This is a genomic window from Vibrio sp. MMG023 (genome assembly GCF_021654215.1).
GTDB classification, from domain to species: domain Bacteria; phylum Pseudomonadota; class Gammaproteobacteria; order Enterobacterales; family Vibrionaceae; genus Vibrio; species Vibrio jasicida.
In genome coordinates this window covers 344,732-460,074 of record NZ_JAKFZP010000006.1, presented here as the reverse complement: position 1 = coordinate 460,074, position 115,343 = coordinate 344,732, and the positions used below count along the sequence as shown (strand labels likewise).

Genomic DNA, 115,343 nt, shown 5'->3' with positions numbered 1-115,343 from the left:
GACATCCAACTTGCACAGAAATTCTCTCAATTGATGGTCGATTGCAAGCCAGATATTGAAGAGTGGCTGTCTCGAGTGACGGGGGATGTCGTGGCACATACCTTTGTGCAAGGCACCAAAAACGTCGGCGGTTTCTTTGCTTCTCAAGCGGAAAAACACCAACGCCACCTTGCTCAAGTGGTAACAGAAGAGTGGAAACTGGCGCCAGCACCGCTGGAAATCGCCCACTTCTGTGACCAAGTGGATGACGTTCGCAGTCAAGCTTCTCGTGTCGAAGCGCGCCTAAACGTACTACTAAATAAGTTCGACTCGGATAAGCCTGCGCTGGAGAACTCATGACGCCAGCAGAAATAAAGCGCTTATATCAAATCATTAAAGTTCAGCTGGAATACGGCTTGGATGAGTTGTTGCCTGATCATCAACTGACCAAAGCGCCGCTTTTGATGCGCAAAAGCTTATTCTGGATTAAGAACAAGCACCCAGAGAAACCGTTAGGTGAGCGTCTTCGTCTCGCTCTGCAAGAACTAGGTCCGGTTTGGATTAAGTTTGGTCAGATGATGTCGACCCGCCGTGACCTTTTCCCTCCACATATCGCTGATCCTCTTGCGCTTTTACAAGACCAAGTTGCGCCATTTGATGGGCAGTTAGCGAAAGAACAAATGGAACTCGCTCTGGGCGGTCCATTAGAAAACTGGTTTACTGAATTTGATATCAAACCGTTAGCGTCTGCGTCGATTGCTCAGGTGCATACTGCGCGATTAAAAGACACTAACCAAGAAGTGGTATTAAAGGTCATCCGTCCAGATATTCGTCCGGTCATTGATTCAGATCTAAAACTGATGCACCGAATGGCGCGTATAGTCGCCGGAGCGATGCCTGAAGCACGTCGTTTGAAACCAGTTGAAGTGGTTCGTGAGTACGAAAAAACCTTACTTGATGAACTCGATTTGCGTCGTGAAGCGGCGAACGCGATTCAACTGCGTCGCAACTTCGAAGGCAGTGAAGAGCTTTACGTACCAGAAGTTTTTCCTGACTTTAGTAATGAAACTGTCATGGTTTCTGAGCGAATATATGGCATCCAAGTCTCTGATATTGAAGGCTTGGAAGCGAATGGCACCAATATGAAATTGCTCGCGGAACGCGGTGTTAGTGTCTTCTTCACTCAGGTGTTCCGAGACAGCTTTTTCCATGCCGACATGCACCCGGGCAACGTCTTCGTTAAACCGGAGCATCCAGATAATCCGATGTGGATTGGGCTCGATTGCGGGATCGTTGGTACACTTAACAGTGAAGACAAACGCTATCTGGCGGAAAACTTCCTCGCTTTCTTCAATCGTGATTACCGCCGCGTAGCGGAATTGCACGTTGATTCGGGGTGGGTACCTGCCGATACCAATGTCGATGAATTTGAATTTGCGATTCGCATCGTGTGTGAACCAATCTTTGCTAAACCACTGTGTGAAATCTCTTTCGGTCACGTACTGTTGAATCTGTTCAACACTGCGCGTCGATTCAATATGGAAGTGCAGCCGCAGCTTGTATTGCTACAAAAAACGCTGTTGTACGTCGAAGGACTGGGTCGCCAGTTGTACCCGCAACTAGATTTGTGGGAGACCGCGAAACCTTTCCTTGAAGAATGGATGATGAACCAAGTCGGTCCGCAAGCTTTAGTGAATGCCATTAAAGACCGTGCGCCGTTTTGGGCAGAGAAGTTGCCGGAACTGCCGGAGCTGCTTTACGATAGCCTTAAACAAGGTAAAGCCATGAATCAACGCATGGATCAGCTTTATCAAGGTTACCGTCACAGCAAGCGTCAGCAGGCGACAGGAAAGTTTTTATTTGGTGTTGGAGCCACTTTAGTCGTATGCTCGGCAATATTGGTGGATAACGCTTATGAGCAGCTATCGATGGCCAGCGGTATCGCAGGTGTCACATTTTGGCTGCTTAGTTGGCGAGCTTATCGTCGATAGACGTTAAACTCTTGAAATAATTTTGTTTAAAGACCCGAGGTAAAAAGAATGGGTGGTATCAGTGTTTGGCAACTTTTAATCATTGCTGTAATTGTTGTATTGCTATTCGGAACTAAGAAACTGCGCGGTATCGGTGGCGATCTGGGTGGTGCCGTTAAGGGCTTCAAGAAAGCGATGAGCGAAGATGATTCTGCGAAGAAAGAAGACAAAGACGCAGACTTCGAGCCAAAAAGTTTAGAAGAGCAGCAAAAGAAAGAAGCTGCTCCTGAAACGAAAAAAGACAAAGAGCAGGCGTAAAACGTGTTTGATATCGGTTTTTGGGAACTGGTATTAATATCTGTTGTTGGTCTGGTTGTTCTTGGTCCCGAGCGTTTGCCACATGCCATCCGCAGTGTCTCTCGTTTTGTCGGAGCAGCGAAGAGTATGGCAAATAGCGTCAAAGACGAATTGTCACACGAGCTAAAAGTCCAAGAACTGCAAGAAAACTTGCGTAAAGCTGAGCAAATGGGGATGGATGATCTGTCTCCTGAGCTAAAGTCTTCTGTTGAAGAACTGAAGAAAGCCGCGCAATCTGTAAACCGCCCTTACGCGGAACCAACCAAATCAGACGCAGAGCCGCAAGAAGCTGCAAAAGCGACTGAAACCGTTGAGAAAGCGGAAGAGATTAAGGTTACAGCGGCAGATAAGAAAGCCGAATAGTCTCATTAGGAGGAGCTACTAGACATTGGTAGCTCCTTTTTGATCTGGTTTTTAAAAAGAGGTTTGCCATGTCTACCGTCGAGCAGACACAACCTTTAATTAGTCATTTATTAGAACTTCGCAATCGACTGCTAAAAGCAATTGCCGCAGTATTGGTCGTGTTTGTTGGGCTAATTTATTTCTCCAACCACATTTATGAATTTGTTTCTGCACCTTTGGTAGAGCGTTTACCTGAAGGCGCGACGATGATCGCAACCGATGTGGCTTCACCCTTCTTTACACCGCTGAAGCTAACGCTTATCGCATCGGTGTTTGTCGCGGTGCCGTTTATTTTGTACCAAGTTTGGGCATTTGTGGCGCCCGGTTTGTACAAGCATGAACGTCGTTTGATCATGCCATTGTTGTTCTCAAGTTCGTTGCTGTTTTACTGCGGTGTGGCGTTCGCGTACTTCGTGGTATTTCCGTTGGTGTTTGGCTTCTTTACTGCTATCTCATTGGGTGGAGTAGAGTTTGCAACCGACATTTCGAGCTATCTCGATTTTGTACTAGCGCTGTTTATGGCGTTTGGTATTGCGTTTGAAGTACCAGTCGCGATTATCTTGTTGTGTTGGACAGGCGCAACGACACCACAAGATCTGAAAGAGAAGCGTCCATACATTATTGTGTGTGCGTTTATTGTCGGCATGCTATTGACGCCGCCGGATATGATCTCGCAAACCCTTTTAGCAATCCCAATGTGTTTGCTGTTTGAGGTAGGCTTGTTCTTCGCACGGTTCTACACTCGCAAAGATGAAACGGAAGAGGCGGAAGGAGAAGAGTAATCTCTCCTTCTCAATAGAGAAAAGCGGCTTTATCGAGCCGCTTTTTCGTTTTCTAAACCTAGCTAAACTATCTCACTCGCTTGATGTATCCACATCGTGAGCAAACATATACCTCTTTAACTCCCAATAGTTTCTCCCAAAAGTGACGCTGCCGACGTTGCAAGTAACCGCCATGTTTACACATACATATCCCTATTCTTATTGTTGTTTATTTGGGAGACTTTATGTGATGTTACTTCCAATGTTAAATGGTGCTTCGGTATATGGTTCAATAGGTTATCTACCAAATCAATATGGTCATATTTAACAGAATAAAGTTCTAATCATCGATAATGGAAATATGCCTGACGTTTAAAACAAGTTTAAAGGTTACGAGATGAAGTAACTTTGACTGTGTAACGATTTGTAATTTTTGAAGGTGTGAGGGAGCGGGAGGCGACCCATAAGAATCGCCTTAGTTGTGGTTTGGGCTGAGCCAATTATCTAAGCTTTAGGACGTAGCCGCATTTAGAGCATACGTACACTTCCTTAATGCCTAAAATTTTTTGCATAAAAGTTCTAGGTCGACGTTGTAAGTAAATTCCATGTTCACACATTTTTGAGACATCCATATTCATTTTTATGAGTATGCGTCAGCAAGTATAGGCAGAGAATTTGTTTTTATTTATGAGAAGGTCAGAATAGCGGAGTGCTTCATTTAGCGTATGCGATATTCATTATATTTCTGTGTAAGTGTTTTGTTTGTCAGTAATTCAAATAACAAGCTTGAATCACCGCCACATTACTATTTAACTTTAATGATATATCCGCATTTAGTGCACACGTAGAGCTCTTTGATACCCATAAGCTTTTGCAGTAGGGTGCGTTTTTGACGTTTTAAGTAAATACCATGTTGGCAAGTATTCATCGATTGCCCACCTTGTCGAATGTGTGGGCAATATTTTAAGAAGGGCAGGAGTTATATCTCAATAGCACGTTATTTATACTTTAAAATATAATGCTATGAAATATAAGAGAATGTTTGATTGTAATTTATATAAGTGCAGATCTTAGCCTAAGTTAAACAGCGCTTCTGCGTTTTTGGTCGTTCGGGTGTCGATAGCTTCAAGGCTTTCCCCACGAAGTTCGGCCACGCGCGCCGCCACTAGAGAAGTATAAGCTGGCTCGTTGCGTTTACCACGATGTGGTACAGGTGCAAGGTAAGGACAGTCTGTCTCTAGAATCACCCAATTCATGTCCAGATGCGGGATAACTTTATCCATGCCGCCGTTTTTAAACGTAGAGACACCACCTAGACCTAAGTGGAATCCTAGCTCATTGAGCGCTTGCGCTTCTTCTGCGCTGCCACCGAAACAATGGAATACGCCACGCAAGCGGCTGTCTTGTTCTTGACGCAGTAAGGTCAGCGTTTCTTCAATCGAGTCACGTGTGTGGATAACGACAGGCAAATCCATCTCTTTTGCCCAGTTTAACTGAGTCACAAACGCCATTTCTTGTTCCGCGCGGAAGGTTTTATCCCAGTACAGGTCGATACCGATTTCACCCACTGCAATGAAGTTGTGCTTTTCAAACCAACCACGAATGATTTCTAGTGTTTGCTCAACATTGCCATCTACATAACATGGATGCAGACCCATCATTGAGCGACAAACCTCAGGATAAGCCGCCTCGGTTTTTAGCATCGGCTCAATAGATTCAAGATCGATGTTTGGTAGCAGAATTCTATCAATGCCTTGTTCTAAAGCACGTTTCACCACCTCGTCGCGGTCGTTATCAAATTCGCTAGCGTAAATATGAGCGTGAGTATCGATCATGGTTGGTCTCTATGGTTCATCGGTGTATGGAATTAGTGAGAAGTATACTTGAGTGTGAGTGCTGGGTCATTTTCGGTTTTTTTCATGCCGTTTTTCCATATTGCTGCTCGCAAGGTGCATCAAGAGTGATATGATTTTGCCACCAGATGATTTGATCATCGTAACCTTCCAGACAAGGAGAAAGTGGTGTCTGTATCAATTCAAGGTCCATTCCCTGCACGCCGTATGCGTCGTATGCGTAAGCACGATTTTAGTCGTCGTCTGATGGCTGAAAACCAAGTTTCAGTAAACGATCTGATTTACCCAATGTTCATTTTGATGGGCAAAGATCGTCGTGAAAGTGTTGAATCGATGCCGGGTGTAGAACGTTTGTCGATTGATTTAATGCTAGAAGAAGCACAATACCTAGCAAACCTAGGCGTACCAGCAATCGCGCTTTTCCCTGTCGTAAACCAAGACGCTAAAAGCTTATGTGCTGCTGAAGCTTACAACCCTGAAGGTTTGGTTCAGCGCGCAGTACGTGCATTAAAAGAGCACGTGCCTCAAATCGGTGTGATCACAGATGTGGCACTCGACCCGTTCACTACTCACGGCCAAGACGGCATCATCGATGAAGATGGCTACGTGATGAATGATGAGACAACCGAAGTTCTCGTAAAACAAGCGCTTTCTCACGCAGAAGCAGGCGCTGACGTGGTTGCACCATCAGACATGATGGATGGTCGTATCGGCAAAATCCGTGAAGCACTAGAAGAAGCGGGTCACATCCATACTCAAATCATGGCTTACTCTGCGAAATACGCATCAAACTACTACGGTCCATTCCGTGATGCCGTTGGTTCATCAGCGAACCTAAAAGGCGGCAACAAGAAAAACTACCAAATGGACCCTGCGAATACAGATGAAGCGCTACATGAAGTGGCTCTTGATATCAATGAAGGCGCTGACATGGTGATGGTTAAGCCAGGCATGCCTTACCTTGATGTGGTTCGCCGTGTTAAGACTGAGCTTCAAGTTCCAACGTTCGCTTACCAAGTTTCGGGTGAGTACGCGATGCATAAAGCAGCCATCATGAATGGTTGGCTAAAAGAGCGCGAGACCGTGATGGAATCTCTACTTTGCTTCAAACGTGCAGGCGCAGATGGCATCCTGACTTACTTCGCGAAAGATGTAGCAGAGTGGCTAGCGGAAGAAAACGCACAACCTGCAGAGCACCTAGTCAAAGCGCAAGAAGCGACAGACGAGTAATTATCGCTCAATGAGAAAAGCCAGACCGACAATTGTTGTCGGTCTGAATATACCCAAGTAACCTCAAGACGGAATACACACGGCTTGAAGTTACTTGGGTATATTTATTTCTGGAGAGTAAGACAATGACAATGCTGATTCGTGAAGGCACGCTGGAAGAGGCGATCCAAGTGGTAGCTAGTGTTACTGAGTTTGCACATGGTGAGACGGTTGAATCCATGGCTGAGCGCCTAGGAGATAAAAAAAGTTTAATCCTAGTGGCTGAGAAAGCAGGGACGATCCTAGGTTTTAAAATCGGCTACGAGTTAGATGAATATACCTTCTACAGTTGGTTTGGTGGCGTAGCACCAGAAGCGCGCAATGAAGGCGTGGCGCAAATGTTATTAGAAGCGCAAGAGGAATGGGTAGTAGAGCAGGGGTACAAAACTTTAAAAGTGAAATCTCGTAACCAATTCCCTGCCATGCTTCGCTTGTTGCTAAGAAATGAATACATTATTGAAAAGTTTGAAGAAAAACCGAACTTACGTGAGTCTAGAGTGCACTTCATTAAGGCGCTATAAAAAATAAATGAGATTTTTTCTCATTTAGGTGTTGACTGTTAAATGAGAATCATTATTATTAAACCTGTCTTAGGGAATGAGGAAAGTTCACAAGGACGTTGAATTGCTAATTAACCGAGTGTTGAGAAGGTAATGAAACATTTTCCCCAGAACTTGCACTAATTCTTTTTGACACGACATTGCTCACATTGCTTCCAGTGTAATTTATAGCTTCTTGGTTAAGCTGCCATACAAATGGAAATAGCTTTACCACTTCTGCTAGGCGACCCAATTGGGTCGCTTTTTTCTTTTCTGTGATTTCTAATTGACGCCTCTATCGGCAACTTTTCCACATGTCATGATCATTTTAGGATCGTTGATCTTGTCTTTTGTTTTAAAATAATCTCCATTAAAACAATGGTTTATCTTTGTTTTTTTCTGTCTTTATTTCCATGGGATAACCAGTGGATAATTTCTATAAACAGAGTTATCCACAGTGAGAGGTGTTTTTCGTGAATAACATCGGAAAATTTCCGCGAACTTGATCGAGCGAACAAGATAGATTCGGATCAGCAGTCATGGCATTCTAAGCAGATCTATTAAGTACTGATTTGGATACAGACAATTATGGCAAGTATTCCTGAAAATCCGTTGATTCTGATCGACGGTTCTTCTTATCTATATCGCGCTTTTCACGCTTACCCAGGCACGATGAGTAACGGTGAAATTCCAACTAACGCAGTTTACGGTGTGGTGAACATGTTACGCAGTATGATGCGTCAGTTTGCTTCGGATCGCATTGCGGTGGTTTTCGATGCGAAGGGTAAAACCTTCCGAGACGATATGTACCCAGAATACAAAGCGAACCGTCCACCAATGCCGGATGATCTTCGTTGCCAAATTGAGCCACTGCATAACGTCATTCGTGCAATGGGTCTGCCACTGATCTGTATTCCTGGCGTAGAAGCTGATGATGTTATCGGAACTTTGGCTTATCAAGCATCACAACAGGGCATGCCGGTTTTGATCAGTACAGGCGATAAAGACATGGCTCAGCTTGTCGATGATAACGTCACCTTGATCAATACCATGACTAACGTCGTGATGGATCGTGAGGGGGTGATTGAGAAGTTTGGTATTCCACCAGAGCTGATCATCGATTACCTAGCGTTGATGGGCGATAAAGTCGACAACATCCCCGGCGTTCCGGGTGTTGGTGATAAAACTGCAACTGCACTTCTGCAGGGGATCGGCGGTCTAACTAAACTGTATGAAAACCTCGACGATATCGCTGCGCTTGGTTTCCGTGGTTCCAAAACCATGGCGAAGAAGCTTGTGGACAACAAAGACGATGCGATGATGTCTTATGAGTTGGCAACCATCAAGTTGGATGTGGAGCTGGAAGAGACGCCAGAATCATTGCTAAAAGCAGAGCCAAGCACAGATGAGCTGATCAAACTGTACGGTCAGTTGACGTTCAAGTCTTGGTTGAATGAGTTATTAGAAGGCGGCACAGGTGTCGTAGAAGCGGATGAATCAACCGGCGCAGTGCGTGGTGGTTCTGCTTCATCTAAAGCAGATATGGACACCTCAGCAGTAAAAATCGACCGTAGCCAATACGAAACCATCCTGGATGAAGCTTCATTTAATGCTTGGTTAGACAAACTAAAAGCGTCTGAGTTATTTGCGTTTGATACCGAAACCGACAGCCTAGATTACATGGTGGCAAACCTAGTAGGTCTATCATTTGCGACCGATGAAGGCATTGCGGCTTATGTGCCAGTGGCCCATGACTATCTAGATGCGCCTCAGCAACTTGATCGTGATTGGGTACTCGAACAACTTAAGCCAATTCTTGAAGATGAAGCTCAATCGAAAGTTGGTCAAAACTTAAAATACGACGCATCTGTGCTAGCTCGCTACGGCATTGAGATGAAAGGTATCAAGCACGACACTATGTTAGCGTCTTACGTTTACAACAGCGTAGGTGGCAAACACGATATGGACAGCTTGGCACTGCGCTTTCTACAACACAGCTGCATTTCATTCGAGCAAATCGCAGGTAAAGGTAAGAATCAACTGACCTTCAACCAAATCGATCTGGATGAAGCTTCACCATACGCAGCGGAAGATGCGGACGTGACACTTCGTCTACATAACCGTTTGTTTGCCAACATCGAGCAAGATGAGAGGCTAAAAACCGTATACGAAGAAATCGAAATGCCACTTGTACCAGTGCTGTCTCGCATTGAACGCACAGGTGTACTGATTGATGACATGAAGCTTAGTGCGCAGTCGGTAGAGATCGCCGCACGTCTGGATGAGCTTGAGCAGAAAGCCTATGAGATTGCAGAGCAAGAGTTCAACATGAACTCACCGAAGCAGTTGCAAGCACTTCTGTTTGAGAAAATGGGTCTGCCAGTCATCAAGAAGACACCATCAGGGACGCCTTCTACTAATGAAGAAGTGCTGCAAGAACTGGCTCTGGATTACCCACTACCAAAACTGATTTTGGAATACCGTGGTCTGGCTAAGTTAAAATCAACGTACACCGACAAATTACCGAAGATGATTAACCCATCAACGGGCCGTGTGCATACTTCTTACCACCAAGCGGTTACTGCAACGGGACGTCTATCTTCAACCGATCCTAACTTGCAGAACATTCCAATTCGTAACGAAGAAGGTCGTCGTATTCGTCAGGCATTTATTGCACCGACGGGATATAAGATCTTGGCAGTCGACTACTCTCAAATTGAATTGCGTATTATGGCGCACCTGTCAGGTGACCAAGCGCTGCTTGATGCGTTCCGTGATGGTAAAGATATCCATGCAGCAACGGCGGCAGAAATCATGGGTGTTTCTATCGACCAAGTCTCAAGTGAACAGCGTCGTCGTGCAAAAGCGGTTAACTTTGGTTTGATTTACGGAATGAGCGCATTTGGCTTAGCAAAACAGCTCGGTATTCCGCGTGGTGAAGCGCAGGCTTACATGGACAAGTACTTCGAACGTTACCCTGGTGTAATGCAGTACATGGAAGACACGCGTAGTACTGCTTCTGCACAAGGTTACGTAGAGACGATTTTTGGTCGCCGTCTGCATCTTCCTGAAATTCAATCTCGTAACGGTATGCGTCGTAAAGCTGCTGAGCGTGCCGCGATTAACGCGCCGATGCAGGGTACCGCTGCGGATATCATCAAGAAAGCGATGTTATTAGTGGATGAGTGGATTCAGCAAGAAGGTAATGGTCGAGTGAAACTTCTCATGCAAGTGCACGATGAATTGGTTTTTGAAGTTGAAGAGTCTTCTTTGTCCGAAATTGAAAATAAAGTACAGAATTTGATGGAATCTGCAGCAGAACTGAAAGTGCCTCTAGTGGCAGAAGCAGGTCACGGTGATAACTGGGACCAAGCACACTAGTCACTTTTAAATCAATTTTACTAATTAAACATGAGCCAGCGCACAAACGCTGGCTTTTTTGTGCTAATAAAAAAGCAATTCAATTGTGAGAATTATTGTTGCTTAATAAAACTTTCATGAAAAAAAATTACAAAAATTCTTTGCAAATCTGACCAATTGTTGTACATTATCTCTCGTAGGGTACAGAGGTAAGATGTTCTATCTTTCAGACCTTTTGTTTCACGTTATTGGATTAGGCTGATTCAGCCGCCCCAGTCAGTTTTTGACTGGGGCGTTTTTTATTGGGCGAAAGAAAATTTTTCTTTTTGATCAATAAGTTAAAATAGTCCACAAAAATGCACTTCTTTAGACCTCTCTAAGTTACTGTCAAATCTAGCTTTTTCATTCCAATTTATTGCGTTATTCATGCTGTAAATTTACGCCAGTCACACTATTATTTTTTCTCGAAAGAAACTAAGTTACGTATTTTTGATGTTCTGCTTAACTTAACTATATGAATAATAGGGCTATTGTGTCGTGTGGGTGAGGGTGTTTGGTTTGAGGTAGAAGATAAGATTGCTTTTTAACCTATTGAAATCGAATCTCAGTTCAGTAATGCTTCGCCACATAACAATAATTACCAATTTTTCTCTCCCGTTATCCCTGCCAGGAAGGTGGGGATTTTTATTGCCTGAAATTCATCTTTCTTACTCCCAGATAAGCAAAAGCCCCACCAAAAGGCAGGGCTGTGTCGAAAAAATTTAACAAATTTTGTTAATTATTCTTCGTTGCTCTCTTGAGCGTCATCTTGTTCGTCTTCTTCAAGAAGGTGTGCGATTGCCGGTGCAAACCAAACGTCCAGTTTGGCACGAAGCTGATCAACTCCCAGACCTTTCAATGAAGAGAACACATCAACCGATACATCGCCACCAAACGTCTCTGCTTGTTTGCGAATTTTCAGTAGTACCTGTTTACGAGCGCCGCTTTTTAGCTTGTCAGCTTTAGTCAGCAGTACTTGCACAGGGATGCGGCTGTCGATTGCCCAGAAAATCATTTGCTGGTCGAGATCTTTCATTGGGTGACGAATGTCCATTAGAACCACGAGACCTTTTAGACACTCACGTTTCTGTAGGTATTCACCTAATGACTTTTGCCATTTGTTCTTCATCTCAACCGGTACTTGAGCGAAGCCGTATCCTGGCAAATCGACGATATGACAACCTTCTTGTACTTTGAAAAGGTTGATCAATTGAGTACGACCTGGGGTCTTTGATGTCTTCGCTAGACTTTTTTGGTTAGTCAGGCGATTCAGTGCACTCGATTTACCAGCGTTTGAGCGTCCTGCAAACGCAATTTCGACACCTTCGTCCTCCGGTAAGTGACGAATATCGGGTGCGCTGGTGATGAAATGCGTGTTTTGGTAATGAATTTTTACGCTCACTGTTAACTCCATCTCGACTTTGTGTAGTCGATTGATTACTTTTTTGTGAAATTGTGTAAAATAACCGTGCTCGGCATAAGGTCGCCTATTGTACCATGAGTGTACGCGGTATGTTCACATTCCGTGGTACTGGAAGCTTGATAATTATAATGGAATGTCATGAAGAAATTAGCGCTAATTTTGAGTCTTTTAGCCAGTTGCTCAGTATGGGCCCAAGGTAATATTGAAGCTGGTAAAGCAAAATCACAAACCTGTGTCGCCTGTCACGGAGCAGATGGTAACAGTGCACTAGCAATGTACCCGAATCTTGCAGGCCAACACGCTAAGTATCTTGAGAAGCAATTAAAAGATCTAAAACTAGGTATGACTAGTGGTGGTAAACAAGGTCGTTACGATCCTGTAATGAGTGGTATGGCTATGCCACTAAGTGATGAAGACATCGCGGATCTATCTGCTTACTATGCCTCTTTACCTATTGCAGAGAGCTCAACCCCTGAAAATGTGGTCGAGCAAGGTAAGGTACTTTACACCGCTGGTGATGCAGAGCGTGGTCTAACCGCATGTATCGCGTGTCACGGTCCTCGTGGTAACGGCACTGAGCTTTCAGGTTTCCCTAAAATTTCTGGTCAGCAAGCTGACTACATCAAAGCTCAGTTAGAGAAGTTCCGTGATGGTGCTCGTGGTAATGATATGAATGCCATGATGCGTGACATCGCAAAGAAAATGACAGACGAAGACATCGAAGTTCTGTCGAAATACGTTGGCGGTCTGCACTAAGCCCCTACACCGCGTTCGAGCAAAGTTATACAGAAATGCCCCAACTATTGGTTGGGGCATTTTTGTTTGTGGCTTTGTGTGATCTCGATCTTATTCAATGTTAAACATAAAAGTGATAGATAGCTTGAAGCCTTGTGAGACATTTGCCATACGTGATCGATGCGATTTCTCTCTATAACTTTTAAGTTATTGATAAAATTGGTGATTTATTTATGGAAAAAAATTAGTGTCATTAATTGCTTTTGGTGACTTGTTGGTTTTTACGAAACCCGTAAAGTAGACGGTGTTCACAAGGAGTGAACCTCAGGAATTTAGACCATGGATATAAGGTCTCCAAGGACGCAAGCGAAGGACGTTTGGTAGTCGGAAAAGGGACTTAGATAGGCAAGGAGCCTATCAGATATGGATGGTCATCTAGTCTAACGGTTAAGACAGCGAAACGGATCAGGCTTCAGGAAGTAGCTCAGTAAACAGGAAGTGAAAGGATAGCCAAAACTCATCAGGAAGATGAAGAACAACACTTTTTGGCAGGGAAAGCTTGAAAAACAAAAGGATTCTTGGTGCACCAGATGTGTGCAACACAGTTTCGCCACTTATTGGTGGCATTCAGAAAGCGACAGTCTCACTGTCGCTTTTTTTATATTCATTTTTGCCAATCAAAGTTTTTTAACAAAAACTGCTGAAAAAGTATCCAGCAACACTCCAATCTGTGTCCACTTTCTGGTATGTTTCGCATCCCTGTTTGAGGAAGTCAGCATGCACACCTGTCCTTTATGCCAGAATCAGCGCACTCACCACTTTTTTGAAGATAAGCGACGTGAGTATCTTCAGTGTGAACAGTGCAGTTTGGTATTCGTCAATCCAGACCAACGTTTGGATGCGAAAACTGAAAAAGCTCACTATGATCTGCATGAGAACAATCCTGAAGATATGGGATATCGACATTTTTTGTCGCGAATTGCTGACCCAATCGCAGAGCGAATTTCACCACAATCGAACGGAATCGACTTTGGTTGTGGTCCAGGCCCTACGCTTTCATTAATGTTAGAAGAAGCGGGGCACAACATGGCGTTGTATGATCTTTACTATCACCCTAATACATCGGTGTTAGAAAAGCAGTATGACTTCATGACAGCAACAGAGGTGATCGAACACCTCTACCACCCCGATGTGGTGTGGAAGCAATGGTTGAATTTAGTTAAGCCAGGTGGCTGGATAGGCCTGATGACGAAAATGGTCATCGATGTAGAAGCCTTTCAATCATGGCATTATAAGAACGATCCTACTCACGTGGTGTTCTTTAGCCGTGAAACGTTCCAGTTCCTAGCTGAGCGGGATAAGCTCGAACTCGAATTTATTGGTAATGATGTAATTTTACTGAGGAAAGCCCAGTAATGAGCCGTAGTAAAAAATCTAGAAAGCCAGGTGCAGCAGGCGCACCTGAGTTTGTTGTCACTCGTAACCGCACAGAATCTGACGTTGAAGGCCGTCTACGCAAGCGCGCTAAAAAGCGTAAAGGCTTGAAGACAGGTAACCGTAACTCAGAAGTGAATGAACAGAAGAAGCAATCTGCTGCCCAAAATCGTGATCCACGTTTAGGTAGTAAGAAGAAAATTCCTCTGATCGTTGAGCCAGCGAAGAAGATGACAAAACAAGAGCGTCGCCTATCGGCTGAGCAAGAGCTAGAGATGCTAGAAAACGATGCGCAATTGAACGTGTTGTTGGATCGCATTGAAGCGGGTGAGAACCTAGGCACAGGTCTACAGAAGTTCGTAGATGAGAAGCTAGATCGTATCGAAAAACTGATGGACCAACTTGGTCTACTTGAGCCGGAAGAAGAGGAAGACTTCACCGCTCCTGCTGCTAAAGGTACTCGCAACGACGATGACCTACTAGCGGATTTCGATGACATCAACTTCGACGACTACAAAGGATAAGTAATTCATGAACGTAACCTTATTAGCGATTGCGGGTGCTGTGATCATTATCGCGCTGGCTTCATATGCAGGTTACCTTCTGCTTCAATTGAAAAAGCAAAAGGAATTGCAGCTGAAGCATAAAAAATTGGCGATCGATAAACGTAACGCCAACATTTTTGAGAACGTGCATACTTTGTGTCAGGCTGGCATTCAAGGCCAGTGTGATTTATCTGAAATCAGCATTCGTGTATACAACATCATGGACTATGTTCAGGGTGAAGACCGGGTGGATTTTGATAAAACGTACCCAGCGATTTCTGAGCTTTACCATATTGTGAAAGATATGGCGCGTGGTGAAGACCGACAGCAACTTGCGAAGAAAGAGCGTATGCAACAAAACTTGGATCGCCATAAAGCAGAGCAGCGCTTGACGGATACGATCGTAGAAGAACTCAAAGTGTTGCAAAAAAACGTCCAGCCACTGAATAACCAAATCAATATTCAGATGATCTAGTTTGTATCCCCAATGGCTTCCTTATTGCTATTGGGGGTATCGTGATCACGCTAGCACTTCTTTGGTTTTATACTTAAAAAGCCACCTGCGGTTACCGTTGTTGCCTTTGTCATATGGCAAAATAACGACCTCTGAATATTGGGTAACGATTTTCGTTGCCCTCGCATTTAACGGAAAGTACCACCATGTCGAATCAACATACTGAATCGAAGCAGCAAATTGTCTGGGATCAAGCGGTATTGGATAAGTACAACTATTCCGGTCCTCGCTATACGTCGTACCCAACGGCGCTGGAGTTTCATGAAGCATTTACCATTTCAGACTACGATATGGCATGCACTCAATACCCAGATCGTCCGTTATCTTTGTACGTTCATATTCCGTTTTGCCACAAGCTTTGCTACTACTGCGGCTGTAACAAGGTCATTACTCGTCATTCGCACAAAGCAGACGAATACCTAGACGTACTGGAGCATGAAATTCGTCAACGCGCATCGTTGCTTGGTGAGCGTACAGTCACTCAACTGCACTTTGGTGGTGGTACACCAACTTTCTTGTCTGAAAAACAAATCACTCGTGTGATGGATTTATTGCGCCAAGAATTTATCTTTAATGCGGACGCTGAAATCAGTATTGAGGTGGACCCGCGTGAAATCGAACTAACCATGCTGGATCATCTGCGCAGTGAAGGTTTCAATCGTCTGAGCATTGGTGTTCAGGACTTCAATAAAGAAGTTCAGCAGCTTGTGAATCGCGAGCAAGATGAAGAATTTATCTTTGCGATGGTCGCACGCGCCAAAGAGCTTGGCTTTCGTTCAACGAACCTCGATCTAATTTACGGCTTACCGAAGCAAACGAAGGTGTCCTTTGCTAAAACACTTGAGCAAGTGTTAGAAATGCAGCCGGGTCGTTTATCGGTGTTTAACTACGCGCATATGCCTCAGCTATTTGCTGCGCAGCGTAAGATTAAAGACGAGGATTTGCCGAAAGCTGAAGAGAAGATGGCGATTCTGCAAGACACGATCGCGACACTTACGGGAGCTGGCTACCAATTCATCGGTATGGACCACTTTGCGATGCCAGATGATGAACTTGCCGTCGCCCAGCGTGAAGGTATTTTGCACCGCAACTTCCAAGGCTACACCACGCAAGGTGAGTGTGATTTGGTCGGCTTTGGTGTTTCTGCGATTTCCATGATTGGTGATGCGTACGCGCAAAACCAAAAAGAGTTGAAGAAGTACTATGCTCAAGTGAATGACTTGCGTCATGCACTCTGGAAAGGGGTTTCTTTAGACTCAGATGATTTGCTACGCCGTGAGGTGATTAAGCAGCTTATCTGTAACTTTAAACTGGATAAGAAAGCGATTGAGTCTGAGTTTGCAGTGAAGTTCGAACAGTACTTCAAAGAAGATCTACAGCTTCTACAAACTTTCGTTGATGACAAGTTGGTAGAAGTGGATGAGCGTGAAATTCAGGTGACACTTCGTGGTCGCTTATTGATTCGTAATATCTGTATGTGCTTCGACAAGTACCTACGAGCGAAAGCGCGTCAGCAGCAATTCTCTCGCGTTATCTAAGTTCTCAATAGATTTTGGATATAAAAAAATGCCAGCAAATGCTGGCATTTTTTATGTCCTTCGCGGCAATTAAACGCGATCTTTCACTTTTTCTTTCAGTTCAGTTTTTTCTGCATCTGATAGGAAAGCGATGTCTAGACCGTTGATTTGCGCTTGGCGAATTTGCTCTTTAGTCAGACCTGCTGCTGGTGCTGCCACTTCGTATTCGTATGGCAGTTCAATACCTTCAACTGCTGGGTCGTCCGTGTTCAGACACGCCAGCACACCGTGCTCTAGGAATTGCTTAAGCGGGTGGTTAGCTAGCGATTCAACCGTACTCGTTTGGAAATTTGACGTCAGGCAAGATTCAATACCAATGCGGTTTTCTGCTAGGTAATCCATTAGCTTAGGATCGTGAATCGCTTTTACACCATGACCGATACGAGTTGCACCTAACTCTTGAATTGCTTGCCACATGCTTTCTGCGCCCGCCGCTTCACCCGCGTGAACAGTAACACTTAGGCCTGCATCACGGACTTGCTTGAAGTGAGAGACAAAACGGTCACCTGGTTGGCCAAGCTCATCACCTGCCAGGTCAACGGCTACGATGTGATCTTTTTGGCTCAGGATACCATCCAGCTCTTGCTGACAAGCATCAGTACCAAATGTACGGCTCATAATGCCAATCAGGTTCGCCTTGATACCGAAATCACGCATACCCGCTTGCACACCATCAACCACGGCTTCCACAACGCCTGCCACTGGCAGTTTGTGTTTCATCGCCATGTAGTATGGTGAGAAGCGAAGTTCAGTGTAGTCGATTTGCGCGTTCAGTGCGTCTTCTACGTTTTCGTAAGCAACACGGCGGCATGCATCTAGATCGCCCAGTACCGCCACACCCCAATCAAGCTTCGAAAGGAAGGCTACAAGAGATGGCTCAGCTTCAACAATTTGAACGTGTGGGGTAAGAGACTCAATATCATAAGCTGGTAGCGCAATACCAAATTGCTGACCAAGCTCAAGAATAGTCTTAGTGCGAATGTTACCGTCAAGGTGACGGTGCAAATCAGTCAGGGGAAGATTCTTAGTTATCATTATGTCGATCCGGGTTGTATGTTGTGAACAGGAACTCAGCCCAAACATTATCGATGACAATACATGGGGAAGATTTGCAGTTAAGTATAAATAACAGTTAGGTAGATTGTCAGTAGATGATGACTAGGAAATCAACGATTTCAGCTCTTTTCTACTTCATGTTAACCAAATGTGTTGGCCAGTCTTCCAGCGGTAATGGGCGGCTATAGTAAAAACCTTGTACTTGGTTACAACCTAATGCGCTAAGCAGCTTTGCCTGCGTGGCTGTCTCTACGCCTTCTGCAACGACATTGGTTTTCATGCCTTTGGTGATGTTCACTATCGCGGCAACAACAGAGCTGTCGAGGTCTTCTTCAGTGAGTCGGTTGATAAAGGTGCGATCTATCTTCAAGCATGTAAATGGTAGCGCATGAAGGTACGCTAAAGATGAGTAACCAGTACCAAAATCATCAATGGCAATCCCTAATCCCATTTGACGCAGTTTGATCAGGTTATCCAATGTTGTTGGTGCACTATCAATGATACGAGACTCAGTAATTTCTAATGTGACATTATTGGCTGGCAATTGAGTCGTTTTTAGGACGCTGCTGACGGTGTCGACAAAGTCAGGACAAGAGAGTTGGTTTACTGAGACATTCACATGCAATTGGAAGTTCTCAGGCCACTGTTTTTTGTCGATGGCTTTACGTGTGTCACGGCATGCTTGGAAGAGTATTTGTTGCCCTATTGCTTTGATCATGCTGCTTTCTTCTGCGATCGGGATGAAATCTAATGGAGAAACCATTCCTGATTCACTGTGCCAACGAGCTAAAGCTTCTGCGCCACAAATGTTGCCGCTTGCCAGATCGACGATAGGTTGATAGTAGGGCACGAATTCACGATTATCGATGCCCGTCTGAATCTTGGCCTGCATTTGAGTGCGGAACTTTGAGGCGCTGGCCATTTCTGGACTGTAGTGACAAACGCTAGCTAGCGAATCTTGCTTCGCATAGCTTAAGGCGATGCTTGCGTTGCGTAGCCACAGTGACATCGATTGCTCTGATTTTGTTCTGACTACCCCTATCGAAACCTTGATTACTACTGTTTCACCATCGAGTATGAAAGGCGCAGCAAGCAATTGCTGTAAGCGTCTTTCCATTAAACGAATATCACCGTCGCTGTGCATGTTTGGCATAAAGACCGCAAACTCATCACCACCAATACGAGCTAGCGTCGCTTCTTCTTTCAACTGTTGCTTAAGGCGCTCAGCAACATGGATCAGGAGCTGATCACCATTGTGATGGCCGACACTGTCGTTGATATCCCTAAATTTGTTGATCCCAATGAGATACAAACTGCCTTGCTCTGCATGTGAGTTGTTTTCACTGACTTCAATGAGTCCTTGGCGGCTGTAGAGACGGGTTAATGAGTCGAATTCGAGCTGCTCTCGCAACGCTTTGAATGACGCTTTTAGATTACTGGCCATTTCATTAAAGGCTTGTACAAGGATGGTGGTTTCGTAGACATAGCCAGGGCGAGGCATCGTACTGTCCCAATCCCCTTTAGCCAGATGCTGCGCTGCTGTAGCGGTAGCATTGATAGGACGAGTGACGCGATTGAAGATCAGTAGACTGACAACGATGCCAAATAGACTCACTAAAAAGCCAACCATCCAGCTCCTTTGTTGGCTCTTGGGCAAGGTGCCGAGTAATTCACTCTCAGAGATGGAGGTGCCGATAAACCAAGTTAAGCCATTGCTGTCATAATAAGGCGTGATACGACTAAAAGTGCGCTGACCATTAAAGTCGAATTCGAACGTATAGGGTTTATCAGTGTAATTCAACACCTGTCCGCTAACTCGAGCAGCACTCATTTTTATGATTGGGTCGGCACTCTCTGATGCAAGCAAACGCTGGCCCTTATCGGAGAACTTAGTACCCCATGAAATCACACTGCCTTGTCCTGAGTGAGCAACTAAACGATGCTGTTGGTCCATGATATAGACGGAAGCATTGGTCTCTTGCTTTAACTCTTGTAAGAACTGATTGAAAGTGTTGATGCGTATATCTGTGACCAAGACGCCTGCAAATGTACCCATTTCGTAAACCGGTGTCATCGCAGAAAGAGTGATGTCTTGACGCTCATCAGCATTGGCATAAATTGATGACCAATGGGCTTTATGGTCTTGTGCTACGGGTTGATACCAAGGGCGAGTTCTTGGGTCATAAGGGGCGATGATAGTACGAATATCATCACTGACTTCTTCACTACCATAAATCACCAAACTGCCTTTGGTTCGGTAGTCTTGCACCATCAGGGTATATGCATCGGCTGACTCGCGGCGAAAACCGGTAAAGTCACCCGTTTCTGAGCCAAAAGCGATCACATCGAGTTGCGGTATCGAGTGGTACAGATCTTTAAATGCGCTGAGCAAATAGGATTGAATGTCTTTCGTGTCATTCGGGTGGTAAAGGTTGTGATAACTGACGTTGTGGCCGAGTGCAGCGACGGCGGTAAAAGGTTTGCGTAAGTAATCATTCAAATGGTCGTGAACACTTTCTGTGAGTACAGAAAGTTGTTTATCACTGATGTCGGTAACAACTTCTTCGTAGCTCTGCTTTTGGACGTAAACAATCACACCGATAGCCAGCAAAAAAATCATCACAAAGGGGATGAGAACAGCAGTACGTAGTGTAATTTGAGTCGTCGCGTTAGACATTGCCTAGTCACAAAAGGGATGGTGTGCCGTAATTGTACTGACATTTAGGTTATCAAGCGAGATGAAAAATTTGCGCTTGATAACCATGCTCTAACGTCGTGATCGCTCGAAATCAGTACAGCTCTTTTAACTTTCTGGTTAAGGTATTGCGTCCCCAACCTAGTACTTTAGCGGCATCTTGCTTGTGACCTTTAGTATGTTCTAACGCAGCTTCCAATAAAATGCGTTCAAATTCTGGTAAAGCGAAGGAAAGTAGTTCTTTATCCCCAGCTTCTAACGCATGGCGTGCCCAGTCCGCTAATTGTTCTTGCCAACTGCCACTGCTTGTCTCGGTGATAATTTTTTTCTCTTCCAATAATTCTGCGGGCAGATCGCTTGGTAGCACTTCACTACCACTTGCCATTACGGTTAACCAACGACAAATGTTTTCTAATTGGCGCACGTTACCCGGCCAATCAAGACGATTAAGAATGTCGACAGAAGAAGGGTGCAAGGCTTTGGTTTCGACACCGAGCTCATCAGCCGCACGAACCAAGAAGTGTTGCGTTAACTTTTCGATGTCTTGTTTACGCTCTCTTAGCGCGGGGATTTGAACTCGAATAACGTTCAAGCGGTGGAATAAATCCTCACGGAAATCGCCTTCGTGGACCAATTTTTCTAGGTTTTGGTGGGTAGCGGCGACAATACGAACGTCGACTTGAATGGGTGAGTGTCCACCCACTCGATAAAACTGACCGTCGGCTAAAACACGTAATAAGCGAGTTTGAATATCTAATGGCATATCACCAATTTCATCCAAAAACAGCGTGCCACCATTGGCTTGCTCAAAGCGACCTTGGCGAACACTGTTTGCGCCAGTAAATGCGCCTTTTTCATGGCCGAACAATTCCGACTCAATTAAGTCTTTTGGAATCGCGGCCATATTGAGAGCAATAAAAGGTTTGTTGGCGCGCGGACTATGGCGGTGCAGAGCATGAGCTACCAGTTCTTTACCTGTACCTGATTCGCCGTTGATCAAAACGGAAATGGAAGAGCGAGATAGGCGACCGATGGCGCGAAACACTTCTTGCATCGCCGGTGCTTCACCGATGATTTCTGGTGTGTCGGTTGGAATCTCTTCTGGGAGCAATTGCTCACGTTTGTTTTCTTGGCTGTGGGCTATTGCACGTTCAACCAGAGTGAGGGTTTCATCAATATCAAATGGTTTTGGCAGATATTCGAATGCGCCTTTTTGGTAAGCATTTACAGCGGCGTCTAAATCCGAATGTGCCGTCATGATGATGACCGGTAGATCAGGATAGTCATGCTGAACTTGCTTTAGTAGCTCTAGTCCGTCGATACCCGGCATACGGATATCCGAAACCAACACGTCTGGTACTTCGCGCTCTAGCGCCATCAGTACACTTTCCCCGTCCGCGTAGGTTTCGCATTTAATGTTGGCTGATGAGAGTGTTTTCTCCATCACCCAGCGAATCGAACTGTCGTCATCGACGACCCAAACATATCCTTTACTCATGTATAAATCCTTGCAGCGAAAGCCTAAAAACTGACGAATACCAAAACCATTTAGCGTGGTCAGATTGGCAAATAAATCGTAAAAGTGGTGTGACCTGGCCAGCTTTCGACATCAATCTTGCCGTTGTGCTGGTCGATCAGGTTTTGTGAGATAGACAGTCCGAGCCCTGTTCCACCTTCACGGCCACTGACCATGGGATAGAACAACGTATCTTGTAATTCTGGTGGGATACCCGGACCGTTATCGGTGATTTCTATGCGAGCAGCGAGCTTGCAGCGTTGGCCGTGAATATTGGCTTGGTGCACCGTTCTGGTGCGTATGGTGATTTTACCGTGTTCTTGGTGAGACAGTATTTGTGCGGCATTGCTAACAATATTGAGCATCGCTTGCTCAATTTGGTCTGCATCCATTAGCAACTCTGGCAAGCTTGGATCGTAATCGCGTTCAACTACCACCGAATGCTGAGATTCCAGCTCCACCAATTGGCGTACCTTCTCCAACACTTGGTGAAGGTTCTCTAGCGTTTTCTTGCCTGGTTTTTGTGGCCCAAGTAGTCGGTCTACCAAGGCTCTCAGGCGATCTGCTTGTTCAATGATGATATGCGTATATTCGGTTAGAGACGGATCGGGCAGCATTTTCTCCAATAGCTGTGCCGCGCCGCGTAGACCGCCCAGTGGATTCTTGATCTCATGTGCTAAGCCTCGCACCAACAACTTAGCCGCTTGTTGTTGAGCGTGTTGATTAAGCTCTTGAGTGAGTCGGCGTTGTTGATCTATCTTGCGCATCTCAACCAACAGCATTAATTGTTTTTGCCATGTGATTGGGCTGACGGTGACCTCTAACATTAAAGGCCGGCCATCGACAACAAAGGTAACGTCGCTGTCGGTAATACTTTGACCGCTTTGTAGTGGCTGGGTCAGTAAAGCCAGATCCAAAGACGCATGTTGAATCAATTGAGACAGTGATTGCTCGACAATGCGCTTAGCGCTTTGTGAAAACAGCAACTCAGCCGAAGGGTTGGCATAACGTACCGCCAATCCATCATCGAGAATCAACGTCGCTGTCACCATGTTATTGAGGATGGCACTGGAGAGACTAGTATCCACATTACGTCCTTGTTTGCGTTGTGATTGTGCGCTGCACTATATTGGTGCAATAGAACGTAAGTATGGCGAATAAATCTCAGAAGAAAAAGTGAAAAGCAGCGCGAGCGTGCGTTTTTTCTCACTTAATATTCTACTTTGCCCCTTTAATGGTCGGCTTGATACTCGCTCTATGTAAATGCACCGTTATAGGGCTAGTAGATGCAATAAGCTTGCCGCTTCTTTTCGCTTGTACCGCAAGGGTGTGAGTACCACGGTCAATGTTGCTGAGTTGCCAAGTGAGGCGGCTTTGAGGGGCTCCATAAGGCTTGCCATCAAGGATGAGTTGCAGTTGCTCTCCAATCCCTAGTTTGCGGTTGGCATCCAGTTGGATGTTGATTAACCCATTGTTACTTCTTATGGTTTCGTCATGTTGAGGTGTGAGCATGGATAGGGAAAGCGGCACAGGTTTTTCGGTTTTTGCTTTCGGTGTATCAGCAGTCTCTTTTGGTACGCTGGCTTGAGGTGTTAAAGACTCCGTACTTTGTACCCGGGGAGCAGGTGCACTAGCCTCTAGGTTGGGAAGTGAAATGGTTTTTGCACCTTGATTGGGGGTGTCACTAAAGTGGATGACCCCGTCCTTATCTACCCAAGTGTAAGCGACTTGGGCACCAGCGGTCGACGCCATCAGCAAGGTACTGAGCGCGTACAGGGTTGGTAAAAGCTGAACTTTCATTGCTCACCTTCTTTTGATCGATGATTTCACGTTTCGGTTGCCTAGAACCTTGATCCATAAAGATAAAAGATTCAGGCGTATTTTTGTTATCTCTCCATGTTAAACGGGCAACTTAGTTGAGTGTATACAAAAAAGGCCCGCCTGCGAGGCGAGCCTAATATTTTGTAACTGTGTTTACATTTTACACAGCTTAGACCTTATACAGAGTAGTAAAGTTCGAACTCAAGTGGGTGAGTTGTCATGTTTACTTTCTCAACATCTTGCGCTTTAAGGCTGATGTAAGAATCGATGAAGTCATCAGAGAATACGCCGCCAGCTGTTAGGAACTCACGGTCTGCATCTAGTTCTTCTAGAGCGTCTTTTAGTGAGTAAGCCACTGTTGGGATTTCTGCTGCTTCTTCCGCTGGAAGGTCGTACAGGTCTTTATCCATAGCTTCGCCTGGGTGGATCTTGTTCTTAATACCGTCAAGACCAGCCATTAGCATTGCTGCGAAACATAGGTATGGGTTTGCTGCTGGGTCACCAAAGCGAACTTCAATACGACGTGCTTTAGGGCTTGGTACCACTGGGATACGGATAGAAGCAGAACGGTTACGCGCTGAGTAAGCTAGCATAACTGGTGCTTCGAAGCCTGGTACAAGACGCTTGTACGAGTTCGTTGATGGGTTAGCGAATGCGTTGATTGCACGAGCGTGTTTGATGATACCGCCAATGTAGTAAAGCGCCATTTCAGATAGGCCGCCGTACTTATCACCAGCAAATAGGTTTACACCGTCTTTTGCTAGAGATTGGTGAACGTGCATACCAGAACCGTTGTCACCAACTAGTGGCTTAGGCATGAATGTCGCTGTCTTACCAAATGCGTGTGCAACGTTGTGTACAACGTACTTGTAGATTTGGATTTCGTCTGCTTTTGTTGTTAGCGTGTTGAAGCGAGTTGCGATTTCGTTTTGACCCGCAGTTGCTACTTCGTGGTGGTGCGCTTCAACAACTAGGCCCATCTCTTCCATTACTAGACACATTGCAGAACGGATGTCTTGAGATGAATCCACAGGAGCTACTGGGAAGTAACCACCTTTAACGCCTGGACGGTGACCTTTGTTACCTTCTTCGTAATCAGAACCTGTGTTCCATGCTGCTTCTACGTCATCAATCTTGAAGAAAGAACCAGACATGTCAGTTGCGAACTTAACGTCGTCAAATAGGAAGAACTCTGGCTCAGGACCGATAAGTACTGTGTCAGCAACGCCTGTAGAGCGCATGAAGTCTTCAGCGCGTTTAGCAATAGAGCGTGGGTCGCGATCGTAGCCTTGCATTGTTGCAGGCTCAAGGATGTCACAACGGATGTTTAGCGTTGCATCTTCAGTGAATGGGTCAAGCACTGCAGAAGATGCATCTGGCATCATAACCATGTCTGATTCGTTAATGCCTTTCCAGCCAGCAACTGATGAACCATCGAACATTTTACCTTCTTCGAAGAAGTCTGTGTCGATCTGGTGAGCAGGGATAGAGATGTGCTGCTCTTTACCTTTTGTATCAGTGAAGCGTAGGTCAACAAACTTAACTTCGTTCTCTTGGATCAGTGATAAAACGTTTTCTACTGACATCGTGGATAACCTCCAGTGTTAATAAAGCGGTAAAGCTCGATTTATGAAATCTTGATTAAATCCAGCATTGATTAATCTGTTTGACATTTTATTAATCGATGCTGGTTTCTCTTAAGCCAAAACCGTGCCAAAAAAAATATTCCATTAATTTCAAGGGATTATGTTTTCAGATCCTAGTTTGGTGCAAACGATTGCACCAAAATGATCTGACTTTGCACTAAAATGGTGCGCATTTAAATTATTGCACCACAATGTGACAAACACGTTGCTTATTTAGTCCAGTTTTTGAGCGAGAGTCAATTTGTATTACGCAACGATTGGAATAAAATTGCGTTGAATCAATTCGCTTTAATAAGGAAAGTGGGCATTAAGCGTAAATTTCGCAGAAAAGCTCGGGAGTAGATCACATATTTCTATGCTTTTTGCTAAAATCTGGTACATTATGGCCGTTTTTTTAATCAGCAAATGTCACCAGAGAGCACCCGTTCTCAGCGTGGGGGCATTTCATCTATCTAAGTGAATCAAATCCATGGCTACTCCACAGATTGATAAATTAAGAAATATCGCGATCATCGCGCACGTTGACCACGGTAAAACAACACTGGTTGATAAACTACTGCAACAATCAGGTACTCTAGAGTCTCGCGGCGAAGCTGAAGAGCGAGTCATGGACTCAAACGACATCGAAAAAGAACGTGGTATTACCATTCTTGCTAAAAACACAGCAATTAACTGGAATGATTACCGCATCAACATCGTAGATACTCCGGGACACGCGGACTTCGGTGGTGAAGTAGAACGTATTATGTCGATGGTAGACTCAGTACTACTTATCGTTGACGCTGTTGATGGCCCGATGCCTCAAACGCGTTTCGTAACACAAAAAGCATTTGCACACGGCCTTAAGCCAATCGTTGTAATCAACAAGATTGACCGTCCAGGTGCTCGTCCTGATTGGGTTATGGACCAAGTATTCGACCTATTCGACAACCTAGGTGCAACTGACGAACAGCTAGACTTTAAAGTTGTTTACGCTTCAGCACTAAACGGTTGGGCTACTCTAGAAGAGGGCGAAACTGGCGAAAACATGGAACCGCTATTCCAAACTATCGTTGACGAAGTAGCCGCTCCAGAAGTTGACCTAGACGGTCCACTACAGATGCAAGTTTCTCAGCTAGACTACAGCTCTTACGTTGGTGTTATCGGTGTTGCTCGTGTAACTCGTGGTAGCGTTAAGCCAAACCAACAAGTAACAGTTATCGGTGCTGACGGTAAAACGCGCAACGGTAAAGTGGGTACGGTAATGGGTTACCTTGGTCTAGAGCGTCACGAAGTTGAGCAAGCGAACGCTGGTGATATCATTGCAATCACTGGTCTTGGTGAGCTGAAAATCTCTGACACTATTTGTGCTCAAAACCAAGTTGAAGCGCTACCAGCACTTTCTGTTGATGAACCAACAGTAACGATGACGTTCCAAGTAAACACGTCTCCATTCGCGGGTAAAGAAGGTAAATTCGTAACTTCACGTAACATCCTTGAGCGTCTAGAGAAAGAATTGGTACACAACGTAGCACTGCGCGTTGAGCAAACAGACGATCCAGACAAATTCCGCGTTTCAGGCCGTGGTGAACTTCACCTATCTATCCTGATCGAAAACATGCGTCGCGAAGGCTTTGAGCTTGCTGTATCTCGTCCAGAAGTAATCATCAAAGAAGAAGATGGTCAGCTAATGGAACCGTTTGAAACAGTAACGATTGATGTTCTTGAAGAGCACCAAGGCGGCATCATGGAAAACATCGGCCTACGTAAAGGTGAGCTGAAAGACATGGCACCAGACGGTAAAGGCCGTGTGCGCATGGACTTCGATATGCCTTCTCGTGGCTTGATCGGTTTCCAAACTGAATTCATGACGCTAACGTCAGGTTCTGGTCTTCTTTACCATACGTTTGATCACTACGGTCCACACAAAGGCGGTAACATCGGTCAGCGTATCAACGGCGTACTAATCGCTAACGCAATGGGTAAAGCACTGACTAACGCACTGTTTAACCTTCAAGAGCGTGGTCGCCTATTTATCGGTCACGGTGTAGAAGTTTACGAAGGCATGGTTATCGGTATTCATAGCCGCGATAACGACCTAACAGTAAACGCTCTGAAAGGTAAGCAGCTAACCAACGTTCGTGCATCTGGTACTGATGACGCTCAGGTTCTAACTCCACCAATCAAGCACACTCTTGAGCAAGCTCTAGAGTTTATTGATGAAGATGAACTAGTAGAAGTAACGCCAGAAAGCATCCGTATCCGTAAGAAATTCCTAACAGAAAGCGACCGTAAACGCGCTTCTCGTGCAGGTAAATAATCTGTTTTAACGGATTCGATTAAGAAGAAACCCCGAGTTATGCTCGGGGTTTTTTGTATCTGAAGGGAAAAGAGTACATGAGGCCAATTGTGATTACGGGTGGCCCAGGCGCCGGCAAAACGACCTTGTTGAATGCGCTCGGTCATTTAGGGTATGCGACGTTTGCTGAAGGCTCACGTATTTTGATAGAGCAACAAAGCCAGTTAGAAAATGGCATCTTGCCTTGGAGTAACCTGCCCGAGTTTGCCAACTTATGTCTTGAGTTTATGGGTAAGCAAAAGTGTGAGTCGCTGAGTCATCAGGTGGCTTTTATGGATCGCGCGATTCCCGATATTGTGGCTTATCTGCAAGTTGGAGGGCGTCACGTTGAGCAAGCTTTCTTAACGGAGAGTGCTGGGTACCATAGTCAGGTGCTAACTTGTCGACCTGAAGCGTCAATCTATGTTCAAGATGAAGTACGCCCACACAGCTTTGAAGAAGCGCTTCAGATTCATCACGCCCTTGTCGAGACGTATGCTGAGCTGGGTTATGAAGTGGTTGAAGTACCATGGGGAACAATACCAGAAAGGGTCGAGTTTGTTCGAAGAGTCATAGGCTTAGTGCTCGAGAGCACAAACTAAAAGCTCCTCACGAAGAGGAGCTTTTAAAGGCTTACTTTTGATTCAGCTGTTGCAGGAACTTATCTGATTCTGCGATCGCGGCATTCATTTGTTTGATTGCGTATTGGATATCTTTCTCTAGGCTAGAAAATTCACCTTTTAGAGAGCCAATCGCGCTCGCGTTTAGGTTGTGTTTTAAGTAAAGCGTGTTGTCGCGGAGTGTGTTGAGTACTGGCGTCATCTTGTCTTCAGCACGCTTCATCGCACTGAGCATGGTTTTGTAAGATGCTTTGGTCTCACGCAGCTTTTGTTCACTTGAGCGACGTAGCTTCGCGCTGGTGTACAAGTCTAGTTCGCCCTGCCACTCATCAAACAGCGCATCGGACACGTCTTCAATTGCAGCAATACGATCGCGCACGTCTTGTGCTGCTTTTTCGCTGTCTTCGTATTTATCGTTTATGTTGTTATAGACGCTTTCCAGTTCACCACCATCAAAATTGGTTAAGGCAGAAAGTGCTTCGAGTGCACTGGTAAATTCTTCTTGTGCGTCTTGTTGTGATTCTTTGGCGTCTTCAACGCGATCAACCATGATGTCACGCTTGTGGTATCCCACTTGCTCCATCGCTGAATAATAAGCGGACTGACATCCTGTTAAAGTGAAAATTGATAGTACAATTGCTAATAAATAAGGCATTCTTATGTCCTCGACGCTAATTTATGGGATGAACTATGAACCAGTTATCAGAGAGTTACAAGGTGAGATTGACTAGGCTTGTGCCGGGGAGCGTCGCGTTTTCCAAATATCTTCTCAAACGAATGACGCACGATCGCGTCAACGTCAATGCTGGCTATCTAGCTTATATTACTTTGCTGTCTATTGTGCCGATGTTGACGGTACTTTTGTCGATATTGTCGAAGTTTCCGGTGTTTGAGAATGTGGGTGAAACCTTGCAAGGTTACATCATTGATAACTTTGTCCCAGCTTCTGGTGATGCAGTAAGAACGGCGCTGCAAGAATTCGTTTCGAATACAGGAAAAATGACTGCCGTGGGCGGTGCTTTTCTATTTGTTGCGGCTTTGATGTTGATTTCAAATATCGATAAGAACTTAAACTACATTTGGCGAGTAAAAGACAAACGCCGCCCTGTCTTTTCTTTCTCAATGTATTGGATGGTGTTGACCCTTGGTCCGATTTTGGTCGGCGCAAGTATTGCTGCGACGTCTTACGTGACGTCCCTTAAGTTGATTGAGAACGAAACGCTATCGGGCGCTTACAACCTGTTTTTGCGTTGGCTGCCTTTGTTGTTGTCCTTCTTTGCGTTTATGGGCTTGTACTTTTTAGTGCCAAACAAAAAGGTATACCTATCCCATGGTGCGGTTGGCGCTGCTATTGCTGCTGTGCTGTTTGAATTGAGTAAGAAAGGCTTTGCTTTCTACATTACCCAGTTTCCTTCTTATCAGTTGATTTATGGCGCGTTAGCGGCCATTCCAATCTTGTTTGTGTGGGTGTATTTGTGTTGGCTCATTGTTTTGATTGGTGCGGAAGTCACCGCGGCTTTGGGAGAAAGAGAGCACTGGAGTGATGACCTAGAAATGATACACTCGACCGCTGAATTGCAATTAACAGATGAAGGAAGCGAGAGTCGTGATAGCGCTAATCCAACGAGTCAGTGAAGCCGCCGTTCGCGTGGACGGTGAAGTTGTCGGTGAAATCGACCAAGGTCTACTTGTTCTACTTGGTGTAGAGAAGGACGATGATGAAGCAAAAGCAAAACGTTTGATGGAGCGCGTAACCACTTATCGAGTGTTTGAAGACGATGACGGTAAAATGAATCTCAACGTCAAACAAGTGAACGGTAAGGTGTTGGTGGTGTCTCAATTTACGTTACCAGCAGACACCAAAAAAGGCACTCGCGCAGGCTTTTCTCGTGGTGCACACCCTGCGGATGCAGAACGTCTGTATGATTACTTTTCTGATTTGTGTGAGCAAGAGCTACCAACGCAACGTGGCCGCTTTGCTGCTGATATGAAAGTGTCATTAATTAATGACGGCCCGGTGACTTTCTGGCTACAGGTCTAATCTGGTAACTCCAATATCATGGTCTAAGCTTTAAGCCCAAGCGAATTGAATTTGCTTGGGTGTTTTCTCCTAAGGCTTTCATTTGATTTGTACTTTCAAGGATTGATATGTTCAAACTCATAACTCCAAAAACAGAAAATCAGCTCAATAAGTACTATCAATTTCGCTGGCAATTGCTACGTGAACCTTGGCGTATGCCGATAGGATCAGAGCGTGATGAGTACGATGGCATGAGCCATCATCGCATGATTACTGACAGTCGTGGCCGCCCTATGGCAATTGGTCGTTTGTACATTACCCCAGATAATGATGGTCAGATCCGCTACATGGCAGTGAAAAATAACCGTCGTAGCAAAGGCATGGGCTCATTAGTGCTCGTGGCGTTGGAATCTCTGGCGCGTCAAGAAGGTGCGAAGCGTTTGGTGTGTAATGCGCGTGAAGATGCGATTGCCTTCTACGAAAAGAACGGTTTTGAGCGAAGAGGTGAACTGACCGATGAACGTGGACCGGTGCGCCACCAACAGATGGTCAAACACCTTGACCCAATGGCTGATGTACTTCGCCGTCCCGACTGGTGTACCGAGCTACAAGAACGCTGGGAAGCGCAGATCCCAATTGCAGATAAGATGGGGATCAAAATCAATCAATACACGGGTTACCAGTTTGAGTGTAGCGCACAGCTCAATCCAAACTTGAATCCGCATAACACCATGTTTGCAGGCTCTGCCTTTACTCTGGCGACATTGACGGGGTGGGGTATGACGTGGTTGTTGATGAAAGAGCGTGGTTTGCACGGCGATATCGTGTTGGCAGACAGTTCGATTCGCTATCGCCATCCGGTTGAGCAGAATCCTGTGGCGAGTACCTCACTTGATGGTATTAGTGGTGATTTGGACAGGCTTGCGTCAGGACGTAAAGCGCGCATTGTTATTCATGTGGTGATTTACAGTGGTGACGTACCAGCAGTGGACTTTGTTGGTACTTACATGCTGCTACCGAATTACTCTAAGTTACTCAGCTGTTAGTGTTTCTTGTGGCGCGTCTGTGTTTGTAGATGCGCCTTTTTCAGATGTTAGGTCACGGCCTTGCGGGGCAGCGTTAGTTTCTGCCGCGCTTTCTTTAACTGGACCTTTAGTCGAGTCTTCTTGATTAGAGATAAGTTGCTCTTCTGAGTGCACCGTTGCGTGAGGCTCTTCCTCTTCGACCACTTCTTCGCTCAGTTCTTCTTCATGGTGCTCTAGATTAATTGCGTCAATCGTTTTGCTGCTTGTTACTTTCGATGAAGACTTTTCTGATTCGATTGACTCAGTCTTCTTTGGCTTAATTGCACATTCATTGGTTTCGACGTCGCCACTCAATATGTCACCTTGAACTTTTCCACACACTTCTTTGAGCTGATAAATCACACCGCTCAGTGGGTTATTCGCCATATCAAACTCACCCGATAGGTTACCCGAAATGGCTTTGCCGGAAATGGTCACTGGCTGAAGCTTTACTTCGCCTCGCTGAGCTTGCAGTCGCAATGGGCTGAAAGTGACTGACTTTAGTGAATCGTCCGCTTGCGATTTCAAGGTGGTATCACGCAAGTTGGCTTCGACTTCTCCCGATAAGCTGTAAGAAAGCATGTTTTGATCGCCCGCCAATCCTTTTAAATCGAGACTTAAGTCAGAGAAGCCATTGACCGCAAGTGCTGTTGGTAAGTATGGGTGAAGTAATTGCAGGGGAATACCATCTGCATTGAGGTTTAGTGCCCATGGTTGACTGGTGGTACTGAGATCGATTTGCCCCAAGCCTTCGATATAGCCTTGCTCTAATGGCGCAAACAAACGTGTTAGCTGCCAGAAGCCATTTTCACTTTGGGTTGCGATCGCAGCATGCGATGAAAGGACTTGATCGTAACTGGCATTCACGACGCTTGCATCAAGCTTGCCATTCCAAATACCCCAGTGACCATTGCTGCGTTTTACTTCGAGCTGGTCACCCTCCAAATTCAAGCCAGAAAGCTGCCAGTAAGGTTGTTTGGATAACTGGATTACTTGACTGCGTTCAATCTCTAACTGCTTAACATCGACTTGCTGGAGCTTCTCTGTCGTTGTTTGCCACCAATCGGTTTTATCTCCTGGATGGATTGCCCATTTTAATCCAGTGATGGTGGCGTTGTTAATTTTCCAATGCTCTGGCTCAAACTCGCCTGATATCTGAACGGTACCCTGTTGCCAATCTAAGCTTAGTTCTTGCAGTTGAATGGATCCTGGCTTGAATTGAGCATTCAAGCGAGGCTCAACCGCGGTTTGATCTTGGAAACTGACGCTGTCAGCTTGCAGAGATATTTGTGCTGTTGTATTCCACAATGACAATGGGAGAGATGCATCTTCTACCGATAATTCTAAATTCTGCCAATGCCAATCTCCGTATTCCACGTCTGCATTCAGTAGGTCGAGGCTGTTAATGTGACTTATGTTAATCGGTAGAGCATGCCATGGTTTCGCTAACAAGGATTGTAACTGAGTGTTGTTGATTTTGAGCCTGTCAACAGTAACATTCACCAGCGACCAACCTTGTGGATAGTGCTCACCTTGGCCTGAAATCTCACTGTCTCGCCAATTAAACGATGCGCCGTAAAGGGTGCTGTCCTGTGCTTTATAATCGACATCGACCAAAACATTGTTAAAGGTCTCACCATTCCAGTACCACTGCTCGGCAGACAGTTGGATTGCACCGAAAGGAACGAGTTGGTCCTTGCCATTCCATTGTGGATCTTGGATTTGTAGACTTAAACCATTAATACTGAATGCGTCATCCGCATAATCGAGGTTTTTTAGCGCCACCTGATGAAATTGGACATTTGTTAATTGAGGGAGAGTCGGCATGCCTTGTTGCAAGCTCAGACCATCAATAAGCAAACTATCGACAACCCACTTTCCATTGTGACGAACATCGGGGTTGAGCCAGACATCAACTTGTTCGATATAAGGCCATTGTTTATCTTTTGATGTGACGCCTTGCAGTTTCAGGTGGTAAGGAAATTCGTATTGGACACTTTCTGCTTGCAAAGGGAGCTCAGTCGACTCTGATAGCAGGTTCCAGGTTTGTTTGGAGTACGAGGTCGTCAGTAAGGCGATAAAAGCAGTTGGTACCGCGATCGCCAATACGAATATAAGAATTAGAATTCGACCTGCTGTTTTCATCCTTGCCAAAACCTGTGCGCAAAATAATGGTTAACCCGATGAAGAGATGTCTCTTGAGCAACCTAGATAGGCTTAAGCTTGTATCAATCTGGGGTGGGATTCAATAAAAAGCCCCTCAAAAGAGGGGCTTGACGATTATTTTTGTAGCTAAGTCACGCAGACTTCGTTGATGGTTTAATCCAACTGAGGTCCTGCTGCCACCAAAGATTGGCCTTCAGCATTGTCAGTGTACTTATCAAAGTTGTTGATGAAGCGTTCTGCCAAATCTTTCGCTTTGCTTTCCCATTGAAGTGGATCAACGTAAGTCTCACGTGGGTCAAGGATGCTTGGATCGACACCTGGAAGTGAAGTTGGCACCTCTAGGTTGAAGATAGGAATATGCTTGGTTTTCGCATCTTCAATTGAGCCGTCAAGGATTGCATCGATAATGCCGCGTGTATCTTGGATAGAAATACGCTTGCCGCTGCCGTTCCAACCAGTGTTGACTAGGTAAGCTTCTGCGCCAGCTGCTTCCATGCGTTTAACCAGTACTTCTGCGTACTTAGTTGGGTGTAGGGTTAAGAACGCTGCCCCGAAACATGCCGAGAAGGTTGGTGTTGGTTCAGTGATGCCACGTTCTGTACCGGCTAGTTTAGCGGTAAAGCCAGACAAGAAGTGGTACTTAGTTTGCTCAGGAGTCAGTTTAGAAACCGGAGGTAGTACGCCGAATGCGTCTGCTGATAGGAAGATCACCTTATTCGCGTGACCGCCTTTTGATACTGGCTTAACAATGTTGTCGATGTGATGCAGTGGGTAAGAAACACGAGTGTTCTCTGTCTTAGACCCATCATCAAAGTCGATAGAACCATCACTACGGACTGTAACGTTCTCTAATAGTGCATCGCGGCGGATTGCGTTGTAGATATCAGGCTCAGCTTCTTTCGATAGTTTGATGGTTTTCGCGTAACAGCCACCTTCGAAGTTGAATACGCCGTCGTCATCCCAACCGTGCTCATCATCACCAATCAGTGCACGTTTAGGGTCTGTAGATAGCGTTGTTTTACCTGTGCCAGATAGACCAAAGAAAATTGCTACATCGCCTTCTTCGCCCATGTTTGCACTACAGTGCATTGATGCGATGTCTTTCAGCGGAAGGAAGTAGTTCATCATGGCGAACATGCCTTTCTTCATTTCACCGCCGTACCAAGTACCACCGATCAGTTGCATGCGCTCTGTTAGATTGAACACCGTGAAGTTTTCAGAGTTCAGGCCTTGTTCTTCCCACTTGTCGTTCGTGCACTTCGCACCGTTCATTACGACGAAATCAGGTTCAAACGTTGCCAACTCTTCTTCTGTTGGACGGATAAACATGTTTTTCACGAAGTGCGCTTGCCATGCGACTTCTGTAATCACTCGAATACTCAAACGAGTGTCTGGGTTTGCACCACAATAACCGTCAATCACAAATAGGCGTTTACCAGAAAGCTGGTTGGTCACGAGCTCTTTTAGATCGTCCCACACTTCTTTGTTGATGGCTTTGTTGTCGTTTTTCACTGCATCAGAAGTCCACCACATGTGCTCTTCTGTGGTTGCATCTTTTACGATGTACTTATCTTTTGGTGAGCGACCAGTGAAGATACCAGTGTCTACGGCAACCGCGCCGAGTTCCGTAACGACACCGCGTTCATAACCTGTCAGGTCAGCACGGGTCTCTTCCTCGAATAGCATTTCGTAGCTTGGGTTGCGAACAACCTCTTTAACGTTGTGCAGTCCGTGTTTGGTTAGATCAAGTGTTGCAGCCTTTGTATGTTCCATAACGGTCATAGGTGCTCCTTATAAGGATTTTTGTAGGGATTTTGTAATAATGTTTTAATTTTTATCTGCTCACCATGCTAGCAACGGGGCGGGGAGAAAACAGGGATGTAGCTCAAAAATTATCCATGATTTCAGTAAGGTTTTAGGTAACCCGTCACATATCGGTACGAATAGTTTATCGTGCGCGCAAACCTTTGCGCTAGGCCAAAAGAATTATTAATTACTTAAAATTAAGCGGTTGCTTTATTACGTGTGAGGCTAGGTATTACGAGGGTTAGATCACAAAAAGGCCAGCGTGATGCTGGCCTTTTGAAAGGTAAATTACAGGCTTGCTAAGCTATGAAAATTAATGCAGGGTTTTCTTTTCAGGAGCCGCTTGCGCATAGAGTTCGGTAATCTCTGATTCATCAAACGAGTATGACGTGCCACAGTAATCACAATGTAAAGAAACTGATCCTTCTTCGGCCAAAATGTCATTAATTTCAGCACGGTCTACGGTAATGATTGCTGCACCACTGCGCTCACGAGAACAACCACAATGGAATTCGACTGGTTGAGGTTCGTAAAGACGAACGGTGTCTTGGTTATATAGACGGTATAGCAGTTCGTTCGCAGGTAGCGTGAACAGCTCTTCGTTCTTCACTGTGTCTGTCAGTTGCTCTAGGTGATCGAAATCTTCTGGTGCACCAGTGCCGTCTGGCATGATTTGAATCATCATACCAGCAGCGTGTGCTTTACCTTCGTGTTCACCAGTGCGGATCCATAGACGCGTTTTTAGCTGTTCAGAGTTTGCGAAGTAGCCTTCGATAACTTCAGCTAATGTGTCACCTTCTAGGCCAACGACACCTTGGTAACGCTCGCCTTTTTTCGGTTCGATGGTGATCACTAGGTAACCTTTACCCATCATCTCGTGCAGTGTCGCGTTGTCAGCGATATCGCCTTCCCAACGTGCAACGCCGCGGATCTTTTGATCATGATCGCCATTGATGACTGCTAGAGAGACAGGGCCGTCACCTTGCAGCTGGATCGTGATTGAGCCTTCGAATTTCAAAGTTGCCGTTAAAAGTGTGGTTGAAACGAGTAGCTCACCCAACAGTTTTTGCAGCGCTGCCGGATATTCCTTGCTGGAGATAATACGTTGGTATGCTTCATCCAATTGTACCAACTCGCCACGAACTGAAAGGTCTTCAAATAGGTAGCGGTGTAAAACATTATTTGCCATGGAGTGCTTTCCTCGTCGGTAATTCCGGCGTTTATTGATGTTTGAACTTAATGATGTCGCGGCGCTGCTTTTTATCTGGGCGGCGTTCCGGACTAGGGTTGTGGGCGTTGAGTTTACGTTGTTTCGCGAACTCTTCGCGTTGATTAACACTGTCGTCAGTTTCGCGGTAGAGCGTTTGAGCGATGGGTGCGCCCATGCGACGATCAGAGATTTTTTCGATGATCACCGTTTTTTCTTCATTACCTTGACGAAGACGAATCTCAGCGCCCAACTCAACGATTTTACTTGGTTTGCTTCGTTGCCCATTATAGTGGACTTTACCGCCATCGACCATATTACGTGCGATAGAGCGGGTTTTATAGAATCTGGCAGCCCACAACCATTTATCTAGCCTTACGGCTTCATTTTCGGAACTCATAGAACTCGATGCTATCTAATCACTGCACTGATAGCGCAATGCTGGTGGATTATTCACCTACAGATGGTGCCAAGGCGTATTTTTTTCAAGGGAGTTGGCAAAAACTGCATAAGAAAAAGGTATGAAATATAAGTTGTGATATAGTTCACTGCTCTTTGTTGAGTAGTAATTTTATTGCAATTTTAGCAAGATAGAGTCGGCTGTCTTTATTTAGATTCAGGCTGACAGACGTAAGAATAAAGGAATCAATTCAGTGAAGCGTTTAGAGCTAAGTGCAGGATTATCAAGCAGCCCGCTACTGGCTCAGATCAAGTCCAACAATCATACCATTCAAGCGAAACTTAGTTTGCTACTTACTTGTCTATTTATAGCAATGACAGGTTGGATACTCGGTAAAGTGGTGTGGTTAGCAATGCCTCAAACTTCTGATGTGACTCAATGGAGACCGTCAGCAAGTGCTGTTGTGTCTGGTAATAAAAAAGACGCGATTGATTTCAATGCCCTCCAAAATGCCAACTTATTCGGAAAGTACACCGAGCAAAAGCCGGTCGTAGTAGAGCAACCTGTCGTGCAAGATGCGCCTAAAACACGTTTAAACCTAACGTTAGTTGGCGCGGTTGCGAGTAGTAACGCAAAAACCAGCTTGGCGGTGATTGCCAACCGAGGCAAACAAGCGACTTATGGCATCGGCGAAGAAATTGATGGAACGCGAGCAGAATTAAAAGCGGTGTTGGTGGACCGAGTCATTATTGACAACCAAGGCCGAGATGAAACCCTTATGCTTGAAGGGATTGAATACAAAAAGCTGTCTGAAACTCGTCAGGCAACTAGACCACAAGCGGCGAAGGCAAACCAACCTTCTGCTGTGGGTGAAAAGTTAGATCAAATTCGAGCGGAAATCGCAAAAGATCCGCAGAGCGTATTTAAGTACATCAACATTTCACCGGTTAAGAAAGACGGTGGAATTGTCGGCTATCGCGTCTCACCAGGTCGTGATGCGGCTTTGTTTAATGATGTCGGTCTAAAACCTGGTGATATTGCGGTGCAACTAAATGGGATCGATTTAAGTGACCCTTCATCTTCAGTACAACTGATGCAAGTGATGAACGACCCGCAAGAACTGAATTTGACTGTGGACCGTGATGGTCAGCAGTACGACATCTACATCCAATTGTAATACTTAGGCAACCAGCGTAAGTTCAGGGAGACATACGTGAAACATTGGTTTAGCAAAAGTGCTTGGTTACTTGCAGGGACTCTTCTCTGCGCACCGGGTGCGATGGCGAACGATTTTAGTGCTAGCTTCAAAGGCACTGACATTCAAGAATTCATCAATATTGTTGGTCGTAACCTAGAAAAGACCATCATCGTTGACCCGTCAGTACGCGGCAAAATCGACGTACGCAGCTATGACGTTCTTAATGAAGAGCAATACTACAGCTTCTTCCTTAACGTGCTAGAGGTGTATGGCTATGCAGTTGTAGAAATGGACAACGGCGTACTTAAAGTCATTAAAGCAAAAGACTCAAAAACATCTGCCATTCCAGTCTTAGGCGACGGCAGTGCGAAAGGCGATAGTGTCATTACTCGCGTGGTCGCGGTTCGTAACGTATCGGTTCGCGAACTTTCTCCACTACTGCGTCAGCTGATTGATAATGCTGGTGCCGGTAACGTAGTGCACTATGACCCTGCTAACATCATTTTGATCACAGGTCGTGCCGCGGTCGTAAACCGCCTTGCGGAAATCATTAAACGGGTTGACCAAGCGGGTGATAAAGAAATCGAATTAGTCGAGCTACGCAATGCTTCTGCTGCTGAGATGGTTCGTATCGTTGAGGCCCTGAACAAAACGACGAATCAAAAAAGTACGCCTGAATTCCTTGAACCTAAAATCGTTGCTGATGAGCGTACCAACTCAATCCTGATTTCTGGTGATCCCAAAGTGCGAGCACGCCTTAAGCGATTGATTCGTCAACTTGACGTTGAAATGGCGACGAAAGGTAATAACCGCGTGGTTTACCTTAAGTATGCGAAAGCCGAAGACTTGGTTGACGTATTAAAAGGGGTGTCTGACAACCTACAAGCTGAGAAGCAAGCGGGTCAAAAAGGCGCATCAAGTTCACAACGTGGCGAAGTGGTGATTGCCGCTCACGAAGCGACCAACTCTTTGGTGCTGACTGCGCCGCCAGATATCATGATGGCGCTACAAGACGTGATTTCTCAACTGGATATCCGTCGTGCACAAGTTCTGATTGAAGCGTTGATCGTTGAAATGTCTGAAGGCGACGGCATCAACCTTGGCGTTCAATGGGGTAACCTAGAAACAGGTGCGGTTATTCAATACGGTAACTCTGGAGCGTCAATTGGTAGCGTAATGGTTGGTCTTGAAGAAGCAAAAGATCAAACACGAACTGAATACTACACAAACTCAGATGGTGAACGTACGCCATATGACGTTACTGAATCTGGTGACTACTCAACTCTGGCATCTGCACTTAGCGGTGTAAATGGTGCAGCGATGAGTATTGTTATGGGTGACTGGACTGCGTTGATCAGTGCCGTCTCATCAGATTCAAACTCAAACATTCTATCATCCCCAAGCATTACAGTGATGGATAATGGTGAAGCGTCCTTTATCGTTGGTGAAGAAGTGCCTGTGATTACAGGTTCGACAGCCGGATCGAATAACGATAACCCATTCCAAACGGTTGACCGTAAAGAAGTCGGTATCAAACTTAAAGTCGTACCTCAAATCAACGAAGGTGATTCAGTACAACTGACTATTGAGCAGGAAGTGTCAAACGTTCTGGGCGCGAATGGTGCGGTGGACGTACGTTTCGCGAAGCGTCAGTTGAATACCTCTGTGATGATTCAAGATGGTCAGATGCTAGTTCTGGGTGGTTTGGTTGATGAGCGTGCGTTAGAAAGTGAATCGAAAGTGCCGCTACTGGGTGATATTCCTGTCATTGGTCAACTGTTCAAGTCGACTAGCACGCAAACAGAAAAACGTAACCTGATGGTATTCATCAAGCCAACCATCATCCGCGATGGTATGACGGCTGATGGCATCACTCAGCGTAAGTATAACTTCATTCGTGCAGAGCAGCTTTATAAAGCGCAAGAAGGCTTGAAGTTGATGGATGACTCTAAGATTCCAGTCATGCCTGAATTTGGTGAAGATCGTAAACACCCTGCTGAAATTCAAGCGTTCATCGATCAGATGGTAAAGAATAATGGTTGATATGTTAGACACAGCGCCAAGCATGCGCCGTCTGCCATTCAGTTTTGCCAACCGCTTTAAACTGGTATTGGAGACGGAGCACCCTGAGCGCCCTCCAATCCTGTATTACGTCGAGCCGCTCAATCCTGCGGCTTTGGTTGAAGTACGCCGAGTACTGAAACAGAACTTTATTCCTCAACCGATGGACAAAGAAGCGTTCGATAAAAAGCTAACTGAAGCTTACCAGCGTGATTCTTCTGAAGCCCGTCAGCTGATGGAAGACATTGGCGCAGACAGTGACGACTTTTTCTCATTGGCAGAAGAGCTGCCGCATGATGAGGACTTGCTAGAGTCTGAAGATGATGCGCCGATCATCAAATTGATCAATGCCATGCTCGGTGAAGCGATCAAAGAAGGGGCATCGGATATTCATATCGAAACGTTCGAGAAAACCCTGTCAATTCGTTTCCGTGTCGATGGTGTATTGCGTGAAGTCTTAACCCCAAGCCGTAAACTCGCGCCTTTGCTGGTTTCTCGTGTGAAGGTAATGGCAAAACTAGATATCGCAGAAAAACGTGTTCCTCAAGATGGCCGTATTTCTCTGCGTATCGGTGGTCGAGCAGTAGACGTTCGTGTTTCTACCATGCCTTCATCGCATGGTGAGCGTGTGGTAATGCGTCTATTGGACAAAAACGCAACGCGTCTAGATTTACACAGTTTGGGTATGACGCCATCGGTGCACGATAACTTTGGTCGCTTGATTCAACGTCCACACGGTATCATCTTGGTGACCGGTCCGACAGGTTCGGGTAAATCAACGACCTTGTACGCGGGCTTGCAAGAGATCAACAGCAACGAACGTAATATTCTGACGGTAGAAGACCCAATCGAATTTGATATCGATGGTATCGGCCAGACGCAGGTTAACCCGAAAGTCGACATGACGTTTGCGCGCGGCTTACGTGCCATTCTTCGTCAAGACCCGGATGTGGTGATGGTCGGTGAGATCCGTGACTTAGAGACTGCACAGATTGCAGTGCAAGCGTCTCTGACTGGTCACTTGGTAATGTCGACGCTGCACACCAATACGGCAGTGGGCGCTATTACGCGTCTACGTGATATGGGCATCGAACCTTTCCTCATTTCATCTTCATTGCTTGGTGTGCTTGCTCAACGTCTGGTTCGTACCTTGTGTTCGGACTGTAAAGAGCCTTATGAAGCTGATAAAGAGCAGAAAAAACTGTTTGGTTTAGAAGAGCATGAATCTCTGGTTTTACATCGTGCGACAGGGTGTGAAGTCTGCAATCAGAAGGGCTATCGTGGTCGTACTGGTATTCATGAACTTCTGATGGTGGATGAGCAAGTTCAGGAGTTAATTCACAGCGAAGCGGGTGAACAAGAAATTGAAAAAGCTGTCCGTCAGCATACACCAAGTATTCGTAGCGATGGCCTAAGCAAAGTGAGCCGCGGCATTACCTCACTTGAAGAAGTCATGCGAGTGACCAAGGAAGCGTAATGGCAGCATTTGAATACAAAGCGCTGGATGCGAAAGGCAAGCAGAAGAAAGGCACAATTGAAGGGGATAACGCTCGTCAGGTGCGCCAACGCCTAAAAGAACAGGGCATGATTCCTGTCGAGGTGATGGAAGCTAAAGCAAAAGCGGCTAAGTCTTCAGGCGGGTCAGTCGGATTCAAGCGTGGTATCAAAACCGCAGAACTTGCACTGATCACACGCCAGCTCTCAACGCTCGTTCAATCGGGTATGCCATTAGAAGAGTGTTTGAAAGCGGTATCAGAACAAGCAGAAAAGCCGCGTATTCGTACTATGATTGCCGCCGTGCGCTCAAAAGTCACGGAAGGTTACCCTCTGGCAGATAGCCTGGGGGATTACCCGCATGTTTTCGACGAACTTTACCTTTCAATGGTTGCCGCGGGTGAAAAATCCGGTCACTTGGACACGGTGTTAGAGCGCTTGGCTGACTACGTAGAAAACCGTCAGAAAATGCGTTCTAAATTGCTACAAGCCATGATTTACCCGGTGGTATTGGTGGTGTTTGCCGTTGGTATCGTCTCTCTGTTGCTCTCTTCAGTTGTTCCGAAGATCATCGAACCTATCATTCAGATGGGACAAGAGTTACCTCAATCAACGCAATTTCTTTTGTCTGCGAGTGAGTTTGTCCAAGAGTGGGGTCTGATCATCTTTATCGTGGTGGTAGTACTCTTCTACGGGCTTAAACTGGCACTACAAAAACCGAACTTTCGTTTAGCGTGGGATAGAAAAATCCTTAGCCTACCGCTGATTGGTAAGATTTCTCGTGGCTTAAATACGTCGCGATTTGCGCGTACGCTATCGATTTGTACATCCAGTGCTATTCCGATTTTGGAAGGCATGCGAGTCGCGGTTGATGTTATGTCCAATCGTTACGTGAAACAGCAAGTTTTGGTCGCGGCAGATAACGTAAGAGAAGGTGCAAGCTTACGTAAAGCATTGGATCAAACTCGTTTGTTTCCACCAATGATGCTGCACATGATTTCTAGTGGTGAGCAGAGTGGTGAGCTTGAGAGTATGTTGACTCGTGCTGCGGATAACCAAGATCAAAACTTTGAATCTACGGTCAACATTGCACTTGGCATTTTCACTCCAGTATTGATTGCATTGATGGCAGGCTTGGTACTTTTCATCGTAATGGCGACATTGATGCCAATGTTGGAAATGAATAACTTAATGAGTGGATAAAATTCGAGTTAAGCTGTGTCTACTGATGATATAGCTTGAATCTAACTTTCGGAGATAATAATGAAATTTAAGCGTAGTAAACAACAAGGCTTTACACTTTTAGAAGTGATGGTTGTTGTGGTTATCCTAGGTATTTTGGCGAGTGTTGTTGTTCCTAACTTACTTGGTAACAAAGAAAAAGCAGACCAACAAAAAGCGATCACCGATATTGTTGCATTAGAAAATGCACTGGATATGTACAAGTTGGATAACAGCGTTTACCCAACAACAGACCAAGGTCTTGATGCGTTAGTAAACAAACCATCGAACCCAGAACCACGCAACTACCGCGATGGTGGCTACATTAAGCGTCTACCGTCTGATCCATGGGGCAATGAGTACCAATACCTAAGCCCTGGTGACAACGGTACAATTGATATCTTTACTCTAGGTGCAGATGGCCAAGAGGGCGGTGAAGGCCCTGCGTCGGATATCGGCAACTGGAACATGCAAGATTTCCAATAAGATAAAGTTCAAACCAGCACTAATGAAGCAAATGCAAAAACATCGTGGTTTTACATTAATAGAAATTCTATTGGTGCTGGTTTTGTTATCTCTTACCGCAGTCGCCGTAATAGCGACCCTGCCTACCAGTCAGAAAGATCTTTCCAAACAATATGCTCAAAGCTTTTTCCAGCGCTTACAACTACTGAATGAAGAAGCCGTACTGAGCGGCAAAGACTTTGGTTTACGTGTTGATGATGTGAAATCCACATACGTCTTGCTCAGCTTGACTCAAGATGGATGGCAACCATTGGAATTGAAACAGATTCCTAGTGAGACCAAATTGGAAGGCGATATCTCGCTGCAATTGGATCTTGGTGGTGGCGCATGGGACGATGACGACCGACTATTTGAACCTGGTTCTTTGTTTGATGAGGACATGTTTGCGGAAGAAGATGACAAAGAGAAAAAGAAAGTGAAGCCACCTCAAGTATTCATTTTCTCTAGTGCGGAAGTTACGCCATTTAGTTTGTCTTTCTTTCCTGAAGATGGCGACGCATTTAACGATGGTTGGCGCATTATTGGTAAAGAAACCGGCGAAATCTTGTTACTAGAGCCTGGTGAAGAATTGGAAGACGACAACAATGCGACATTCTAAGCAAAGCCGTATCGGTTCTTCTTCGCTTCATACTAGAGGCATGACGTTGTTGGAAGTGTTGGTCGCATTAGCGATTTTTGCGACGGCGGCAATCAGTGTGATTCGCTCGGTGAGTCAACACATTAATACTGTCAGTTATTTAGAAGAAAAAATGTTTGCAGCCATGGTTGTGGATAACCAAATGGCCAATGTGATGCTCTCGACTGAAAAACTCAAAGCCAAAAAAGGCACTGAAGAGTTAGCGGGGCGAACTTGGTATTGGAAGGTAACTCCTGTTGCCACCGCGCAGCCATTGCTGAAAGCATTTGATGTCAGTGTCGCAACTGAAAAAGAAGCGAGTCCTGTTGTGACGGTGAGAAGCTATGTTGCGGAGTAATAAGCGATATAAGGCATCAAGTATGAAATCGAATCGAGGTTTTACCTTGATCGAAGTGCTCGTCTCGATTGCTATTTTTGCGAGTTTAAGCGTTGCTGCCTATCAAGTGGTCTCGCAGGTGCAACGCAGTAATGTGTTATCGCAAGAACGTACGCAGCGTTTGAACGAGTTGCAACGTGCAATGGTGATGATGGATAACGATTTCCGCCAAATGGCCATGCGTCAGATGCGAACCAATGGCGAAGAGCCATCAAAGCAGTTGTTGTTTTGGTCGGAATACCTGCTTGATTCGGATGCGAAAGGCGTGATGTTTGCGCGTCTGGGGTGGCACAACCCTCAGCAGCAATTCCCACGTGGTGAAGTCACGAAAGTTGGCTATCGCATTAAAGATGAAGTTCTACAGCGTATATGGTGGCGTTACCCAGATACACCCGTTGGACAAGAAGGTATTGTGACACCGCTTCTGACTCAGGTCGAAGAATTTGATATGCGTTTCTACGATGGCAAAGCGTGGAAAAAAACATGGGAAAGTAAGCAAGAGTTACCGAAAGCGGTTTCTGTTGTTTTGAAACTCAAAGACTACGGTGAGATCAGCCGTACTTACTTAACCTCTGGAGGCAAGATCAGCGCCTCTGGGCAAGATGACTCATCCAATGATGAATCCTCCGGAGGCAATAATGGCTAAGCGACAACGTGGTGTAGCGCTTATTATTGTTTTAATGCTACTGGCGATTATGACGACCGTTGCAGCAAGTATGTCTGAACGATTGTTTTTGCAGTTTCAGCGAGGCGCGAACCAGATCAATTACCAACAGGCGTATTGGTATAGTTTGGGGGTTGAGGCGTTGGCTGAAATTGGTATTGAGCAGAGTTACGAAGACAGCGATACCATTAATATGAGCCAGCCCTGGGCAATTAAAGAACAAGTGTATCCGCTAGATTATGGTCAAGCGGCCGGACGCATTGTAGACAAACAAGCTTGCTTTAATATGAATGTATTAGCGAGTGTTCAGCCATCGGGTGACTCGACAAATCGTCCTTATTTGGTGCAAGTGTTCCAGCGCTTGATGGAAGAGATGGACGTGGAACCATACCAAGCGGAAGTGATTGCTGATTCGACTTGGGAATACGTCGATAGCGACAGCACAGTGCGCTCCGCTGCCGGTGTAGAAGACAGCACTTATGAGGCAATGAAGCCTGCGTATTTACCACCCAATGGCCTGATGGCTGATGCCAGCGAATTGAGAGCTGTATATCAAGTCACGGGTGACATTTATCAGAAGATCGCACCGATGATTTGTGCTATTCCCACAGACGATTGGCGTTTGAATGTAAATACTATTGAAGTCGAACAAGCGCCGATCTTAGTCGCGATGTTTACTCCTGGCTTGAGTTCTAGTGATGCGGTGCAGTTAATTGAAAAGCGCCCTTTCGATGGTTGGGATAGTGTTGATGAATTTTTAGCTGAGTCAGAATTAGCTGGCTTGAGCGATGATGTAAAGAAAAATGCTAAAGGCTACTTAGGAGTCGATAGCTCCTTTTTTGAATTGGACGCACAAGTACTGGTGGATGAATCCCGAGTACGTATCCGTAGTCTTTTACAAAGTACAGATAGAGAAACGGTGACTGTCGTTCGCCGTCGTTTTGGAGGAATCAGTGAGCGAGTTTCTGACCGTTCGGCTGAGTAGCGAACAACAAAGTACCATTCCATGGTTGGTGTGGTCGACACAACAGCAAGACGTGATTGCCAGTGGTGAACTCGCCGGATGGGAACATCTGGATGAGTTGGCGTCTTACGCTGATCAGCGACAAGTGATTGCCTTGTTAGCCAGTAATGATGTTGTGCTGACAGAAGTAGATATCCCGCCGGGTGCTGCTCGTCAGTTTGATAGCATGCTGCCTTATTTGGTGGAAGATGAAGTCGCACAAGACGTGGATAACCTGCATTTCACAGTATTAGACAAGCAAGCAGAGAAAGCGCAAATTTGTGCTGTTGAGCGTGCTTGGGTTCAAACCATTTTGCAGCGTTTTTCCAGTCAAGGTATTGTAATTAAGCGTATCCTTCCTGATGTGCTGGCGTTGCCTGTGCATGAAGAAAACAGCTCTGCGGTGGCGTTGGGTGAGCAATGGCTAATTCGTCATTCTAATACTCAAGGTGCGGTGGTCGATGCGTCGTGGCTAGATTTATACCTTTCTGCTTATCTGCAAGCGAATGAAGGATGGAAACTTGATTGTTACAGTTCGATTCCTGAATCTTCACTCCCAGAGGCTTGGGTCGCAAAGCCTGAAGAAATGGCGATGGCACTACTTGCTAAAGGTGTTTCTGAAAGCAAGGTCAACCTATTAACGGGTAGCTTCAAGCCAAAATCGTCTTGGGGTAAGTACGTAAAAGTCTGGCAAAAAGCTGCTATCGCTGCGGGTGTGCTATTGGTTGTTCTTGTGGGGCAGCAATTGCTGGTGGTCCATAAATATGAGGCGCAAGCACAAGCCTATCGTGAAGAAAGTGAACGCATTTTCCGCCAAATTTTCCCGAACAAGAAGCGAATTCCAACGGTCAGTTACCTGAAGCGTCAGATGACCGATGAAGAGCGTCGTCTTTCTGGTGGTACAAGTGAAACTGCAATGCTGTCTTGGATAGCGGCACTGCCAACGACACTGGGTCAGGTTAAAGATCTGGAGATAACCAGCTTTAAATACGATGGCCAACGCGGTGAAGTACGCATTCAAGCAAGCAGTTCAGATTTCCAACCGTTTGAGCAAGCGCGTGTGAAATTGGCAGAAAAGTTCACTGTTGAACAAGGTCAGCTGAATCGCAACGGAAATGTTGTGATAGGCAGCTTTGTACTAAAACGTTTGTGAGGTGATGATGAAGAATTTAATCGCTCAGGCTCAAGCTTGGTGGAATAGCATCTCACAACGTGAGCAACGTTTGGTGATGGGTGGTGGTGTGATTGCCATTATCGGAATGATTTATTGGGGGCTACTACAGCCAATGAATCAACGAGCTGAACTCGCTCAGACTCGAATTCAGTCAGAAAAACAGTTGTTGAATTGGGTGCAAGACAAGGCTGATGATATTACTGCTCTACGCAAAAGTGGTGGAGTCAGCTTCTCTAATCAACCTCTGAACCAATTAGTTTCTTCTTCTGCTCGTCGTTACAAAGTGGAGCTGATTCGAGTTCAACCACGTAATGAAAGTGTTCAAGTTTGGATTAAGCCATTGGCATTTAACCAGATGGTGGATTGGCTGCGTTACCTAAAAGAACAACAAGGTATTGAGGTGGAATTTCTCGATATCGATCGTACAGACCAAGCAGGCATGATTGATGTGAACCGTCTGCAATTTAAGCGAGGTTAAGGTGAAGCGAGCAATACTTTACGTTGTTATATTCATAGCCTTTTTCTCCACAAGTTTGATTGTTGGATTGCCTGTTTCTTGGGTGCTTCAACAAGTACCGACGGTAAGAGGGTTAGAAATTCAAGATGCCCAAGGCTCTGTGTGGCAAGGCCGTGCTTCTAACATCAGCTGGCAGCGTCAAAATCTCGGTGAGGTAAATTGGGATTTCCAACTATCAAGCTTATTCACTGGTAAAGCGGAATTCGCCGTACGTTTTGGCCGTGGAAGTGATATGGACGTTCGTGGTCGTGGTTTGGTTGGCTATAGCCTAACTGGTGGTCCATACGCTGAAAATTTGGTTGCATCGATTCCGGCTGCCAAAGTAGTGGAGCAAGCGCGTATTCCTTTGCCAGTTGGCGTTGATGGTCAGCTTGAGCTCAATATCCGTCATGCGACTTACGCGGCACCTTGGTGTAAAACGGGTGAAGGTACATTAGTTTGGAATGCGAGTGGCATTCAAAGCCCGCTCGGTAGCCTTGAACTTGGCCCTGTGATTGCCGATCTGAACTGTAAAGACAGCGTACTATCGGCATCAGGTGAGCAAAAGAGCAAGCAAGTGTCCGCAGCGTTTTCTGCTGAGTTGATGCCAAATCAGCGCTACTCTACTAAAGCGTGGTTTAAACCTGGGGCGGAGTTCCCATCAGGGATGAGTGACCAACTGAAATGGTTGGGTAACCCGAACGCTCAAGGCCAATACGAGTTTGATTACAAAGGGCGTTTCTAGTCAGTTTTAGAAACCATCCCATTATTGAAGAGCTGCTAATGTGCAGCTCTTTTTGCTTTTAGATCATAGTAGGCCAAACCTGCTATTCGCTGTACAGGAAATTCAGTTGGTTATTTGCTGTTTGTCTAAGCTTCTGATTTTTAAGTAAATTACATGGGAGTGTACAGCTGGGTGAGTACTTAGATCATGGTAGGCTAAATACTCCTAACGCTGTACAAGAAGAAAAAAGAAAGGCCACGAAGTCGATTCGTGGCCTTTTTAAAAACTTAGCAATGCAGGTTGGATTAGGGTCAGTCTTTGCGCTGTAGAATCTCATCCCAAGGCAAATCCGCATCGCCCAGTACGATGAAGTTCGGATTTTCTAACGTCTCGCGCTCGTTGTAAGACAGCGGCTCAAGTTGCGTGCTGAGAATACGTCCGCCCGCTTCTTCAACAATACACTGCGTAGCCGCAGTATCCCACTCGCCAGTTGGACCTAGACGTAAGTAACAGTCCACAGCACCTTCAGCGACAAGGCATGCTTTAAGTGCGGCAGAGCCGAGTGGAATTAAATCGTAGTTCCAAGCACTGCTCATACGACTGGTAATGCGGTTGATGTCTTGGCGACGACTGATTGCGATTGCGATGTTTTGTCCCGGTTGTTCATGTTTGTGGGTATGAATTTTCACACTCTCTGACATGTCTGGGATCTTCCATGCACCTTTGCCATTGTAAGCATAGTAAGTTACGCCAGAAACTGGACCGTAAACTACTCCCATGGTTGGCTTGTTGTTGTCGATCAGAGCAATGATGGTCGCGAAGTCACCACTGCGTGCGATGAATTCTTGTGTACCATCAAGAGGGTCAACTAACCAGTAACGTTCCCACTGTGCGCGTTGTTCTAAGCTAATGTCCGCTGCTTCCTCTGAAAGCACGGGGATATCAGGTGTCAGCTCGCTTAGGCGTTCTGTAATTAGCTTATGTGCTGCAATGTCGGCACTGGTGACCGGTGTCTCATCACTTTTGATGTAGGCTTCGTACTGCTTTTTTTCGTAGATATCTAAAATCAATTGTCCTGCACTACGCGCGATCTCGATGACTTGCGGGAGCAGGTGAGATAAATCTTTTGTCATTGGCATAAGTAATGGTCCTTTCTCACAATTATGGCTCGGCTCTTTGACCGTTATTGGTTTTGGTTGTGAGTGGTGTTTTGTAAGTGTTTTAGTGCCAACATCAACGCCGTGATGCTTCTTGCTTCACAAAAATCCAAGTGCGTTAATAATTCTTCGGCTTGAGCAAGTGGCCAGCGAACAATTTCTAATGGCTCTGGCTCATCACCTTCTTGTTTTTCTGGGTAAAGACTTTGTCCTAAGAACAAGGTCATCTTGCTGGAGAAATAAGAAGGAGCAAGGATGACTTGTTTGAGTGGTGTTAGCGCGTTAGAGCCAAAACCAATTTCTTCTTTAAGCTCACGATTTGCCGCTTGATGCGGAGTCTCCCCTGGGTCAATCAAACCTTTCGGAAAGCCGAGCTCGTAGCGTTCTGTGCCTGCTGCGTATTCGCGTACGAGCAGTAAGTCGCCTTGCTCCGTAACAGGAACAACCATTACAGCATCGCGCCCACTTGGTTTCATACGCTCGTAGGTACGCAACTCACCATTAGAGAAGCGAAGGTCTAGGGCTTCCACTGCAAACAGTTTAGATTGTGCGACCGTCTGACAAGAGAGTATCTCTGGTGGGGTCCTTTTCGACATAACGCCGGCTCCTATGTGTCGTTGACTCTTTAAAGCTAATGAGGTTTCTTAATATATGAGAAGAAGGCTCGAGTTTCTAGCGTGATGATTCAGCTTCGTTCGATTGAAAACAAAAATGGGAAGCAAACGCCTCCCATTTTTCGTCAATGTACACTTTTACTGGCTCTCAAAGCCGAGTTCTTTTGAACGTTTAGTAGTAAGAGTGATCACCACGGTCATGTTCTGTTGCGTCGCGAACCGCTGTCAATTCACCAATGAATTGGTTCAGTAGTTCTTTCTCGATGCCTTCTTTTAGTGTCACATCAACCATTGAACAGCCGTTACAGCCGCCACCGAATGCAACGATAGCGATACCGTCGTCAGTGATCTCAACAAGGTTTACGTGACCACCATGACCTGCTAGCTGAGGGTTCACTTGAGTTTGGATTACGTACTCTACACGCTCTACTAGAGGTGCGTCGTCAGACACTTTGCGCATTTTAGCGTTAGGTGCTTTTAGCGTCAGTTGAGAACCCATTTTGTCTGTTACGAAATCGATTTCAGCATCTTCCAGGAAAGGTAGGCTTAGCTCGTCAACGAAAGCAGAGAAACCGCTGTAAGGGATTTCGGTGTCAGTGCCTTCAATGGCTTCTGGTGGGCAGTAAGACACGCCACACTCTGCGTTTTGTGTTCCTGGGTTTACAACGAAAACTCGAATGTTAGTACCTTCAGGTTGTTGGCCTAAAAGGTTGGCGAAATGCGTTTGCGCAGTTTCTGTAATAGTAATATTTGACACGACGAATACCTGAGTAAATTTGTAGGCTATTGCTGCTATTCTACTCCTGTTACCGCCTTGGTCTAGTCTTTTTGATACTAAGGCATTGCCAAGCGATCTAGCCTGAACCAGGGGCAGGAGTTCTGCAGATGCAGTAAATATCGATGCTTTCTACGCCAACTTCAAGTAGTAAATGACATAATTGTCGGACGGTACTGCCTGTTGTGACAACATCGTCCACGATAGCAATGTGGGAAAAGTTTACCTCACCGTGTAGGGCAAATGCTGCTTTCAAATTTTGCTCGCGACCGGCTTTTTTATTTCCACGTTGAGATTGTGCGCTTTTGACGCGTTTAAAAACGCGATTGCGATAGTTGCTATTCAAGTGGTGCGCTAAATGTGTCGCCAAGACATGACTCTGATTAAATCCTCGCTTTAAGTAACGTTGCCAATGCAAAGGGACACTAGTAATGATAGGAGCAGGATGCTCGATTCGTTCCGCTAACAATTGAGTTAGGGCGGTAACATGCCAAGATTCACCATTATCCTTAAAACGTTGTACTTGATGAGAAAGGGGGAAATCATAATCTCCCAACGTATACAAACGTTGCCAAGGCGGTGGCTCTTTCAGGCACTCGCCGCACTCCGTTGAGGTTTGTGACGCCTCCTCTGTCATCTTTAAACCACAGCGAGTGCACCGTTTGATGGGTGTAAGGTGTTCAAAACAATGGTCGCACCAACGCATTGGGTTTGGTTTCTGTTCAACGGAAATCGGAAATCGACACAAACCGCATTGATTGCCAAGTACACGGTGCATGATGTTTTGCCATTGATCAGATAACATACAATCCATCCAAGGTGAGCGAGTCATCAGATTAAAGCTTGGAATGTCTAGTAAGGAATAAGATAAGTGGGAGAGAACGAGAACATGAGCACGAATTTACACTGGCAGTCGTTTGGTCAAGGACCAGATTTAGTGTTGCTTCATGGATGGGGCATGAATGGTGCGGTATGGCAGCAGACGGTCGAGTCTCTTCAACCTTATTTCCGAGTGCATGTGGTCGATCTTCCGGGGTACGGACACAGCGCAGAATCTCACGCCGAAGACTTAGCAAAAATCGCTGACCTTGTTCTGCAAGACGCGCCAGAAAAAGCAGTGTGGCTTGGCTGGTCACTAGGTGGCTTGGTGGCAACCCACATTGCACTTAATGCACCGCAGCGTGTGAGCAAGTTAATCACGGTAGCAAGTTCACCAAAATTTTCTGCTGAACGTCCTTGGCGTGGCATTCAACCTAACGTATTGACCGCATTCACCGATCAATTGCTGGAAGACTTCTCGGTCACGATTGAGCGCTTTATGGCGCTGCAAGCGATGGGCAGCCCGTCTGCGCGCAAAGACGTAAAACAACTCAAGCAAGCCGTACTATCACGTCCACAACCAAACCCTGATTCATTGTTGGTTGGTTTGAACATTCTTGCCGATGTGGATTTGCGCGATGCTTTGGCTTCCCTTTCTATGCCGATGCTACGCCTTTATGGTCGACTTGATGGTTTAGTGCCAATCAAAGTGGCAAGTGACTTGAGTGAACAGTTGCCAAGTTCTCAGCAGTTTGTTTTCAACCAATCTTCCCACGCGCCGTTCATAACCGAACATGAAGCGTTTTGTCTCCAAGTGCGAGAATTTGCCGCTTAATTAGCGAGTCTACAAATCTAAGCGAATAAAACCCTAAAGCTGTTTAAAAATTGGTCGATATAAGTTTTAGTAAACTCTTCTTGTAGGAGGAGTTTGCTGTATTGACGAGTTGGGCGACTCTGAGGAGGGTTCGCAATGATTGTGTCACCGGCTAACGTAAGCGTGCCACTGATCGCCCCATCCGTTAATGTGCAGACGGAACAAGCTGCTCGTGACAATAAAGTCCGAGAACCTGTCACGCCAACAGTCGCACTGGCAAAAACCAATGCGGAGCGCAAAGTAAAAAGTGATGAGAAGCGGCGACGCCAATCCTCGTGGGACCCATCGGAGCATCCAGATTACGAAGTAGAACCCGAGGTGGATACCCGTTATCACGAAGAACCTGAAGACACGCTAGAGCGTCTCTTCGGTTTGCTTGCGCTCAAGAGTTACAGCGAAGATCAGGGTAAGGGCTACGCGATACGCTTTCGATTACCTAAGCGCATTTTGGATGCTGCGGTCAAAGAGGGATTGATGGAAAAGCGCAGGAAGGTGATTAAGTTTCATTATGGTCACTCGGTCGCGCCCCATACACCGTCAGAAGTGATAGCAGTATTATGACGACTCAATATCCTACTCAAACAAAAACGCTCCAAGCAGATTCACTGATTGGAGCGTTTTCTTTTTAGTTGTTAAAACTCGTTAGTGGTGAAGTCTCGTTATTAGTAGTGAAGCCTAGGCGAGATTACTTTTTCGCTTTAGCAAACGCTGCGGCAAAAGCACCGCCCATCGCGTTGTTAGATGACGAGTCATCACGGCGAGGTTGACGACGCTGCGGTTGGTCATTACGGCGCGGCGCTGCTGATGAGCGTTGGCTACGGTTGTCTTGACCCGGTTCGTCGTTCATACGCATTGAGAGACCAATACGCTTACGCTGCACGTCCACTTCCATTACTTTGACTTTGACTATGTCGCCAGCTTTCACCACTTCACGTGGATCAGACACAAAGCGATCTGTCAGTGCAGAAATGTGTACGAGACCGTCTTGGTGAACGCCGATATCAACAAAGGCACCGAAGTTGGCTACGTTAGACACCACGCCTTCTAGAATCATGCCCGGTTCCAAGTCAGAAACTGAGTTTACACCTTCTGCAAACGTCGCCGTTTTGAATTCTGGACGTGGGTCGCGACCCGGCTTATCGAGCTCTTTGATGATGTCTGTAATGGTTGGCACACCGAAGTTATCGTCAGTGTAATCGACTGCATGCAGACCTTTTAAGAAGCTTGAATCACCAATCAGTGCTTTGATGTCTTTGTTGTTCTTTTCAGAAATCGCTTTTACCACTGGGTACGCTTCTGGGTGAACTGCAGATGCATCAAGTGGGTTCTTACCATCCATGATTCGTAGGAAGCCAGCACACTGTTCGAATGCCTTAGGACCCAAGCGAGGCACTTTCTTCAAGGTCGTGCGAGCTTCGAAACGACCGTTTTCATCACGGAAGTCGACAATGTTCTGCGCGATGGTGCTCGACAAGCCTGCTACGCGTGTCAGTAGTGCTGCAGAGGCGGTATTCACATCAACACCCACCGCGTTTACACAGTCTTCCACGATCGCATCTAGGCGTTTTGCCAGCATAGATTGGCTAACGTCGTGCTGGTACTGACCCACACCGATCGACTTAGGATCAATTTTCACTAGCTCAGCCAGTGGGTCTTGCAGACGACGAGCAATCGACACCGCACCGCGCAGAGACACGTCCATATTCGGAAATTCTTTCGCTGCAAGCTCAGACGCAGAGTAAACTGATGCACCCGCTTCACTCACGATAATTTTCTGAACTTTCAGGTTGCCACGTTTGATGACGTCTGCGACAAAACTGTCGGTTTCACGTGAAGCCGTGCCGTTGCCGATAGCGATCAAATCCACGTTGTACTTGCGCACCAACTGATCAACGACTTGCGCTGATTTGTCGTATTGCTTTTGTGGTGGGTGAGGGTAGATGGTTTCGGTTGCAAGCACCTTACCAGTCGGATCGACGATAGCGATTTTAGAGCCTGTACGCAGGCCAGGATCGAGACCAAGTGTTGCACGAGGACCTGCCGGTGCTGCCATCAATAAGTCTTTTAGGTTGGTGGCAAATACTTCAATCGCTTCGATTTCTGCGCGCTCTTTCATTGCGCCCATTAGCTCGGTTTCCATGTGCATCGATACTTTGATGCGCCATGCCCAGCTAATTACTTGCTTACGCCACGTATCCGCAGGTGCGCTGCTAAGCGTAACGCCGTAGTGGTCAGCGATAATTGTTTCGCAGTAAGACTGGCGAGCGCCTTCTTCCTGTTCTGGATCGGCATTCATGGCCAATGTCAGGAAGCCTTCGTTACGACCACGTAGCATCGCCAGTGCGCGGTGCGATGGTACTTTGCTTAATGGCTCGTTGTGGTTGAAGTAATCTTTGAACTTCTCACCTTCTTGCTCTTTGCCTTCTACGACACGAGCACCCATTTCCGCATTGCGGTTTAGGTGACTACGGATTTTCTCCAGTAGGTTTGCGTCTTCCGCGATGCGCTCCATGATGATTGCGCGAGCGCCATCCAGTGCGGCTTTGGTGTCTGCCACGCCTTTGTCTGCATCAAGGTATTTGCTTGCTTCGCTTTCTGGCTCAGTTTGCGGATGATTCCAAAGCTGGTCTGCGAGCGGCTCAAGACCGGCTTCAATCGCGATCTGACCTTTGGTGCGACGCTTTGGTTTGTAAGGTAGATACAAGTCTTCAAGACGAGTCTTGCTGTCTGCCTGAGTGATTTCTTGTTCTAGCTCTGGCGTAAGTTTGCCTTGCTCTTGGATCGATTTCAGGATGGTTTGACGGCGGTCATCCAGCTCACGAAGGTAAGACAGACGGCTGTCTAGAGTACGCAGTTGGGTGTCATCAAGGCCGCCCGTCACCTCTTTACGGTAACGTGCAATAAATGGGACCGTGTTACCGTCATCGATAAGGGTTACAGCAGCGTTGACTTGCTCAGGGCGAACATTCAGCTCTTGAGCAATCATGCGACAGATAGCTTGGCTCATCCGTGTATTCTCTTTAATTCTGTTTGGGTATTGGTTGTGTATAGAACATTGGGGCCATTCATGGAATTTGCAATGTTTTAAACTAGTAACGCAAAAATTTACCGAGCGCTGGTGGACATCAGTCAGATTTGTGTCAAAACTGTAATTAAATTGAGAACTTATACATTTGGTTATCGACTAACCCCTGTACCTTAGCTCACACGGAAAACAATGATGAAGAAAATGTCTTTGGCTCTGGCGCTCTCAGGTGCCTTATTAGCGGCACCGCTCGCGTGGTCACAATCTCTCTCTGCAACAACCCAAGATCCAATCTATCAACTTGATGACAAACTGGTTTTAGGTCGTGTAGAAAGTGTTTACTACAGCGACATTCCTGAGCTAAGCGATGTGCCATTTATCGGTAAGATTGATACTGGTGCTGATACCACGTCAATGCACGCTGAAAACATCCACGTGAGCAGTAGCAACCCTGAATACAAAAGTCTGAAAGACGATAAATTGATGTGGGCGATCATCGATGACCTTGGGGGGACGAAAGCCAAGTGGGATTCAGACAGCTTCAAACCTTACCAAGTGACCGTGAGCTTTACGATTCATCATCCGTACACAGGTAAAGAAATTAAGATCACCGATGATCTTGAACGCATCAGTGCGATCCGTAGCCGTACCAGTGAAAAACCAATTTTGCGCCCGACGGTAAAAATGCCGATGACCATTGCAGGGCATACTGTGGACACCGTGGTGAACCTAACCAAGCGTACTCAATTCTCAGCGCCGATTTTGATTGGTAAAACTTACCTTGATAACAATGCGTGGGTGTTTGCTGGCTACGATTATCTTCAAGAGCAACCTAAAGCCCAGATGATTGGTAAAAAAGAAACGGTTGAAGTCGAAGGTGTGCCATACAAAATTAGCATCTCAACCACCAGTCGTTACACCAATGTGCATGCTTTGAATATCAAAGTAGACGAGAAGAAAAAACAGGTTTCGTTCACCTTAGAAGGTGAAAACGGTAAACGTCATCCAATGACTCTGCCATTAGTGCGTGTGCTGAAAACAAGTAAAAGCGAGCGCCCTTTGGTTTATTTACCTGTCAAAGTGAGCGAAACCGAGACTCAGCAATGGTTGGTGTACCTACGTGACCGCAGTGGTTTCAGTTCGCAAATTCGCTTGGGTAAGGATGTTGCAAGCCAGCACTTTGTGATTGATACCGATAAAGAAAATCTTCTCGGCGGGGTTGAGAAGTCGTTTAAGAGTGCATTGAAATCGAAACCGCTGGTTATCTCGCCAGAGGAATCCGTCAATATTGATGGCTACGTCTTGTCTGCGTATCCCACTTTTGCGGTGAAGACACCACTGATGCGTGTGGATGGTTTTGAATTGACCGAAAAAGACAAGAAAGAAGTCGTGACCTTCTATCTCCCGAATGCAGAAGGCAAAGAAGAGAAAATCACTAAACGCGTACTGAAGAAGCTTAAAGTCGGTGATTCGGTTCGCCCAGTTGTTGAGGGGGAATTCCTGTTTGGTGATGAAGAGAAGACCATCGACTTCGCGATTGATGTTTTAGAGAAAGACGACCAAGAGCAGCCGTTCTTTGTGTTTGGTCACAACATGGCTAAAGGCGGAGTGCTGCTGAATACACGCGCTGACCACTTACTTGATGCGCGTCCACTGTTTAAAGCGGGTCACATTGAAGTGGCAGAAGTAGAAGGCATGTCTTTCCCTGTGAAATTGGACACAGGCGCGGATGTGAGCTCAATTAATGCCAAGAACATCAAACAGTTCAAGAAAGATGGCAAAGACATGGTGAGCTTCACTTACGAGAACGATAGCGGTATGAAGAAAGAGTTTACCAAGCCAGTTGTCGACGTGATGCGCATTAAAGCCAAGAAAGGTGAGAAAGCCAACGTACGTCCTGTAGTAGAAATGCACGTCAAGCTTGGCGAACTAGAGAAGAAGATTCGCGTTAACTTGCAAGACCGTAGCCGCTTCCATTACAGCATGATTCTGGGTAAGAACTTCTTGAAGCACGGTGCGATCGTTGCCAGCGATACCAACTACATTGTGACCGAGAAGCCTGACTACGAAGAGTAACCTTCAAGGTTGATATTCAAAACGCAAAAGCCGCACTAAAGAGTGCGGCTTTCTTTTTATCGGGTCACTCAATCAGTTTTCTTCGGATTGGTAGCGAATACTATTGATAAACCATTCTTTGTAGCCTTCCGGCGTTCTCACTGCGAATTCGTCATCGACTTCTTTTTTTAGGAGCGCACGCGCCATTGGGGAATCAATCGAGATATAGCCTTTTGCATCACCATAGATTTCATCGGGACCAACGATGCGGAAACTCTTCACATCGCCCGCCTCATTCTCAATTTCCACCCAAGCACCAAAGAACACTTTGCCTTCTTGCTGAGGTGAGTAATCCACCACTTTGACTTGCTCTAGACGCTTGCGTAAGTATCTGACGCGGCGGTCAATTTCACGCAAGCGTTTTTTGTTGTACTGATAATCTGCGTTTTCGCTTCGGTCGCCTAAGCTTGCTGCCCAAGTTACCTTTTTGGTGACTTCTGGGCGATCTTCTCTCCAAAGAAAGTCGAGTTCTGTTTTTAGGCGATTGTAGCCTTCACGGGTAATTAAATTGGTTTTCATTAGAAGTAAATCAGCCGTTATTGGATTCTGTTGATCATAGTAGCCTTGATTTTGTCTGACTGTAAATTGTTGTGAAGGGAAGAAAAACAAGGTGAAACATGGGAATAATCCATCAAAATCGTGGCTAAGATAAAAAGAGTAACAATTTGCACAAGCACGTTTGAAAAAACAGTGATACATTTTTGACTATAGATGCCTCTGAAAGGATGTTTCAATGCAGGAAAATCATAAAATATTAGTGGTTGATGACGATGCTCGTTTGCGTGCTCTTTTGGAGCGTTACCTTTCTGAGCAAGGTTTTCAGGTGAGAAGTGTCGCTAACGGCGAGCAGATGGATCGTCTTCTGACCCGTGAAAACTTCCACCTTATGGTGCTGGATTTAATGTTGCCGGGCGAAGATGGCTTATCGATTTGTCGTCGTTTACGTCATGCCAACAACATGCTACCTATCCTAATGCTGACGGCGAAAGGCGATGAAGTTGATCGTATCGTTGGTCTAGAAGTGGGAGCAGACGATTACTTACCAAAACCGTTTAACCCGCGTGAACTGCTGGCTCGAATTAAAGCAGTACTTCGCCGCCAAACGGTTGAACTACCGGGTGCGCCAAGCACGGAAGAGAAAGTCGTTGAGTTTGGTGACTTCCGTCTGAACCTAGGAACGCGCGAAATGTTCCGTGGTGAAGAGGCGATGCCACTGACTTCAGGTGAGTTTGCGGTGCTGAAAGCACTTGTGACCAACGCTCGTGAGCCGATGTCACGTGATAAGCTGATGAACATGGCCCGTGGTCGTGAATACTCGGCAATGGAGCGTTCTATCGACGTTCAAATTTCGCGTCTACGCCGCATGCTTGAGGATGATCCAAGCAAGCCGCGCTACATCCAAACGGTGTGGGGTTTAGGCTACGTGTTCGTTCCAGACGGTAAAGAAGCGTAATCCGCTATAAAAGGTTTGCCGATACTCGGCAGCTCATATTCCACCCTCAAACCTCCTTCCTGTTTGAGGGCTGGAAACTCGCAATTAATGTTGTTCACTAGGAACAGTCCATTAGGGATCCTCCATGCGAATCCGAAGTTCATTTACACAATCCATTTTACTGTTCATTTCTTTGCTTCTCGCTAGCCAAGTCTTTTCTTACTACGCCGTTTTTAATTACGCGTTGATGCCAAGTTTGCAACAGTTCAACAAAATTCTCGCTCATGAATTGAATTTGGTTCTTGATGAAGATGGTTTACTCAAGTCTGATGCACCTCTGCGTCACCAATTGCTAGAAAATCTTGGAGTAACAGTACATAGCGTTGATAGCGAGATGATGAATGAGTTCAATCATGCGATGTCGATTGACTTGATGTCAGAAGAAATGTCGCAAGAGCTTGGCTCACCAACGGAAGTTCGTTTGCTACTTGGCAGTGAGAGCTACATTCTGTGGATGCGCATCGATCAGTTGCCGAACTCCATCATTCGTATTCCGCTCTCTGAACTGCAAGAAGAAGATTTTGCTCCGCTGTTCCGTAACAGCTTGATCATGGCGCTTCTTATCATTGCTGGTGGCTGGTTGTTTATCCGTTTGCAAAACCGACCTTTGATTGCGTTAGAAAAAGCCGCGAAAGGAGTAGGTCGAGGTGAAATTCCGCCGCCATTGCCAGAGAAAGGTGCTTCAGAAATCCGCTCTGTAACTCGCGCATTCAACCAGATGTCGAAAGGTATTCAAGAGCTGGAAGAAGATCGTGCGCTACTAATGGCAGGCATTAGTCACGACTTACGCACGCCACTGACGCGTATTCGCCTCGCGACAGAAATGATGTCACCTGAAGACAGTTACTTAGCCGAAGGCATCATCAGTGATACCGAAGAGTGTAACGAGATCATCAGTCAGTTTATGGACTACCTCAAGCCAGTAAATAAAGAGTCGTTTGAGCCGGTGGACATCAATACCATTACCAGCGATGTAGCAACGTCGGAAGGGGGTTATGAAGTCGAAATCGAAACTGACCTCAACCCTACTATGCCAACCGCTAAGGGTAGCCCCATCGCAATTAAACGTGCGGTGAGTAACCTTGTGGTTAATGCTCTGCGTTATGGTAATGGCTGGGTGAAAATCAGTACGGGCGTCACCGCCGACAAACAGTTGGTGTGGGTTTGCGTTGAAGACAATGGTCCGGGCATCGAGCAATCGCAAATCGCACGCTTGTTTGAACCTTTTACTCGTGGTGACACGGCACGAGGCAGTGAAGGGACCGGATTGGGCCTAGCCATTGTTAAACGTATCGTCAGCCAACACTCTGGTTCGGTTGTGGTGCGTAACCGCAGTGAAGGCGGGTTAAGCGCACAAATCAGTTTCCCAACCAAGTAAGCTTTCTTGCTCAATCGATTCCAATAAAAAAGCCCAACCTATGACTAGGTTGGGCTCCCCGATCATCCTAGGCAAGGTTAGGATTCTTTTACCTCTTGAGCAACCAGCTCATCTTCCTCTTCCAATTTCTCAGGAAGCAGTAGGTTCAATACGATAGCGGTGATGCCGCCTGCCGCCACGCCTGTTGAGAAAATACTCTTAATGAACTCCGGCATGAATTGCAGAATTTCTGGTTTTTGCGCAATGCCCAAACCCATTGAGAATGACAGTGCCATAATTAGGATTGCGCGGCGATCGAGGTCGACACGAGAGATAATGCGCACGCCCGCTGCGGCAATGGTGCCGAACATCACGATGGTTGCGCCGCCCAGTACTGGCTCAGGAATCAGCTGAACAAAGCTTGCCACACCCGGGAACAGACCCAGAATCACCAGCATGCCTGAGATGAAGTAACCTACGTAACGGCTTGCTACGCCAGTGAGCATTATGATGCCGTTGTTTTGGCTAAAGGTAGAGTTCGGGAAGCTGTTGAATACTGCTGCAATCGCTGAGTTCAGGCCGTCAGCTAATACGCCGCCTTTGATGCGCTTCATATAAACCGGGCCTTTCACTGGCTCTCCAGAAACTTCAGACGTTGCGGTAATGTCACCAATCGCTTCTAGTGCCGTAATGAAGAAAATCAGAACCAATGGAATAAACAGCGACCAGTCGAAGCTTAAGCCGTATTGCATTGGGATCGGCAGTGCGATGAGGTCAGTTTCGCCCAGTGTTGAGGTGTCGACCATGCCCATGAAGTACGCCATGACGTAGCCAACCAACATTGCAATTACAATTGATGCAACGCGTAGGTATGGGTTCTTTGAACGGTTAAGAATTACGATTAGGCCAAGTACTGTACCAGCGAGAGCTAGTTTATCTAGGCTACCGAAAGAGCCATCGCTCATCGCCGCGTAGCCACCACCCATTGATACTAAGCCCACTTGGATAAGCGTCAGGCCGATAAGCGTCACGACAATGCCAGACACCAATGGCGTAATGATGCGGCGTGCGTGTTCTAGGACGCGAGATAGCAGGATTTCAGCAAAAGAAGCTACCAAGATAGTACCGAAGATCGCTGCCATCATAGTGCTGAGATCTGCGCCACCTGCTTTAAGAGAAAGACCTGCACCAATGATTGGACCTAAGAAGTTAAAGCTGGTGCCTTGCACTGAAAGCAAGCCTGAGCCGATAGGGCCAAAGGTACGAATTTGAATAAAGGAAGACACGCCAGATGCAAACAGCGACATGCTGATGATGGTGTTGGTTTGGTCAGCAGGCACACCCAAAGACTGACAAATGATCAGAGAAGGGGTGATAACGGCTACGAACATCGCCAATAAGTGCTGAAGTGCAGCAAAAATGGTCTGCGGTAGTGGTGGACGATCGTTTAACTGATAGACCAGTTCCGAAGTTCGGTTTGAAGTTGTCATTTTTGTCTCGCTAGTCGCAATAATTCTTGCCCCAGAGCTCGCTGAATGGGAGTGCTGGGTGGAGTTGACGTTATGACCTGTGATTGCTGTTAATCAGTGTCAACTCAGGTTGGTTTGATGTGACAAGGTGCACACCATAAATTTTGAGCGCGATTATAGAGGGATTTATTCAAAAAGCAAACGTTTGCTTTGAGCTAAAAAGAAAAGGCGATAACAGAATGGTTATCGCCTTTAAGGTTTTATTTTGGGAGGTTAGTTTTTTAAGTGCTTATCGAAGAAGCCCAACACATGAGCGTAATATTTAGCTCGGTGTTCATCTTTGTAAAAGCCGTGTCCTTCATCGTCTAACACAAAAGATTCGTATGGGTAGTTGAGCTTGTCGAGTGCTTTAGCCATTGCCTCATAATGTTCAATAGGTGCACGTTGATCTTTTCCCCCATGCACGAGAAGGATAGAAGCTTTCAACTTGTCTGCATTATGAGTTGGAGACATGGCTTTCCAGACTTTAGGGTCGGTTCCCAGTACTTCTTTCAAAAAGCTTAACCCCATGCGGCTATCGGGCACATCACCTTCGGTGAACATCAACTCAAGGTCATAAACACCGGCACTGCCCACGGCGCACTGAAACAACTCAGGTGCAAGGGTAGCTGATTGCAATGCACTGTATCCGCCAAAGCTTCCGCCAGAAATACAGATGCGTTCTTTATCTGCAATGCCTTCTGCGACAATGTGTTTGGTGGCGTCGATGATGTCATATTGAATGTTCGTTCCCCATTTACGATAGCCAGCCTCTTCAAACTGCTTACCGAAACCACCACTGCCACGGAAGTTTACTTGCATCACAGCATAGCCATTGTTAGCGAGAAACTGATTCTCCTCGGTAAAACGCCACCAATCTCGTGGACCATGAGGACCGCCATGCGGATTGACGATAAGAGGGAGATTTTTTGCTTCAGTATTTGGTGGCAATGTCAGATAACCAGAGATGATTTGCCCGTCTCGACTGGTGAACTCAAAAGGCTTCACTTCGGCCATTTTCTCTGGGTCTAACCACTCTCGTGCCGAGAACAGATAACGGATTTCTTTTGGCTCTGTGGTAAATAAGTAGTAATCCCCAGGATTTCTATCGTTAAAGGCCATGATGACGTAAGCGTCACCAGCTTCTGTCTCACTGACTAGGCGAACTTGATGACCAGGCAGAGAAGTGAGGATTTGCTTTAAGTATTCGCTGCGTTTGTTTTTTGGATCAACAAAGGCATAAGTAGGGTAATCACTTTCAAACTCGACCGCGTAAAGTTGCTTTGAGTCTGGATCTAACCAATATTCCTTCGGATCGACGGTATCATCCGAAGCAACTTTTGTACTTTTACCGGTTTTTAAGTTGAGGTGATGGATTGCTCTTGGCTCACCTGACTGACTTATCGCGGCATAAACGGAATCTTGATTCTCTGCAAAAGAGATGGGATAGAACTCTTCGAAGTTTTTTAAAGCCGCCAATTTATCGGAGCTTTTCCATTGGTCGTTGACGCGATAATAAAGCTCGACTTTGTTATTGCTATTCAAGCCTGAAACAAAGCGAACTTCACCATCATGGTCGGTGAGAAACCGACTAAACGGGATGGGTGCTGTCGTTATCTTTGAGCGCCTACCGGTGTATACGTTGACGCGGTACACCTCTCTTGGCGCTTCTAAGTTGAAACTGTATTCACCGAGAGGAAGAGCAGAAACTAAGATATGGCGGTCGTCGTCAGGCAGAATATCTAGGACATCACCGTAAGCCCTTACGATAGAGGATGCTCGCACTAGACGGCTAGTTTGAGGAGGGTTATAACCAAATATATAAGCGTATTTGTTTCCATCCACATTGGCCGAGACGAGTTCACCATAGTAAAGAGGAGTAGTAGACCAACTCTTTAAATATTCTTTGGATGCGACAACACGTTCATTATTGACCCAGTAATAATCACCCACTTGCTCGTTACCTGAGAAGCGCAGCACACTGCTCGGCTGCATGGTTTTACTGTCGAGTATAACCAAAGCATCTTTACCATCGATACTGGACTCAAAGGCTAAATGCTTTCCATCTGGTGATATTTTGGGATTAAAGTAAGCCGAACTTTTGGCAAAAAGCTCAGCCGACTGAAGAATCGCGCTCTGTTTATCTTGCGCTACTATGGGGGCGGAGTGTACAGAGCCAACTAATGCTGCTGTGACCGCAAGCAAGGTACGTTTTTTCATGCATCTATCCTTGATGACATTGTGTATTTATGATGTTTTTATATCCGGTTGGATCATTAACTTTATGTAGCGTTTGCTTGCTCTAACTTGTCGTAATTATTGAATAAAGTCGACTTGGTTTTTATTAAATGAGAGATTCATTGGCGGAATGAATGTATGTAAGGTCAACCTTACAGAACAGTGTCTGTAAGGAGGTTTATTAATGGAGTGAGGGTAGGTGAGAAAAGAAGCGCTTACGCCTTAGAATAAATGTCACGCTCGCCTAACCAACGGTCAATAATTGCGGTCGCATTCGTTGGGTAGTTGTCATGAATGTAACGTGCAATGCGTTGAACTTCTGGAATTAAGCGCTGATCTCGCACTAAGTCGGCAATTTTAAAATCTGCCAAGCCAGTTTGTTTGGTACCAAGAAGCTCACCCGGTCCACGAATCTCTAAGTCTTTCTGTGCAATCACAAAGCCGTCATTGCTTTCACGTAATACGCCTAAACGTTTTTGGGCGGTTTTTGATAGTGGCGAGTGATACAGCAACACACAATGGCTCGCCACTGAACCTCGACCAACACGACCTCTAAGCTGGTGCAACTGAGCTAAACCCAAGCGCTCTGGGTTCTCGATGATCATCAGGCTGGAATTGGGCACGTCCACGCCAACTTCAATCACTGTCGTTGCAACCAGTAAATGCAGCTTGTTGTCTTTGAAATCCTGCATCACCGCTTGCTTCTCAGCAGGCTTCATTCGTCCGTGCACGAGACCAATTTTTACGTCAGGCAGTTTACGTTGCAGCTCTTCAGCGGTATCAGCGGCAGCTTGAGCTTCCAAGACTTCAGATTCATCAATTAAGGTACATACCCAATACGCTTGTTTACCTTCGTTTAAGCAAGCATTGCGCACTCGTTCGACGATATCATCGCGTTTGGTGTCTGGAATCGCGACGGTCTGGATTGGTGTTCGACCTGGCGGTAGCTCATTAATCACCGACGTTTCTAAGTCGGCATAAGCAGTCATGGCTAATGTTCGCGGAATCGGCGTTGCTGTCATGATTAGCTGATGTGGATAAGCGCCTTGTTTCGCGCCTTTCTCTCGCAGTTCTAAGCGCTGGTGGACACCAAAGCGGTGCTGTTCATCAATAATGACCAAAGAAAGATGATGAAACTCAACATGCTCTTGGAAAAGAGCATGAGTGCCCACTACCATTTTCGCTTCACCGCTGGCAATGCGCGCCAATTCGGCTTCTTTGGCTTTACCTTTCAATTTACCCGCAAGCCAACCGACCTGAATGCCCATTTTCTCGAACCAATTAGCGAAGTTAATCGCGTGCTGTTCGGCGAGCAGTTCGGTGGGTGCCATTAAAGCGACTTGATAGCCGTGTTCAATGGCTCTGACGGCAGCAAGCGCTGCAACTAAAGTTTTCCCCGAGCCTACGTCACCTTGAACAAGGCGCATCATTGGGTGGTTTTTTTCTAAGTCAGCTTCAATTTCTTTAACGACTCGTGCTTGAGCATTGGTCGGCGAGAAGGGTAATTGAGCCAGTAGTTGCTTTTTCAGCGAGTCACACGACGGCAAAGGCAATGCAACGTCCTGTTGTCCTTTGCTGCGCACTGCCAACATAGAGAGGTTCTGCGCCAGTAACTCTTCCATGATCAAACGAATTTGAGCTGGGTGTTTACCTTCATCAAACTCATCCAAATTAATGGTTGGAGGCGGTCGATGAATCGTATGCAGCGCTTGCGACATGGTGATCTGGTGATCGTACAAACCGGAAGGTAGCAACTCTTGTACTGCGGCTTTATCTAGGAGTGATAAGGCTTGTTCCGTCAGGTTACGCAAAGTGATTTGGCGCAACCCATCGGTGGTTGGATAAACGGGGGTTAAGCTCTGTTCCACATCCGGTTTTTGTTCACTTACATAAAACTTGTAGTCAGGGTGGACAATTTCTAAGCCCATACCGCCACGCTTAATTTCACCGTAAGCGTGTACTAACTTACCGTTCGAGAAATTGTTCTTCATCGCGGCAGTAAAGTTAAAAAAGCGTAGGGTAATGGTGCCATTGCCGTCGCTGATTTTTACCGTCAGCATTTTGCGTTTGCCGAAAGTAGTATCGACAGCCATGACTTTGCCCTGTACCGCCGCCCAAAGTCCGGCATGCAGTTTGGCGATTGGGTAAATGCGAGTGCGATCTTCGTAACGAAGAGGAAGATGAAACAGTAGATCTTGAACGCTATGCAAGCCAACTTTGGCGAGTTTTTCTGCGACTTTAGCGCCAACTCCAGACAGAGAAGTTAAAGGAACAGCAGATAACATTTGGGCAGACATAGTGGGCTCAAGAAAATAGTTAACATAGCAGTATGTTAACCACTAAGCTGTGTTTTTGTACAGGATTAAGTTAGAGAAAGGGATATGGGAACGCTTACGCTCCGAGATTCGAGAACGCGGAAACAAACTTAACCAGTGAGGCGAGAAAGAGCCATATCGATTGACGATATGAGGTTATCCCGAAGCGAAGCGTTCTCGCCTCTCGAGTCTATTTATTTCTTCTGCATCTCTTTCCACCATGATTCGTCAGCCACAATTTGGCCTTCGTCATCAAGTTGTGGGTATTCTAGCCCTTTGCGCTTCGCTACCTTTGCTAAGACGGGATGCCCACGTTCGAACAAAATGCGGTTGATGGTTTCTTTTGGTAGAGCGCTCTCTTCACGTTTGTACATGCCAGCGGCTTCACGCTGACGCTGCGCTTCATAAAGAATCACAGCACTGGCGACTGAGACATTCAGAGACTGCACCATACCGATCATTGGAATAATGATATCTTGGTCTGCGAGTTTCTTCGCTTGCTCTGAAGCGCCGATTTTTTCGCTACCCAGAATAATTGCCGTTGGCTTGGTGTAGTCGATTTCACGAAAATCGACCGCGGTGTCCGAAAGGTTCGTGACCAAAACCTGCATGCCTTGCGCTTTGAGCTCGGTAATCGCGGTTTCAATCGAATTGTGAGTATCTACTTCTACCCAGTTACGTGCGCCTGCTGAGGTGTGAGTGAGGGTACGCATTTTGTCTGGCCAAATCGCATGAACTTTGTGTAAGCCTGTTGCGTCAGCAGTACGGATCACAGCGGATACGTTGTTTGGCTTATGAACTTCTTCAAGGCACAGAGTGAGGTCGGTTTGGCGTGCTTTTAGCACCTGATGAATGCGGTTGTAACGTTCTAAATTCATAATTAATAGGGATATAAAAAATCGCCACCCAGTGATTGGATGGCGATGAAGTTTAGTTCTTTCTTCGTCTGACTCGAGTCGCCTGTGGCATGGTCTTAATTTTACGCATGATGCCAGCAAGGTGAACACGATCTTTGGTGGTTAGCAGTACGGTAACGGTGTACAAGCGACCGTCGCGCTCTTCGGTCGAGAGACCGTGAATGTTCGAACCGGTTTTCGAAATCACATTGGTCAATTCCGCTAACGCACCTTGGTTGTTAAGCATATCGACTTTCAGTTCAGCGATGAATTCTTTGTCGTACTCTTCAGACCAAGCAACAGCCATGTATTTGTCTGGTTCTTTTTGATAACCGCGTACGTTTGGACACGTTTCACGGTGTACCACAAGACCACGACCTGGCGATACGTGAGCGATAATGTGGTCATCTGGGATAGGGTGACAACAATTTGCGAAAGTCAGTAGCAGGCCTTCAGCCCCACGGATTGGCAGTTTCTTTTTAGATTCGTTTGGAATCGAACTTGTTGTGGTCAACTCATCGGTGTCACCTAGTAGGCGACGAGCGATGACGATACTCATCAATTCACCCAAACCAATTGCTGCAAGCAGATCATCAACGCTTTCTAAACGTAGATCCGTGAGCACTTCTTGGATGTTTTCTGGGTAGATTGAGTCAATCGAGTGGCGACCCAAGGCGTGATTCAGAAGGCGACGACCCAAGGTAATCGACTCTTCGCGACGCATGGTTTTCAATACTTGACGAATCTTAGTGCGGGCACGCGATGTCACGACATAGTTTAACCAAGCCGCGTTTGGACGAGCGCCTGGTGCACTGATGATTTCTACCGTCTGACCGTTCTTCAGTGCCTTACTCAATGGGTAAGGGTTGCGATCAACACGAGTACCAACGCAAGAGTTGCCAACATCAGTATGCACTGCATAAGCAAAGTCGACCGCTGTAGCACCTAACGGCAATTCAACGATCCGACCTTTTGGCGTGAAGACGTAAATTTCGTCTGGGAACAGATCCGATTTTACGTTTTCAATGAATTCGAATGAGTTACCTGCACTTTGCTGTAGCTCAAGTAGGCTTTGCATCCAACGCTGAGCTTTCACTTGCGCTGTTGTGCCAGACTTGTCGCCCTTGTCTTTGTATGACCAGTGTGCTGCAACACCTTTATCCGCCATTTGATCCATATCTTCGGTACGGATCTGAACTTCTACTGGTACACCGTGTGGGCCGACCATAGAAGTGTGTAGCGATTGGTAGCCGTTCGCTTTTGGTACTGCGATGTAATCTTTCATGCGACTAGGGCGTGGCTTATACAAGCTGTGTACTTGGCCTAGGACGCGATAACAAGTATCGGCAGTATCAACAACCACTCGGAAAGCGTAGATATCCATGATGGTGTGGAAACGCTGTTCTTTGGTTTTCATCTTGTTGTAGATGGAGAACAGGTTCTTTTCACGACCTAACACGCGCGCATTTAAGCCTACATCTTCGAGTCGGCCTTCAATTTCGCTGTGAATACGTTGGATCATCTCTTTTCGATTACCACGTGCCGCTCGCACCACTTCTTTTAGAACGCGGTAGCGGTTAGGGTAAAGCGCTTCGAAGCCAAGCTCCTCGAGTTCCGTTTTGATATTGTGAATACCAAGTCGGTGAGCCAGCGGCGCGTAGATTTCCAGTGTTTCACGAGCAATACGGCGTTTTTTGTCAGGGCGCAGGGCACCTAGCGTGCGCATATTGTGCGTACGGTCGGCCAGTTTGATCAGGATAACGCGGATGTCTTGCACCATCGCCAGAACCATCTTACGGAAGTTCTCGGCTTGAGCCTCTTTCCTATCGCGGAATTTGAGTTTGTCCAGTTTAGATACACCATCAACCAGCTCAGCGACGGTATTGCCGAATTTCTCTTCGAGATCTTCTTTTGTAACGTCACAGTCTTCGATGACGTCATGCAGCAAAGCAGCTTGGAGGGTTTCGATATCGAGGCGCATTTCGGCCAAGATTCGAGCCACAGCGACTGGGTGGATGATGTATGGTTCACCGCTTGAGCGGGTTTGCCCTTCATGGGCATCTCTTGCTACCACATAAGATTGACGCAGAGCCTCAATTTGAGGCTCTGTTAGGTATTCTTGGGCAACGTCTTTGAGGCTATCGAATAGATACAAATTATAGGCCCGGGAGGTTGTTGAATTCTAAAGTCAGAATTAACGGTTGTGAGCGATGCTGCTTACTGCCGCTAGCTCTGCCGCTTCTTGCTCTTGCTGTTCTTGACGTTCACGAGCGTCTAGAACTTCTTTAGTAATTAAACCTTCTTCGATTTCGCGTAGAGCGATAACCGTTGGCTTATCGTTCTCTTCTGGCACTAGTGCATCTTTACCGCCAGTTTGCATTTGACGAGCGCGGCGAGCCGCAATCAGTACTAGGTCGAAACGGTTGCCAACTTTTTCAACAGCGTCTTGAACAGTTACGCGTGCCATGAGGACTCCAAATAGTTAACTAAATTTTGAATGACGAGAAAGTATACAGTCTCAGCGTAATATTTACTAGCGATAAGACGTGCAACAACAATGACTTTCTATATAAACAATATAAGCTTCCTTACCGTAATAAAGAAGCGAAAATTTGTGTTTCCGAACAGAATTACTCTGCTAGAAGCGCATCAAGCATACCTTTATATTTAGCAGCTTGCTTTTCTTCCTTCAATCTTTCCGCACGTAGAATGGCTTTAAAGTCCATTAATGCAGTGTCGAAATCATCGTTTACGATTACGTAATCGTACTCGTTGTAGTGTGAGATTTCAGACTTTGCTTCTGCCATGCGTTTTGCGATTACTTCTTCACTGTCTTGACCACGAGTGTTTAGACGGCGCTCTAGCTCACCATTTGATGGTGGCAGGATAAAGATGCTTTTCGCTTCTGGCATTTGCTCACGGATTTGGCGTGCGCCTTGCCAATCGATGTCTAGGAATACGTCGATGCCTTTATTTAGCGTTTCTTCAATCCATACGCGTGATGTGCCGTAGTAGTTACCGAACACTTCTGCATATTCTAGGAAGTCGCCTTTAGCAATTAGAGTTTCAAACTCTTCTTTTGCTACGAAGTGGTAGTGCGTACCATTTTCTTCGCCAGGGCGCATGCTACGAGTAGTATGAGACACAGACACTTTCATTGCGTATGTTGGGTTGCGTTCCAACATTGCTGAGATCAAGCTAGATTTACCTGCGCCGCTAGGTGCCGATACGATATAGAGAGTACCTTTGCCCATTGTACTGTTCCACTTTTGGTTGGATTGAGTGAATGCCGAAAGAGTATCGACCTTGTGTCATGCTAATAACGCTTATTGGCGAAATTGGTATAACGATAGCACTGACGTTGATGATTTTCTCACCAAACCGCTTGAGATTGGTGATAAACCCGCCAGAAAAATGGAGGCGAAGAGTATCATGATCTCTTTGCGGTGGCTAGCCGATCTTTTGGATCTTTGAGGCTCAGTATAAATTCATATCTTTGTATACAGAAACGAAAAAAGGGGAAGCTTTCACTTCCCCAGGCGTGCGACTGACTCACACTTAATTTTCGGAGCAACCATAACCACTTTGGTTACTACTTTACAGGTGTTGGTGGCCTGTTAGCCTTGAGACTCTAAGAAGTTGATCCAAGGGCTAGCGACAGGCTTCATATCAGGCGATTGCGCTGCACTCTTCATTGCTTTTAATGCATTGCTTGGCTGATTTAATTCGAAGTACGCCATACCTCGAATGTAGTTCAGCTCACCTTTATCATCACGTTTGGCGTCTGGTGCGGCATTCTTAGCAAACTTAGTTGCTGCTGAGTACTGCTTGTCGAGAATCATCAAACGAGCAATCTTGATCTGCGTTTTTGCTTTTGGCGCTAACTTGTAGGCCGCTACATAAGTCTCAATCGACTTATCTAGTTCCTGTGCTTGTTGCCAGAAAGAAGCCAACTTCTCCAAGTTTTTAGCATCACGTGTGACCTTGCCTTCATCCATCGATGTTTGCATTGTCTTAGCTGCACGGAAAGGAACACCTTGATAAGCTTGGAAGTTCACTAAGCGTAGATACTCTTTCTCTTCTTCTAATAGGCCTAACTTATGGGCCATTTCCAAAGTCGAAAGGGCGTTACGTTCTTGGTTCAACTCCATATAAATACCAGACAATTGAGTCCAGTAGCGCTTATTTTGTGGGTACTTGGTGGTTAAAATTTTCAGTACACCAGCAACACTTTTGAATTGTTTCAATTCATAGTGTGCAGACATCAACAATTGATACCAAGACTCACTAGGGTTCTTACTCATTGCGATGGCTTTTTTGGTCGGCGGAATCGCATTCTTGTAATCAGATAGCTGAATGTAGGCACTTGCTAATGTGATGTAAGCGTGTGCTTGTGGCTTTTCTTCCGTTGTTTCAGCAATCTTGAACCACTCCTTCATCGTCACGACAGACTTTTTAAATTGGCCTTCCGCTAGATAAAGCTGAGCTAAGCTGTAACGCACTTGTTGCGCCACGGGTACCGGTAGAGCATCTAAACTCAAAGCTTGAGCAAAGTATTTCGCTGCCTTTGGGTAGTCATCTTTTAATGAATAGAGGAATCCCATTTGTTGTAGCAAAACAGCTTTGTCATATTGCTTCTTGCCAGAGCTTTCCAGCGCTGAATTAATCTTTGATATCGCTTTGGAATAATTTTCTTCAGCGATAAGTTCTTGAACTTTATTGACCGTTCGAAACGTTCTGTCAGACAACTCTGGTGTTTTTGCTAGGGCAGGTGCGCTGTACGCACCTGCAATAACCAATAGAGAAGCTAACAATTTTGTATATGTTTTCATGTTGCGACTCCTTAGTTAGTAGAGAACTCGATTTCTTGCGATAAGCGCGAAGTTACCGGCTTTCCATCAACCATTTTTGGTTTAAAGGTCCACTTTGATACGGTTTTTCTTGCTGCTTTACCCAAGCCTAACTTACGTGGTGTTTCTTTTAAGACTTTGACATCTTGAACACTGCCACGCTCGTTAACAGTAAACTCTACTAAAACGATACCTTTCTCAATCCCAGCTCGTGCCGCTTTACGTGGCATTTGAGGTTGGAATGTTGCAAGAGGAACTGGGCCTCCGCTTCCAGCCAGTTGAGCGCCACCACCTTGCGAGTAGTGACCGAGTACTGAACCACCTGTAACGTTCACTGGTAGGTCGAGTTTCGGCATATCCATTGGGATTTGATCCATCACCGGTTTGACCGTTGCTGTTACCTTCATTTCAGGTGGCGGCGGCGGGCGCTTCGGTGGTGGTGGTTTCGGGAGTTCGCGCTTTTTCTCCTGTATTTTTTCGTCCGGTTTAATGCGAATGAATTCCACCATACGGAGATCATCATTCGACACTAGCTCGTGGCGCTCTTTGTTTACTAGCTTGTCCATCCCCCAGAACAATCCAAGGGAGACAATGAGCGCCAGTGCAATTGAGGCCAGATACCGCATAGGCTTAATCCTTATTGGTTGCGGCAATGGAGATGCTTTCAACACCTGCCATCTTAATCTGGTCCATCACCTTCACGACTACGCCAGCATTTGCTTCTGTATCCGCTTGGATTACAACCGCACCGTCTGGGCTTTCAGCACGTAGACGCTCGATGTTGGCACGAACCGCATCGACTTCAATACGACGCTTATCTACCCACACATCGCCTGCTGCACCGATAGCAACCATGATGTTACCTTTCTTCACGGTTTGCGCTGAACTTGCCGTAGGACGATTTACTTCTAGACCTGCTTCCTTAACAAACGATGTTGTTACGATAAAGAAGATCAACATGATGAATACGATGTCTAGCATCGGAGTCATATCGATAGCAGCCTCGTCGCTGCTGTCATTGCTATAGCGTCTCTTCATGACCTATACCTCTAATTCCGTTTACTCAGGCAATGTGCTTCAGCTTGTCTTCAAGCTTCTGCGTGGTGACTTTGGCTAAATGATCAAGACGAGTACTAAAGAAAAGTCCTGATAGAGAAGCCACCATTCCCGCTAATGTTGGGATTGTTGCCTTTGAGATCCCCGAGGCCATTGCTCGGGGGCTTCCTGTTCCTGTTACCGCTAAGATGTCGAATACTTGAATCATACCGACAACAGTGCCGAGCAGACCAAGTAGGGGACAAAGTGCAATCAGTACTTTAACGATTGGCAGTCCCTTTCTATTCTCAATATCCTGACGAGAAACCATTTCTTGTCGGATCATCTTTGCGTTCCAGCTTTTATGTTCTGAACGCTCTTCCCAAAAGCTCACCGCTTTTTTCATTGCTTTGGGAGCGACAGCAGCGAAGTAAAACCAACGTTCTAACAAGACTGCCCATAACATAAAGCTGAGGATAAAGATGGCGACAAGTACATCGCCACCCATTCCCAAGAAGCGCCTAATTGATTCAAGTTCTCCAACTAACCACCACATAATGCCTCCTTAGCTTTCGGCTTTATGCAGTTTTTCCTGATAGCGAGCGATGAAGCCTGCACTCTGTTCTTCAAGAGTTTGAACCAAACGGCGACCTTTACTGTGTACGATGGTGTACAGGAACAGTAGAGGAATTGCGACAACTAGACCAAGCATCGTAGTAACAAGTGCTTCTGAGATACCGCCAGCCATTAGCTTCGGATCACCTGTACCAAATAGTGTGATTGCTTGGAATGTACCGATCATACCCATAACGGTACCTAGTAGACCCAGAAGAGGAGCTACCGAAGCAAACAGCTTGATTGAACTGATAAAGCGTTCAATGCTCGGTGCGTTGCGTAGGATGATTTCATCCAGCTTCGCTTCAAGATCCTCAAGGTTGTCACCTTTGTGATCTTGGTAAGCTTGGATTACTTCACCCAGAGGGTTACCTGGAATAACAGTGTCTGATTTCGCTTGCTTACGCATTTTGCCGCCGATAACCAATAGGCGTAGGTAACAGATAAGCGCGATAAGTGCACCGATAGCACCCATGCCTAGGATGACGTAACCAACGATACCACCTTGATCAATACGCTCCTGAACAGTAGGGCTTTGTACGAGTAGAGACAGAATCACACCACGAGATGGGTCGATAAACAAAGGTTCGTATGTGCCTTCTGCTGCTTCAAAACCACCAACTAGGCCAGTAATGTTTTTGCGTGGTTGGCGTGATAGTTCTTCAAACTTAGCGGTTTGAGGTACGTAAGTAACGTACTTACCATCTGCGATTGCGTTAAACTCACCGACAAGAGTGACGTCACGTACCGCTTCTTTACCTTCACCGTATACAACCGTTGCTTGTGCTGTTGTTGTCTCGCCTGATGCCACTACCTGTTGTAGGATCGTGTGCCAAAATGCTTCAAGTTCTTGCGTTGATGGAAGTTCCTTACTTTCTGCTAGTTTCGTAAGAAGCGCGTCACGCTCTGGGAAAAGAACAGCATTTTGTGAAGCGGCAAATAGGCCTTTAAATTCACCTGCATACTGACGAACCACACCAAACATTTCACCTAACGTACCTGAACGAACACGCAGTGTTTCTGTTAGGTCAGTTAGCTGTTTGTCGTTTTCATCAAATGTTGCTTTTAATTCGTCACCAAGAGCTTGCTGTGCTGCAAGTTCTGCACGTGCTTTTTCAAGAAGTGCAGCTTGTTGGTCACGGTTGTTTTTGAACTCAGCTTCACGAGCCTTGTTCTCTTTTGATTCAACGATACTTTCTGATTTTACGTTTTTCAGTAGCTCAGATAAGTTCTTAGGTGCTTCAGCTTGCGCACCGGAAATCATGAATAAGCTCGCTAGCAAACCAGCGGCTAGAGTTTTGAATCCTTTCATTTCTTATTCCTCCCCAGCAAATACAGGCAGTTTGATCAGCGCTGGTGGCGCTTGTTTCTTAGCGATACGAAGGCCTTGCTGTACAGCGATACGGTAGTTTTCTGGTAGTGATTCCCATTGACGGGTTTGTTGATTCCACATACCTGTTTCACCGCCATCCGGAGATTGGAATAGAAGCGCAGTACGACCAATACGTAGGAAGTCGTAAGTCACGGTCTCACCGTTACGCTCTAGGCTAGCTTTGTAAGATTCGATTGAGCGAGAGAAGCCTTCTTCAATTTGGTACGCTTCCATCACTTTACGGAATTTCTCAGAAGTTGTTACGTCTGCACGATCCATCAGGTCACGCAATTCGTTAACGCGCTTAGCGCGTTCTTCTTTTTGGAAAGGGAGATCAAGCACAACGAACTCATCAAGAGCGTCGATCATTTTTAATGTAAGAGGTACAACCTCAGTCGCGGTTTGATCGATTTGAGCAATCTGGCTGTTTAATGAATCCAATTCGCCTTGCTGCGATTGAACCATACGATTGATTTGCTCGTTGTAGATTTTCATGCTGTCGATTTGACGCAGTAGGCCTTTGTATTCAGCCAGCATGCTTTCAGCGCTTTCAGCATAGTTATCAATTTTTTGTTGTGAAGCCTGAGAAGACTTCGTTGTCTTTGCTTGGTTAGCGACAACGGTACCGGAGTCCGCAGCTACTGCTGCTCCACTTACCGTTAAAATCGCGGCAGTAACTGCACTTACGCCAAATTCCTTTAACGTCATAGTTGCATCCTTGTCAGTGTGTAAAAAGTCAGTCGAATAGGGCGCAGGAAAAGTTCCTGCGCCAAAGTTTTTAATTAAAAGTTTTGAGAGTAGTTAACGAAGAATACACGGCCTTGAATGCTGTACAGTTCATCGTTGTATGTAACTCCATCTGCTTCAAATGCTGGATCTTCGTCAGTTAGGTTACGTACACCTGCTGTTAGTTTTGCATCCCAAGGTGCCATGTAGTTGTAGGCTACGTTGAACGTTGTGTAGCTTGGGATCTTGCCGGTCTTGTTGTAGTTCTTATCTACGTCTTGTGCTTGAGAGGCAATGTGATCAGCCGATAGGTAAATATCGTGGTCACTCAAGACATTGAAGCCAACACCCGTTTGGAAACGGTACTCAGGAAGACCGTTGCGGCCTACTTTGTTGTTTGTTGGACCATCTACGTACTCAGGGCTGCTGTAATCTAGTACGTAAGTACCACCAAAGTCGTAACGTACAGTCGCTACATCGAAGTCATACAAGTAGTTCACTTTTAAGTCGATGCCTGATGTTTCAAGGTCGCCGATGTTTGATAGTGGAACCGTTGCGTGTGTGATGCTGCCTGCTGAATCACGAGTGATGTTTGAGTTTGGTTGACCGCTGCTACGCTCTTGGTCAATCATACTCTGTAGTGTGTTCATCACGATCGTATCTTCAATACGGATGTTGTAGTAATCCGCAGTTAACGCTAGATCTTCGATTGGCGAGTAGCTTACGCCGAAGTTAAATGACGTTGATGTCTCAGCATCTAGATCTTCATTTGATGTACGCGTTGTTGTGTACTGTTTCTCAGGACAATCTGCGTCAGAGATGCCTTGGTCTTCACAGTAAACATAGTCTTTTGCGAAATCATTTGATTCGCTATCCGCACCGTAAAGGTTGCTTAAAGAAGGAGCGCGGAAGCCCATACCTGCACCAGCTCGGAACATTAAGTTATCAAGTGGTTGGTAACGGAATGATGCTTTTGGTGAAACGGCACTACCAAAATCGCTGTAGTGGTCGTAGCGTAACGCTACGTTCATCTCTAGCTCATCAGTGAAAGCGATCAAGGATTCTGCAAAGAGAGCGTATGTTTGGCGATCACCAGCCGCTGAGTTACCAGCGCTACCAATGATATTACCTGCTTCACTTTGTGAATCGTATTGGTCAAAGTAGTCATACGTTGTTGCTTCAGCACCAATGTATAGTGGAATGGTTACATCACCGATATCTGCTAGGTCGAACTGTAAACCACCATTGATCTGGTGCATTTCCATTTGCGATTCACGTGCAGTTGTCGCGGCCAAATCTTTAGTCGCATCAGCACTAAATTCGCCATCTACGAATTCACCAGAGTTAGCAAGTGCTTCTGCAGGTGAACGTAGAACATAACCAGTACCGCGCTCGTTACTGTTTGAGTAGTTTAGGTGGTAGCCAGTTTCCCAAATTACCTCACCGAACCCGTCAGTATAGAAAGAGCCGTCTAGGCCTGCTTTCATATCCGCTTGGAAATCCGTAACGTTTGTGTCACGCGTACCTACGTTCGTGAAACGGTAGTAAACACTTGCCGGGCCCTTAGATGGGTCTAAGCCGTTTTCTGTAAAGAAATCAGCGCCGCCTGACGTTGATGGATCAACTTCAAAGTAACCTGCCGCTGGGGCAAAACGACCGAAACTTTCGTTACGGCTTAAAAGCATTTGTGCGTTAAAGGTCGTTGTATCTGATAGGAAAATATTACCATTTACAAAAACTGTATTTCGTTCAAGAGAAGCGGTTTGAGCTGCCTCTGAGGTGTAGTCGTAACCACACATAGGGCCAAGACCAGGGTATTCAGTAACACCCACGAAGCCTTTAGATGAGTCACACTTCGCATCAGTGTCATAACCGTTCAGAGGCTTTAGTTTGCCATCATGATATACGTTACGGCCGTAAATACTTACGCCAGACATATCAAAGTAGTTATCTGAACCAGTATTCTTTGAGCTCAAGTAATCACGGTCTCTTTGGTAAATCTCACCTTTCGAATCATGTTCAAACGAAAAGTAAATATTACCTTTTTCACCAGAAGTACCCGTTACGATAGAGAAGTTCTGTTCATCACCGCCTTCTTGCGAAGGAATGCCGCCACCAACGGTTACGTTAATGCCGTCGAACTCATCTTTTAGAATTACGTTTACAACACCTGCAACAGCATCTGAACCGTACACGGCAGAACCGCCGTCGGCCATAACTTCTACACGCTCAACGATAGCTGCAGGAATCACGTTTAAGTTTGCTGCGCCGCCACCCATGGTTGCAGAACCAGGTAGACGCTTACCGTTAATAAGAACAAGTGTTCGTGAAGCACCTAGGCCACGTAGCGACATTGTTGCTTGGCTCTGCCACGAGCTACCTGAACTTTCACTGTATGAACCGAAAGAGTTGAATGAAGATTTACGTAGTACATCAGCGATGGAGATATCACCGGCACGTTCAATTTCTGCACGGCCGATTACTGCTACTGGAGTGCTTCCTTCCATAGACGCACGTGTTAAACGTGAACCAGTAACTTTCATCTTTTGAAGTTTTTCAACTTGCTGCTCTTCTGCCTGTGCTGCTAGTGGGGCCACTGCCGCCGCCGTTCCCAGTGCAAGGCTGATCGCAACAGATAAAGCGGTTGTGTTTTTATACATCCTTGTTGCTCCGATTATTATTATTTCCTATGTATGGTCACTTAAAGACCAATTGTGACGTTAAGATTTCGTTAACGCTTGCCACATGTATACCTGAGGTGAAAAAAGGAAGTCAAACCAGTGGTAAACAGAGATAAGGAAATGTAAAAAAGATGTAAAATTCCAAAAGTGATGTAAATCACAGAATAAATGGCTGTGTTAGGAAGGGTGGGCGAGATCAAATATTAATAAAACACCGTATTTTGTGTTTCTTGTAAAGACTAATGACTTATGTGGCCTTTGGTTTTTAACTAGGCGATTGGTACTGAAAATGGGTGCTTATCTAGAGAATTATTCTGATTTGGTTTTTTTATGGAATGGTCTCTATGTTAACTCGATCGCAAGGGGTGGTATCAGAATATGATACCCACCATTATAAAAGGGCTCACTCGTATTTCAGGGTCAAATAGTAATGGGCGTTTTCGTCTAATTATTCTCTATATATGCATGTTTATATAGGGTTTTGGCTCTAAAGTGCCCAGATTGATATTCTGTATGAATTGGTTTTGTGGTTTTTTATAATTTTTTACAAAAACATTTCTATTTTTCGACCTCGAGGGAAGTTTGTCATGTTTTGGGTTCAAACACTTGAAGCTTCAGTGGATTCAAGATAAATATGACGCTGAAATTATTGCAGTAGTGGAAAAAACTGGCTTTTGAAATTCAGGGAGTGTGTTTCAACAGCTTTAGTTACTACGGGATAGAGATGCACCATTTTGGGCCGGATTCCTCCTCTCCAATTCCGCCTAATAATGGACAGTAGACAAGGAGCAAGTTGTATATGCTGTCGTACTTTTTACGCCGTTTGGCGTTGGTTATCCCAACGTTTCTCGGGATTACCATTCTTATCTTTGCTATCACGCGATTCGTACCTGGTGGTCCGGTTGAGCGCATGCTTTCTCAAATGCAAGCGCAAGGTGATGGCGCCGCGTCAATGACATCTGCTGGCGGTAATACCGCTCTCTCCGATGATCAAATCGCTGAGCTGAATGCGTTTTATGGCTTAGATAAACCAGTGATGGAAGCCTATGTTGAGTGGTTGAGTCGCTTGGTGACGCTTGATTTAGGTGAATCTACTCGTTATTACGAACCTGTGTCTGACATGATTGCAGAGCGCTTACCTGTTTCTTTGTTTTATGGCGGAATGACCTTTTTTATCAGTTATTTTATTTCGATTCCGCTCGGCTATTATAAAGCGCTTAAACACGGCTCCGTATTTGATTCCGCTTCTTCTATTCTCATCTTTGTCGGGTACGCACTACCCGGATACGTGGTTGGTGTCCTACTTATCACCTTGTTCAGTTATCACCTAGAGTGGTTCCCGATGGGAGGCTTTGTCGGAGACGACTTTGATGACTATGAAACCTTCTTTGAGCGCGCAAAAGACATCATGTGGCATGCGGTACTGCCTCTAATCTGTTACCTGATTGGTGACTTCGCAACGCTAACGATGACAATGAAAAATAACCTGATGGAAAACTTGTCATCCGATTACATTCGTACTGCGATTGCAAAAGGTTTGCCATTTAAGAAAGCAGTACGCAAGCACGCGCTGCGCAATAGTTTGATTCCAATCGCCTCTCACTTTGGTAATTCATTGTTGTTCTTTATGACAGGTGCATTCCTTATTGAAGTAATTTTCAACATTGATGGCATTGGCCTGCTTGGTTATGAGTCCATCATGGAGCGCGATTATCCTGTAGTTATGGGCATCGTAGCTATCAACGCGGTATTGCTACTGATCGGTAATATCATTTCGGATATCTGTGTTGCTTTAGTCGACCCACGTGTGAAGTTTGGAGCGTAATATGATTAAAGTTAGCCCATTAACTCAAAAGAAGTTCCGTCACTTTAAAGAAATCAAACGCGGTTATTGGTCATTTTTGATCTTATCAACCATGCTGATCCTTTCATTGTTTTCGGAGCTGTTGATCAATAGTAAGGCTCTGGTCGTTAAGTACGATGGTAGTTTTTACTTTCCTGTCGTCAGTGATGTCCGCTTGGGTTCTGAGTTTGGCCAAGCTTCTTCTAGTGAAGCAGACTACCGAGAGCTACAAAAGGTATTCGAATTAGAAGGTGGCGATAACTTCGTTGTATTACCTATTGTACCTTGGAACCCATACGAGCAAGACTTTAGTGGTGATTTCCCACCGACAGCGCCAAGCGCGGAAGATAAGCACTACCTAGGCACTGATGTGATTGGCCGAGACATTTTAGCTCGATTGGTTTATGGCTTTCGAACGGCAATGGGCTTTGCGTTGCTAACCATGGCCATCTCGTATGCGATTGGTACTGCCGTGGGTTGTGCGATGGGCTTCTGGGGCGGAAAATTTGACTTATTTGTTCAGCGTTTGATCGAGGTCTGGTCAATGGTTCCGTTTTTGTACGTCATCATGATCCTCGTCTCGATAGTGCAACCAACCTTTACTCTGTTCGTCGGTATTAACGTACTCTTTGGGTGGATGGGGATGACTTGGTACATGCGTACCATGACCTATAAAGAGTCGGCTCGTGAATACGTAATGGCAGCACGTGCATTAGGTGCGTCAACCGGCCGTATCCTGTTCAACCACATCCTGCCAAATACCATGGTAATGATTGTGACGCTGGCACCATTTACTATCGCAGCGAACATCACTGCACTGACAGCACTAGATTACCTAGGCCTTGGCCTGATGCCTCCGACACCAAGTTGGGGTGAGTTATTGCAACAAGGTAAGTCGAACCTAGACTCGCCATGGATCGTTGCTTCTGTTGTTAGCTCTATCGTACTGGTGCTAGTGATGGTGACCTTTATTGGTGAAGCTATCCGAGCTGCATTCGACCCGAAAAAATTCACGCGCTACGTTTAAGTAAGCATTGTGAGCAAAACATAAAAAGGGAAGTTTTATGAAAAAATTATTATTAGCGTCAACGCTGAGCGCCCTGAGTTTTGGTGCGATGTCAGCAACGCTTCCGACTGACTTAAACTGGCAAACAAACTGGGATGAGCCTCAATATGGCTCTCCTGAAGCAAAACGTGGTGGTACCTTCCGAGCGTATATGTCGAGCTTTCCTCAGACTTTGCGTAGTGTTGGCCCCGATGCCAACTCAGGTTTGCGTTCTTATATCCTGGATGAAACACCGGGATTGGTTGTACGTCACCCTGATACTCTCGAATTTATTCCGGAGTTAGCTAATGAGTGGGCGTTAGCGGGTGATAACAAAACCGTTTATTTTAAACTGAACCCAGAAGCAAAATGGTCAGATGGTAAACCTGTCACTGCCGACGATTTTGTATTTATGCTGAAGTTCTATCGCTCGAAAGACATTCTTGAGCCATGGTATAACGATTACTATAACAAGACTGTCGAAGATGTGATTAAGTTCGATGATTTAACGTTCGCGGTTAAAGCCGCGAAAGAACTCAATCCTGAAGAGTTGTTGTTGAGAATGGGCGCACTGCGTCCTCGTCCTGCTCATTTCTATGCGAATCCAAAGAAAGATGAGAATGGTGATGGTATTCACGACAACTTTGTTCGCTATTACAACTTTAAGAGTGAACCAACTACGAGTGCTTACTACCTAGCGGATATCAAAAAAGGTAAAAGCGTTACCTTTAAACACGTAGGCGAAGACTGGTGGGGTTACTCGAACAAGTACTACCAAAACCGTTATAACGTCGACAAGATTCGCATCACCGTCATCCGTGATAACGATATTGCCAAGAAGCACTTTGAGAAAGGCAGTTTAGATGCATTTGGTCTGGTTCTACCAAGCTTATGGCATGACAAATCCAATACCGCACCTTACCAAAAAGGCTACATTCAGAAGTTCTGGGGTTACAACCAATACCCTGTAGGGGCTGGCGGTGTTTGGATGAATACTGCAATGCCATTATTGGATGATTTAAACATCCGCAAAGGCATTACTCACGCGATCGACTTTGATGGCATGATCGAAAACATCATGCGTGGTGACTACAGTCGTAAACCAAACCCAACAGGTTACGGCCACGGCAAATACACGTTGCCAGATGCTAAAGCTCCGAAATTTGACCCAGAAAAAGCGGCACAAGCGTTTGCTGCAGCGGGTTTTGATAAGATTGGTTCGGACGGTATCCGTATCAATGACAAAGGCCAACGTTTGAGCTTCGAATTGACGTACGCGACACCAGTACACACGCCTCGTATCGCCTTTGTGCGTGAACAGGCTAAATTGGCTGGTTTAGACATTGAGCTTAAGCTGATCGATGGCTCGTCGATGTTCAAATATGTGCGTGAAAAGAAACATGATTTAGCGTTCCTTGATATGGGCACTTCTGAGATACCAACCTATTGGGAATACTTCCACTCAGTGAACGCGAATAAGCCTCAAACCAACTCGTTCACAAACTACAGCACGCCTGAACTTGATGCGAAGATCATCGATTATCGCTTCAATATGGACATGGACAAAAAGATCCAACTTGGTCATGAAATCCAGCGTGACATTATTGATGCGCACGTGATTGTTCCTGGTTATATGGTGCCTTACGTTCGTTATGGCCACTGGCGTTGGTTAAAGCTGCCAGAGAAGCCAATGAACCGCATGACGGAAGCACTGTTTAGCGGTGGCATCATTGGTGATGGCACTTACTGGATTGATACTGATGTGAAGAAAGAAACCCAGAAGGCGATGAAATCGGGTAAAACTTTTGAACCGGTTGTTGTCGTTGATGACACTTATAAGCTGTAAGGATGTGTTATGGAAAACGATGTAATCCTAAGTGTTAAAGATCTTGAGGTTGAATTCATTACGGATGATGGACCTGTCAAAGTACTGCATGGCGTGAACTTTGATGTTCGTGCTGGGCGTACCCTTGGTCTAGTTGGTGAGTCGGGCAGTGGTAAGAGTGTCACGTCGATGTCGATAATGGGTCTGTTGCCAAAACCATACGGTAATATCGTCAATGGTGAGGTCAATTACCGCGGTACAGACCTTGCCACATTACCAGCAGAAGAAATGTACGCCATGCGCGGTGACCGCATTTCTATTATTTTCCAAGACCCGATGACGGCTTTGAATCCCGTACATAGTATCGGGCGCCAACTGTGCGAAGTCTTGGAGTTGCACCGTCCTGAATTGGATAAGAGGCAAAGAGAGTCTTACGCGCTAGAAATGCTGGCCAAAGTAAAAATCCCAATGCCAGAAAAGCGTCTGAATGAATACCCACATAACCTATCGGGTGGCATGCGTCAGCGTGTGATGATCGCGATGGCATTAGCGTGTAAACCAGACATTCTTATCTGTGATGAACCAACCACAGCACTGGATGTAACCGTGCAGGCGTCTATTCTTGAACTAATGAATGAGCTTCAAGAAGAAACGGGCATGGCGATGATTTTTATCACTCATGATCTTGGTGTGGTTGCGGAAGTGTGTGATGACGTAGCCGTGATGTACGGTGGTCGTATTGTGGAAAAAGCCGAGATTTTCGAGCTGTTTGATAACCCACAGCACCCTTATACAGAACGTTTAATGGGTTTGATGCCGAGTTTAGATAACGAACCTAAACAGATGATCGATATTAAACCGATTGATGCCAGTATGTTTGCTAGCTAACTGGTGCAAAGTGAACAAGTCATAAAAGAGGATGTTATGGCAAAAGAAGTATTAAGAATTGAAGATCTTAAGCAGCACTTTGTATCAGGTAAAGGACTGTTTAAGAAAGGCTACACCATTAAAGCCGTTGATGGCGTGTCGTTATCAGTAGGTGAGGGGGAAACTCTAGGCCTAGTAGGTGAATCTGGCTGTGGTAAAAGTACCCTAGGTCGTACTATTTTGAAATTGTACGAGCCAACAGAAGGTAAGATTTTCTTTGAAGGCAAAGACATCACCAAATTGTCTGTGAAACAAATGCGCTCATTGCGTAAAGACATGCAAATTGTCTTTCAAGACCCGATGGAATCGCTTAACCAACGTCATACGATTGGAATGATTCTCGAAGAGCCGTACGTGATTCACAACATTGGTACGTCCTCAGAGCGTAAGCAGTGGGTGAAAGAGCTGTTGGTCAAAGTCGGTTTGCCAGAAACCGCGGTAAACCGCTATCCGCATGAGTTCTCCGGTGGTCAGCGCCAACGTATTGGTATTGCTCGTGCGATTGCCCTTAAGCCTAAATTGCTGATTTGTGATGAGTCGGTATCCGCGTTGGACGTATCGGTTCAGGCTCAGATCTTGAATTTGTTACTGCAACTTCAGCAAGAGATGAATCTGGCCATCATCTTCATCTCACATGATTTGTCTGTAGTGAAACATGTGTCCGATAAAGTGGCGGTGATGTACTTTGGCAAAGTGGTGGAAGCGGGTAACGCGAAAGAAATTTATGCGAACCCTAAAAACGACTACACCAAAAAACTCCTATCCGCGATTCCTATCACGCACCCTAAATACCGCAAGAAAAAGCGCGTGGCAGAAAAAAAGCAGCAAGTGGCGTAAAGTCACCTTCTAGGTAAAATGAAACGCTCCTATTAATTGGAGCGTTTTTTCTTTTTGCCGGTGAGGTTTGTCAGTTCAGCTTATTCAACTCTGCGTGCTACACTGCAAACTTACTCCTTTGATTTGTTTGGATAGTTGGCCATGCCGTCGCATTTACCTAAATCATTCAGTCGTCCTTTTCTGAAAATCTTTCATCTGCTTGAAGCTGTGCTTTTGGTTGCCATTACTCTGGCGACTGTTTGGGCTATGGTCGAAGAGTTTGTCCATATTTACGTGCAAAAGCGTGTTGCACTCGATGATATCTTATTGATGTTCATCTATCTGGAAGTGCTTGCTATGGTTGGGCAGTTTGTGATGAACGGTAAGATACCAGTTCGTTACCCAATTTATATTGCCATGATGGCCATTGCTCGCTACATCACGCTTGGTATGAAAGAGCTCGATTCCGTTATGATAGTATGGCTCTCTTTAGCTGCGTTTATTCTGGCTGCGGCAACCTTGGTTATTCGAGTCGGTCATCATTATTGGCCGTATATTGATAATCAAACCGCCGAAAAAGATGAATAATGTTAAGCCTCGCCAAGTGCGAGGCTTTGCTTTTGTGTGAAGGGGAATCACATCTACACGTCTTTGGGGTAAAAAAGTGTAAAGTCATCTCAAGCACTATTGTTTCTTGTCTGTTTGACAGTTATCTTCACGCTATCCCGTATTCTCCTTTTTATGAGACATTGTGATGCTGATGAAAAGCACATCCACAATTTGCTTCCTGCTCTCTGCTTTGATGGCTTTTATGCTGTCGAGTGGCGTAGCTCGTGCAGAGGTCTCACCCGGTTACTCAGATAACACTCCCAATGCAGAAGTGATGCACTTTAGCTATTGTGATATCGAGTTTAATACCGTCAACAAGGAAGAACCGGGTTGTTGTGAACCGGGCGGAACATGCTTCGAAAAACAATGTTGTTCCCATGGTCATGCTTCAGGCACGGCAGTTGTCGAAACCCAGCAACGTTCATATGAGGCACCATATCGTCATGAGCTTGCGACTAGCCAAACTTCTATCTATACCAGTGCAGATATGCACTCTCACTATCGTCCTCCGATAGCTTAATTCCTATCTCGCAGCATATCGCTGCCAACAATGTCACTGCACGCATTACCGTGCGAATTTGTTACGCGTGTAAATAGCTTTTTTATTTACACCGCCCTGTGATGGGAACTAAAAAATGAAAACCACTTTAATTGCTCGTAACGAGCTCCTTGCTGCGTATCTGCCAAACCTTGTTAATGCTCAACAAGCGGGAGGTCGTCATGACGTATAAGCATCTACCAATTATCTTGTTCGTGTCTGTGTGTTTGATTTGGGGCACCACGTGGTTTGCGATGGAAGTAGCGGTGCAAACTATTCCACCTATCTTTGCTACTGGACTGCGTTTTCTGATTGCCGCACCGCTATTAATCATGTTGGCGAAACACCTCAAACAACCTCTGTTCTTCCCTAAAGGTAAAGTGTTCTGGATGTTCGTCGTTGCGATTTTCTATTTCGCGATTCCGTTTACCTTGATGATTTTTGGGGAACAATACATTTCATCGGGCCTTGCTTCGATCATCTTCGCCAATATGCCGATAGCGGTGATGGTGACATCGAGTCTGTTTCTTGGGCTTAGGTTACGTAAATCCCAGATTGCCGGCCTTTTGGTCGCGGTTCTGAGCTTAATTCTGATTCTGGCGAAAGAAATGAGTCTAGGTGGGGAGGATTACCTGCTGGGCTTTCTCGCTCTAGGTGGAGCGGTCGCGATTCATGCAGTGATGTATGTGTTTGTTGAAAAGTTCTGTAAAGGCATTCCAGTACTGACTTACAACGCCTTTCCAAGCTTTGTTGCCTCAGCGTTGCTCTTTATCACCTCATTGCTCGTCGAGCGACCAGATATTTCTCAGTTCTCGGTGGACTCGATTAGCGCTGTGATTTATCTCGGTATGTTTGCTAGCGTAGGTGGCATTGTGGCGTACTTTAAGCTTGGACAAGTGTCGACGCCGTTTACTGCCTCGATCTGTTTTCTGTTTTTCCCGTTGATTGCGCTGAGTCTTTCTACATGGATTGCGGGTAACAGTTTGTCGTTGGTTTCTGTCGCTCTGCTGCTGCCATTATTGGGCGGTATTTTTGTCACTAAAGCTGAACCTACTTTCTGGCAGCGTTTTCGCCTCAAGTCTGCAGAGCAAAAGCCTGTGCTATGTGAGCATTGTATGAAGAACATCAATGCCTAAAACAGACTAAACGTCATGAAGAAGCCCCATTGGATTGGGGCTTTTGATGTGACTTTATTTACCTTGTTCGTTACGCAGATACATGATGGCAACCATGCTAAAGCCAATAAATTGCCATAGATATTGTCCATCACTTGCACCTGTAATGGTTTGGGTGAAAGCCATACAACCCGTTACGAACAGAGATGCAAAAGCCGCATAGAGTAGCCATGGACGCTCTTTTCCAGCCATAAACTCACCTGCCAGCACCGAGCGAATCACCAATAAAAACGGTAAGCACTGCAAAGCAATGAGGATCGGGAACATAAAGTCAAACGTTGGACTTAGCAGTGCATGACCGACTTGGCTCTTATCCCAAGTTCCAACGATATAACCTTTCCAGCCAGCCCAAGTATCGCCTGCATAGGCGGTGTCAGGCGTGATGAAGCCAAGTAGCACTCCCATCACTTTATCGATAAAGCCATTTTTGAACCAAAAGACGAACAGAAAGATCTGGATTGGAATGATCTGAAAAGCAAACTTCTTCAACATGTGTGTATCCCAAGAAATGAATGATTTGGTTTACAAGTATGTGGAAGGCGCGTTTTTTACGCTTGATGCAAGGCAAGCGAGTTGAACTCCAAACAAAAATCAAACATCCAGAATACCCATCAACGTTGGAGATGCCGACTTAACAATCGGTGAGAGCAGAGGTTTTCCGTTTCGGCTTATTTGAGGCTATTTGGCTGTTTGGAATAGGTTTGCTTTTTGTGAAGATTCAATAAGATCAAACAGTTGCCCGTTATGTTCTTTTTTCATCTCAGTATAGCGTTGGTAATTGTACTGCGAGCCTTTTGGGTTATCTGCGAGTTTGTCAGCCACACTGAGTAAGTAAAAACTGATCGGACTTGGCGTGCTTTCTGCTGCGTAAAACAAGTATGGGAAGGCTTGATTAGGGTGCTGGTTGATAAGCAAAGCAAGCCCCAAAGTGAGGTTGGCAATATCACAACGTGGGTTCAGTTCGAACGCTTGCTTGGCTGAGTGAAGCGCTTGCTCTCGGTCTTCTTCTTTGTGCTCGCGTAAGTAAGCTAAAGATTCAGAGTAAGACAACAAAGCGCTGACCAAATAGCTGTCTCGCCCTTGCTGTTGAATCGTATTTAGCTGCTGAGCAATATTCGAAAAAGCGGGACCACCTTTACCTTGATAGAAAAGAGAAATCCCTTCAGAGATCACTTTCCAATCGTCATAGTTACTGATGGACGTCACGCGATGGCTCGCCACTTCGTAATCGGAACTCATTGGGGCAATGATGGCTTTGATTTCTAAAATCACATCGCCAATAGCATCGAAGAAGTTATCTTGGTTAAATGTCTTCTCTACCTTTTGGCTCTGGTTGGGTTGATGGTTGTTTTGCACCAAGACGCTAAGCACATAATTGCCTTCTACTTTCTTAATCCAACTTTTGAGCTCAACACCGTGGTTGGCAAGAGACTGCTTACTTTGTTGGGATAACTGAGAATAGTGATAACCGGATAGGTTTTTGGCTGAATTTAGACCATAGAAGAGATAGTTATATACGCTTTCTGCCATTTCAAAGTTACTGCTGGAATCGAGCGTAATATCATGAATATAAACGGGCACTACGTCACTTTGTTGTGCTGTTATCACCGTTGTTTCATCTGTGGTGTCACCATTTTTTACTACCCAAGCCATAATAAGCCCAACCGTCAGGATTGCCGCTACAGCTAAAACCATACGTTTGTTTTTAGGCTTTGCGGTACGAGTAAGAGGAACCGCTTCTTCAGTGATAGGAGGGCGCGTTATGCTTGGCTCAGTCACTTCGATATCAAATAAGTAACCTTGCTTAGGAATAGTCTGAATGATGCGATACGGACGCGTTTTGTCCTGAAGCTGACTGCGCAGTAGACTAATGACTTGTCTCACCAAGTTGTCGGAAACTTGCGTCCTTTGCCAGACATCATCGGCGATTTGCTGGGTACTCAGTACGTTCCCACGGTTCTCGATAAAGCAGCTGAGCAATCTTGCTTGCAATGGCTCTAAATGAATCTCCTCACCATCAATCATCAACTGATTTTTATCAGGATAGAAAGAAATAGGGGAGTCATGTTGCAGGACGAAGCAATGCGGACGAGTCATGGCGATTCAATGGTTTAGAAGTAACCACACAAGACTATTGGTTTTATATATAGGAAGCAAGTGAAGCATCAGCAAATAAAAAGCCCCGCAGTGCGAGGCTCTTTAGATATCTCATCGAGGTCTTTATTATTCGATGTTCTGAATTTGTTCGCGCATTTGCTCAATCAGAACTTTCAGTTCAACACCTGATGCAGTGATGTCTGTGCTGATTGATTTTGACGCTAGCGTGTTCGACTCACGGTTGAACTCTTGCATCATGAAATCTAAACGACGACCGACTGCGCCACCTTTCTTCAGGATGTTTGTGGTTTCTTTTACGTGAGAATCAAGACGGTCTAGCTCTTCTGCTACGTCTGATTTCTGTGCCAGAAGGATAAGCTCTTGCTCAACGCGAGATGGGTCTAGCTCTACTTTCGCATCTTCAAACTTCGAGAACAGACGCTCACGTTGCCACTCTAGGATTTCTGGCATGCGTGCGCGCACTTTCACGACTTCTGATGTGATCGCTTCTAGGCGTTGTTCGATAAGCGCTTTCATGTTGTCGCCTTCACGGCCACGCGCTTCGATGAACTCACCAATTGCTTCATCAAATGCAGCAAGCAGTTCTTTGTTCACCTCATCCATATTTTGCTCAGGTGTTTCCATCACACCAGGCCATTGCATGACTTGGAATGGGTTGATGCGGCTTAGTTCGCCAGTCATGTGCATCACTTGCTCAGCAGCTTTGATCACTTGGTTTGCCAGTGCTTCGTTAATGCTAAGCTCTGCTTTTGCTGCTGGGTTTGCTTCAAAACGCAGATTACATTCTACTTTGCCGCGAGCTAGGCGCTTACGAAAACGCTCACGCAGTACTGGCTCAAGAGCACGGAACTGTTCTGGCATGCGGAAGTAAGTTTCTAGGTAGCGTTGGTTTACACTGCGGATCTCCCACACTGCGCTGCCCCAATCGCCTTTTACTTCTTTGCGCGCATACGCTGTCATACTGTAAATCATCGAATTTTCCTGTCTTTTAAATTTGCTGAAAATTACCACGCAATAGTAGCACAGCAAGATGGCAGAGGCTTTGCTATTCTGTGACGAGATTGTCCAGATAGCTTTATTTAATCGATTCCGTTATAATCTGCGCCCAACCAAATCGTCTTCTCCTCATTACTTAAGGTAGATGCCCATGCGTCCAAACGATCGCAAGGCGGACCAAGTTCGCCCAATCAAAATTACTCGTAACTACACAGCTTACGCTGAAGGCTCAGTGTTAGTTGAGTTTGGTAACACCAAAGTGTTGTGTAATGCGACCGTTGAAGAATCTGTGCCTCGTTGGCTAAAAGGTCAAGGTAAAGGCTGGGTAACGGCTGAATACGGCATGCTACCTCGTGCAACTCACTCGCGTACTCGTCGTGAAGCGGCGAACGGTAAGCAAGGTGGTCGTACGATGGAAATCCAACGCTTGATCGCACGTAGCCTACGCGCTGTCGTTGATCTACAAGCGATGGGTGAGTTCATGATCACGGTTGACTGTGATGTTATCCAAGCAGATGGCGGTACTCGCACTGCATCTATCAGCGGCGCAAGCGTTGCAATGGCCGATGCGTTCCAACACCTAGTGGATAGCGGCAAGCTAAAAGCAAACCCAATGAAAGGTCACGTAGCGGCAGTTTCTGTTGGTTTACTAGGTGATGATGTTCTGTGTGACCTTGAGTACGTTGAAGATTCAGCGGCAGACACAGACATGAATGTAGTGATGACAGAAGAAGGCAAGATGATTGAAATTCAGGGCACCGCAGAAGGTGAACCGTTCAGTCACGAGCAGCTGATGGCTCTGCTAGAGTCGGCGAAAGTCGGCATTACGGAAATTGTCGCAGCGCAGAAGGCGGCGTTAGCCAATTGATTTTAATAGCTCCCATTATGGGGGCTATTTTTTTATCTCCGTCGTATATGAATCTACAGCGTTGTTCGCTGCGCTTTTCTACTGGAGCGCCAGTCCGACCTATTTACATAGGAAGACTATGCTCATAGGGATAGAAAAACTTGCTGCCTAGCTGTAAATCCATCTACTTAGGAGATAACGCATTAGTGTTTATTAACTGCTTGGGAATATGGATACCAAGCCTGTATTTAGAGAGAAAATAATGAAAGCATACCAGCGTGAATTTATTGAGTTTGCACTTGAGAAAGAAGTTCTTAAGTTTGGTGAGTTTACTTTGAAATCTGGCCGTAAAAGCCCGTACTTCTTTAACGCTGGTCTTTTCAATACTGGTCGTGACCTAGCGCGTCTTGGTCGTTTTTACGCAGCAGCGTTGGCGGATGCAGGCATTGAGTTTGATGTCCTGTTTGGCCCTGCGTACAAAGGTATCCCAATCGCGACGACAACTGCAGTAGCGCTAGCGGATCACCACGACATCGACACGCCTTACTGCTTCAACCGTAAAGAAGCAAAAGATCACGGCGAAGGTGGCAACCTTGTAGGCTCTGCTCTTGAAGGTCGTATCATGCTAGTAGATGACGTAATCACAGCAGGTACCGCGATTCGCGAATCAATGGAAATCATCCAAGCAAACGGTGCGGACCTAGCAGGCGTGTTGGTTGCGATTGACCGTCAAGAAAAAGGCAAAGGTGAGTTGTCTGCGATTCAAGAAGTGGAGCGTGACTTTGGTTGTGCAATCATCTCAATCGTTAGCCTGACAGACCTTGTGACTTTCCTTGAAGAGAAAGGTACAGACAAAGAGCACCTAGAAGCAGTAAAAGCGTACCGCGCGGAATACGGCATTTAATTGTTCTTTCATCATTAAAGAAAAAGGGGCTGGTGGATATCCATCAGCCCCTTTCTTTTATCTTTATCACTTACTTATAGCGAATACCTTTTGGCGCAGTTTCATCAGCCATGGTCTTGTAGCGTTTGTGCAGCCACATCCACTGCTCTGGTGCGCGCAGAATAACTTCTTCTACAAAGGTGTTCATATAAGCCGCTGCTGCTACTTCGTCTTTTTTCGGATAGTCGGCTTCAATGCACTTATCAGCGATGATTTCATACTTACCATCTCCATTGCGGAAGCCTGAGCCCGGAATTATCGAGCACTTGGACGTGTAAGCCAGAATGCTGGTGCCAGTTGTAGTACAAGCGTCTTCAATTGCGAAGAAAGGCACGAATACCGATTTGTTACGACCGTAATCGTGATCCGGTAAGTAAAACAAACGTTCACCGCTGCGTAGAACACGAATCATTTGTTTAACGTCTTTGCGGTCAATGAGTTTGTTGCCGTTGTGCGTGCGTCCCCAGTACTGAATGAAGTTGTACGCTGGGTTGTTGTGCGGGCGGAAAGCGCCATAGCCTGCAACACCTAACACACCGAAAGCACGAGCGGTGATTTCAAGATTTAAAGCATGTACACAACACAGTAATACACCTTTACCTTCTGTGGCTTTCTCACGAAGTGCGACTAGGTCTTTCTCAATGATCAGAGTTTTGAAACGCCATGTCGGCCAAAACCAAGTGATACCGGTTTCGATCAGTGCCATACCGGTATTCTTGAAGTTCTCTTCAACAATGTGTTGGATCTCTTCAGGCGCTTTATCTGGAAAAGCCAGTTCAAGGTTACGTGTCGCGACATGGACACGACCTTTGCCGTAGCGCATACCGAGGTGGCCAAGTGTACGGCCTAACGACAGCAACATACGGTATGGAAGGATATTGACCACGATAGCCAAAAAGCCAAAGCCGAGCCAAACACCCCAGTTACGAGGGTGGAGAAGTGAAAGAGAAAACTCCGGCTTAGTGAATTTGTCTTTACTCATAATCTCTACTTAATTTGTGCGCTGAGAAGTGCCCAATACTCGTCAAAGTTCGCGGTTGGTTGGTATTTGAAATCACTACGAACAAAGCGGTTCAAGCTGCCTTCAACTTGTCCTAGGATTTGAGCTGCCAAAATGCGCTCTTCCACTGGGAACGATTTGCCTTCACGGATCTTACGTTCACGCAGGATCTGACGAAGCTGTGTTTCGATACGTTCAAACAGTTGGTTGATGCGATCGCGTAGGCGCTCATTTTCAAACATTAGAGCATGACCAGAAAGAATGCGTGTCAAACCTGGGTTACGTTCTGAGAATGCCAAGATAAGGTGCATTACCATACGAATGCGCTCTAGCGTGTCTTTCTCATCATCCAAAATGCGGTTGATACGAGTCATGAGTGCTTCTTCGATGAACTCAATCAAGCCTTCAAACATGCGAGCTTTACTTGGGAAGTGGCGATAAAGTGCCGCTTCTGAAACACCGACCTGTTTCGCCAATTTTGCCGTAGTAATGCGTGAAGCCCCTTCTGTAGATTCAAGCATCTGCGCGAGAGCTTGCAAGATTTCTTCACGACGATTGGATTTTTTACTGCCGGCCATTTAGTTACTTCCTTTCAAAATACAAAGTTGAGCGGAGGGGATTATAAGACGCTCTTTGGCATCAAACTAGACCAGTGAGGAGGTAATGGGAGCTTTAACACCCTCACTTGTCATGTTTGTACCAAATTTGTGCCAGTTTTCTATGAAAAGCGAATGGCAATTACATCAATTCGTGCATTTTTTCCAAAATTCTGAAACTTAGCGCTTCTTTGGATTCTAATGCCAACGCCTGTTCGCCTTCTGGCCAGAATAAAGTGATAGCATTGTCGTTACTGTTAAAACCTTGGCCTTCAACAGAAACATCGTTCGCACAAATCATATCGAGGTTTTTCTTTACCAGTTTACCGCGAGCGTAGGTTTCTACGTCGTTGGTCTCTGCGGCAAAACCAACTGTAAATGGACGTTGCTCTGTCATATTGGCAACGGTCGCTACGATATCAGGATTTTTGACCATGTTGATGGTCATCTGATCGTTGTTTTCGGTCTTTTTCAACTTTTGAGACGCTACATTTTCTGGACGGTAATCTGCTACGGCGGCGCAGCTAATGAAAGCTTCGTGGTTTGGCGCGTGAGCCATTACAGCGTCATGCATCTCTTGTGCACTCGCAACATTGATACGCTCAACACCTGCTGGCGTATTCAAGCTGACGGGTCCACTGACTAGCGTGACCTTCGCACCCAATTGCGCTGCGGCATTTGCTAGTGCAAAGCCCATCTTTCCTGAGCTGTGGTTAGAAATGTAACGCACTGGGTCAATCGCTTCGCGAGTTGGACCTGCGGTGATCAGTACCGATTTTCCTGCCAACAGGTTCGGTTGGAAGAACTGCTCACACAGATGCACTAGTTGCATTGGCTCTAGCATTCGACCTGGACCAACATCACCACACGCTTGCTCACCGGCCGCAGGGCCCCAAATGTGCATACCACGGCGTGCCAGTGTCGCGATGTTTTCTTGAGTTGCGACATTGCGGTACATCTGTTGATTCATTGCTGGAGATACCGCTACTGGTGAATCTGTCGCAAGTACTAACGTAGTAAGCAAGTCATTACCCATGCCTGCCGACATACGTGCAATCAAATCTGCAGTCGCAGGAGCAAGAAGAACCAAATCTGCCCATTTTGCCAGTTCAATGTGACCCATCGACGCTTCTGCTGCTGGGTCTAACAAGCTATCCGACACCGGGCGCCCAGAAACTGCCTGCATGGTTAAGGGAGTAATGAACTCCTTCGCCGCTTTGGTCATCACTACTTGAACTTGCGCGCCTCTTTCTATTAGGCGACGGGTTAGCTCCGCACATTTATACGCGGCAATACCGCCACTGATGCCGAGTAGAATTTTCTTTCCTGCTAGTGTTTGCATGTGAGATCTCCAATTTTTCTGGCGACGAGTTTAGCACAACTGAATCTATCATCGCCCAAGCAAATCTGATGAGAAGCTAATCCATATCAAACTACAGAATATTAATTATTGGGATTTCTAGAGCCTCAATAATGGTTTTTTGTGTTCAAATTTTAGAGAAGAGGTCTATGCCTTTTTAAGAAATCCACAGGAGAGAAAAGACGATCTGGTTGAACGCGGTACATTCTGATGGATTGCTAAATTACATAAAAAAGTTGCGGCTAACGGAAAAAAACAAAAGTCAGTTTCGAATTTCTGCTTTTGTTTTGTGCAATAGGAGTTCACTAGAGAAAGAGAGCTCATGATGACCCTTAAATCCTTACCTACTGATTCTATGCCACGAGAGAAGCTGCTACACAGAGGGCCGCAAGCTTTGAGCGATGCTGAACTATTGGCGATTTTTCTTCGCACTGGCACACAAGGTATGAATGTCATCGAATTGGCTGATTTTCTTATTCAAGATTTCGGTTCACTTCGCCAGCTTTTTTCTGCAACCGAAAAAGAGTTCTGCCAACACAAAGGGTTGGGACAAGCGAAATACGTGCAGTTACAAGCTGTCTTGGAAATGACGCAACGTTATTTAGCCGAAACCTTAAAGCGTGGTGATGCATTAACCAGCCCCGAACAAACTAAAATGTATCTTTCTTCTATATTAAGAGATCGACAAAGAGAGGCTTTCTACATTCTTTTCTTAGATAACCAGCATAGAGTAATAAAAGATGAGATTTTGTTTGAAGGCACACTAGATGCCGCGTCGGTTTATCCGAGAGAAGTGGTCAAGCGAGCCCTGCATCATAACGCAGCTGCTTTGATTCTGGCACACAATCACCCGTCTGGTGTTGCAGAGCCGAGCCAAGCAGACAGACGAATTACGCGACGATTAATCGATGCTTTAGCGCTGGTGGATATACGGATTTTGGACCATTTCGTTATCGGTGATGGCGAAAGCGTTTCTTTTGCAGAAAGAGGGTGGATATAACTGTGCATTTTTTAGGTTGTTAGTTGCTAAAAATCTGCTATCATCCTCGCCACTAAATTTTTAACTGAATTCAGCTTGGACTGCTAGAAAAAACCTGCTGTCTAAAAAAAGATCACGAAAACCTGTAAAAAGGATCTGTTCGGGTCTTGAGCAATGCATATCAAGTTAGTATAATGCGCGACCTTTGATAGCCTTGTATGGATTTTCCATAGCGGTTCTTAACCTCTAACTTCTTTCCGAGAAATAGAGAGGTTCGGCCACCAAGGTTGATATCGAGCTGAAACGATTTTGGAGAAGACATTCATGTCACGAGTATGCCAAGTAACTGGTAAGCGTCCAGTAACGGGTAACAACCGTTCACACGCACGAAATGCTACTAAGCGTCGTTTTCTGCCGAACCTACAAACTCATCGTTTCTGGGTAGAGAGCGAAAAACGTTTTGTTAAACTACGCCTTACTGCAAAAGGTATGCGCATCATCGACAAGAAGGGTATCGATACTGTTCTTGCTGATATCCGTGCACGTGGCGAAAACGTTTAAGAGGAAATAGGCAATGGCAAAGAAAGGCGTTCGTGAGAAAATCCGTCTAGTATCTTCAGCAGGTACTGGCCACTTCTACACAACAGATAAGAACAAGCGTAACATGCCAGGCAAATTTGAGATCAAGAAATTTGATCCAGTTGTACGCCAGCACGTTATGTACAAAGAAGCTAAAATCAAATAATTGGTTTTGTCTCTTTGACGATTTAAAAAGCCCAACTCTCGAGTTGGGCTTTTTATTACCTAAAATTCAGTAATCCTTCACTTCATCCCTTCTTTCACGTGTTTCCATACAGATGTTCTAGTCAAAATTCATACGCTTTGGTAGTTTGTTGATAACTACAGGAGATTAGGAACTGCTATGCGCGTTAGTCCGGCCCGTCGCCGTCGTTGGAACAATATTCTTATCCTAGGCATCATCGTTTTTATGGTGATCTTGAATGCGCCAACCTTGATCAAAACCTACCTTGTCGAAGAACCCGTGGATCCTTACCCCAATTTATTGCGCTCTGATCATGAAGTGAGTGCTATTTACTTCTCAGGTTGGGAATTAGAGAAACAAAATGGGCAATGGCAGTCGAACATTAAAGCTAATATTCCCGTACAAGAGATTGTGACTCGTTGGCAATCTTTGGAAGGGACTGAGCTGACCTCAGAACAATACGATAATTTAAAGTCTCAGTTGTCTTCTCCAGAAAGTATTGAGATCTGGTACCAAGACTTAGAAGAACCGCAACGAGTGACCTTTTATCGGCTTGGCGACTTTTGGTTGTTTAAAAACTGGCAAGATAAATGGATTGCGATTTCTGTTGATGGCAATTACATCATGCCCAAGTAAGCCTTACGAATAACCCTTTTCAAAGGCTGTGTTTGTCTTTGTTCTTTTCGATTATGCTAGCCACCCAATATCAATGCTCTTAGCGTTTTAAGGAGAATTAAATGCCTGAATTACCAGAAGTTGAAGTAAGCCGAATGGGCATCAGTCCACACATGGTTGGCGAGACGATTAAGGCATTTGTATTCCGAACCCCGAAACTGCGTTGGGATATCCCTCAAGAGTTGAAGAAGCTAGAAGGGCAGGTGATTCGTAATATCAGTCGCCGCGCTAAGTATCTGTTGATTGAAACGGACGAAGGTACTGCGATTGTTCATTTAGGAATGTCGGGTTCACTGCGTGTGCTTGATGCTGATTTTCCTCCAGCAAAGCACGATCATGTGGATCTCAAACTTACTAATGGAAAAATACTGCGCTACAACGATCCACGCCGTTTTGGCGCATGGCTGTGGAGCGCACCAAATGAATCACATGCTGTATTAGGTCATATGGGACCGGAACCTTTGACTGAAGAGTTCAATGCTGATTACGTAGCGGAGAAAGCCAAAGGTAAGCGCGTTGCGGTTAAACAGTTCATTATGGACAATAAAGTCGTCGTCGGAGTCGGAAACATCTACGCCAACGAATCATTGTTTAAATCACGCATTCATCCCACTCGCCCTGCAGGTAAGCTAACCAAAAAAGAGTGGCAATTGCTGGTGGAGAACATCAAAGTCACGTTAGAGATCGCCATTCAGCAAGGCGGAACCACACTGAAAGACTTCGCTCAAGCAGATGGGAAACCGGGTTACTTCGCACAAGAGTTATTAGTTTACGGAAAAGCCGGAGAGCCATGCCCAGAATGCGGCGAAGCTCTCCAAGAACAAAAGATAGGCCAACGCAATACCTTCTTCTGTGGGGAATGTCAGAAGTAAACTGCGTTAGTTATCAAACTTCTTTGGGCCGTATTCTCGGCCCATTTTTATGAGATGGTAGGCATTCATCACTAAATTTAACATCATACTTTTTGCTTTATTCAGCAGCTTCATTGTAGCCACGAGGTAGTCTTTATCTCCTTGGCGTTTTCTATTACCAATGACAGATGGTTTATTGCCTCCACGTAAGCCAGCTTGCCTTACGCCAAACATCGCTTGCTTATGAAGCCAAGTATTACGTAGGAAGACATCTACCGGGAATTGGAACGTTTTACTTGCTTCGATAAACGCTTGGGCCGCCTTGGGGTTTATTGCATAAGAGGTTGTACACTGTGGTACTTTTAGGTACTTAACCAAGCGTTGGGAGCCATATTGTTTCGTATCGTAGAACATGCCACGACTACTAGTGTTTTCTGTACGAATATAACCACAGTTTTCGATATTTTCTGCAACGGCTTTCAATGTGTTAAGGAATAGCTCGTCTTCGATGCTGAGATCATCTTCAAAAATGATAATAGGTTCATTTAATTCAACGCACTTTTGCCAAAGTAGGTAATGGCTCGCGTAGCAGCCCGCCTCACCGATGATGCATGGGCGACCCATATTAAATTCAAACTGGCGCCGATCTAAGTGTTCTAATAAGGGGTGAGCATCCTTACGTGCATCCACGCCATAGAAAACTTCACAATCTAAACCGATTCTCTTTAGGGTGTTTAATGTTGTTTCTTGCCTGTCTTCACAGCCTTTTAAAGTGATACAAAATGCTTTCATGGTGACTCAAAATTGGTGTTCTATCTAAAGTAAGGTAATTTTTTTATTTGTTTTACTGGCTCAGAAAGAAACTGATTCAGAGCTTCTCCATTGAGTACTTTTTCGTACTTCTCTATGTAAGCCTTGGCCATTGAAATATGATCAAACGTGTCTCGAGCGTATTCGTGACACAGTTTTGGATTGTAGCTTCCATGTTTAATTGCGTCTGCAAGTTCATCCTCAATATTTGACAGTAAGCCAAACTCTGGCGAGTTAATTAATTCAGGTAGTGATCCATATGGCGTAGCAAACACGGGCGTTCCCATAAATAGACTTTCCGTGATGGCCAATCCAAATGGTTCTTCCCATGTGACTGGAAAGATTAGGCCTTTAGAGCGCTCAAGCACTGCACACTTTTCTGTATTGTTGACCATGCCGTGGAATTTTACGTGGCGATCTAAGGTGAGTCGAAATCCCATCTTGAAGTTCAACCTGTATCCACCTAACACATCCAGTGCTACATTGGCTTTTTTCGTAATATCTATTGCCCCTTGAACGTTTTTTAAACGCCATGCCGCTTTGCCAAGGAAGTGATAGCGGTTTTCTCTGTTATTGAGTTCTAAGTTTGGCTGACGGTAATCACCCCAATCTAGACCATTGCACACAAAGGCTTCACAGCCGTGGTTTAGTGCATGTTTTTGAGAGACGAAAATTGAATTGGGGTCATTTTTCTTGGAAACGGTGTTGTTGCCATGACGAGTGATGACATAAGGTTTTTTGGTGCAACGACCACCAACATGGAAGTGAACGACATCCACCTCGTCAGGGATTTGTTCATCAATAGACAAGTCTGGTTGCTGGGTAATACACGTTGCCCAATCACATGTCATGGGTTCAGGATTCAGAATGTAAACGTTATGACCCAGTTGATGAAGCGCTTTCATTAAGCTCCATACAACACGTTCTGTACCACCATAAGCAACAGGGGGTAATGTGCCTTTACACACAATTAATACGTTCATAGCTATTCTTTTCTTTTGTTCGAGTAATTAGTTCTTTGTTTTTTGAGCAAGTGCGAGTTCAACTGGTGTAGGAACAAATCGGCTAATATCACCACCATGTAAAGCCACTTCTCTTACAATCGTAGAAGATAGGAATGCGTATTCGTCATCAGGGGTAAGGAAAACACTTTCGAGACCTGGTAAGAGTTTTCTGTACATGCTGGTTAGGCCAAATTCATATTCGAAGTCGACAGTAGTTCGCAGGCCGCGAATCAAAATGTTTGCGTTTTGATCTTTTGCAAAATCGACCAATAAACCAGTGAAGCCTTCAACGTTCACATTGGAAAGGTGACTGATAGAACTTTCTACTAATTGGACCCGTTCTTCTAAAGTGAACAGGGTCTTTTTGGAAGGACTTGCAGCAACGCCGATCGTGATAGAGTCGAACATCTGGGCCGCGCGTTCTATGAGGTTTAAGTGGCCATTTGTGATAGGGTCGAAGGTTCCCGGATAAATGACGTGTGTGGCACTATGACCTTGTTGTTTCATATGCAGCTCGTTGTGTTTGTCAAAAGTGTCAAAAAACGCTTAAAAGTAGTAATATGATACATCATCGAATCGAGAATAGATAACATCGACAAACATAGGTTTGATAAGGGCATAACGTTTTAATGAAACTTTTTTACTATATAAAAAACCTGCTGTTGACCATTGCTCCACGAGCGTATTTTGCTTACAACAAAAACAAACTAGAAAAGAAGTTTCAAGGTCAAATGGCGTTAGTTCAAGAACGAGTGGATTACTATTGTAAGATCAATACTCCGAGCGAACTAGATTCCAGTAAATCGACCAGTTTGAGTCGTTTCTCACACAAAGGGCAAAGTGCATACACCTATGATCTTAAAGAATTTCTTCGTTACTTTTCCGGTAATAATCCGTTTTGTTATTACTTTGGGGATGAAGTTGCCGTAGAAGATTGCCCGACGATCTATAAAGCAAGACCGATTGAGGGTAATAACGACAACTCGGTGTTGTTCAAACTCAACAAGCGCAGACACTTCCAGTTTGTAAACGACGCATTGGATTTTCGTGCCAAGAAAGATATGGCGGTTTTCCGTGGTTTTGTAAAACGGATTCACCGTATTCGTTTTATGGAAGCAATGTTTGAGAATCCAATGATGGATGCTGGTCAATCCAACCCCTCTCAAGAGCACCCAGAATGGCAAAAAGATTTTATGTCCATTCAAGAACAATTGAAGTACAAGTTTATCATTTGCCTTGAAGGTAACGATGTTGCAACCAATTTAAAGTGGGCAATGTCTTCGAATTCTGTCGTAGTGACGCCTAAGATGCGTTTTGAAACGTGGTTTATGGAAGGTACGCTACAACCTGGTGTTCATTATGTTGAAGTGAAAGATGATTGGTCTGACTTTGACGAGAAAATTAATTATTATCTTGAAAACTCTGATAAAGCTGAAGCTATGATTGAAAATGCGCATCGACACGTGGCCCAATTTCAGGATGAACAATTGGAAAGCTTAATTTGTATCAAGACGCTCGAGAAATACTTCAAGCTATGTCAGTAATGCTCTTAAACCAAAAGCCTAAATTATCATGAGTTTATTCACTTCACCTCCGTCTCATTTGTGTGTATTGCGTTTGTCGGCTATTGGCGATGTTTGTCATGCGATCTCTGTGGTTCAGGCGATTCAAAAGCACTGGCCGCAAACCAAGATAACTTGGGTTACTGGTAAAATAGAAGCGCAACTGATTGGTGATTTGCCTAACATTAATGTGATCGTTTTTGATAAGTCACAAGGCCTTAAAGGAATGAAGGCTGTGTGGCAGCAGCTAAAGGGCACTAAGTTTGATGTTTTGCTGCACATGCAGGCAGCCCTGAGATCGAGTGTTTTGTCTTTGGGTATCCAAGCAAAATACAAAGTGGGTTTTAGCAAGAATAGAACGAGAGAAGGGCAGTGGTGGTTCACTAACCGTCACTTACCTAATACAACGGCAATGCATGTGTTAGATAACATGGCTGACTTTGCTAAGTACATTGGTGTTCCATTCAGCCAGCCAACGTGGAATATCCCCTTACCCAGTGAATCAGTCGATTACGCTAAAGGCATTACCCAAGGTAGAAAGTGTGTCGTGATTTCTGCTGCGGCAAGCAAGGACTCTCGTAACTGGTTAGTGGAGCGATATGCAGCTATCGCCGATTACGCATCGTCTTTGGGACTTCATGTGATCCTATGTGGCTCGCCAGCGGAAAGAGAAAAGCAATTAGCACATAAAATTGAGTCACTGTGCGAACAGTCTGTCACCAATATTGTCGGTGAAACAAGCTTAAAGCAACTGACCGCTGTATTGCATGAGGCCACGGTTGTCATTAGCCCTGATTCCGGTCCTGCTCACTTGGCGACAACTCAGATGACACCTGTGATTGGTTTATATGCGCATAGTGACCCTAGACGTACAGGGCCTTATAACGATTTAGATAACGTCGTAAGTGTTTACCAACAACACGTTGAAGAACAAAAAGGCAAACCCGTAGATTCACTCACGTGGGGCACGCGTGCTAAAGGGGATAACTTAATGGCCGCAATTACCGTTGAGCAGGTGCAAGAAAAGCTCGATAAAGTGTTAGAGAATCTCTCTTAGCCAACAATAATAGGCTAAGAGAGTAATGCAATTTTACAGGAGCGTCATTCAACCCTAAATTAGGTGTTCACTGAGTGCTGCTTCATTTTGTATACCGCCAACAGCTGTTGGTAGTTTTTCTCCAGTACAGTCTCGACATCCATTGTTAAGGCCAATTCTCTACATTGTTCACTAACATTGGTTGTGCGTTTTTTATCAGCCCAGAACGCCATCGCTTTTGCTAGTTCATCTGGGTTCACCTCAGCCCCAATGACGCTCGACACTTCTGGCTTGAGGACCTCTTTCGCACCACAGTTTTCAGTGGTAATAGATGGAGTACCACATGCGAGAGATTCGATCACCGTAAAACCAAAAGGTTCATAGAGAGTTGGCAGGACATAGCAATCAGCCAGCGTAAAGTAGAGCTCTGGTCGTTTGTCTTCTCCCATAAACTTACATTTGTCTTGTATCCCAAGGTTTTCCGCAAATTTAATGTATTCGCCCTCGTGAGTCTCTCGACCAACGATCACCAATTGAGCATCAATGCTCAGTTTGGAAAATGCAGTGAGGGTTTGCTTTAACCCTTTCCTCTCGTAGCCTGTACCTAAAAATAAGAAGACCGGCTTGTTGGGATCAAGCTCCATTTGTTGCTTAAGCTCTAAAGCCTCTTTTTCGATTCGTTGTGCATCAAAGCGTTTCGTATCGACAAAGTTATGGATTACCGTGATTTTGTCTCTAGGCACGTGATGAGCTTCTTGGATTTCCTGAGCACTCTTATGTGAATTACTAATGACATGGTAGTAGGCTCCAGGAGCCATTGCTTTTTGCTCAATCAAATGTGTCACTCTATCTTTGATTCGCATTGGCTTATTTAAGGACCGTGCCATATGAAGGCTTGTGCCTGCTCCAATTCTCAATACATCGTGTGTCCAAGCGTGAGCTAGGCCGTACACCAAATCATACTCAGCTTCATTGACGTGCTTTTCTACCGCTTTCGCAAACTTCCAAAGGCGATGGCTTTTACCAATACTAAAACCGCGCAACTTCACAAACTTAACGTTAGGGTGTGGAGGAGTATCTGCATGAGAGCGGCAGATGATAGTGACTTCTTCCCCTTTTTCTGCCATGTATCTCGCCATTTGATTGAGGTACAGCTCAACTCCGCCAGAGTATGCGTGTCTTAAATGGACCAATGCAATCTTCATAAGTAATCCAGTAATTCGTTTGGTATTGGTTATTATGTTACTTGAAGCCTTCATTTTCTGAAAGAAGTCAGTTGACGAGGTCTTTCGTCGACGAAGAGTAGCAAAAGCTCCTTACTGGATTGTTCCCCCAATAGAACAATGTAAAATGGCGCTATGATGTAAGCACGAGAAATTCAAGTGAATAAGGACAACGAGAAAACAGAAACCGTTTCAGGAAAACCTGGAAATACGGGCATTCAAAGGATCTTAAAAGCCAGCATCTATTCACTTCAAGGTTTGAAGGCTGCATTGAAACATGAAGCTGCGGTTCGACAAGAATTAGCTTTGCTGATTACCGCTGTGTTGCTGCTCTGCTGGTTAGACGTTTCGCAAATACAACGTATCGTGATGCTCGGAACTGTTGTTTTGGTGTTGATTGTTGAACTGATTAACTCTGCGATTGAGGCGGTTGTGGATAGGATTGGTGTGGAAAAACATGAATTAAGCGGTCGAGCAAAAGATATTGGTTCTGCTGCTGTTTTTGTAGCATTACTGTTTGCTGCCTTTACATGGTCTTATATTCTCTTTTTCTGAGGGGCGTGATGAAGCACTATCAAGAAAATAATACGCATGTATGGTACGACGAAAGCTTGATCTCTGAGCCCATTGAAAGTTTGTTTGATATCAACTACTGGCGCAGTTGTAATGCCATTGTTGGCAGTGCTAGTGGGCGAGGCACTACGTGGTTTATCAAGCTTCAAAATACGGTTTCAGCGCTAAGACACTACCACCGAGGTGGCTTGTTTGGAAAAATCGTCCGGGACCAATACTTGTTTCTAAGCTTAGAGAGGACTCGCAGTTACGCCGAGTTCTCTCTGCTTCAAAAATTACGTAGCGCTGGCGTTAATGTTCCTCGTCCTGTTGCCGCTAAAGTAGAACAAACAGGCTTGTTTTATCGAGCAGACTTACTGAGTGAAAAAATATCTGAGGCAAGCGATCTCGTTGATAAGTTACAGGTAGAGTGCCTATCGAGTGATGACTACCAAAAAATTGGTGTAGAAGTCCGTAAAATGCACGATGTTGGTGTTAATCATACCGATCTGAATATTCATAATATTCTGCTTGATAGTGAAGGTAAGGTCTGGATTATCGATTTTGACAAGTGTAAGCAGCAATCTGGGGAACAATGGAAAGAACGAAACTTAAATCGTCTTCTTCGCTCATTTAGAAAAGAGCTTGGTAAACGGAAAATTCATTGGTCTGAAGATGACTTTGAATCCTTGATGTTAGGTTACAATCAGTCTTAAGTGAAACAAAAAGGGCTAAGGTAAGTTTGTCGTAATCACTCAGCTTAATTCGACTCAAAATGTTCTGCCGTGCTATAGAGAGATTGGTGCCGAGGCCGAATAGCCCGTAAATGTGGATGTAAATTTAAAATGAAAATCTTAGTGACAGGTGGTGCAGGGTTTATTGGCTCTGCTGTTGTACGCCATATTATTAATCATACGCAAGACTCAGTGATTAACTTAGACAAACTAACCTACGCAGGTAACCTTGAATCTCTTAGCGAGGTGTCCAGTCACGCGCGCTATGCTTTTGAACAAGTGGATATCTGCGATCGTGTCGCGCTAGAGCGTGTGTTTTCAGAGCACCAGCCTGATGCAGTTATGCACTTAGCGGCAGAGTCTCACGTCGATCGTTCTATTGATGGCCCTGCTGCTTTTATTGAAACTAACATTGTTGGTACTTATACCCTATTAGAAGTGGCTCGTGGATATTGGAGTCAGCTTGATGACGCTAACAAAGCGGCCTTTCGTTTCCACCATATCTCAACAGATGAGGTATATGGTGATTTAGAGGGGACAGATGATTTATTTACAGAGGAAACATCTTACGCACCATCTTCACCGTACTCCGCATCGAAAGCGTCGAGCGATCATCTTGTTCGAGCTTGGCTAAGAACATATGGCTTTCCGACCATTGTAACTAACTGTTCTAATAATTATGGCCCATACCACTTTCCTGAAAAATTGATTCCTTTAATGATCTTAAACGCATTAAAAGGTTCACCACTGCCAGTATATGGCAATGGTATGCAGATCCGTGATTGGTTATTTGTAGAAGACCACGCCAAAGCGCTCTACAAAGTCGTGACAGAAGGCGTTATTGGGGAGACATACAATATTGGTGGTCACAATGAAAAAGCAAACATTGATGTTGTGAAGTCAATTTGTGAAATTCTAGAAGAGCTTGTGCCCAACAAGCCAGAAGGTGTTGCACGTTACCAAGATCTAATTACTTATGTAAAAGATCGACCAGGGCATGATGTTCGATACGCTATTGATGCTTCCAAAATCGAACGTAAATTGGGCTGGACGCCAGAAGAAACCTTTGAGACAGGCTTACGTAAGACCGTTGAATGGTATTTGACGAATAAAGAATGGTGGCAACGTGTTCTAGACGGTTCTTATAGCTTAGAGCGTCTTGGTCAATAATTTTAGAATAAGGTAAGAAAATGAAAGGCATTATCCTTGCTGGTGGCTCTGGAACGCGTCTATATCCAATTACTCGTGGTGTCTCAAAGCAACTGCTTCCGGTCTATGACAAACCAATGATTTATTACCCGCTATCAGTTTTAATGTTATCGGGAATTAGAGAAATATTAATCATCACGACTCCTGAAGACCAAGAAGGATTTATGCGTTTACTTGGTGATGGATCTGATTTTGGTATTGCTTTGACCTATGCAGTTCAAGAAAAACCAGAGGGATTAGCACAAGCATTTATCATCGGCGAAGAGTTTATCGGAAATGATTCGGTTTGCTTGGTTTTGGGTGACAACATCTTTTACGGCCAAGGTTTTACACCAATTCTTCAGAAGGCAGCAAAATCGGTTGATGCTGGAGAAGGGGCAACCGTTTTCGGGTACAAAGTAAAAGATCCAGAGCGTTTTGGCGTTGTAGAGTTTGATGAACAGATGCGAGCTGTGTCAATTGAAGAAAAACCAGAACAGCCGAAATCCAACTATGCCGTTACGGGGCTTTATTTTTATGATAACGACGTGATCGAGTTGGCCAAACAAGTTAAGCCTTCAGCAAGAGGTGAACTAGAAATATCGACTTTGAATCAGATGTATTTAGATAGAGGTCGTTTAAACGTTAAGGTCTTCGGCCGCGGTTTTGCTTGGCTGGACACCGGTACTTATGCAAGTTTGCTTGAGGCATCCTCATTTGTCGAAACCATTGAAAATGTTCAAGGCTTAAAAGTGGCTTGTTTGGAAGAGATCGCCTTCAATAATGGTTGGTTAACGAGAGAGCAGCTGCTAGACCTAGCAAAAGGGTTAGAGAAAAACTCTTATGGCCAATACTTAAAAGCGTTGGTGAGCTAAATGAAGTTTGTAAATATCATCAATGACGATAAGTTTACAGCCGACTACATAAACTTTGTTGAAGATAATTTGGACATGAGTGAGCAGGTCTTTTTCGTGTTTAAAACTCATGACAAATTCCCTATCAAAGAGAGGGGTAACATCTTTTCTTATGATAAAAAGAAGCACAATTACTTCGACTACTTGGTGTTTCTAAAAAACTTGGTCAAGCATGGTATCAAGGCAGAGAAGATCATTATTCATGGTCTTTTTAAAATCAAGATAACCCAAATTTTATGGGTGCTGAGGTTTCTACTACCAAAATGTTACTGGGCAGTTTGGGGAGGAGATTTGTACAGCCGAGATGAGAACTTGTTAACTCGCCGCGGTCGATATAAAGAATTTTTCCGAAAAAAAGTGATAAAAGACATGGGATATATCATTACCAGCATTAAAGGTGATTATGAAAATGTTGTGAAATGGTATGGGACGAAAGCGCCTCACTTACCTTATTTTATGTATCCTGCGAGCCTGTATCACGATATCCCTATCGCCGATAAAAAAGATAACAAGCTCAACATTCTTGTTGGAAACTCCGCAGATCCAACCAATAATCATGAAGAGGCGTTTGCCAAAATTGCCCCATTTGTAAATGAAAATGTACGTGTTATCTGCCCTTTGAACTACGGCTCTAAGAAGCATGCAAGTGCCATGGTGGAGCTTGGGAATAAGATGTTTGGCAGTTCATTTGAGCCTATCCTCGATTACATCAAGTACGATGAATATATGTCGCTACTCACTACGATTGATATTGCAGTTTTCAACCACAATCGCCAGCAAGCTATGAGTACCACTCGTGTGTTGCTTGGTATGGGTAAGACGGTTTATTTAAGAAAAGAAACCTCATCGTTTGAAACTCTTAGTAACGTAGGGGCAATTGTTCATGATATTAATGAGTTTAATTTAGAAGTTTCTGTTAGCGATGGTGAGAAAAATGCACGTGCTATACAGCAGTACTATTCTAAGGAAAGCCTAATTAAGAACCTACAAGCTATATATTGATCGGTATTGCTGATAAAGAAGTGTACATGATGTGTAAGAAAGTAATGATTTTAGGTGCTGGTATTTACCAGCTTCCGCTTATCCAAAAGAGCAAAGAGCTAGGACATAAGACGATTGTTGTCAGCCCGAGAGGGGATTACCCTGGAATTGATGAGAGTGATATTTTTTTAGACATCAATACTACCGACATCGACAGTGTGTTTGAAGCGGCAAAACTTTATGACATTGATGCGATACTTACGACCGGAACAGATGTAGCTGTACCTAGCATCGGCTTTGTTGTTGATGAGTTGGGTTTAAAGGGGACAAATTACCAAAGTGCTCTCAAGAGCATGGATAAAAGCTTAATGAAGGAAGCTTTTAAGGATGGGGGCGTTCCGACTGCTAAATTTGGTATTTCCTCGAATCTCGCAGAAGCAAAACAACTTGCTAGTTCAATCGGCTTTCCTTTGATGGTCAAGGCTTCTGATAGCTCAGGTAGTCGCGGTGTTTACAAGGTTGAGGAGCTTGTTCAGCTTGAACGACTATGGAAAGCGGCTAAGGATGTTTCTCGCAATTCCTTGGTCGTAATGGAAGAGTTTCTTGATGGCGTTGAGTTTGGGGCGCAAGCTATCGTAGTTGATGGTACTGTTATTGATATTATCTTTCACAACGATACGGTTACTCCAGCACCGAATAACGCACCTCTTGGGCACTCCGTGCCGTGCTCAATATCGACTTCTATTTTGTCTGATGCAGAAGATATAGTAAAACGAGCCATTGAAGTTTTAGGGATTGATAACACCGTATCTAATGTAGATTTAATGTTAGTAGGTGGAAAGCCTTACATCATTGAAATTGGCGCTAGAATGGGTGCTACATGCCTGCCAGAAAATGTAGAAAATTACCTTGGCATAGATATCTACGGCTTATTATTGGATATTGCGTTAGGCAAACCGATTGTGTTTAACCCCAATACACAGCGTACAGCGAATGCAGCAAGACTACTTTGCGCTCCAAAAAGTGGTCAGTTAGTTGCGATAGATATACCTGATGAACTTACGGAACATCATAGTGTTATCCGCATTAAGGTAGATAAAAAGCCTGGAGATACCGTCAATGAGTTCAAAGTTGGGCCTGATAGGATTGGAGAGGTTATTGTTACTGGTGGCTCTTACCTAGAGGCGGAAGCACTAGCAGAAGACATAGCCAAACAAATTAAAGTACACGTGATCTAATGTTTAAGAATTACAAAAAGCTACTCTCTAGTATTTTATTATTTTTTCTTATTCCTCTTCCTAGTTATGGGTGGGGAATTAGATTGAGAGGACGAATATATAAAAGGCTTTTAGGTGAGTGTGGTAACAATCTCGCGCTATCGAGTTTGGTAAACATATACAACCCAAACACGCTGAAGTGTGGCAACAACGTTTATATCGGCTATTGCTGCTACATTGGTGATGGTGACATAACAATTGATGATGAGGTGGTCATTGGTCCTTATGTTTCAATCACAGGAGGAAACCACCTTTTTAAAGATGGTTCTGTGAGGTTTGGAGGCTATCAATATAAGCCTATTTCTATAGGCAAAGGTAGCTGGATTGGAGCACACTCATCGATCTTAGCTGGTGTGAAGATTGGTAAAGGATGTATTGTTGCAGCTGGCTCAGTTGTCAACAAGGACGTGCCTGACGGAATGGTCGTAGGCGGCGTGCCTGCTAAAGTCATTAAAGAAAATGATCCTGACTCAGGTTTAAATGGAACAGAGCAAGTTGGTATGCAAGGCAAACGTTAAGGCTTTTTGTAATACTGTCAGTGCTTTATGTGTTTAGATAGAGATCTAATTGTCATAACATTAGGCAGGCTGTGGTATTAAGAATTCCCCCCACTTTTTAAAGATAGATAGATGATTGAGTTTAATCGCAAGCCATACACTGGTAACGAAGACCAGTACATTCAAGAAGTGATGCAAAAACATTCCATTTGTGGTGATGGAGAGTTTACGAAAAAGTGCCATGAGTGGTTTCAGAATCACCTAGGTTGTGAACGCAGTCTTTTGACTCCTTCTTGTACACATGCTCTAGAGTTGGCCGCTTTGCTTATTGATGTTAAGCCGGGTGATGAAGTCATCATGCCAAGCTATACCTTCGTGAGTACAGCAAACGCATTTGTTCTGAGAGGGGCAAAAATTGTATTTGTTGATATTCGTCCAGACACAATGAATATCGATGAAACGCTGATAGAGCAAGCAATTACTGATAAGACGATTGCGATTGTACCTGTGCATTATGCTGGTGTGGCTTGTGAAATGGATACGATCATGGCAATTGCGCAAAGGCATCAATTGTTTGTCATTGAAGATGCGGCTCAAGGTGTTTTGTCCAGCTACAAAGGGCGTCCTCTTGGTACAATTGGTGATATTGGCGCATTCAGTTTTCACGATACGAAAAACTATACAAGTGGCGGGGAAGGTGGCTTGCTCGTCGTTAATAATCCTAAATTTGTTGAACGTTCTGAGATCTTACGCGAAAAAGGGACTGACCGTAGTAAGTTTAAGCGTGGAATGGTTGATAAGTATACTTGGATCGATCTCGGCAGTAGTCTGCTACCAAGTGAGCTACAAGCTGCTTACTTATGGGGGCAGATGGAAGTCGCTGAAAAAATCAATGAAAACCGATTGGCCTCTTGGAATCGATACTACAAACTGCTTTCTGAGCTTTCTCAACAAGGCAAAATTGCACTACCAAGTATGCCTGAGGGATGCCAACACAACGCTCATATGTTCTATATAAAAGTAGCGGACATTGAAGAAAGAACAGACCTTATTAATTTCCTGAAACAAAAGGAGATTATTAGTGTGTTCCATTATGTTCCATTGCACAGTGCACCTGCTGGTGAGCGATTTAGTCGTTTCTCAGGAGAAGACAATTTCACGACGCAAGAGAGTGAAAAAATTATTCGATTACCACTTTGGTATGGAATGGAAGAGCACAAAGTCGATGCAGTTGTTGGAGCAATAGAGTCGTATTTTGCTTGCAACAATGAATAAGCTGCAAAGTTTATAGCTCATTAGCAAAAAAGCGGCCTTTGGCCGCTTTTTTAATTAAGCACTTCTAAGATAGTATTTTTAAGTGCGCCCTGGTTCATATTGACGATTTTACTGCCTGCTGTATGGTAGGCAATACGTTTCTCAGGGCTCTCAATTAACTGAATGATAGTTTTAGCGAGAGTTGATCTGTCTTTGACAATGATTAATCCACACTCTTTAACAAATGAATCGACGATCTCTTTAAAGTTAAAGTAGCTCGGACCATTTATGATCGGAACACCCAAAGCCGCTGGCTCTAACACATTGTGTCCACCAACTTTATCACCAACTAAGCTACCGCCCATAAAACAGATATCCGCAGCGCCCATCAAGACCAGCATCTCACCCATGGTGTCTCCAAGGTAAACTTGGGTCGACTCCGTTACTTCTGTTCGGCTTGTGCGTCGAGCGGCTTCAAAACCTAGCTTTTGGCACAGCTCAAATACATTATCGAATCGCTCCGGATGGCGCGGAACAAGGATCAGAAGTGAAGTTGGGTGAGATTCTAAGATTTTCTTGTGAGCTTCTAGCACTTGCTCATCTTCACCTTTATGAGTACTAGCAGCTATCCAAATTGGTCGCTTTATCCCAAGATCAGTCCGTAGCGCTTTTCCTTTCTCTTTGACTTCTTCTGATATCTGAATATCAAACTTTATTGAGCCAGTAACAAAAAGTCGGGGCTTATCTACACCTAAGCGCTCGAAGCGTTCTGCATCAGACTCCGTCTGACAAAGTACTTTATCCAAGCAAGGAACTAATAGGTTAAATAGAGGCTGCACTTTTGCGTAGTTCTTACAGGACTTTTCAGAAAGGCGAGCGTTAACAACAGTAATCGGTATTTCTGAGTCATGGACAGTACGAAGAGTGTTCGGCCAAAGCTCAGTTTCTATGATCAACATTTGCTTTGGGCGTGTTGCTTTTAGAAAGCCTTTTACTGCAAAACCGAAATCGATAGGCATATAGCGGTGTTCAACTAACTCGCCCAACTTAGCAATTTGTTCTGCACCAGTGCTGGTTGTGGTGGTGACCAAAATAGGTAGAGCTGGGTTTTGCTTTTTCAACTCTTTAATTAGGGGGATAGCGGCGATGCTTTCGCCTACTGAAACCGCATGAATCCAAATAGGGCGCTCAGTTGTCTCTAGCTTTGGGGTTATACCAAAATGCTCTTTCCATCGTCGACCAAACTTGGGCTTGTTCGGTTTACTTTTATATAAACCAAACAATAGGAAAGGAGACGCAAGGGCAAGTAGCAATGTGTAAAAAGTGCGGACTAGCATGAACTTACCGTTATCGCTTCAAGTTTTTGGATGCTATCTAACACCTGTTTTGGTGATAACTCAGTTAAACACTTAAGGTGCTTAAACTCACACTCACGCTTAAAGCACGGACGGCAGTCAATGTCGGTATGAACAATCTCTACCTTTTCTGCAAGCGGTGGTGTGTATTTTGGTGAGGTTGAACCGTAGACTGCAACAACATTACAGCCAACAGCGGCCGCTACATGCATAAGACCAGAGTCATTGGCTACGACAGTTTGGCAGGCTGCCAGCAGATCCACCGCTTCAATCAAGCTGGTTTGCCCAGCGAGAACGTGAATTCTCTGTTGAAGCTCAGCCGGCACGAGCTGCTTAATGTTATTACAGGTATCAAGGTCCTTCTGAGAACCAAACAGCCATACTTGATGGCCGCTAGCCGCCATTTGAGTAGCGACTTCAGCATAATGTGTTTCTGGCCACTTTTTAGCAGGGCCAAATTCGGCACCTGGACACAACCCTGTGACAGGGAGCGTTTGGCCGAGAGAGAATTTGTTAAGCGTCTCTTGCTGAGTCTTTTTATCGATAGACAAGCTAGGTCTCGAAAGTGTTTCTAAGCCTCCCAAGGAGGACGAATCCAACATTTCAACCTTAGGATAGGCTAAAGCGACATAACGCTCTACCATGTATTGAAAAGGCTTTTTGTTAGGGCGAAGATCATTGAGTAGCCCATAACGCATTTCTCCTTTCCAGCCTGTACGTTGTGGGATGTTTGCAAACCAAGGTATCAAAGCAGACTTAGCTGAGTTCGGCAGTACGTAAGCATGATCGTATTGCTTTTCACGCAGTGACTTACCAATCTCTCTGCGGCCAAGAAGATTGAACTCACCATGGCCAAGAGGCATCTCAATCGCTTGATGGATCTCAGGCATACGTTCGAGGATCGGTTTACACCAGCCTGGAGCAATCACATCGATTTGGCTTTCTGGGTGTTGCTGCTTTAAAACGATGTACAGTGATTGTGACATCACCATATCGCCAACCCAAGACGGGCCGATAATTAAGATCTTTTTCATTTTTTTACTTGCCAGTCAGTGTCATATCTCGGCTTGAAGATATTGTAATAGTTATTGCCATCTTCTTGAGAGTGTAATAGCTGTAACACCCACATATATTGATCAGGCTTAGTGGAAACAAAGTACTCAATCGCTTTATTCGAAGTACGTGCGTCTTGCTCTTCGCCTTTGTCTAGCTCAAAGGCTGGCAAAATTTCGATATCGAACGACCCATCTTCTGTATTCATAGAAGCAAACATAGGGAGCACTTTAGAGCGTGATAGCTTTGCAATTTTTCCAAGGCCAGGAAGGGTTGCTTTTCGGGTGGCAAAAAAGTCCACGAACACACTGTGTTCTGGACCGTGGTCTTGGTCTGGTAAGTAGTAACCAATGTAGCCATCTCGGATAGACTTTAAGAAAGGCTTGATGCCACCAGAGCGTTCATAAACTCGACCGCCATACTGCACTCGCTGCTTATGCATCAACCAATCACCGACTTCATTTTTCTGCTTTTTAGCCATTGCGGAAACCGGCATTCCCATAGAGGCCAACAAAATAGCTGGAATGTCGATCGCCCATGAGTGCGGTACCATCAAAATGACTTTTTCATCATTTTCGATGTGCTTCTGCAAAATATCTAAGCCGCGAATTTGGCAGCGTTTTTGTAGCCACTTTGGAGAACGTAAGGTAAGTAGACTAAAGCGGAAAAAGAACAAAGCGGCTGTGTAAAGCGTCTTTTCGATGAGTGCTTCACGCTCTTCAAAGGTTTTGTCTGGGAAACACAGCTCAAAGTTAACGCGAGCTCGGTGGGCAGGGCCTTTGCGTGATTTAGCTAATTTTTTTGCAATAGCTTTGGCTAGCCATTTTTGCACTCCTAGCGGAAGAAGCGCCAACGGCATCGATAGTAGG

The 115,343-nt window shown here is 45.3% G+C and carries 106 protein-coding genes (2 of these 106 running past the window's edge); 60 read left to right on the top strand and 46 right to left on the bottom strand.

Translation table 11 applies throughout. From position 1 onward, the window contains the following. The 5 genes from L1076_RS20785 to tatC form a co-directional block, all read left to right on the top strand. Positions 1-339, top strand: the 3' portion of a protein-coding gene (locus L1076_RS20785; RefSeq protein WP_042604062.1) for an SCP2 domain-containing protein. It extends 297 nt beyond the left edge of the window; 339 of the gene's 636 nt are visible here — the last part of the coding sequence; the start codon falls outside the window, past its left edge; it ends in the stop codon at positions 337-339. Next, the gene (gene ubiB, locus L1076_RS20780; RefSeq protein ID WP_045409236.1) at positions 336-1,970 is read left to right on the top strand and encodes a ubiquinone biosynthesis regulatory protein kinase UbiB; all 1,635 of its coding nucleotides are present in this window, start codon (positions 336-338) and stop codon (positions 1,968-1,970) included. Before L1076_RS20785 ends, ubiB begins: the two co-directional genes overlap by 4 nt. A gap of 48 nt (positions 1,971-2,018) precedes the next feature. Then, positions 2,019-2,267, top strand: a complete 249-nt coding sequence (tatA, locus tag L1076_RS20775; RefSeq protein ID WP_038870001.1) for a Sec-independent protein translocase subunit TatA — start codon at positions 2,019-2,021, stop codon at positions 2,265-2,267. Positions 2,268-2,270: 3 nt separating this feature from the next. After that, entirely contained in the window at positions 2,271-2,669 is a 399-nt protein-coding gene (tatB, locus tag L1076_RS20770) for a Sec-independent protein translocase protein TatB (RefSeq protein ID WP_038870003.1), read from the top strand. Positions 2,670-2,737: 68 nt separating this feature from the next. Continuing rightward, a complete protein-coding gene (gene tatC, locus L1076_RS20765) occupies positions 2,738-3,490 on the top strand; it encodes a twin-arginine translocase subunit TatC (protein ID WP_045409238.1) in 753 nt (250 codons plus the stop codon). Between the two features lie 1,049 nt (positions 3,491-4,539). Here the strand turns inward: tatC and L1076_RS20760 are convergent. After that, complete coding sequence (locus tag L1076_RS20760) at positions 4,540-5,304, bottom strand: TatD family hydrolase (protein ID WP_237304383.1); 765 nt, start codon at positions 5,302-5,304, stop codon at positions 4,540-4,542. A 186-nt stretch (positions 5,305-5,490) separates the two neighbouring features. On the opposite strand from L1076_RS20760, the gene hemB reads away from it, so the two are divergent. The 3 genes from hemB (at position 5,491) to polA (ending at position 10,511) form a co-directional block, all read left to right on the top strand. Beyond that, the gene (gene hemB / locus L1076_RS20755) at positions 5,491-6,552 is read left to right on the top strand and encodes a porphobilinogen synthase (RefSeq protein WP_045409241.1); all 1,062 of its coding nucleotides are present in this window, start codon (positions 5,491-5,493) and stop codon (positions 6,550-6,552) included. A gap of 125 nt (positions 6,553-6,677) precedes the next feature. Beyond that, positions 6,678-7,112, top strand: a complete 435-nt coding sequence (locus L1076_RS20750) for a GNAT family N-acetyltransferase (RefSeq protein ID WP_045409244.1) — start codon at positions 6,678-6,680, stop codon at positions 7,110-7,112. A gap of 606 nt (positions 7,113-7,718) precedes the next feature. Further along, positions 7,719-10,511 carry a DNA polymerase I gene (polA, locus tag L1076_RS20745; protein WP_054756342.1) on the top strand — a complete coding sequence of 931 codons (2,793 nt, stop codon included), beginning with the start codon at positions 7,719-7,721 and terminating at the stop codon, positions 10,509-10,511. Positions 10,512-11,268: 757 nt separating this feature from the next. Here polA and yihA read toward each other — a convergent pair. Then, positions 11,269-11,931 carry a ribosome biogenesis GTP-binding protein YihA/YsxC gene (gene yihA / locus L1076_RS20740; protein WP_038870014.1) on the bottom strand — a complete coding sequence of 221 codons (663 nt, stop codon included), beginning with the start codon at positions 11,929-11,931 and terminating at the stop codon, positions 11,269-11,271. A 159-nt stretch (positions 11,932-12,090) separates the two neighbouring features. On the opposite strand from yihA, the gene L1076_RS20735 reads away from it, so the two are divergent. The 5 genes from L1076_RS20735 (at position 12,091) to hemN (ending at position 16,718) form a co-directional block, all read left to right on the top strand. Beyond that, complete coding sequence (locus tag L1076_RS20735; RefSeq protein WP_038877007.1) at positions 12,091-12,708, top strand: c-type cytochrome; 618 nt, start codon at positions 12,091-12,093, stop codon at positions 12,706-12,708. Between the two features lie 756 nt (positions 12,709-13,464). Then, positions 13,465-14,103 (top strand): class I SAM-dependent methyltransferase, encoded by a 639-nt coding sequence (locus L1076_RS20730; protein ID WP_038877099.1) that lies wholly within the window; start codon positions 13,465-13,467, stop codon positions 14,101-14,103. After that, the gene (gene yihI, locus L1076_RS20725; RefSeq protein ID WP_038870017.1) at positions 14,103-14,645 is read left to right on the top strand and encodes a Der GTPase-activating protein YihI; all 543 of its coding nucleotides are present in this window, start codon (positions 14,103-14,105) and stop codon (positions 14,643-14,645) included. Before L1076_RS20730 ends, yihI begins: the two co-directional genes overlap by 1 nt. Positions 14,646-14,652: 7 nt before the next feature. After that, positions 14,653-15,141, top strand: coding sequence for a DUF2489 domain-containing protein (locus L1076_RS20720; protein WP_038870019.1), 489 nt, complete (start codon positions 14,653-14,655; stop codon positions 15,139-15,141). Positions 15,142-15,326: 185 nt separating this feature from the next. Further along, positions 15,327-16,718 (top strand): oxygen-independent coproporphyrinogen III oxidase, encoded by a 1,392-nt coding sequence (gene hemN / locus L1076_RS20715; protein ID WP_038870022.1) that lies wholly within the window; start codon positions 15,327-15,329, stop codon positions 16,716-16,718. A gap of 69 nt (positions 16,719-16,787) precedes the next feature. Here hemN and add read toward each other — a convergent pair whose 3' ends face one another. The 6 genes from add to glnA form a co-directional block, all read right to left on the bottom strand. Next, positions 16,788-17,792, bottom strand: a complete 1,005-nt coding sequence (add, locus tag L1076_RS20710; RefSeq protein WP_042604057.1) for an adenosine deaminase — start codon at positions 17,790-17,792, stop codon at positions 16,788-16,790. A gap of 151 nt (positions 17,793-17,943) precedes the next feature. After that, positions 17,944-20,490, bottom strand: a complete 2,547-nt coding sequence (locus L1076_RS20705) for an EAL domain-containing protein (RefSeq protein ID WP_237304382.1) — start codon at positions 20,488-20,490, stop codon at positions 17,944-17,946. Between the two features lie 112 nt (positions 20,491-20,602). Then, complete coding sequence (gene glnG / locus L1076_RS20700; protein WP_038870027.1) at positions 20,603-22,006, bottom strand: nitrogen regulation protein NR(I); 1,404 nt, start codon at positions 22,004-22,006, stop codon at positions 20,603-20,605. 59 nt (positions 22,007-22,065) lie between these two features. Further along, a complete protein-coding gene (glnL, locus tag L1076_RS20695; RefSeq protein ID WP_038870029.1) occupies positions 22,066-23,112 on the bottom strand; it encodes a nitrogen regulation protein NR(II) in 1,047 nt (348 codons plus the stop codon). Between the two features lie 130 nt (positions 23,113-23,242). Continuing rightward, positions 23,243-23,824: a DUF4124 domain-containing protein gene (locus tag L1076_RS20690; protein ID WP_038870031.1), complete on the bottom strand. Its 582-nt coding sequence runs from the start codon at positions 23,822-23,824 to the stop codon at positions 23,243-23,245. A gap of 197 nt (positions 23,825-24,021) precedes the next feature. Further along, on the bottom strand, positions 24,022-25,431 hold the full coding sequence (glnA, locus tag L1076_RS20685) for a glutamate--ammonia ligase (protein WP_038870033.1): 1,410 nt from the start codon (positions 25,429-25,431) through the stop codon (positions 24,022-24,024). A gap of 529 nt (positions 25,432-25,960) precedes the next feature. On the opposite strand from glnA, the gene typA reads away from it, so the two are divergent. Both typA and L1076_RS20675 read left to right on the top strand, forming a co-directional pair. Next, complete coding sequence (typA, locus tag L1076_RS20680; RefSeq protein ID WP_038870035.1) at positions 25,961-27,790, top strand: translational GTPase TypA; 1,830 nt, start codon at positions 25,961-25,963, stop codon at positions 27,788-27,790. 77 nt (positions 27,791-27,867) lie between these two features. Further along, on the top strand, positions 27,868-28,410 hold the full coding sequence (locus L1076_RS20675; protein WP_237304381.1) for an AAA family ATPase: 543 nt from the start codon (positions 27,868-27,870) through the stop codon (positions 28,408-28,410). Between the two features lie 31 nt (positions 28,411-28,441). On the opposite strand, the gene L1076_RS20670 is transcribed toward L1076_RS20675, so the two are convergent. Next, positions 28,442-29,083: a DUF2959 domain-containing protein gene (locus tag L1076_RS20670; RefSeq protein WP_005434517.1), complete on the bottom strand. Its 642-nt coding sequence runs from the start codon at positions 29,081-29,083 to the stop codon at positions 28,442-28,444. A 35-nt stretch (positions 29,084-29,118) separates the two neighbouring features. Here L1076_RS20670 and L1076_RS20665 point away from each other — a divergent pair, with 35 nt between their 5' ends. The 3 genes from L1076_RS20665 to L1076_RS20655 all read left to right on the top strand — a co-directional run bounded on the left by L1076_RS20665 (position 29,119) and on the right by L1076_RS20655 (position 31,494). Beyond that, positions 29,119-30,063: a virulence factor BrkB family protein gene (locus L1076_RS20665; protein ID WP_038870039.1), complete on the top strand. Its 945-nt coding sequence runs from the start codon at positions 29,119-29,121 to the stop codon at positions 30,061-30,063. Then, entirely contained in the window at positions 30,035-30,469 is a 435-nt protein-coding gene (gene dtd, locus L1076_RS20660) for a D-aminoacyl-tRNA deacylase (RefSeq protein WP_038870041.1), read from the top strand. The genes L1076_RS20665 and dtd overlap by 29 nt, the downstream gene beginning before the upstream one ends. A 107-nt stretch (positions 30,470-30,576) precedes the next feature. Continuing rightward, positions 30,577-31,494 (top strand): bifunctional GNAT family N-acetyltransferase/hotdog fold thioesterase, encoded by a 918-nt coding sequence (locus L1076_RS20655; protein ID WP_038870043.1) that lies wholly within the window; start codon positions 30,577-30,579, stop codon positions 31,492-31,494. On the opposite strand, the gene L1076_RS20650 is transcribed toward L1076_RS20655, so the two are convergent. From L1076_RS20650 to hslR, 4 genes are all read right to left on the bottom strand, one after another. Then, positions 31,480-33,657, bottom strand: coding sequence for an AsmA family protein (locus L1076_RS20650; protein ID WP_237304380.1), 2,178 nt, complete (start codon positions 33,655-33,657; stop codon positions 31,480-31,482). The two genes, L1076_RS20655 and L1076_RS20650, sit on opposite strands and share 15 nt — an antisense overlap. Before the next feature lie 174 nt (positions 33,658-33,831). Then, positions 33,832-35,460, bottom strand: coding sequence for a phosphoenolpyruvate carboxykinase (ATP) (pckA, locus tag L1076_RS20645; RefSeq protein ID WP_038870046.1), 1,629 nt, complete (start codon positions 35,458-35,460; stop codon positions 33,832-33,834). A gap of 337 nt (positions 35,461-35,797) precedes the next feature. Then, entirely contained in the window at positions 35,798-36,673 is an 876-nt protein-coding gene (gene hslO / locus L1076_RS20640; protein WP_038870048.1) for an Hsp33 family molecular chaperone HslO, read from the bottom strand. A 31-nt stretch (positions 36,674-36,704) separates the two neighbouring features. After that, complete coding sequence (gene hslR, locus L1076_RS20635; protein ID WP_039975915.1) at positions 36,705-37,091, bottom strand: ribosome-associated heat shock protein Hsp15; 387 nt, start codon at positions 37,089-37,091, stop codon at positions 36,705-36,707. Positions 37,092-37,344: 253 nt separating this feature from the next. Here hslR and gspC point away from each other — a divergent pair, with 253 nt between their 5' ends. Genes gspC through L1076_RS20575 form a run of 12 tightly spaced genes read left to right on the top strand, consistent with a single transcriptional unit; the run spans position 37,345 to position 48,685 of the window. Further along, the gene (gspC, locus tag L1076_RS20630; RefSeq protein WP_038876995.1) at positions 37,345-38,268 is read left to right on the top strand and encodes a type II secretion system protein GspC; all 924 of its coding nucleotides are present in this window, start codon (positions 37,345-37,347) and stop codon (positions 38,266-38,268) included. A 36-nt stretch (positions 38,269-38,304) separates the two neighbouring features. Further along, positions 38,305-40,332, top strand: coding sequence for a type II secretion system secretin GspD (gspD, locus tag L1076_RS20625; RefSeq protein ID WP_038870055.1), 2,028 nt, complete (start codon positions 38,305-38,307; stop codon positions 40,330-40,332). Further along, the gene (gene gspE, locus L1076_RS20620; RefSeq protein ID WP_038870057.1) at positions 40,325-41,827 is read left to right on the top strand and encodes a type II secretion system ATPase GspE; all 1,503 of its coding nucleotides are present in this window, start codon (positions 40,325-40,327) and stop codon (positions 41,825-41,827) included. The genes gspD and gspE overlap by 8 nt, the downstream gene beginning before the upstream one ends. Continuing rightward, positions 41,827-43,047 carry a type II secretion system inner membrane protein GspF gene (gspF, locus tag L1076_RS20615; protein ID WP_038870059.1) on the top strand — a complete coding sequence of 407 codons (1,221 nt, stop codon included), beginning with the start codon at positions 41,827-41,829 and terminating at the stop codon, positions 43,045-43,047. Before gspE ends, gspF begins: the two co-directional genes overlap by 1 nt. 60 nt (positions 43,048-43,107) lie before the next feature. After that, positions 43,108-43,551, top strand: a complete 444-nt coding sequence (gene gspG / locus L1076_RS20610) for a type II secretion system major pseudopilin GspG (RefSeq protein ID WP_005430189.1) — start codon at positions 43,108-43,110, stop codon at positions 43,549-43,551. Positions 43,552-43,582: 31 nt separating this feature from the next. Beyond that, the gene (gene gspH, locus L1076_RS20605) at positions 43,583-44,188 is read left to right on the top strand and encodes a type II secretion system minor pseudopilin GspH (RefSeq protein WP_038870061.1); all 606 of its coding nucleotides are present in this window, start codon (positions 43,583-43,585) and stop codon (positions 44,186-44,188) included. After that, positions 44,175-44,564 (top strand): type II secretion system minor pseudopilin GspI, encoded by a 390-nt coding sequence (gspI, locus tag L1076_RS20600; RefSeq protein WP_258070277.1) that lies wholly within the window; start codon positions 44,175-44,177, stop codon positions 44,562-44,564. The genes gspH and gspI overlap by 14 nt, the downstream gene beginning before the upstream one ends. A 22-nt stretch (positions 44,565-44,586) precedes the next feature. Continuing rightward, positions 44,587-45,249, top strand: a complete 663-nt coding sequence (gene gspJ, locus L1076_RS20595) for a type II secretion system minor pseudopilin GspJ (RefSeq protein ID WP_095760558.1) — start codon at positions 44,587-44,589, stop codon at positions 45,247-45,249. Then, positions 45,242-46,252: a type II secretion system minor pseudopilin GspK gene (gene gspK / locus L1076_RS20590; RefSeq protein WP_038870065.1), complete on the top strand. Its 1,011-nt coding sequence runs from the start codon at positions 45,242-45,244 to the stop codon at positions 46,250-46,252. Before gspJ ends, gspK begins: the two co-directional genes overlap by 8 nt. After that, positions 46,221-47,423 (top strand): type II secretion system protein GspL, encoded by a 1,203-nt coding sequence (gene gspL / locus L1076_RS20585; protein ID WP_038870067.1) that lies wholly within the window; start codon positions 46,221-46,223, stop codon positions 47,421-47,423. The genes gspK and gspL overlap by 32 nt, the downstream gene beginning before the upstream one ends. A gap of 7 nt (positions 47,424-47,430) precedes the next feature. Continuing rightward, positions 47,431-47,922 (top strand): type II secretion system protein M, encoded by a 492-nt coding sequence (locus L1076_RS20580; RefSeq protein WP_038870069.1) that lies wholly within the window; start codon positions 47,431-47,433, stop codon positions 47,920-47,922. A gap of 1 nt (position 47,923) precedes the next feature. Then, positions 47,924-48,685 carry a type II secretion system protein N gene (locus L1076_RS20575; RefSeq protein ID WP_237304379.1) on the top strand — a complete coding sequence of 254 codons (762 nt, stop codon included), beginning with the start codon at positions 47,924-47,926 and terminating at the stop codon, positions 48,683-48,685. 290 nt (positions 48,686-48,975) lie between these two features. Here L1076_RS20575 and cysQ read toward each other — a convergent pair whose 3' ends face one another. The 4 genes from cysQ to L1076_RS20555 form a co-directional block, all read right to left on the bottom strand. Then, the gene (gene cysQ, locus L1076_RS20570) at positions 48,976-49,803 is read right to left on the bottom strand and encodes a 3'(2'),5'-bisphosphate nucleotidase CysQ (RefSeq protein WP_038870073.1); all 828 of its coding nucleotides are present in this window, start codon (positions 49,801-49,803) and stop codon (positions 48,976-48,978) included. A gap of 44 nt (positions 49,804-49,847) precedes the next feature. Then, entirely contained in the window at positions 49,848-50,417 is a 570-nt protein-coding gene (gene nudE, locus L1076_RS20565; RefSeq protein ID WP_038876989.1) for an ADP compounds hydrolase NudE, read from the bottom strand. A gap of 190 nt (positions 50,418-50,607) precedes the next feature. Further along, positions 50,608-51,192 carry a Fe-S biogenesis protein NfuA gene (gene nfuA, locus L1076_RS20560; protein ID WP_038870077.1) on the bottom strand — a complete coding sequence of 195 codons (585 nt, stop codon included), beginning with the start codon at positions 51,190-51,192 and terminating at the stop codon, positions 50,608-50,610. 97 nt (positions 51,193-51,289) lie between these two features. Then, the gene (locus L1076_RS20555; protein WP_054756335.1) at positions 51,290-52,015 is read right to left on the bottom strand and encodes an amidophosphoribosyltransferase; all 726 of its coding nucleotides are present in this window, start codon (positions 52,013-52,015) and stop codon (positions 51,290-51,292) included. Positions 52,016-52,099: 84 nt separating this feature from the next. Here L1076_RS20555 and bioH point away from each other — a divergent pair, with 84 nt between their 5' ends. Further along, entirely contained in the window at positions 52,100-52,864 is a 765-nt protein-coding gene (gene bioH / locus L1076_RS20550; RefSeq protein WP_054756368.1) for a pimeloyl-ACP methyl ester esterase BioH, read from the top strand. 135 nt (positions 52,865-52,999) lie between these two features. Then, complete coding sequence (locus L1076_RS20545) at positions 53,000-53,464, top strand: hypothetical protein (protein ID WP_005430182.1); 465 nt, start codon at positions 53,000-53,002, stop codon at positions 53,462-53,464. Between the two features lie 124 nt (positions 53,465-53,588). On the opposite strand, the gene L1076_RS20540 is transcribed toward L1076_RS20545, so the two are convergent. Continuing rightward, entirely contained in the window at positions 53,589-55,910 is a 2,322-nt protein-coding gene (locus tag L1076_RS20540; RefSeq protein WP_237304378.1) for a Tex family protein, read from the bottom strand. 210 nt (positions 55,911-56,120) lie between these two features. On the opposite strand from L1076_RS20540, the gene L1076_RS20535 reads away from it, so the two are divergent. After that, entirely contained in the window at positions 56,121-58,004 is a 1,884-nt protein-coding gene (locus tag L1076_RS20535) for a RimK/LysX family protein (RefSeq protein ID WP_237304377.1), read from the top strand. 72 nt (positions 58,005-58,076) lie between these two features. Here L1076_RS20535 and greB read toward each other — a convergent pair whose 3' ends face one another. Further along, the gene (gene greB, locus L1076_RS20530) at positions 58,077-58,562 is read right to left on the bottom strand and encodes a transcription elongation factor GreB (RefSeq protein WP_039975906.1); all 486 of its coding nucleotides are present in this window, start codon (positions 58,560-58,562) and stop codon (positions 58,077-58,079) included. Positions 58,563-58,776: 214 nt separating this feature from the next. On the opposite strand from greB, the gene ompR reads away from it, so the two are divergent. Beyond that, complete coding sequence (gene ompR / locus L1076_RS20525) at positions 58,777-59,496, top strand: two-component system response regulator OmpR (RefSeq protein WP_038870089.1); 720 nt, start codon at positions 58,777-58,779, stop codon at positions 59,494-59,496. A gap of 124 nt (positions 59,497-59,620) precedes the next feature. Continuing rightward, positions 59,621-60,913, top strand: a complete 1,293-nt coding sequence (envZ, locus tag L1076_RS20520; RefSeq protein ID WP_045409286.1) for a two-component system sensor histidine kinase EnvZ — start codon at positions 59,621-59,623, stop codon at positions 60,911-60,913. Positions 60,914-60,990: 77 nt separating this feature from the next. Here the strand turns inward: envZ and L1076_RS20515 are convergent, their stop codons facing one another. The 14 genes from L1076_RS20515 to L1076_RS20450 all read right to left on the bottom strand — a co-directional run bounded on the left by L1076_RS20515 (position 60,991) and on the right by L1076_RS20450 (position 79,107). Next, positions 60,991-62,382: a uracil-xanthine permease family protein gene (locus L1076_RS20515; RefSeq protein WP_039985618.1), complete on the bottom strand. Its 1,392-nt coding sequence runs from the start codon at positions 62,380-62,382 to the stop codon at positions 60,991-60,993. Between the two features lie 252 nt (positions 62,383-62,634). Continuing rightward, a complete protein-coding gene (locus L1076_RS20510; protein ID WP_045409290.1) occupies positions 62,635-64,620 on the bottom strand; it encodes a S9 family peptidase in 1,986 nt (661 codons plus the stop codon). Positions 64,621-64,853: 233 nt separating this feature from the next. Next, a complete protein-coding gene (gene recG / locus L1076_RS20505; protein ID WP_039975903.1) occupies positions 64,854-66,935 on the bottom strand; it encodes an ATP-dependent DNA helicase RecG in 2,082 nt (693 codons plus the stop codon). A gap of 212 nt (positions 66,936-67,147) precedes the next feature. After that, positions 67,148-67,831 (bottom strand): tRNA (guanosine(18)-2'-O)-methyltransferase TrmH, encoded by a 684-nt coding sequence (gene trmH / locus L1076_RS20500; RefSeq protein ID WP_237304376.1) that lies wholly within the window; start codon positions 67,829-67,831, stop codon positions 67,148-67,150. Between the two features lie 52 nt (positions 67,832-67,883). Next, positions 67,884-70,004, bottom strand: a complete 2,121-nt coding sequence (spoT, locus tag L1076_RS20495; RefSeq protein WP_038870099.1) for a bifunctional GTP diphosphokinase/guanosine-3',5'-bis pyrophosphate 3'-pyrophosphohydrolase — start codon at positions 70,002-70,004, stop codon at positions 67,884-67,886. A gap of 39 nt (positions 70,005-70,043) precedes the next feature. Continuing rightward, entirely contained in the window at positions 70,044-70,316 is a 273-nt protein-coding gene (rpoZ, locus tag L1076_RS20490) for a DNA-directed RNA polymerase subunit omega (protein ID WP_005379346.1), read from the bottom strand. 163 nt (positions 70,317-70,479) lie between these two features. Then, positions 70,480-71,103: a guanylate kinase gene (gene gmk / locus L1076_RS20485; RefSeq protein WP_038870100.1), complete on the bottom strand. Its 624-nt coding sequence runs from the start codon at positions 71,101-71,103 to the stop codon at positions 70,480-70,482. 363 nt (positions 71,104-71,466) lie between these two features. After that, positions 71,467-72,681: a hypothetical protein gene (locus L1076_RS20480; RefSeq protein ID WP_045409296.1), complete on the bottom strand. Its 1,215-nt coding sequence runs from the start codon at positions 72,679-72,681 to the stop codon at positions 71,467-71,469. 11 nt (positions 72,682-72,692) lie between these two features. Continuing rightward, a complete protein-coding gene (locus L1076_RS20475) occupies positions 72,693-73,325 on the bottom strand; it encodes an energy transducer TonB (protein ID WP_005529132.1) in 633 nt (210 codons plus the stop codon). A 4-nt stretch (positions 73,326-73,329) separates the two neighbouring features. Further along, positions 73,330-73,737 (bottom strand): biopolymer transporter ExbD, encoded by a 408-nt coding sequence (locus tag L1076_RS20470; protein ID WP_005430119.1) that lies wholly within the window; start codon positions 73,735-73,737, stop codon positions 73,330-73,332. 25 nt (positions 73,738-73,762) lie between these two features. Next, entirely contained in the window at positions 73,763-74,290 is a 528-nt protein-coding gene (locus L1076_RS20465) for a MotA/TolQ/ExbB proton channel family protein (protein WP_038870102.1), read from the bottom strand. Between the two features lie 9 nt (positions 74,291-74,299). After that, positions 74,300-75,661 carry a MotA/TolQ/ExbB proton channel family protein gene (locus L1076_RS20460; protein WP_038870104.1) on the bottom strand — a complete coding sequence of 454 codons (1,362 nt, stop codon included), beginning with the start codon at positions 75,659-75,661 and terminating at the stop codon, positions 74,300-74,302. A 3-nt stretch (positions 75,662-75,664) separates the two neighbouring features. Beyond that, positions 75,665-76,429, bottom strand: coding sequence for a DUF3450 domain-containing protein (locus tag L1076_RS20455; RefSeq protein WP_045399416.1), 765 nt, complete (start codon positions 76,427-76,429; stop codon positions 75,665-75,667). A gap of 74 nt (positions 76,430-76,503) precedes the next feature. Then, on the bottom strand, positions 76,504-79,107 hold the full coding sequence (locus L1076_RS20450) for a TonB-dependent receptor (RefSeq protein ID WP_045399414.1): 2,604 nt from the start codon (positions 79,105-79,107) through the stop codon (positions 76,504-76,506). An 820-nt stretch (positions 79,108-79,927) separates the two neighbouring features. Here L1076_RS20450 and L1076_RS20445 point away from each other — a divergent pair. The 8 genes from L1076_RS20445 to L1076_RS20410 all read left to right on the top strand — a co-directional run bounded on the left by L1076_RS20445 (position 79,928) and on the right by L1076_RS20410 (position 87,867). Further along, the gene (locus L1076_RS20445; protein WP_005434432.1) at positions 79,928-80,953 is read left to right on the top strand and encodes an ABC transporter permease subunit; all 1,026 of its coding nucleotides are present in this window, start codon (positions 79,928-79,930) and stop codon (positions 80,951-80,953) included. 1 nt (position 80,954) lies between these two features. Continuing rightward, positions 80,955-81,998, top strand: coding sequence for an ABC transporter permease subunit (locus L1076_RS20440; protein ID WP_038870110.1), 1,044 nt, complete (start codon positions 80,955-80,957; stop codon positions 81,996-81,998). A gap of 37 nt (positions 81,999-82,035) precedes the next feature. Continuing rightward, positions 82,036-83,862, top strand: coding sequence for an extracellular solute-binding protein (locus tag L1076_RS20435; protein ID WP_038870112.1), 1,827 nt, complete (start codon positions 82,036-82,038; stop codon positions 83,860-83,862). 9 nt (positions 83,863-83,871) lie between these two features. Next, the gene (locus L1076_RS20430; protein ID WP_050568419.1) at positions 83,872-84,729 is read left to right on the top strand and encodes an ABC transporter ATP-binding protein; all 858 of its coding nucleotides are present in this window, start codon (positions 83,872-83,874) and stop codon (positions 84,727-84,729) included. Between the two features lie 36 nt (positions 84,730-84,765). Then, complete coding sequence (locus L1076_RS20425) at positions 84,766-85,605, top strand: ATP-binding cassette domain-containing protein (RefSeq protein WP_237304375.1); 840 nt, start codon at positions 84,766-84,768, stop codon at positions 85,603-85,605. A 141-nt stretch (positions 85,606-85,746) separates the two neighbouring features. Then, a complete protein-coding gene (locus L1076_RS20420; RefSeq protein ID WP_038870113.1) occupies positions 85,747-86,172 on the top strand; it encodes a phosphate-starvation-inducible PsiE family protein in 426 nt (141 codons plus the stop codon). 166 nt (positions 86,173-86,338) lie between these two features. Then, positions 86,339-86,713, top strand: coding sequence for a hypothetical protein (locus L1076_RS20415; RefSeq protein ID WP_038870114.1), 375 nt, complete (start codon positions 86,339-86,341; stop codon positions 86,711-86,713). A gap of 200 nt (positions 86,714-86,913) precedes the next feature. Next, entirely contained in the window at positions 86,914-87,867 is a 954-nt protein-coding gene (locus L1076_RS20410) for a DMT family transporter (RefSeq protein ID WP_045409298.1), read from the top strand. Between the two features lie 54 nt (positions 87,868-87,921). On the opposite strand, the gene L1076_RS20405 is transcribed toward L1076_RS20410, so the two are convergent. The 3 genes from L1076_RS20405 to L1076_RS20395 all read right to left on the bottom strand — a co-directional run bounded on the left by L1076_RS20405 (position 87,922) and on the right by L1076_RS20395 (position 90,996). After that, positions 87,922-88,398: a hypothetical protein gene (locus L1076_RS20405; protein ID WP_045409300.1), complete on the bottom strand. Its 477-nt coding sequence runs from the start codon at positions 88,396-88,398 to the stop codon at positions 87,922-87,924. A 186-nt stretch (positions 88,399-88,584) separates the two neighbouring features. Continuing rightward, entirely contained in the window at positions 88,585-90,003 is a 1,419-nt protein-coding gene (locus L1076_RS20400; RefSeq protein WP_237304374.1) for a winged helix-turn-helix domain-containing protein, read from the bottom strand. Between the two features lie 126 nt (positions 90,004-90,129). After that, entirely contained in the window at positions 90,130-90,996 is an 867-nt protein-coding gene (locus tag L1076_RS20395) for a YicC/YloC family endoribonuclease (protein WP_038864819.1), read from the bottom strand. A 175-nt stretch (positions 90,997-91,171) separates the two neighbouring features. Here L1076_RS20395 and rph point away from each other — a divergent pair, with 175 nt between their 5' ends. Together rph and pyrE are read left to right on the top strand one after the other, a co-directional pair. After that, complete coding sequence (gene rph, locus L1076_RS20390) at positions 91,172-91,888, top strand: ribonuclease PH (RefSeq protein ID WP_005430192.1); 717 nt, start codon at positions 91,172-91,174, stop codon at positions 91,886-91,888. Positions 91,889-92,129: 241 nt separating this feature from the next. After that, positions 92,130-92,771, top strand: coding sequence for an orotate phosphoribosyltransferase (gene pyrE, locus L1076_RS20385; RefSeq protein ID WP_237304373.1), 642 nt, complete (start codon positions 92,130-92,132; stop codon positions 92,769-92,771). Between the two features lie 70 nt (positions 92,772-92,841). Here the strand turns inward: pyrE and L1076_RS20380 are convergent, their stop codons facing one another. The 3 genes from L1076_RS20380 to coaBC all read right to left on the bottom strand — a co-directional run bounded on the left by L1076_RS20380 (position 92,842) and on the right by coaBC (position 95,748). Then, positions 92,842-93,792, bottom strand: a complete 951-nt coding sequence (locus L1076_RS20380; protein ID WP_171375080.1) for a Kdo(2)-lipid IV(A) acyltransferase — start codon at positions 93,790-93,792, stop codon at positions 92,842-92,844. Positions 93,793-93,797: 5 nt separating this feature from the next. Continuing rightward, a complete protein-coding gene (gene slmA / locus L1076_RS20375) occupies positions 93,798-94,388 on the bottom strand; it encodes a nucleoid occlusion factor SlmA (protein ID WP_005434407.1) in 591 nt (196 codons plus the stop codon). Positions 94,389-94,548: 160 nt separating this feature from the next. Then, the gene (gene coaBC, locus L1076_RS20370; protein WP_237304372.1) at positions 94,549-95,748 is read right to left on the bottom strand and encodes a bifunctional phosphopantothenoylcysteine decarboxylase/phosphopantothenate--cysteine ligase CoaBC; all 1,200 of its coding nucleotides are present in this window, start codon (positions 95,746-95,748) and stop codon (positions 94,549-94,551) included. Between the two features lie 343 nt (positions 95,749-96,091). Here coaBC and radC point away from each other — a divergent pair, with 343 nt between their 5' ends. From radC to mutM, 5 genes are all read left to right on the top strand, one after another. Continuing rightward, positions 96,092-96,766 (top strand): DNA repair protein RadC, encoded by a 675-nt coding sequence (gene radC / locus L1076_RS20365; RefSeq protein ID WP_038877097.1) that lies wholly within the window; start codon positions 96,092-96,094, stop codon positions 96,764-96,766. Positions 96,767-97,069: 303 nt separating this feature from the next. After that, positions 97,070-97,306 carry a 50S ribosomal protein L28 gene (rpmB, locus tag L1076_RS20360; protein ID WP_005467944.1) on the top strand — a complete coding sequence of 79 codons (237 nt, stop codon included), beginning with the start codon at positions 97,070-97,072 and terminating at the stop codon, positions 97,304-97,306. Positions 97,307-97,319: 13 nt separating this feature from the next. Further along, a complete protein-coding gene (gene rpmG / locus L1076_RS20355) occupies positions 97,320-97,490 on the top strand; it encodes a 50S ribosomal protein L33 (protein ID WP_004410866.1) in 171 nt (56 codons plus the stop codon). 177 nt (positions 97,491-97,667) lie between these two features. Then, entirely contained in the window at positions 97,668-98,144 is a 477-nt protein-coding gene (locus L1076_RS20350; protein ID WP_038864824.1) for a hypothetical protein, read from the top strand. A 101-nt stretch (positions 98,145-98,245) separates the two neighbouring features. Then, entirely contained in the window at positions 98,246-99,055 is an 810-nt protein-coding gene (gene mutM / locus L1076_RS20345; RefSeq protein ID WP_237304371.1) for a bifunctional DNA-formamidopyrimidine glycosylase/DNA-(apurinic or apyrimidinic site) lyase, read from the top strand. A gap of 6 nt (positions 99,056-99,061) precedes the next feature. Here mutM and L1076_RS20340 read toward each other — a convergent pair whose 3' ends face one another. From L1076_RS20340 to coaD, 3 genes are read right to left on the bottom strand one after another with little or no spacing between them, the layout of a single operon-like run. Then, on the bottom strand, positions 99,062-99,826 hold the full coding sequence (locus L1076_RS20340; RefSeq protein ID WP_237304370.1) for a glycosyltransferase family 25 protein: 765 nt from the start codon (positions 99,824-99,826) through the stop codon (positions 99,062-99,064). A gap of 20 nt (positions 99,827-99,846) precedes the next feature. Then, positions 99,847-100,827 (bottom strand): glycosyltransferase, encoded by a 981-nt coding sequence (locus L1076_RS20335; RefSeq protein WP_102388621.1) that lies wholly within the window; start codon positions 100,825-100,827, stop codon positions 99,847-99,849. 27 nt (positions 100,828-100,854) lie between these two features. Continuing rightward, positions 100,855-101,355, bottom strand: coding sequence for a pantetheine-phosphate adenylyltransferase (gene coaD / locus L1076_RS20330; protein WP_054756312.1), 501 nt, complete (start codon positions 101,353-101,355; stop codon positions 100,855-100,857). 122 nt (positions 101,356-101,477) lie between these two features. Here coaD and L1076_RS20325 point away from each other — a divergent pair, with 122 nt between their 5' ends. Further along, the gene (locus tag L1076_RS20325) at positions 101,478-102,392 is read left to right on the top strand and encodes a glycosyl transferase family 90 (RefSeq protein ID WP_237304369.1); all 915 of its coding nucleotides are present in this window, start codon (positions 101,478-101,480) and stop codon (positions 102,390-102,392) included. Positions 102,393-102,420: 28 nt separating this feature from the next. Next, entirely contained in the window at positions 102,421-103,467 is a 1,047-nt protein-coding gene (locus L1076_RS20320; protein ID WP_237304368.1) for a glycosyltransferase family 9 protein, read from the top strand. Positions 103,468-103,526: 59 nt separating this feature from the next. On the opposite strand, the gene L1076_RS20315 is transcribed toward L1076_RS20320, so the two are convergent. Continuing rightward, the gene (locus L1076_RS20315) at positions 103,527-104,651 is read right to left on the bottom strand and encodes a glycosyltransferase family 4 protein (protein ID WP_237304367.1); all 1,125 of its coding nucleotides are present in this window, start codon (positions 104,649-104,651) and stop codon (positions 103,527-103,529) included. A gap of 177 nt (positions 104,652-104,828) precedes the next feature. On the opposite strand from L1076_RS20315, the gene L1076_RS20310 reads away from it, so the two are divergent. From L1076_RS20310 to rffA, 8 genes are all read left to right on the top strand, one after another. After that, the gene (locus L1076_RS20310) at positions 104,829-105,224 is read left to right on the top strand and encodes a diacylglycerol kinase (protein WP_104027604.1); all 396 of its coding nucleotides are present in this window, start codon (positions 104,829-104,831) and stop codon (positions 105,222-105,224) included. 8 nt (positions 105,225-105,232) lie between these two features. After that, positions 105,233-105,937, top strand: coding sequence for a 3-deoxy-D-manno-octulosonic acid kinase (locus L1076_RS20305; RefSeq protein ID WP_237304366.1), 705 nt, complete (start codon positions 105,233-105,235; stop codon positions 105,935-105,937). A gap of 129 nt (positions 105,938-106,066) precedes the next feature. Beyond that, positions 106,067-107,125, top strand: a complete 1,059-nt coding sequence (gene rfbB / locus L1076_RS20300) for a dTDP-glucose 4,6-dehydratase (protein ID WP_104027606.1) — start codon at positions 106,067-106,069, stop codon at positions 107,123-107,125. Positions 107,126-107,145: 20 nt separating this feature from the next. Continuing rightward, the gene (gene rfbA, locus L1076_RS20295; protein WP_050910394.1) at positions 107,146-108,018 is read left to right on the top strand and encodes a glucose-1-phosphate thymidylyltransferase RfbA; all 873 of its coding nucleotides are present in this window, start codon (positions 107,146-107,148) and stop codon (positions 108,016-108,018) included. After that, a complete protein-coding gene (locus L1076_RS20290) occupies positions 108,019-109,059 on the top strand; it encodes a TDP-N-acetylfucosamine:lipid II N-acetylfucosaminyltransferase (protein ID WP_237304365.1) in 1,041 nt (346 codons plus the stop codon). Positions 109,060-109,085: 26 nt separating this feature from the next. Further along, positions 109,086-110,276 (top strand): ATP-grasp domain-containing protein, encoded by a 1,191-nt coding sequence (locus L1076_RS20285; RefSeq protein WP_155487438.1) that lies wholly within the window; start codon positions 109,086-109,088, stop codon positions 110,274-110,276. Then, entirely contained in the window at positions 110,276-110,833 is a 558-nt protein-coding gene (locus tag L1076_RS27025; protein WP_080992273.1) for an acyltransferase, read from the top strand. The genes L1076_RS20285 and L1076_RS27025 overlap by 1 nt, the downstream gene beginning before the upstream one ends. A 111-nt stretch (positions 110,834-110,944) precedes the next feature. Next, the gene (rffA, locus tag L1076_RS20275; protein ID WP_237304364.1) at positions 110,945-112,087 is read left to right on the top strand and encodes a dTDP-4-amino-4,6-dideoxygalactose transaminase; all 1,143 of its coding nucleotides are present in this window, start codon (positions 110,945-110,947) and stop codon (positions 112,085-112,087) included. Positions 112,088-112,137: 50 nt separating this feature from the next. On the opposite strand, the gene waaA is transcribed toward rffA, so the two are convergent. The 3 genes in view from waaA to lpxM are tightly spaced (each overlapping or abutting the next) and all read right to left on the bottom strand, a layout consistent with a single transcriptional unit that may run on beyond the window. Continuing rightward, complete coding sequence (gene waaA, locus L1076_RS20270) at positions 112,138-113,403, bottom strand: lipid IV(A) 3-deoxy-D-manno-octulosonic acid transferase (protein ID WP_237304363.1); 1,266 nt, start codon at positions 113,401-113,403, stop codon at positions 112,138-112,140. After that, positions 113,397-114,455 carry a lipopolysaccharide heptosyltransferase II gene (gene waaF, locus L1076_RS20265; protein WP_237304362.1) on the bottom strand — a complete coding sequence of 353 codons (1,059 nt, stop codon included), beginning with the start codon at positions 114,453-114,455 and terminating at the stop codon, positions 113,397-113,399. The genes waaA and waaF overlap by 7 nt, the downstream gene beginning before the upstream one ends. Continuing rightward, positions 114,452-115,343, bottom strand: partial view of a lauroyl-Kdo(2)-lipid IV(A) myristoyltransferase gene (gene lpxM / locus L1076_RS20260; protein WP_237304361.1) — the 3' portion only. It continues 98 nt past the right edge of the window; the window shows 892 of its 990 coding nt (coding positions 99-990); its start codon lies off the right edge, out of view; it ends in the stop codon at positions 114,452-114,454. The genes waaF and lpxM overlap by 4 nt, the downstream gene beginning before the upstream one ends.

What these genes read in the sequence shown, in the direction of transcription:
- gspE (WP_038870057.1), top strand. Translation starts at nt 40,325, where the DNA reads ATGGTTGATATGTTAGACACAGCGCCAAGCATGCGCCGTCTGCCATTC.
- L1076_RS20340 (WP_237304370.1), bottom strand. Translation starts at nt 99,826, where the DNA reads ATGAAAGCATTTTGTATCACTTTAAAAGGCTGTGAAGACAGGCAAGAA.
- L1076_RS20730 (WP_038877099.1), top strand. Translation starts at nt 13,465, where the DNA reads ATGCACACCTGTCCTTTATGCCAGAATCAGCGCACTCACCACTTTTTT.
- greB (WP_039975906.1), bottom strand. Translation starts at nt 58,562, where the DNA reads ATGAAAACCAATTTAATTACCCGTGAAGGCTACAATCGCCTAAAAACA.
- nudE (WP_038876989.1), bottom strand. Translation starts at nt 50,417, where the DNA reads ATGTCGAAAAGGACCCCACCAGAGATACTCTCTTGTCAGACGGTCGCA.
- L1076_RS20475 (WP_005529132.1), bottom strand. Translation starts at nt 73,325, where the DNA reads ATGCGGTATCTGGCCTCAATTGCACTGGCGCTCATTGTCTCCCTTGGA.
- L1076_RS20325 (WP_237304369.1), top strand. Translation starts at nt 101,478, where the DNA reads ATGAAACTTTTTTACTATATAAAAAACCTGCTGTTGACCATTGCTCCA.
- gspF (WP_038870059.1), top strand. Translation starts at nt 41,827, where the DNA reads ATGGCAGCATTTGAATACAAAGCGCTGGATGCGAAAGGCAAGCAGAAG.
- L1076_RS20285 (WP_155487438.1), top strand. Translation starts at nt 109,086, where the DNA reads ATGATGTGTAAGAAAGTAATGATTTTAGGTGCTGGTATTTACCAGCTT.
- L1076_RS20580 (WP_038870069.1), top strand. Translation starts at nt 47,431, where the DNA reads ATGAAGAATTTAATCGCTCAGGCTCAAGCTTGGTGGAATAGCATCTCA.
- hemN (WP_038870022.1), top strand. Translation starts at nt 15,327, where the DNA reads ATGTCGAATCAACATACTGAATCGAAGCAGCAAATTGTCTGGGATCAA.
- L1076_RS20535 (WP_237304377.1), top strand. Translation starts at nt 56,121, where the DNA reads ATGATGAAGAAAATGTCTTTGGCTCTGGCGCTCTCAGGTGCCTTATTA.
- L1076_RS20450 (WP_045399414.1), bottom strand. Translation starts at nt 79,107, where the DNA reads ATGTATAAAAACACAACCGCTTTATCTGTTGCGATCAGCCTTGCACTG.
- L1076_RS20420 (WP_038870113.1), top strand. Translation starts at nt 85,747, where the DNA reads ATGCCGTCGCATTTACCTAAATCATTCAGTCGTCCTTTTCTGAAAATC.
- tatC (WP_045409238.1), top strand. Translation starts at nt 2,738, where the DNA reads ATGTCTACCGTCGAGCAGACACAACCTTTAATTAGTCATTTATTAGAA.
- rffA (WP_237304364.1), top strand. Translation starts at nt 110,945, where the DNA reads ATGATTGAGTTTAATCGCAAGCCATACACTGGTAACGAAGACCAGTAC.
- L1076_RS20415 (WP_038870114.1), top strand. Translation starts at nt 86,339, where the DNA reads ATGCTGATGAAAAGCACATCCACAATTTGCTTCCTGCTCTCTGCTTTG.
- L1076_RS20395 (WP_038864819.1), bottom strand. Translation starts at nt 90,996, where the DNA reads ATGATTTACAGTATGACAGCGTATGCGCGCAAAGAAGTAAAAGGCGAT.
- waaF (WP_237304362.1), bottom strand. Translation starts at nt 114,455, where the DNA reads ATGAAAAAGATCTTAATTATCGGCCCGTCTTGGGTTGGCGATATGGTG.
- L1076_RS20720 (WP_038870019.1), top strand. Translation starts at nt 14,653, where the DNA reads ATGAACGTAACCTTATTAGCGATTGCGGGTGCTGTGATCATTATCGCG.
- L1076_RS20305 (WP_237304366.1), top strand. Translation starts at nt 105,233, where the DNA reads ATGAAGCACTATCAAGAAAATAATACGCATGTATGGTACGACGAAAGC.
- L1076_RS20705 (WP_237304382.1), bottom strand. Translation starts at nt 20,490, where the DNA reads ATGTCTAACGCGACGACTCAAATTACACTACGTACTGCTGTTCTCATC.
- pckA (WP_038870046.1), bottom strand. Translation starts at nt 35,460, where the DNA reads ATGACCGTTATGGAACATACAAAGGCTGCAACACTTGATCTAACCAAA.
- mutM (WP_237304371.1), top strand. Translation starts at nt 98,246, where the DNA reads ATGCCTGAATTACCAGAAGTTGAAGTAAGCCGAATGGGCATCAGTCCA.
- L1076_RS20400 (WP_237304374.1), bottom strand. Translation starts at nt 90,003, where the DNA reads ATGACTCGTCCGCATTGCTTCGTCCTGCAACATGACTCCCCTATTTCT.
- L1076_RS20335 (WP_102388621.1), bottom strand. Translation starts at nt 100,827, where the DNA reads ATGAACGTATTAATTGTGTGTAAAGGCACATTACCCCCTGTTGCTTAT.
- L1076_RS20410 (WP_045409298.1), top strand. Translation starts at nt 86,914, where the DNA reads ATGACGTATAAGCATCTACCAATTATCTTGTTCGTGTCTGTGTGTTTG.
- glnA (WP_038870033.1), bottom strand. Translation starts at nt 25,431, where the DNA reads ATGTCAGTAGAAAACGTTTTATCACTGATCCAAGAGAACGAAGTTAAG.
- L1076_RS20350 (WP_038864824.1), top strand. Translation starts at nt 97,668, where the DNA reads ATGCGCGTTAGTCCGGCCCGTCGCCGTCGTTGGAACAATATTCTTATC.
- L1076_RS20510 (WP_045409290.1), bottom strand. Translation starts at nt 64,620, where the DNA reads ATGAAAAAACGTACCTTGCTTGCGGTCACAGCAGCATTAGTTGGCTCT.
- rpoZ (WP_005379346.1), bottom strand. Translation starts at nt 70,316, where the DNA reads ATGGCACGCGTAACTGTTCAAGACGCTGTTGAAAAAGTTGGCAACCGT.
- tatA (WP_038870001.1), top strand. Translation starts at nt 2,019, where the DNA reads ATGGGTGGTATCAGTGTTTGGCAACTTTTAATCATTGCTGTAATTGTT.
- hslO (WP_038870048.1), bottom strand. Translation starts at nt 36,673, where the DNA reads ATGGCAAATAATGTTTTACACCGCTACCTATTTGAAGACCTTTCAGTT.
- L1076_RS20515 (WP_039985618.1), bottom strand. Translation starts at nt 62,382, where the DNA reads ATGACAACTTCAAACCGAACTTCGGAACTGGTCTATCAGTTAAACGAT.
- L1076_RS20545 (WP_005430182.1), top strand. Translation starts at nt 53,000, where the DNA reads ATGATTGTGTCACCGGCTAACGTAAGCGTGCCACTGATCGCCCCATCC.
- L1076_RS20650 (WP_237304380.1), bottom strand. Translation starts at nt 33,657, where the DNA reads ATGAAAACAGCAGGTCGAATTCTAATTCTTATATTCGTATTGGCGATC.
- pyrE (WP_237304373.1), top strand. Translation starts at nt 92,130, where the DNA reads ATGAAAGCATACCAGCGTGAATTTATTGAGTTTGCACTTGAGAAAGAA.
- add (WP_042604057.1), bottom strand. Translation starts at nt 17,792, where the DNA reads ATGATAACTAAGAATCTTCCCCTGACTGATTTGCACCGTCACCTTGAC.
- L1076_RS20690 (WP_038870031.1), bottom strand. Translation starts at nt 23,824, where the DNA reads ATGAAAGTTCAGCTTTTACCAACCCTGTACGCGCTCAGTACCTTGCTG.
- L1076_RS20540 (WP_237304378.1), bottom strand. Translation starts at nt 55,910, where the DNA reads ATGAGCCAAGCTATCTGTCGCATGATTGCTCAAGAGCTGAATGTTCGC.
- gspK (WP_038870065.1), top strand. Translation starts at nt 45,242, where the DNA reads ATGGCTAAGCGACAACGTGGTGTAGCGCTTATTATTGTTTTAATGCTA.
- bioH (WP_054756368.1), top strand. Translation starts at nt 52,100, where the DNA reads ATGAGCACGAATTTACACTGGCAGTCGTTTGGTCAAGGACCAGATTTA.
- rph (WP_005430192.1), top strand. Translation starts at nt 91,172, where the DNA reads ATGCGTCCAAACGATCGCAAGGCGGACCAAGTTCGCCCAATCAAAATT.
- L1076_RS20405 (WP_045409300.1), bottom strand. Translation starts at nt 88,398, where the DNA reads ATGTTGAAGAAGTTTGCTTTTCAGATCATTCCAATCCAGATCTTTCTG.
- hslR (WP_039975915.1), bottom strand. Translation starts at nt 37,091, where the DNA reads ATGAGTTCCGAAAATGAAGCCGTAAGGCTAGATAAATGGTTGTGGGCT.
- L1076_RS20760 (WP_237304383.1), bottom strand. Translation starts at nt 5,304, where the DNA reads ATGATCGATACTCACGCTCATATTTACGCTAGCGAATTTGATAACGAC.
- slmA (WP_005434407.1), bottom strand. Translation starts at nt 94,388, where the DNA reads ATGGCCGGCAGTAAAAAATCCAATCGTCGTGAAGAAATCTTGCAAGCT.
- recG (WP_039975903.1), bottom strand. Translation starts at nt 66,935, where the DNA reads ATGTCTGCCCAAATGTTATCTGCTGTTCCTTTAACTTCTCTGTCTGGA.
- glnG (WP_038870027.1), bottom strand. Translation starts at nt 22,006, where the DNA reads ATGAGTAAAGGATATGTTTGGGTCGTCGATGACGACAGTTCGATTCGC.
- L1076_RS20470 (WP_005430119.1), bottom strand. Translation starts at nt 73,737, where the DNA reads ATGAAGAGACGCTATAGCAATGACAGCAGCGACGAGGCTGCTATCGAT.
- L1076_RS20290 (WP_237304365.1), top strand. Translation starts at nt 108,019, where the DNA reads ATGAAGTTTGTAAATATCATCAATGACGATAAGTTTACAGCCGACTAC.
- trmH (WP_237304376.1), bottom strand. Translation starts at nt 67,831, where the DNA reads ATGAATTTAGAACGTTACAACCGCATTCATCAGGTGCTAAAAGCACGC.
- L1076_RS20555 (WP_054756335.1), bottom strand. Translation starts at nt 52,015, where the DNA reads ATGTTATCTGATCAATGGCAAAACATCATGCACCGTGTACTTGGCAAT.
- L1076_RS20380 (WP_171375080.1), bottom strand. Translation starts at nt 93,792, where the DNA reads ATGAGTAAAGACAAATTCACTAAGCCGGAGTTTTCTCTTTCACTTCTC.
- gspH (WP_038870061.1), top strand. Translation starts at nt 43,583, where the DNA reads ATGCAAAAACATCGTGGTTTTACATTAATAGAAATTCTATTGGTGCTG.
- L1076_RS20440 (WP_038870110.1), top strand. Translation starts at nt 80,955, where the DNA reads ATGATTAAAGTTAGCCCATTAACTCAAAAGAAGTTCCGTCACTTTAAA.
- L1076_RS20735 (WP_038877007.1), top strand. Translation starts at nt 12,091, where the DNA reads ATGAAGAAATTAGCGCTAATTTTGAGTCTTTTAGCCAGTTGCTCAGTA.
- L1076_RS20675 (WP_237304381.1), top strand. Translation starts at nt 27,868, where the DNA reads ATGAGGCCAATTGTGATTACGGGTGGCCCAGGCGCCGGCAAAACGACC.
- coaD (WP_054756312.1), bottom strand. Translation starts at nt 101,355, where the DNA reads ATGAAACAACAAGGTCATAGTGCCACACACGTCATTTATCCGGGAACC.
- L1076_RS20445 (WP_005434432.1), top strand. Translation starts at nt 79,928, where the DNA reads ATGCTGTCGTACTTTTTACGCCGTTTGGCGTTGGTTATCCCAACGTTT.
- L1076_RS20455 (WP_045399416.1), bottom strand. Translation starts at nt 76,429, where the DNA reads ATGACGTTAAAGGAATTTGGCGTAAGTGCAGTTACTGCCGCGATTTTA.
- cysQ (WP_038870073.1), bottom strand. Translation starts at nt 49,803, where the DNA reads ATGCCAATGACAAAAGATTTATCTCACCTGCTCCCGCAAGTCATCGAG.
- L1076_RS20460 (WP_038870104.1), bottom strand. Translation starts at nt 75,661, where the DNA reads ATGAAAGGATTCAAAACTCTAGCCGCTGGTTTGCTAGCGAGCTTATTC.
- L1076_RS20430 (WP_050568419.1), top strand. Translation starts at nt 83,872, where the DNA reads ATGGAAAACGATGTAATCCTAAGTGTTAAAGATCTTGAGGTTGAATTC.
- L1076_RS20750 (WP_045409244.1), top strand. Translation starts at nt 6,678, where the DNA reads ATGACAATGCTGATTCGTGAAGGCACGCTGGAAGAGGCGATCCAAGTG.
- radC (WP_038877097.1), top strand. Translation starts at nt 96,092, where the DNA reads ATGACCCTTAAATCCTTACCTACTGATTCTATGCCACGAGAGAAGCTG.
- L1076_RS20665 (WP_038870039.1), top strand. Translation starts at nt 29,119, where the DNA reads ATGAACCAGTTATCAGAGAGTTACAAGGTGAGATTGACTAGGCTTGTG.
- gspG (WP_005430189.1), top strand. Translation starts at nt 43,108, where the DNA reads ATGAAATTTAAGCGTAGTAAACAACAAGGCTTTACACTTTTAGAAGTG.
- gspJ (WP_095760558.1), top strand. Translation starts at nt 44,587, where the DNA reads ATGAAATCGAATCGAGGTTTTACCTTGATCGAAGTGCTCGTCTCGATT.
- L1076_RS20480 (WP_045409296.1), bottom strand. Translation starts at nt 72,681, where the DNA reads ATGAAAACATATACAAAATTGTTAGCTTCTCTATTGGTTATTGCAGGT.
- gmk (WP_038870100.1), bottom strand. Translation starts at nt 71,103, where the DNA reads ATGGGCAAAGGTACTCTCTATATCGTATCGGCACCTAGCGGCGCAGGT.
- L1076_RS20465 (WP_038870102.1), bottom strand. Translation starts at nt 74,290, where the DNA reads ATGTGGTGGTTAGTTGGAGAACTTGAATCAATTAGGCGCTTCTTGGGA.
- waaA (WP_237304363.1), bottom strand. Translation starts at nt 113,403, where the DNA reads ATGCTAGTCCGCACTTTTTACACATTGCTACTTGCCCTTGCGTCTCCT.
- rfbA (WP_050910394.1), top strand. Translation starts at nt 107,146, where the DNA reads ATGAAAGGCATTATCCTTGCTGGTGGCTCTGGAACGCGTCTATATCCA.
- ubiB (WP_045409236.1), top strand. Translation starts at nt 336, where the DNA reads ATGACGCCAGCAGAAATAAAGCGCTTATATCAAATCATTAAAGTTCAG.
- L1076_RS27025 (WP_080992273.1), top strand. Translation starts at nt 110,276, where the DNA reads ATGTTTAAGAATTACAAAAAGCTACTCTCTAGTATTTTATTATTTTTT.
- rpmB (WP_005467944.1), top strand. Translation starts at nt 97,070, where the DNA reads ATGTCACGAGTATGCCAAGTAACTGGTAAGCGTCCAGTAACGGGTAAC.
- ompR (WP_038870089.1), top strand. Translation starts at nt 58,777, where the DNA reads ATGCAGGAAAATCATAAAATATTAGTGGTTGATGACGATGCTCGTTTG.
- L1076_RS20315 (WP_237304367.1), bottom strand. Translation starts at nt 104,651, where the DNA reads ATGAAGATTGCATTGGTCCATTTAAGACACGCATACTCTGGCGGAGTT.
- L1076_RS20670 (WP_005434517.1), bottom strand. Translation starts at nt 29,083, where the DNA reads ATGCCTTATTTATTAGCAATTGTACTATCAATTTTCACTTTAACAGGA.
- L1076_RS20320 (WP_237304368.1), top strand. Translation starts at nt 102,421, where the DNA reads ATGAGTTTATTCACTTCACCTCCGTCTCATTTGTGTGTATTGCGTTTG.
- rpmG (WP_004410866.1), top strand. Translation starts at nt 97,320, where the DNA reads ATGGCAAAGAAAGGCGTTCGTGAGAAAATCCGTCTAGTATCTTCAGCA.
- L1076_RS20435 (WP_038870112.1), top strand. Translation starts at nt 82,036, where the DNA reads ATGAAAAAATTATTATTAGCGTCAACGCTGAGCGCCCTGAGTTTTGGT.
- envZ (WP_045409286.1), top strand. Translation starts at nt 59,621, where the DNA reads ATGCGAATCCGAAGTTCATTTACACAATCCATTTTACTGTTCATTTCT.
- typA (WP_038870035.1), top strand. Translation starts at nt 25,961, where the DNA reads ATGGCTACTCCACAGATTGATAAATTAAGAAATATCGCGATCATCGCG.
- L1076_RS20655 (WP_038870043.1), top strand. Translation starts at nt 30,577, where the DNA reads ATGTTCAAACTCATAACTCCAAAAACAGAAAATCAGCTCAATAAGTAC.
- yihI (WP_038870017.1), top strand. Translation starts at nt 14,103, where the DNA reads ATGAGCCGTAGTAAAAAATCTAGAAAGCCAGGTGCAGCAGGCGCACCT.
- coaBC (WP_237304372.1), bottom strand. Translation starts at nt 95,748, where the DNA reads ATGCAAACACTAGCAGGAAAGAAAATTCTACTCGGCATCAGTGGCGGT.
- polA (WP_054756342.1), top strand. Translation starts at nt 7,719, where the DNA reads ATGGCAAGTATTCCTGAAAATCCGTTGATTCTGATCGACGGTTCTTCT.
- gspI (WP_258070277.1), top strand. Translation starts at nt 44,175, where the DNA reads ATGCGACATTCTAAGCAAAGCCGTATCGGTTCTTCTTCGCTTCATACT.
- L1076_RS20425 (WP_237304375.1), top strand. Translation starts at nt 84,766, where the DNA reads ATGGCAAAAGAAGTATTAAGAATTGAAGATCTTAAGCAGCACTTTGTA.
- rfbB (WP_104027606.1), top strand. Translation starts at nt 106,067, where the DNA reads ATGAAAATCTTAGTGACAGGTGGTGCAGGGTTTATTGGCTCTGCTGTT.